The organism is Aeromonas sp. CU5 (genome assembly GCF_002586745.1).
GTDB lineage: Bacteria > Pseudomonadota > Gammaproteobacteria > Enterobacterales > Aeromonadaceae > Aeromonas > Aeromonas sobria.
The window spans coordinates 2759517-2871180 of the sequence record NZ_CP023817.1 but is presented as its reverse complement, the minus strand read 5'-3'; the positions used below and the strand labels follow the sequence as shown (position 1 = coordinate 2871180).

Here is a 111664-nt window from a genome sequence, read left to right as displayed (position 1 = left end):
GCTCCTGCCGGGCAACACGGCGTTGGCGCAGGGTAAGCTGTGGAAAGAGAGACAACAGGTGTTGAAAGGCTGGGGTATCCATGATGGTAGACCTCAAGGTAATGACCTACTTCAAGCTTAGCCTTTCAACACATAATTGGGACAGAGCCTAAAAAAACGCCCCGCAGTTGCGGGGCGATTTATTGGCTATCACGCTCGGGATTGACCCAAGGGATGTAGCTGGCTTCTGTGGGCCTTATTTCTGCGGATCTTACTTTTGTGGACGTAAGGCCGGGAACAGAATGACGTCACGGATGGTATGGCTGTTGGTGAACAGCATCACCAGACGGTCGATACCGATACCCTGACCGGCAGTCGGCGGCAGGCCGTGTTCCAGCGCGGTGACGAAGTCGGCGTCGTAGAACATGGCTTCGTCGTCGCCTGCTTCTTTCTGATCAACCTGATCCTGGAAGCGCTTGGCCTGGTCTTCTGCATCGTTCAGCTCGGAGAAGCCGTTGGCCAGCTCGCGGCCACCGATGAAGAATTCGAAGCGGTCGGTCACGTCCGGGTTCACGTCGTTGCGGCGAGCCAGCGGAGAAACGGCTGCCGGGTACTCGGTGATGAAGGTCGGTTGCAGCAGCATGTGCTCCACGGTCTCTTCGAAGATCGCGGTGATCACGTGGCCCAACTCCCAGCCCTTCATCAGCTCGATGTGCAGGCGCTTGGCAACGGCCTTGGCGCTCTCCAGGGTAGCCAGATCCTCCAGAGTTACATCCGCGTTGAACTTCAGGATGGACTCGACCATGGTGAGGCGCTGGAACGGTTGACCGAAATCGATGGTCAGACCCTCTTCGCCCTCTTTGGCGTAACGGATCTGGGTGTCGCCCAGAATGTCCTGCGCCAGGGTGCGCAGCAGATCTTCGGTCAGGTCCATCAGATCGATGTAGTCGGCGTACGCCATGTAGAACTCGATCATGGTGAACTCGGGGTTGTGACGCACCGAGATACCTTCGTTACGGAAGTTACGGTTGATCTCGTACACGCGCTCGAAACCACCGACCACCAGACGCTTCAGGTAAAGCTCCGGGGCGATACGCAGGTACATGTCGATGTCCAGCGCATTGTGGTGAGTGACGAACGGACGGGCGGAGGCACCACCCGGGATGACTTGCATCATCGGGGTTTCCACTTCCATGAACTGCTTGTCGTTGAAGAACTTGCGGATCCCGGCAACCACTTTGGTGCGGATCACGAAGGTCTTGCGGGACTCTTCGTTGGCAATCAGATCCAGATAACGCTGGCGGCAGCGCGCTTCCTGGTCGGTCAGGCCTTTGTGCTTCTCGGGCAGCGGGCGCAGCGCTTTGGTCAGCAGGCGGATATCGGAAACGTGAACGGAGAGCTCACCGGTCTGGGTCTTGAACAGGGTACCTTCGACACCGACGATGTCACCCAGATCCCACTTCTTGAACTGCTCGTTGTAGAAACCTTCCGGCAGGTCGTCACGGGTGACGTAGACCTGGATCTTGCCGGCCATGTCCTGCAGGGTGGCGAAAGAAGCCTTGCCCATGATCCGGCGGGTCATGATGCGACCGGCAATCTTCACCCGTTTACCCAGGCTCGTCAGCTCCTCGGCGTTTTTATCGTCAAACTCGGCATGGAGTTCGCCAGAGAGGCTGTCACGACGAAAATCGTTGGGGAAAGGATTACCCTGGGCGCGCAGGGCGGCCAGTTTGGAACGACGCTCGGTCATCTCGTTGTTGAATTCGAGTGCTTGGTCGACTACCGGAGTAGTGGTTTGTTCAGACATGGTGATTCCTGCTTGTTTACAGACCTGATTTCAGGCTGGCTTCGATAAACTTGTCCAAGTCACCGTCGAGTACCGCTTGGGTATTACGGGTTTCGACGCCGGTGCGCAAATCCTTGATACGGGAGTCATCCAGCACATAGGAACGGATCTGGCTGCCCCAACCGATATCAGACTTGGTCTCTTCCAGGGCTTGTTTCTCGGCATTCTGCTTCTGAATTTCCAGCTCGTAGAGCTTGGCTTTCAGCTGCTTCATACACTGGTCTTTGTTTTTGTGCTGGGAACGGTCGTTCTGGCACTGCACGACGGTATTGGTCGGCACGTGGGTAATACGCACGGCGGACTCGGTACGGTTAACGTGCTGACCACCGGCACCGGAGGCGCGATAAACGTCAATGCGCAGGTCTGCCGGGTTGATCTCGATATCGATATCATCATCGATCTCGGGATAGACGAACACGGAGCAGAACGAGGTGTGACGACGGCCGCCAGAATCGAACGGAGACTTGCGAACCAGACGGTGAACGCCGGTTTCAGTACGCAGCCAGCCGAACGCATATTCGCCGGTGAATTTGATGGTGGCGGACTTGATGCCGGCCACGTCGCCGTCTGACAGTTCAATCAGCTCAGGCTTGTAACCGTGGGCATCGCCCCAGCGCAGGAACATGCGCAGTACCATGTTGGCCCAATCCTGAGCTTCGGTACCACCGGATCCGGACTGGATATCGATATAGCAATCAGAGCCGTCGTGCTGACCGGAGAACATGCGGCGGAACTCGAGATCTACCAGCTTGGTTTCCAGCTGTTCGGCTTCGGCGATGGCTTCGTTGAAGGTATCTTCATCTTCCCCTTCGACGGCCAGGCTCACCAGCATCTCGACGTCATCCACGCCCTGGGTCAGTGTGTCGATGGTGCTGACCACGTTTTCCAGGGTAACGCGCTCTTTGCCCAGTGCCTGTGCACGTTCGGGCTCATTCCAGACGTCCGGCTGTTCCAGCTCGGCGTTGACCTCTTCTAGACGCTCTTTCTTGGCATCATAGTCAAAGGTACCCCCTAAGAAGCTCAGTCCGTTCAGACAGCTCCTTAAGTTTATTTAATACGGGATTAACTTCGAACATCGTGAAAACTCTCAGGGTCGATGTGACTTAAAAACAGGATATTCTAGCCAATTGTGGAAGGAATAAACAGGGTTGCCTGAGCTTGTGCGGTTTGTGCCGTTAATTTCTGGTGCATTTTTCTGCAGCTCGACAGAAAATATCGCCCGCCGACCCATTTTCAGGTTCAGTTGTTACCTGCCGGGTCGCTAATGACTACGTAGTGTTGTGCACCTTTAGGGATAAACCCGCTCCTCATCTATATAAGAAGAAATTATGATGAACAATCTCTCACTCAAGCAGAAGATACTGTTGTCAGTGGTGATCGCCCTGTCGTTGGTGATCTCGTTACTCTCTTGGCAGAGCTATAGCAGCCAGAAGGCACTGCTGCTGCAAGGCAGCCAGGAGCAAGTCCAGCGCTTGGGTAGCCAGCAGGCCGCCAGTGTCAGTGACTGGCTCTCTGCCCGTCGTGACGCCATTCAGGCGCTCGGCAACAAGACCAGTGGCGAGCCCCTCAATGCCCTGCAACAGGCCCAGGTTTCTGGCCGTTTCCAGCTCACCTACTTCGGTGAGGGCAGTGGCAAAATGAATGACTCCGACACCTCTATCAACCGTGACGGTTATGATCCCCGCTCCCGTGGCTGGTATCAGGAGGCGATGGGCAAGGGCGGCCTGATCGTCACCAAACCCTATCTCGATGTGGCCTACAACATCATGGTGGTGACTCTTGCCCAGCCCGCTCAGGGCGGCGTGGTCGGTGGTGACCTCTCCATTGCGTCTCTGGTAGATGACGTGACCAAGATGAAGCTGCCTGCTGATGGTTTTGCCATCATGATGCACAAGGATGGCACCGTCATTGCCTATAAAGATGCGGCCAAGGCGATGAAACCGGCGACCGAGATCGACAACGATCTGACCAATGCGCTGATCGAGCAGAGTAAGTCGAGCCAGGATCTGGTACCGGCTTACTTCGACAGCGAAGGCCGCGACAAGCTGCTGTGGGCGGTCGATATTCCCGACACTGACTGGGAGCTGTTGCTGGTGTTGGACAAGGCTGTGCTCGAAGCGCCGCTCTCTTCCCTGCTGATGACCCAGCTGGGGATGGCGTTGCTGGCACTGGTGGGTAGCATTCTTGCCATCTCCTGGCTGGTCAGTCTGCTGCTTGGCCCGCTGAGCAAGGTTTCCCTGGCTCTCGCTCGCATCGCCGACGGTAACGGCGATCTGACCCAGCGCATCAAGACGGAAGCCAACGATGAAGTGGGCCAGCTGGCCAACAGTTTCAACCGTTTCGTCGGCAGTCAGCACCAGCTGATCGGCAATATCCGCAAGCTGGCCAACGAGCTGAACGCCGATGCCGAGCGCAGTCTGGTGACCAACCAGGCCGCGGTGGACGAGCTGCAACGTCAGCAGCAAGAGGTGACCATGGTCGCGACCGCGGTCACCGAGATGGCGAGCGCCACCATGGAGATCGCCGGCAACGCCGAGAACACCGCCGCTGCCGCCCAGCAATCAGCCCAGAGCAGTGAGCAGGGCAAGATGCTGGTCAACAAGACCCGTCAGTCCATCAATGGTCTGGCCGAAGAGGTGGGACAGGCGACCGAAGTGATCGGTGAGCTGAGCCGCCACGCCCAGGCCATCACCAGCATCCTCTCTACCATTCAGGGGATTGCCGAGCAGACCAACCTGCTGGCGTTGAACGCGGCCATCGAAGCGGCTCGTGCCGGTGAGCAGGGTCGTGGTTTTGCGGTGGTGGCCGACGAGGTTCGAGTGCTGTCACGTCGTACCCAGGACTCCACCCAGCAGATCCAGTCCACCATCGAGACCCTGCAACAGACCACCGCTCGTGCGGTGAGCCTGATGCAGACCAGTCAGGGCTTGGCGGACAACAGCGTGCAGGATGCGGATCAGGCGGTGCGCGCGCTGGAAGAGATCACCAGCGCCATCTCCCTCATCTCCGACATGGCGGGCCAGATCGCCACAGCAGCCGAGGAGCAGACCCAGGTGACCGGCGAGATCACCCAGAACACCACCGCTATCAAGGATGTGAGTGACGAGATCACTGCCGCCGCCATGCGCGATCTGGATCAGGCCCACAGCCTTAAAGGCCGTGCCACCGACCTGAACCAGCAGGTGTCGACCTTTATCCTGTAAGATGCACGTTTCGGCCTGTTCCGGCCGATATAAACAAGCCCCGCCCTCTTTCGAGTGCGGGGCTTTTTGTTGCCTTGGAGATAGATAATTATGGCCAACATATGGTTGATATTATTTGTTTTTCGGTCAGCTAAAAGCCATCACATTCAAGGTTTCTTCTGTGCTGTTTGGAGCTGAATGTCAACAATAGGTCAAATTGCAGCTTCAGTTTTGCTGTGAGTGGTCGCTGTTTATGCAAAGAACAACGTGGTGCTATGCACTTTGAATCATTCCTGATTTGGTCTGAAGAAAAACAGAATGAAAAATTTATCTCTCAAACAGAAGCTGCAGCTCTCTGTGGTTAGCGCACTTTTGTCGGTTATTTTCTTGCTTTCATGGCAGAGCTACAGCAGACAAAAAGAGCTGCTGCTGCAAGGTAGTCTTGAGCAAGTACAACAATTGGGTACGCTGCATGCTGAGCACATTAGCCAATGGTTGGGCATGCATCGCGATGTGATCCATACCCTTGCCAGCAAGGTTAGTCACAAGTCTTTTGAGGTGTTGCACGTGTCGCAACACGCGGGGGGATTTCAGCTGACCTTTTTTGGTGAGGAAAATGGGAAGATGAATTATTCAGACTCATCTGTGGTCAATGAAAATTACGACCCCCGGACTCGTGAATGGTACCAGAAGGCAATGAACACAAGGGGGAGGGTCACAACCAACCCCTACATGGACTTGGCTTATAACATCATGGTGATTACCTTGGCCGAGCCTACTCAAGGTGGGGTCGTCGGAGGCGACTTGTCCATCGACTCTCTGGTGGATGGCGTCACCAGAATGAAGTTGCCAGCAAATGGGTTTGCCATCATGAAGCACAAAGATGGCACGGTGATCGCCTACAAAGATGTAGCCAAGGCGATGAAACCAATCCACGAGATCGACAACGATCTGACCAATGACCTGATTGAACAGAGTAAAACCCAAAATAGCTTAATTCCCGTTTACTTCGACAATGAAGGGCGCGACAAGCTTTTCTGGGCGGTTGACATTCCGGATACCGACTGGGAACTGGTTCTGGTGCTGGATAAGTCTACTTTGGAGGCGCCACTCTCCTCCTTGTTAATGACCCAGTTTGTGCTGGCTATCGTGGTGCTGGTGATCAGTGTTTTGGCGATTTCCTGGCTGGTTGGTTCTCTGCTGGGACCACTTGTCAGAGTGTCTCAGGCGTTGATGGTTGCAGCGGATAAGGGGGATCTCACCCAGCGCGTAAAGATTGAGGCCCGGGATGAAGTCGGGTTATTGGGGAATAGTTTCAACCACTTTTTTAGTGGCCTCCATCCGTTGATTAACAGCATTCGTGGATTGGCCAGCGAATTAAGCATTGAGGCTGAGCGCAGCTTGGTGACCAATCAGGCCACTGTGGAAAAGTTGATGCATCAGCAGCAGGAGGTGACCATGGTCGCGACGGCAGTCACCGAGATGGCGAGCGCCACCATGGAGATCGCCGGCAACGCCGAGAACACGGCCGCTGCCGCCCAGCAATCAGCCCAGAGCAGTGAACAGGGCAAGATGCTGGTCAACAAGACCCGTCAGTCCATCAATGGTCTGGCTGAAGAGGTGGGACAGGCGACCGAAGTGATCGGTGAGCTGAGCCGCCACGCGCAGGCCATCACCAGCATCCTCTCCACCATTCAGGGGATTGCCGAGCAGACCAACCTGCTGGCGTTGAACGCCGCCATCGAAGCGGCCCGTGCCGGTGAGCAGGGTCGTGGTTTTGCGGTGGTCGCCGACGAGGTACGGGTGCTGTCGCGCCGTACCCAGGACTCCACCCAGCAGATCCAGTCCACCATCGAGACCCTGCAACAGACCACCGCCCGTGCGGTGAGCCTGATGCAGACCAGTCAGGGCTTGGCGGACAACAGCGTGCAGGATGCGGATCAGGCGGTGCGCGCGCTGGAAGAGATCACCAGCGCCATCTCCCTCATCTCCGACATGGCGGGCCAGATCGCCACGGCAGCCGAGGAGCAGACCCAGGTGACCGGCGAGATCACCCAGAACACCACCGCTATCAAGGATGTGAGTGACGAGATCACTGCCGCCGCCATGCGCGATCTGGATCAGGCCCACAGCCTTAAAGGCCGTGCCACCGATCTGAACCAGCAGGTGTCGACCTTTATCCTGTAAGGCACAAGTCGCCATCCTTTCCTGGCTGACATAAACAAGCCCCGCCCTCTTTCTAGTGCGGGGCTTTTTGTTGGTCGAGGGAATGCTGGGCATCGGGTGCAGTCTGGTTTGCGCGCCGGTCATCTTGGTGTCGAATAGGTGACTCGGCCCTGACAACCTCGGCTGGCGAGAAGAGCGTCGAAGCAAAGAGCCCACCGAAAGGTGGGCTCTGAACATATATGTCTGACCGGAAGGGGATTACAGGAATGGCATCGCCATAAACAGCTTGATCACCATGGCGTTGATGATGTCGATGAAGAAGGCGCCCACCATGGGCACTACCAGGAACGCCAGATGGGAGGGGCCAAAGCGCTGGGTGATGGCCTGCATATTGGCAATGGCGGTTGGCGTTGCGCCAAGACCAAAGCCGCAGTGGCCTGCCGCCAGCACGGCGGCATCGTAGTTGCTGCCCATCACCCGGAAGGTGACAAAGATAGCGTAGAGCGCCATCGCCACCGTCTGGGCGGCTAGCAAGATAAAGATGGGCAGGGCCAGACTGGCCAGATCCCACAGTTTCAGGCTCATTAGCGCCATGGCGAGGAACAGCGACAGGCTGACGTTGCCAAGCAGAGAGACCTCGCGGTCACTCACCTCATGCCAGTTCAGCAGGGTCAGGACGTTGCGCAGCAGCACGCCGACAAACAGCACACAGACGAAGATCGGCAGCTCCAGCATCCCGCCCTTGAGGGAGGCGGAGAGCAGTTCGCCGCCCTTGAGGCTGATGGCGATCAGCGCTAGGGTCTCGATCAGGCTGAAGGTGGTGAGGGGACGCTCCATATCGGGCATCTCGAAGCCCTTGGGGGCTTCATCCTTGTTGTGCTCTTCACCGGGTACTTGCACCTTTTTCACCAGGTGGCGGGCTACCGGGCCACCGATCAACCCGCCCAACACCAGACCGAAGGTGGCACAGGCGATGGCCAGTTCGGCGGCAGATTGCACCCCGTACTTCTCGGAGAAGGTGGCGCTCCAGGCCGCGCCGGTACCGTGACCGCCAGAGAGGGTGATTGACCCCGCCAGCAGTCCCATGTGGGGATCTAGGCCGAGCAGGGTCGCCAGACCCACACCCAGACTGTTCTGTACGATCAGCAGACCGGTGACCACCAGCAGGAAGGTCGCGACCGCTTTGCCGCCACGTTTCAGGCTGGCGAGATCGGCGGAGAGACCGATAGAGGCGAAAAATGCCAGCATCAGCGGGGTTTGCAGGCTGGTATCAAATTGCAGCTCCATCTGCAGGGTGGATCGCAGCAACAGCAGCACCAGCGCGACCACCAGGCCGCCGGCAACCGGTTTGGGGATGTTGAAGGTACGCAGCAGCCCGACCCGGGTGACCAGTACCCGGCCAAGCAGCAATACCAGAGTGGCAGCGACCAGCGTTGCGTAGGAATCAAGTTGTAACATTAAGTACTCCCATGTTGATTGGCTGTGCCTTTCGTTGATGAAGACTCACAGATTCAGCCGGGATAAATAGTGTGGCTCAAGCGCCAACAAAGAGGGGGAGAGTTCTCCCTGCCCCATGAAGATAGGGCCTGTGCGGGCCTGAAATACTCAGGCATCCAGATGAGATTTTAGTAAAATCCGGCGGATTGTAGCAAAAAGCATCGTTTAATTCCATCTTTGTCGTATTAATGCGCGTTTTAGTGGTTTATTGTGACATTTAACACTATGGGGGTAGAGGGCAGAAAAGCCGAAAAGGGTGCATGGAACGGCTGTCATTTGGGGCGTCAGTCTCTATAATCCGCCAGTTTCCGTGGCACGCAGAGGGTATGACGGGAGGTGGCATGGTTGTTCACCCCGACATGGCTCATGTGCCAGCGGTGTTCACTTCATCAAGAGGAGAGGGTGTGAAGAAGTCTATCTACATTGCCTACACAGGCGGCACCATTGGGATGCAGCGCTCCGATCACGGCTACGTGCCGATGGCGGGCTTTATGGAAGACTGTCTGGCGCGGATGCCCGAGTTTCACCGCCCCGAGATGCCGGATTACCATATCCACGAATATGCGCCCCTCATCGACTCCTCCGACATGACCCCGGCGGACTGGCAGCGCATCGCCGAAGACATCAAGCGCAACTACGACAAGTACGACGGCTTTGTGATCCTGCACGGCACTGACACCATGTCGTTCACCGCCTCGGCGCTCTCCTTCATGCTGGAAGATCTGCACAAGCCGGTCATCATCACCGGCTCCCAGATCCCGCTGGCCGAGCTGCGCTCCGACGGGCAGCAGAACCTGCTCAACGCCCTCTACATCGCGGCCAACTACCCGATCCACGAGGTGACGCTGTTCTTCAACAACCAGCTCTATCGCGGCAACCGCAGCAAGAAGGTGCACGCCGATGGCTTCCACGCCTTCGATTCCCCCAACTATCCGCCGCTGCTCAATGCCGGGATCGCCATCTCGCTGGAAGCGGGTGAGCTGGGCGTGCCGTCCGAGCGTCCGCTGGTGCTGCACGACATCACCCCCCAGCCCATCGGCGTGGTGACCCTCTATCCGGGCATCTCCAGCGAGGTGATCGCCAATATCCTGCAGCAGCCGGTGAAGGCGCTGATCCTGCTGTCGTTCGGGGTAGGCAATGCGCCGCAAAACCCGGCCATGCTGGCGCTGCTCTCCGAGGCCTCGGCTCGCGGCGTCATCATCGTTAACCTGAGCCAATGCTTGCACGGCAAGGTCAACATGGGGGGCTACGCCACCGGCAATGCCCTCTCCCGTGCCGGGGTGATCTCGGGTTTTGATATGACCGCCGAGGCGGCGCTGACCAAGCTGCACTTCCTACTGAGTCAGGAGTTGCCCTCCCACCGCATTCGCGAGCTGATGCAGCAATCGCTGCGCGGGGAGCTGACCCCCTGACTTGTTTCTCCCTCACCCTCACCCTCACCCTCTCCCGGCGGGAGAGGGGATAGATCGAGGTGCTGTTGGCAGCGAGGCTTGCCATGGAGATCGCCGACAGGTGACCCGCTTACTGTCCGCAGGCTGCGAGCCTGCTCCCTTCTCCCTTGGTGGGAGAAGGGCTGGGGATGAGGGGGATGAGTCACCCTGCATAGATAGGAAAAAAGAGGGGAGCCATCATGGCTCCCCTCTTTGCTATTTATCGCACTATGTTATCGAACGATGTATCGAACTATCGCTGTTCGATAGGCCGCCGCGAGGCGGGATGACGAGTTGCCTCAGTGATTGAGATTGACCCGTACTATCTCCTCTTCAACCGACTGAGGTTCATCACGAAACAGCCGCTTGAGCTCGCTCTTGCTCTTCATCACGATCTCGCCGTCGCGACCGATATTCATGTGTTCTGGCTGGTCGAGGTGTATCGCCTGCCAGGCCATCACCGCTTGCAGAGAAGTTGCCTTCTGCTCGTCGGTGAGAGGCTTGCCATCGGGCCATTTGCCCAGCTCGACCGCGGTCTTGAGCCGCTCGTACACCTCTTGTGGCATCTGCCTGATCGCTTGTTGAAACTCACTCTGTTGCAATGACATCCGGCCTCTCCTTTATCATTGTTCCTTGAACCCGGGGTCTGGCTGGCTGAGCATCAGCCATCTGTGCCATCAGCGGTCCTCAAACTCGTGGTCATACCCTATCTGTCTTGGTGCTGAATCTTGTGGTGATGCAGGCGAACCGAGTGTGCCCGAAACGGGTATCTCGTCAGTCGAAACAAACCGGCTCTGGGTTGTAGACGGCATGGTGGCGGCCTGCCCCCGGGGTTCTTGCCATGTCGGCAAGTGGTGATGGCGGGCTACCCGGAGACCGTTTATGTAAACTTGTCGCCGTAAACACAAATTCGTCGAATGCAGATCAGTGTCGGGGTGTATATTTCGTTATATTATTCTGTAATCGCGACGTGATATAGCGCGCTAATTGTAATGAATCTGTAATCAGCTTGCTAGCTTTCGACGGTCTCACAAGACACTGACTCTACCTACAAGATGTGACCCATGGCCCATTTCTCTCTGCGACAGACGCTCATCATGATCTCAGTCGGTCTTGCCGTGACGGGCTGCAATGACGACCGCATCCACAATATTTGTGGTAACAATCCCGAGCTTTGTCAGGATCTGGTGGACGATGGTTGGTGCCGCTATGAGCGTACCGATGTTATTCGTAGCCGCTTCTACCTGAAAGAGGAGGGAACGGATCGGCGCAAGTATGAGTTGATGCGTGGCCTTGAGCGCTATCTCAAGTGTGCTGAACGCTCCACCAATATCGAGTACAAGGCGGCGAAGGAGCAAAAGAGCCCCCGGGTGGAGGGGATGCTGGCCGCAGGTGATCAGCTGGCCCAGCTCGATGCGACGACTCGCAATTCGCAAGATCCCTATCTGCTGCTCTGGCACTGGACCAATAACACCAACGAGCTGGCTCGCCAGCAGTTTATGGCGCTGGAAGGCAGCAAGGCGCTGGATGAACCCGAGCTGCAACTGGCGCTTGGTGGTATCTATGCCAAGAGCAACCCCGAAAAGGCCATTGTCACCCTGCAGCGCGGCCTCTCCCTCTATCAGGAGGGGGACAAGGTCAACAGCCGTTTGCTCACCTCCCTCAGTACCCTCTATATGGGGCAAAAGCAGTATGGGCTGGCCTATCTGTGGGGCAAGGTGAGCGAGTCGTTTCAGGATGCGCCCGAGGTGTCAGCCAAGCGCTTTGCTATTTATCACTCACTGAGCAAAACGGAGCAGGATGGCTACGACGTGCGGGCTGCCGAGATCGTCGAGCAGCTCAAGCGTGGCAGCTATCGACCCTGAGGCAATGATGACCACTCTCTCTTCGGCCAGTTGCTGGCCTGACCCTTTCTCTCTCTCTTTTATGCATGGTGAGGTGCTCACTGAGGGTCGCACCCTGGAGCGCCTGACTGTGCGTGCCGTGGTGCGGCGTGATGACGAGTTGCTGCTGGTCCACTCCCGGGTTAATGGCGATCTGATGTTCCCGGGCGGCGGTATCGAGGAGGGCGAAAGCCATGCCGCAGCGCTGGCCCGTGAGCTGCTGGAAGAGTGTGGCGCCGAACTGCTGGAAGTGGGGGCCCTGCTCGGCGAGACCCGCGAGTATCGCGCTGCTCGCGAGCCGGGCTTCGATGCTTATTGTATCCGCTCGCTCTACTACTTGTGCCGGATTGGCGAGCAGCTGGTAGCCCCGCAGCCACAGCCCTACGAGATCCGCCTCGGCTTTGTGCCCGGCTGGTTTGTGCTCGACGAAGCGTTGCAGACCAACAAGACCCAGCTGGCGGGCCCCTGTCCCCAATGGACGGCCCGTGAGACCCGGGTGCTAGCCCAGCTGCAACGCTGGCATCAGCAGGGGATCTTCGGCAACGGCAGCTGAGTGCATCAAGCAGCAACAGTCAGAGATACCAACAAAAAGAGCGCCACTAGGCGCTCTTTTTGTTGCTGGCATTCGTCGTTGAGGTTATTTGACCTCTTCCCCTTTCGCCTGCAGGTCGGCGTGATAGGAGGAGCGCACGAAGGGGCCGCAGGCAGCGTGGCTAAAGCCCAGCGCCATGGCGACATCTTTCAGCTCGTCAAACTCTGCAGGCGGCACGTAGCGCTTGACCGGCAGGTGGTGGCGGCTCGGCTGCAGATACTGGCCCAGGGTCAGCATGTTGACGCCGTGCTCGCGCAGATCGGTAAGCACCTGAACGATCTCTTCGTTGGTCTCGCCCAGACCCATCATGACACCGGATTTGGTGGGGACATGGGGGTGCATCTCTTTGATGCGACGCAGCAGTTCCAGCGACCACTTGTAGTCGGCACCGGGACGGGCAACCCGATACATGCGCGGGGCGGTTTCCAGATTGTGGTTGAACACGTCCGGCGGTGTTTCACGGAACACCTCCAGCGCCTGCTCCATCCGGCCACGGAAGTCCGGGGTGAGGATTTCGATGCGGGTCTGCGGGCTGTGCTCGCGGATCTGCTTGATGCAGTCGGCAAAGTGCTGGGCACCGCCATCGCGCAGGTCGTCGCGGTCTACCGAGGTGATCACCACATATTTCAGCCCCATCTCCTTGATGGTGAGCGCCAGCTTCTGCGGCTCGTCCGGATCAAGGGCCAGCGGGCGACCGTGGGCCACGTCGCAGAAGGGGCAACGACGGGTGCATATGGCGCCCATGATCATGAAGGTGGCCGTGCCATGGTTGAAGCACTCCGCCAGATTGGGGCAGGAGGCCTCTTCACATACCGAGTGCAGCTTGTTTTTGCGCAGGGTGCTCTTGATGTGCTCGATCTTCTGGCTGGAGGGGGGCAGCTTGATCCGCATCCAGTCCGGCTTGCGCAGAATTTCTTCGCTTGGATCCGGCATGAATTTCACCGGGATCAGGGCCATCTTGTCGCCATCGCGCAGCTTGACGCCCGGCTCCATACGAACGGGTTTGCTCATGATTCACTCTCGGTGTTTGTTATTGTTTGATTGATAGCTGTCGGGTCACTTGCATATCCCCATCGCTGTGCGGCATAGCCGGGCAGCAGCGGGTTTGCTTATGATGCCTCTTCGGTATTGGTTATTGCGTCATAGCCAATCAGCTTGGCCAGTTCGGCTACCAGAATGGCTTGCGCCTCGGCCACGCTTTGCGGGCCGCCCAGGGCGCTGGTCTGGGTCATGGCCATGCCCGCATAGCCGCACGGGTTGATGTGCAGGAAGGGGGTCATGTCCATGTTGATGTTGAGAGCCAGCCCGTGGAACGAGCAGCCCTTGCGGATCCGCAGTCCCAGCGAGGCCAGTTTGGCCTCCATGCCGAGATCATTTTTCACATAGACCCCGGGGGCATCGGCCTTGGCATAGGCCTGGATATCGCTCTTGGCAAGGGTGCTGATAATGGCGGTTTCCAGTGCGGTCACCAGCTCGCGGACCGAGAATTTACAGCGACGCACATCCACCAGGACGTAGAGCACCAGCTGGCCCGGGCCATGATAGGTAATTTGACCGCCGCGATCGCTTTGCACCACCGGAATGTTGCCCGGATTGAGCAGGTGTTCGGCCTTGCCAGCCTGGCCCTGGGTGTAAACGGGATCGTGCTCGACCACCCAGAACTCGTCCGAGGTATCGCTGGTACGGTGGTCGGTGAAGACTTTCATGGCGTCCCATACCGGTTGGTAGGGGCGGCGGCCCAGATGTCTGACGATCAGTTGGGACTGGACGGGGATCCGGGATGGCATGGCTTCCTCAGCACAAAAACAGTCGCCCCGCAGAACGGGGCGAGAGAGAAGTTACAGTACGTATTTGACCAGCTCTATATCGCCGAGCGCTTTGTACATGGCTTCGATATGTTCTTTGTTCTGGGCCGTCACCGTCACGCGTACCGAGTGGTAAGTACCTTTGGCACTGGGCTGAACGGTCGGGCTGTAGGTGCCGGGAGCGTGCTGTTGCAGCACTTCTACCACTCTATGGGGCAGCGCAGGGTCGGCAATGCCGAGCACCTTGAACGGGAATTTGCAGGGAAACTCCAGCAGTTCATCAAATTTGGTATTCATTTACTCACCTTTTTCGTCATCAACGGGATGACTTCATCTTGGATAGCTAGTGGCCTATGACTCGCAAAAGCCGCCATTTCAAGTCTATATGGGCACTGCCCGGACCGGGATCAAGGCCAGCATCAGTCAGACCAGAAATGGAAGTGCTGCTTTTTACCACAAATCAGGGGAGGGCGGAACCGGCAGTTTGCAGGGTTATTCACAGTGCAGATATGACCAAGGCAGCAGCGGCGCCTGTTGGCGCCGCTGCTAGGTGACAATATTGCGCCGTGATTACTTGAACCAGCTGGTGACCAGCAGTACCAGGTAATCCCACAGACGGCTCACCAGACCACCTTCCTGCACCTCTTCCAGGGCAACCAGCGGAACCTGTTTGATCTCTTTGTCGCCCTGCTTGAGGAATACAGTACCGACGCGCTGCCCCTTGGCCAGCGGCGCTTTCAGCTCGCTATCGAGCTGGAAGTCCGCTTTCAGGTTGTTGCCCTGACCACGGGTAACCAGTACGGAAACATCCTGATCAACGCCCAGTTTCACCTCAGACTTGTCGCCCATCCAGATCTTCTGGGTGACCAGCTCGGTACCGGCTTTGTACGGGGTCAGGCTCTGGAAGAAGCGGAAACCGTAGGTGAGCAGTTTCTTGCTCTCGGCCGCACGGGACCCTTCACTGCTGGCTCCGAATACCACGGCGATCAGGCGCATGCCTTCGTTATTGGTGGCAGAAGAGACCAGGTTGTAGCCGACCTGGCTGACGTGGCCAGTCTTGATGCCATCCACTTGCAGGGATTGATCCCACAGCAGGCGGTTGCGGTTGTGCTGGGTGATGCCGTTGAACACGAAGGATTTCTGGGAGTAGACCTTGTACTCCTCCGGCAGGTCGCGGATCAGCGCCTGACCCAGACGGGCCATATCGTGAGCGGTACTGTAGTGACCTTCCGCATCCAGACCGTGCGGGTTCATGAAGTGGCTGTCGTTCATGCCGAGCTTGGCGGCCCAGCTGTTCATCAGGCTGGCGAAGGAGTCGGTGCTGCCCGCCAGGAATTCGGCCATGGCGACGCAGGCGTCGTTGCCGGACTGGATGATGATGCCTTTGTTCAGATCATCGACGGAGACCTGCTTGCCCACCTCGATAAACATCTTGGAGGAGTCGGAGTAGTTCTTGGACCAGGCGTTCTGGCTGATGGTCACCATGTCGGTGCGCTTGATGTTCCCCTTCAGCAGCTCCTGGCCGATGATGTAGGAGGTCATCATCTTGGTCAGACTGGCGGGCGGCAGACGCTCTTCGGCGTTCTGCTCGGCCAGCACCTGACCCGAGTAGTAGTCGATCAGAATATGGGCCTTGGCGGAGATTTCCGGCGCGGCGGGAACCACCATGGGCATGGCATTCGGAGTCGGTGTCGGCACCGGCGTATTGGCCTGGGCGGTAACGCTGACCAGCGAGGCCAGAAGAACTGAACGGGCAAATTTGGACATCTTGAAATTCCTGCGAGCCAGATGGGGATAAAATGCGGGCCTAACTATACCAGATGCGCCCGCAGGTTATAGCCCGACATGGCGATCAGAACTGGTTTTTTATCCATCACTCCCTGTCATCACGCCATAAAACGACGTGATGACAGTGAGTAAGCGGTTAGTCACACCCGCAGCAAAAGGGTGGTGATCAGGGCACGATAAAGGCCTGTTCCAGTCCGCCCTGACGTACTTTTTCCAGCATGTTTGCCTGCTGGTCGGCGGCCACTGGGCCAATTAGCACCCGGAAAATGGCGCCATGGGCATCGATCCGGTAGGGCACACCGTAACGCTGGGTCATCACCTTGCCCATCGCCTCGGCCCGTTCCTGTGAGCCGCTGGCCAGCACCTGGATCATCTTGCCATCGCCGCTGTTGGCGGGCGCTGCGGCCTTGGCTGACGCTGGTTTGAGAGGTGCCGCTTTGGCGGGCTTGGCGGCTGGCGCCTTGACGGGGGGGGGGGCGGCGGCGGGGGTTGCCATCGCCAGCGCAGTCGGTTCACCCAGGAAGCCATCTTGCGACAGGGTGTTGGAGGCCGCAGCGGCCGGGGTGGTCGGGGTCATCTCGATGGGCTTCATTGGCTCCATGATCACCATCTGATCCGGGGTGTCGTTGATCAGCTCCAGCCGTACCCGCGCTTCACCGCTATCGACCATCTCCAGCTGCTTGGCGGCTGCGTAGGAGAGGTCGATCAGGCGAGGGCTGTTGAACGGGCCGCGATCGTTGACCCGCACGATCGTCTCCAGCCCGTTGTCCAGATTGGTGACCCGCACATAGCTCGGGATGGGCAGGTTGCGGTGGGCGGCGCTGAACAGCGTGCTGTCCAGCACATCGCCGTTGGCGGTCTTCTGGCCATCCAGATCCGGCGACAGCCAGCTGGCGGTGCCCTCTTCGCTGTAGTGCTTGATATCGCGCCACACCTCGTTTTTCTGCTTGCCGATCCAGTAGTCCCGGTTGCCGCTGGCACTCAGGGGCTCGGGGCGCGGAATGGCGCCGGTGGCTTGCGGGATCTCGATGACGGGCGGCTTGCTGACCGGTGCTTGCGGTTCGACGGGGGCGGTCTGTTCCGGCTGGCTGCTACAGGCGGCCAGCAACAAGCTCAGGCTGAGCGGGAGGAGTTTGTGACGAAGATGCATACGCTTCCTGAATGGCTTGGCTAAGTTGATACACCGCCATCGCATAGAGTGGGCTGCGATTGTAGCGGGTGATCACATAAAAGTTATGCCGTGCGACCCAGTATTCCGGTCCATCGGCTTGGGCAAACGCCAGTAACTTGACCGGCGTCTGTGGGGCCAGCGGCGTGGCGAGCTCAATCCCTGCCGCCGCCAGTTCTGACCACTGTTGTGTTAGCTCGGGCTCAGGCCTGAGCAAGGGTTCGACTGCCATCAGCCCGATCTGGGCCGGTTCCACCACGGATTCCCCCCAGCGCCACTGGTGGCTGGCAAAATAGTTGGCCACGCTGCCGATGGCATCGACCGGGTTGGCAAACAGATCCCGCTTGCCATTGCCATCGAAATCAACAGCGTAGTGGCGGTAGCTGGAGGGCATGAACTGCCCCATCCCCATGGCTCCGGCATAGGAGCCCTTGAGGCGATCCAGCGCCCATCCTTCCTCTTTAGCCAGCAACACCAGCTGGGCAAACTCTTTGGCAAAGAAGTCGCTGCGCTCGGGGTAGTGAAACCCCAGGGTGTAGAGGCTATCGAGCACCGGATGACGGCCCATCTGGCGACCATAGAAGGTCTCTACCCCGATGATGGCCACTATGATTGATGCCGGTACCCGATAGGTCTGCTCCGCACGAGCCAGCGTCGCCGCATGTTGCTGCCAGAACTGCAGCCCATCCTGGATGCGATCCGGGGTGACGAACAGCGGCCGGTAGCGATGCCAGGGTTTGGCTTCCCACGGCTTGCTGATGGTGTCGAGCACCTCCTGGCGCAGCTGGGCGCGGGCGACTGCGGCTTGCAACTCCGCCAGTGGCACCTGTTGCTGCTCGGCGAGCAGCGCCAGCCGATCCGGCGCCACGGCGGCAGTTGCCACCGTTGTGGCGAGAGAGAGCAGCAATCCGACCCGTCTCATCAGGCCAGCAGCCTTCTGTGGGTCTGAATGGACATCAGGATGCCGAAACCGGCCATCAGGGTCACCATGGAGGTGCCACCATAGCTCACCAGCGGCAGGGGTACCCCCACCACCGGCAAGATGCCACTCACCATCCCCATGTTGACGAACACATAGACGAAGAAGGTGAGGGTGATGGCGCCCCCCAGCAGCCGCTCGAAGCTGCTCTGGGCCTGCATCGAGATATAGAGGCAGCGGCTGATGACGTAGAGATAAAGCACCAGCAACAGGGCGACCCCCACCAGACCAAACTCCTCGCTAAATACCGCGAAGATAAAGTCGGTATGGCGCTCGGGCAGGAACTCCAGCTGGGACTGGGTCCCTTGCAGCCACCCCTTGCCGAACACTCCACCGGAGCCGATGGCGATTTTGGATTGAATGATGTGATAGCCACGGCCGAGCGGGTCTTTCTCCGGGTCGATCAGCATCATCACCCGCTGGCGCTGGTAATCGTGCATCAGGAAGAACCAGAGTACCGGCATAAAGGCCACGATCAGCATGACCGCCAGCCCGATCAGCCACCAGCTGAGCCCCGCCAGGAAGATGACGAAGAAGCCGGAGGCCGCCACCAGAATGGACGTACCGAGATCGGGCTGGGCGGCGATCAGCAGGGTGGGCAGCAGCACCATCACCAGGGCGATCACCACATGGCTGAACTTGGGGGGCAGCGAGTGGCGGCTGAGCCAGGCGGCCACCATGATCGGCATGGAGAGCTTCATTACCTCGGAGGGCTGGAACTTCATAAAGCCCAGATCAAGCCAGCGCTGGGCCCCCTTGCCGATATGGCCGAACACATCCACCGCAATCAGCATCAGCACTACCACGGCGAACAGCGGCACCGACCAGCGGGCATACAGGGACGGTGGCAACTGGGCCATGCCAATCATCAGGGCAAAGGCGAGGCCGCCCCGTACCAGCTGGCGCACGATGGAGTCGAGATCCTGACCGGAGGCGGAGTAAAGCACCACCATGGAGAGCGTCATCACGGCCAGCAGACCGAGAAACAGCGGCAGATCGATATGCATCTTGTACCAGATGCTTTGCTGCCGAGCGGAATTACTCATGGGAAATAACCTTGTGCTGAATTGACGGCACCCCTTGGTGGCGCAAAATCGGGTCAGCCTGCTGCGGCCGATGGACATCTGATGGATGTCCGCAGCCTTGCTGGCGGGCGGCGTTACTCACTGGGGCTGACCTCGCTCGGCTGGGACGGCGTGGTCGGTGCCGGTGGCAGTTGCGGATCCGGGGGGAGCAAGTAGGCATCCAGCATGGCGCGCGCCACCGGCGCTGCATTTTTACTGCCGCCGCCTGCGTTCTCGAGTACCAGTGCTATTACCGCTTTAGGTGCATCAAAGGGAGCAAAGGCGACGAACAGGGCGTTGTCTCGGTGCTCTACCTTCATGTTCTTGGCGTTGTAGACCTGATTCTCTTTCATGTTGACCACCTGCGCAGTGCCCGACTTGCCCCCGGAGGCATAGGGGGTGTTGGCAAAGGCGTGGCGGCCACTCCCTTCCTTGCCCTGGTTCACCCGCCACATCCCCTCTTTGGCAACCTGCCAATAGCTGTCGCTTTTGGTTTTGAGGGCGATATTCGGGTTGATAGGGGCATTCACTACCTCCGCCAGCGAGGCAGTGCTCTTGAGCAGGTGGGGGGTCACATCATGGCCGTTCTGGGTCAGGATGCTGATCGCCTTGGCCAGCTGGATCGGCGTTGCGCTCCAGTAACCCTGACCGATACCGATGGAGATGGTGTCGCCCTGATACCAGGGCTGGCGCCAGCGGGCCATTTTCCAGTCGCGGGACGGCATCACTCCTTTGGTCTCTTCATAGAGGTCGACCCCACTGTACTGACCAAAACCGAACTTGGTCATGTAGCTGTGGATCTTGTCGATGCCGACCCGATAGGCGAGATCGTAGAAGTAGGTATCCGCCGAGACCTCGATGGCGCGATAGACATCGAGCCAGCCATGGCCCCATCTGCGCCAGTCACGGAACTTCTTGGTGGTGCCCGGAATGGAGAAGCTCGGGCCACCGAAGTAACGATAGTTGGGGGTGATGGCCCCCTCGTTGAGCCCCATGATGGACATCATGGGTTTGACGGTGGAAGCGGGTGCATAGATGCCCTGCGTGGTGCGGTTCACCAAGGGACGTGCCGGATCGTTGAGCAGTCCCGAGTAGTTGGCACTGGAGATACCGGTGACAAACAGGTTGGGGTCGTAGCTCGGGCTCGATTCCATGGCGATGATGGCGCCGGTTTGCGGGTTCATCATCACGATGGCACCACGCTGGCCCGCCAGTATTTGCTGGGCTTTCAGCTGCATCCGGATGTCGATATTGAGGTAGATATCCTTGCCGGGAGTGGGCGGCTGGAACTTGAGGGTGCGGACGACCCGGCCGCGGTTGTTCACCTCGACCTCCTGATAGCCTGCAACTCCGTGTAGTTGCTCCTCGTAAAATTTCTCGACACCCTGTTTGCCGATATCCTTGGTGGCCGCGTAGTTGGCGAGTTTTTCTTCCTTGTCGAGGCGCTCCACATCGCGGGTGTTGATCTTGGCCACATAGCCCAGCGCGTGGGTGAGGGTGTCACCAAAGGGATAGTAGCGCTTGAGGTTGGCCTCGATGCTGGCGCCCGGATAGTTGTGTTGGTTGACCGAGAAGAGGGCCACCTGATACTCGGTCAGTTTCTCGAACAAGGGCACTGGCTTGAAGCGGCGCTGACGCTTCACTTCGGCCAGAAATTTCTCTTTGGTCCCCTCCGGCAGCCCCAGCAGGGTGATCAGCTGGTCGGCAGTGAGCTCGAGATCTTTGGTCTCTTCCGGCACGATTTCCAGACTGTAGACCGGACGGTTTTCTGCCAACAGCACGCCGTTGGCGTCATAGATGAGCCCGCGCGGGGGCGCCACCGGTACCACCCGGATACGGTTGGAGTTGGAGCGGGTCTGGTAGGTGTCAAAAGATTCAACCTGCAGATAATAGAGATTACCCAGCAGCACCAGCATCAGCACGACGATGCCGATGTAGGCTACCAGGGTGCGCCGGAAGAACAGATTGCCCTCGGCACTGTGATCGCGCATCTCGATGCGATTCTTCAACATGCCGTTACCTTCTGGTTGACGAGGTCATGAGCAGTGAGACTCTGGCGATTCATGCTCACTCTCTGTGATACGGATGATTGGTGGTGATACTCCATGCCCGATAGAGGCTCTCGGCCACCAGCACCCGCACCAGCGGATGGGGCAGGGTGAGTGGCGACAGCGACCAGCTCTGCTCGGCGGCAGCCTTGCAGTCGGGGGATAAGCCCTCCGGCCCGCCGACCAGCAGGGCCACATCGCGGCCATCCAGCTTCCAGGCTTCCAGCTGGGCAGCCAGCTGCTCGGTGGTCCAGGGTTTACCCGGAATATCCAGCGTGACGATGCGCGAGCGCCCCGCGGCTGCCAGCATGGCTTCCCCTTCCTTCTGCAGGATGCGGGGAATGTCGGCATTTTTGCCCCGTTTGCCGGCGCCGATCTCGACGAGTTCAAATGGCATGTCTTTCGGGAAGCGGCGGCGATACTCTTGGAAGCCATGCTCTACCCAGGCAGGCATCTTGGTGCCCACCGCAATCAACTGGATCTTCATCGTCGTTACACTTGTGCTCTTTATTGCATGTTCACGTGAGCGGCACCGCTCCACAATTTTTCCAGCTGGTAGAAGTCACGAGGTTCATCCTGCATCACATGCACGATCACCGACCCCATATCTACCAATGCCCATTCACCGCTCACTTGGCCCTCTACGCTCAGCAGATCCAGACCCGCGTGGCGGGCCTCGCTGGCCAGATGGTGGGCAATGGCGCTGACGTGACGACTGGAGTTACCGGAACAGACGATCATGGCATCAGTAATGGTGGATGTGCCGCGTACATCGAGGGTGATGATGTCGCGGCCTTTCATGTCATCGATCTTGTCGATGATAAAGGCATGCAGTTCTTGGCCTTGCAATGAGTCTCTCCTCTATTCCGGCGCGCTATTACAGCGTCAGGGCGGCGGATTATATCATGGTCACTCCCGTTTCCCATCGGCTGGGGCGGGATTACGGCAGGGGCTAGCGGCGATTGGCGCGGTAGAGCCCCTGTTGATCAATATAGTGCGCCACCGACTCGGGCAAGAGGTAGCGGGTGTCTTGCCCCGCCTCCAGCAGGGCGCGCAGCCGGGTGGCAGACAGTTCGACGGGCTGGTTGTCCGCTAGCCAGATATGGCCAGCCAGACGCTGGTGTAGCGCGCTGGCATCGCTGGTGTGATGGCACGCCAGTAGCTGCGCCACCTCTGACGGATAATCGGGCTGCCAGCCTGGCCGCACACTCACCACCAGATGGCCATAGTCGAGCAGCTCTTGCCAGCGGTGCCAGCTTGGCAGGCTCAGCAGGGAATCCATCCCCATCAGAAAGCAGAGCGGGGTATCGGGCAGTTCATGACGCAGCTCGATCAGGGTATCTATGGTGTAAGAGGGTTTATCCCGCTTTAGCTCCCGCTCATCCACCACAAAGTGCCGGTTCTCCGCTGCCGCCAGCCTGACCATGGCAAGCCGCTGCTCGCTGGAGCAAAACGGGTTGGCGCGGTGAGGCGGGATATGGTTCGGGATCAGCCGGATTTCGGCCAGTTCAAGGGTGTCGCGGGCTTCGATGGCCGGGCGCAGATGGCCAATGTGGATAGGGTCGAAGGTGCCGCCCAGAATACCGACAGGAGCCTTCAGCAGGCTGACAGGAGCCTTCAGCACGGGCTGCTCTCCATCCCCAGTGGCAGCGGGGTGCTATCACGAAAACCGAGGGCAATGGTCTGCAGCATCAGCCAGGCCTGTTCGGTATTGAAGCTGCGCTGGGCATCGTCCAGCTGGGCCATCAGTTGCCACAGTTGTTGCAACTTGGCAAACGGAAGTCGGGTCAGCGCCTGCTGGATCAGCTGCTGGCGGCTCTGCCAGATACGCAGACGGCTGAAATGCTCCCCCAGCGGCTGGCCACTGCGCATCGCCAGTGACAGCTCGGTCAGCTGCTCCAGCTCGCGGCAAAGGGTCCAGGCCAGCATCCCCGGCTCTGTGCCTTCGGCCCGCAGGGCGGCCAGAATGCGCTGGGCCCGGTTCACCTTGCCTTCCAGCAGGGAATCGACCAGCTGGAATGGGGTGAAGTGGGCGTGGCGGATGATGGTCTCTTGCAGATAGGTGACGCTGATGGGCTGGGGCGGCGAGAGCAGGGTCAGCTTCTCGATCTCCTGACTGGCGGCCAGCAGGTTGCCCTCATAGGCGTGGCACATGAAGTTGATGGCATCCGGCAGCGCCTTGAGGCCGAAACGCTGGAAGCGCGCGCTCATCCAGCGCGGGAAAAACTTGGGCTCCGGATGGTTGACCGGCACATAGGTGCCGATCTGGTAGAGCTTGTCGAACCAGGCGGCTTTCATCTGGGTTTGATTAAGACGACCGCCACTGAGTACCAATAGCAGATCAGGGTGGAGCTGCTTGCCGATTTCGCTGATGCGGGCGGCCAGATCCTTGTCCACCTTGGCGGGCAGTTCCAGCTCGATGATCTGGCGGGCAGAGAAGAGGCTCATGGCCTGACAGGCATCGTAGACCTGATTCCAGTCCAGCCCCTGTTCCACCACGAAGGTATGGCGTTCATCGAAACCCTGTTTGCGGGCGATCTGACGGATGGCGTCGATAGCCTCCAGTCGCAACAGGGGCTCGTCACCAAAAACGAGATAGCAGGGCCTGAGCCCTGCTTTGAGGTGGTCACCAAATTGTTCAGGATAAATTCGCATTAGAAGCTTGCCTGACTGAAATGAAGGCGCACAAAAGTAGCTGCCTGCGTTGGCTGCTTGAACTGCGACTCGTCACCAAATTGCTCTGGGTTGATCTGCATCAGAAGCTGACCTGACTCAACTGCCGGATCACCTGATTGGCCGCCTGCTCCTGCATCTCGCGGTTGAGCTGCTCCTGCTCACGAGAAGAGGCGAGCGCTGCATCCGGCTTGTTGAGGAAGCTGCGGTTGAAGTTGATGGGGAAGACCTGGGTCGGCTTGCCCGGCACCGAGACGGTGAACTGGGTACTGAAGCCCAGCACATATTCAGTGTCGACGCCCTGAGCGTTGACCGAAGCGACCTGACTGGTACCACCAATGCCGCCCAGAGTGAGCACAGGAATGCCCTCCTTGTCGGCCAGGGTCACGCCAGAGGCCTTGAGGCGGGTGGTAACCAATCGGTAGAAGTCGCTCTTGTTGTCGCCCACGACCTTCATGGTCATCAGCTCGCTCGGAATGCCGTTGCCGCGCATCTGAAAGCCGCAGCCTTGCAGCAGCAGGGCTGCCAGCATGACGGCCATCAAGCGGGTGAAGATGGTGCCCATAGAAAATCCTCTTTGCATGAAGGGAAGAGCGGCGGGCGCAGGGCCCGCCGTTATCATCCGTTTGCTGTCACAGATTGGCAATGATTCAGTTGGTGACTTCTCAGTTAGCAACGATGTTGAGCAGCTTGCCAGGTACATAGATCACCTTGCGCACGGTCAGACCGTCGGTGAACTTCTGCACCGAGGCATCGGCCATCGCCAGCTTCTCGACGTCTGCCTGGCTGATCTCGGCCGGCACGGTCAGCTTGCCGCGCATCTTGCCGTTGATCTGCACGACGACCAGCTTCTCGGTCTCGACCATGGCCGCTTCATCAGCCACTGGCCAGACGGCGTGATCCACGTCATCACCCTTGCCCAGCATTTTCCACAGCTCGAAGCCGATGTGCGGGGTGATGGGGGTGAGCATCACGACGATGGCCTCCAGCGCTTCCTGCATCAGGGCGCGATCCTGAGGCTCGGTATCGAGCTTGGTCAGGCTGTTCATCAGCTCCATGATGGCGGCGATAGCGGTGTTGAAGGTCTGACGACGACCCACGTCATCGCTCACCTTGGCGATGGTTTTGTGCAGCTCGCGGCGCAGGGTTTTCTGTTCGCCGGAGAGGGCTGCCAGATCCAGCGCGGGAACGGCACCCGCAGAGACGTGCTCGAAGGTCAGGCGCCACAGGCGACGCAGGAAGCGCTGGGCACCCTCTACGCCAGAGTCTGACCACTCCAGGGTCATTTCGGCTGGCGAGGCGAACATCATGAACAGACGGACGGTGTCGGCGCCGTAACGCTCGACCATCAGCTGTGGGTCGATGCCGTTGTTCTTGGACTTGGACATCTTGGTCATGCCGGAGTGGATCACTTCACGGCCTTCGTTGTCGATGGATTTGGTGATGCGACCCTTCTCGTCACGCTCTACCTTGACGTCGGTCGGGCTGACCCAGACGTTGCCGCCTTTTTCGTCTTTGTAGTAGAAGGCGTCGGCCAGCACCATGCCCTGGCAGAGCAGGCGCTTGAACGGCTCGTCGCTGTTCACCAGCCCTGCGTCACGCAGCAGCTTGTGGAAGAAGCGGGCGTAGAGCAGGTGCATACAGGCGTGCTCGATACCGCCGATGTACTGATCCACCGGCAGCCAGTGGTTGGCAGCAGCCGGGTCCAGCATGCCCTTGTCGTAGTCCGGGGAGCAGTAGCGCGCGTAGTACCAGGAGGACTCCATGAAGGTGTCGAAGGTATCGGTCTCGCGGAACGCTTCCTGACCGTTGTAAGTGGTCTTGGCCCATTTGGCATCGGCTTTGATCGGGCTCTGGATACCATCCATCACCACATCTTCCGGCAACAGTACCGGCAGTTGATCTTCCGGCGTCGGCACTACGGTGCCGTCAGCCAGAGTCAGCATCGGGATGGGGGCACCCCAGTAACGCTGACGGGAGACGCCCCAGTCACGCAGACGGAAGTTGACGGTACGCTTGCCGTGGCCGAGGGCTTCCAGCTTGTTGGCGATGGCGTCAAAAGCACCCTGGAAGTCGAGACCGTCAAACTCGCCGGAGTTGAACAGTACGCCCTTCTCGGTGTAAGCGGCTTCGCTCACGTCCACCTCGCCATCGGCAGGCTTGATCACCGCCTTGATGTCGAGGCCATATTTGGTAGCGAATTCGAAGTCACGCTGGTCGTGACCCGGAACCGCCATCACGGCGCCGGTGCCGTAGTTCATCAGCACGAAGTTAGCGACCCAAACCGGTACCTTGCGGCCATCCAGCGGGTGAATGGCATAGAGGCCGGTGGCCATGCCCTTCTTCTCCATGGTGGCCAGTTCCGCTTCGGCTACCTTGGTGTTCTTGCACTCTTCGATAAAGGCGGCCAGCTCAGGATTGCTGGCAGCAGCCTGCAGCGCCAGCGGGTGACCGGCGGCGATACCGACATAGGTGACGCCCATGAAGGTGTCCGGACGGGTGGTGTAGACTTCCAGCTGCTCAGCCTGACCCTCAATGGCGAAGCTGATGTTGACCCCTTCGGAGCGGCCAATCCAGTTGCGCTGCATGGTCTTGACCATCTCTGGCCAGCCTTCCAGATTGTCGATGTCGTTCAACAGCTCTTCGGCGTAGTCGGTGATCTTGATGAACCACTGGGGGATCTCTTTTTGCTCCACCGGGGTGTCACAGCGCCAGCAGCAGTTGTCGATAACCTGCTCGTTGGCCAGCACTGTCATGTCGTTCGGGCACCAGTTGACGGAGGAGGTCTTCTTGTAGACCAGACCCTTCTCGTAGAGCTTGGTGAAGAACCACTGCTCCCAGCGGTAGTAATCCGGCTTGCAGGTGGCCAGCTCGCGATCCCAGTCATAACCCAGCCCCAGCATCTTCAGCTGGTTCTTCATGTATTCGATGTTTTCGTAGGTCCAGGGTGCCGGCGCCGTGCTGTTTTTGACCGCGGCGTTCTCCGCTGGCAGGCCGAATGCATCCCAACCTATGGGCTGCAGCACGTTCTTGCCATTAAGCCGTTGATAACGGGAGATCACATCACCTATGGTGTAGTTACGAACGTGCCCCATGTGTAGTCGACCAGACGGATAGGGGAACATGGACAGGCAGTAGAACTTCTCCTTGTCTACTTTCTCCACGGCCTTGAAGGTTTTCTTGGCATCCCAGTGCTTTTGCACTGCTGGTTCGATTGATTGGGGAACGTATTGCTCTTGCATTGGTGACATCCGGATCTGTGAAATGAATAGATAAATCAGCTGGGAAATCGCAATAGAATACCCATATCCTGCGGCGGCAACAACCGCCAGCGTCCCTCGGGCCTTAAGCCGGGCCAGATCAGGGTTTAGTAGAGGAGTAACAGCCATGGACAAACGTCAAAAAGGGTACGAAGCCTTCATTGCCGAGCTGCAAAAACAGTGGCAAGAGACTGAACAGTTCCAGGGGGAGCGCCTCAACCGGATGATTGCCAAGGTGCAGGCCTATCTGGAGGCCGCTAGCGACCTGACTCAGGACGAGCTGGCCCTGATCGCTGAGTACGTGAAGCGGGATCTGGGCAACTATGACGAGGGGCGCCATGACGATAGCGAGCAGATTGAAGAGTCTGCTTTCATGCTGGCCCTCAAAGACACCGCCTGGTCCTGGCTGGCAGATGTGACCGACCGCGCCCAGGTGGAGTGGCGGGAGCTGGCTGACGAGCTGGAGCACAAGGGAGTCTATGAGGCGGGTGACTGGGTGGGGCTCGGGGTCATGGTGTGTGACCAGTGTGGCTGGCGCCATACCGTGCTGCATCCCCAACAGCTCGATACCTGCCCCGAGTGTGGTTGCGCCGAGTATCACCGCGAGCCGCTTTCGCCTTGAGTGGCCGTATCATCAGGTTCATCTACCGACCGGTAGGGACGATTAGCGCAGTGTAATCGTCCATTACGCCAGAGATATCGACACTCTGCTTGCCAATAAGAGAGAGAGGCGCCGTCAGGCGCCTCTCTCTCTTGATCTATTGATCTATTGATCTATTGATGGGCGGGATTACTTGCCCGCGACGGAGAGACCGCCAAAACGGATAAGCGGGGCGTAGAAGCCTTTGCCGTCGTTGTGGTACAAGGTGTCACCGAGCGCTTCCAGCTCGCCCAGCAGGCGGTAGAAGTTGCCCGCCACCGTGATGCCACGCACCGGCTGGAGCCGTACGCCATCGCGACAGAGGAAGCCCGACGCGCCAAAGGAGAAGTCGCCGCTCACCGCATCGGCACCGGAGTGCAGACCGTCCAGCTTGACCAGCTCCAGATAATCGCCGCTCTGCACTTCCGCTTCGCTATGGGGGCCCGCGCCAAACACCAGATGGCGAGCGGTGACATCGAGGGCGCTGCGGGCACCGCGGGCGGCCGAGCCGTTGCTGGCGACGCCAAAGTGGCGGGCGGTGGCGCTGTTGTGGAGCAGGGTTTTCAGCTCCCCCTCGCCAATCAGCAGCAGATCCGAGGTGGCAGCGCCTTCGCCATCAAATGCCTTGATGCTCATGCCGCCCGACATGTAGACCCGGCTCTCCAGGGTGAGCCAGCGGGAGGCGACACTCTGCCCCACCTTGTCGCGCCAGGGGTTGATCCCCTGTTGTGCCCACTTGCCCGACAGCGCCCCCTGGAAGCAGCCAAACAGACTGGCGAAGCAGTTGGTGCTGAAGATGACGCTGTAGCGGCCACCCGGCACAGCCTCACCCGGCAGCAGGTCGCTGGCGACGGCATAGATCTGGTCGATGAGTTGCTGGCTATCCAGTTCGTCAAAGCGACGGCCATACTGCCCCTGCGAGTGCATCGACTGGCGGCCATCCCGTTCGACCAGCGCCGAGGTGTAGCAGCCAACGCTGAACTCGCCGTGCTGGCAGAGGGTGCCCTGACTGTTGGCGAGCCAGAGGCGGCTCTCTCCTTCGAAGAAGCTGTTGTAGGGAGCGCCGCTCACATCGGGCATGGCCAGCATGTCAGACTCCAGGCGCAGGGCCAGGGCGATCTTCTCCTCAACCGGCGTGGTATCGGGCTGGTTGATCTCGGCGCAATCTGTGGTGATCCGGCTATTGGTCACCGAGATGCGCTGATCTGCGTCCACCTTGGCAAAGCGGCTGGCATCGAGCGCATCTTGCAGCATGGCATCCAGCGCCAGCTCATCGAGGGATTCCGAGTAGGCGATGCCGACCCGACCCTCTTTTATCAGGCGAATGCCGAGTTGCTGGCTGCTGGTCACCTTGTATTCACCGAGTTCGCCCTTGTCTGCCTTGAGGGAGAAGGCTTTCTCCTGATTGGCGATGATGTCTGCTTCGGCACCGAGATCAGCCACTTTATCCAGCAGGCGGGTGAGCAGTAGGTTCATGTCGAGTTGGCTCATCAGGCGTTCCCTCCCACCAGAATGTTGTCCACTTTGAGTGCGGGTTGGCCCACCGAAGTGGGGACCGAGCCCGAGACCGAGCCGCACATGCCGGCGGCCAGCGCCAGATTGCTGCCCACCATGGAGATCTCTTTCAGCACCTGCGGGCCGGTACCGATCAGGGTGGCCGACTTGAGCGGTCTGGTTATTTTGCCGTGCTCGATGAGGTAGGCCTCCTGCACGTTGAAGTTGAACTCGCCGGTACCCGGTTGTACCGAACCGCCCCCCATCTTCTTGGCGTAGATGCCGTGTTCGACGGTGGCCAGCATATCGTCGAGGCTGTGGTTGCCCGGCTCGATATAGGTGTTGCGCATGCGCGAGGTGGGGGCGTACTTGTAGGATTCACGCCGACCCGAGCCGGTGCGGGTGTAGCCAGTCTTGAGGGCGCCCATTCTGTCCACCAGAAAGCCGGTGAGCACCCCATCCTTGATGAGCTGGGTATGCTGGGTCGCCATCCCCTCGTCATCGACGTTGATGGAGCCCCAGACGTTGCCTTGCAGCCCTTCATCCACAGCGCTGACCGCCGGATTGGCGATAAGCTGGCCCATTTTGTCGTGGAATACCGAGGCCTTCTTGGCCACAGAGGTGGTCTCCAGCAGGTGGCCGCACGCCTCGTGGAAGATGACGCCGCCAAAGCCGTTCTCCATGATCACCGGCAGAGTGCCGCTCGGGCAGGGGGCTGCACCCAGTTTCACCAGTGCCTGACGGGTGGCGGTGAGGGCCAGCTCGCGGGGATCGATGCGCTCGGCATGCTCCCAGCCCATCAGGGCGCCCGGCGCCTCGTAGCCGACGCTCTGCTCGCTCCCTTCCATTGCGATGGTCTGGGCCATGATGCGGTTGTAGTGGCGGCGATCGCTCACCTGCACTCCTTCGCTGTTGAAGATCTCCACCTCCTGCTCCCACCCCAGCACGTTGCCGGAGAACTGGCTCACCTTGTCGCTCTCGGCGCGCGCCACCGCATCCATGGCGTGCAGGTAGGCAATCTTCTGCTCCAGCAGTTTGTCGGCCGACAGCGGCAGTGCCACCGGGTTGCGGTCGGTCAAGCGGGTGAAATCGAAGGCGGTGGCGGTCACCACGGGGTCACGGCGGTCTTTGGCCGCCAGCAGGGTGACAATGCGCAGCAGCTCGTCGCGGCTGGCCAGATTGGTGTAGCCGTAGAGCACCTTGTAGCCGTAGCAGAGGCGTACGCCGATGCCGAAATCGAGGCCGCCGCTGATGTTCTCTATCTGGCTGGAGAGCAGGCTGAGCTGGCTGCGGCGCTTGCGCTCCACAAACAGCTCAGCGAAATCGGCACCCAGTGCCAGTGCGTGATCGAGCACGTCACGGGCGATAGCGGGTGCCAACAGGGAGAATGGAGTCATAGAATATCCTTTTCTGGTCTGTCTGTTTGCTTCCGACACCCGGCTCGGATTGTTATGGGATGTCGAGTCCATTGTTGCAGACCAGCACAAAAAAGTCGCTATAGGGTCACGCGATGATACCGATTGAGAAAATCGGTGCGATTACTGCGCCCGGGTGGCCATAGCACAGGGCAAGTGGCCACCCGGGCAGGAGGAAGAAGGCGTCAGAGCAGGGCGTGGATTTCGCTCAGGATCTGCTCGACCCACTGCTCGATGCGCGGATCTGTCTGGTCATATTGATTGGCATCGTCCAGCGCCAGCCCGACAAAGTGGTGGCCATCGTCGATCAGCGCCTTGGAGGCGTCGAACTCATACCCTTCGTTGGGCCAGTAGCCCACCAGCTTGACCCCTTTGGGCACCAGCTGATCGTGCAGCAGGCCGAGGGCATCCTGGAACCATTCGCCATAACCGAGCTGATCACCGAGGCCAAACAGGGCGACGATGCGTCCCTCCAGATGGAGATCAACGATATCTTCCCAACGGGACTCCCAGTCCTCCTGCAGCTCGCCGAAATCCCAGGTGGAGATGCCGAGGATCAGGATCTCGTAATCCTCCATCCGGCGTAGGGAGACATCCTTGATATTGTGAATATCCACCAGCTCGGGGCCGATGAGGGCGCGGATCTTCTCGGCAGCCATCTCGGTGTAACAGGTGGTGGAACCGTAAAACAGACCAATCTTCATCGCTCTTCTCTCTGTTGGCGCTTTCTCGCTTGCTTTTGGCGCCTTCTCGCTTGCTCGTGTGGGCTGCGCCATGTTGGCAACACGATGGGTAACGTAAGGGGAGGGCGCCAGTCTAGCAGATTGCCATTCGACCTTCACCGCCCGGCAAGGGGCTTGCCACAAGGGCCTTATCTTTCCAATGAAAGTGCCTTGTCTTTGCAAGGAGTTGGCGCGTTACAATGGGCCATCGTTCTCCTGATTACAGCGCACCATGAGCAAGCCCGACCCCCATCCCCTGATTGAACCCTTCCTCGACGCCCTCTGGTTGGAGCGGGGATTGTCTGACAACACGGTCAGCTCCTATCGCAGCGATCTGGAAAAATTTTCGTTCTGGCTCGACGAGCAGGGCAGCTCTCTGCTGCTGGCAGGGATGGACGAGCTCCAGCACTACCTCGCATGGCGGGTGGATCACTTGTTTGCGGCGAGCAGCACCGCCCGCTTTCTCTCGGCCCTGCGCCGCTTCTATCAGTATCTCAACCGCGAAAAGCTGCGCAGCGATGACCCGACCGTGTTGCTGGAGGGGCCCAAGTTGCCGAAAAAATTGCCCTCCGATCTCAGCGAAGCCGAGGTGAACGCGCTGCTGACTGCGCCGCTGGTGGACGACCCGCTGGAGCTGCGGGACAAGGCGATGCTTGAACTGCTCTACGCCACCGGGCTGCGGGTCTCCGAGCTGGTAGGGCTCACCGCCGAGCATGTCAGCCTGCGTCAGGGGCTGGTGCGGGTGGTGGGTAAGGGCAACAAGGAGCGGCTGGTGCCGATGGGGGAGGAGGCTATGCACTGGCTGGAGCGTTACTACCGGGAGGCCCGCACTCTGCTGCTGGGGGGCACCAGCTCGGATGTGGTGTTCCCTTCCAAGCAGGCCCGTATGATGACCCGCCAGACCTTTTGGCACCGTATCAAGATCTATGCCCTGCGGGCGGGTATCCATGGTGAGTTGTCACCTCATACCCTGCGTCACGCCTTTGCCACTCATCTGCTCAACCACGGCGCCGACTTGCGGGTGGTGCAGATGCTGCTGGGTCACGCAGATCTCTCCACCACCCAGATCTACACCCATGTGGCTAACGAGCGGCTCAAGGCGCTGCACGGTGAACACCATCCCAGAGCCTGAGCCGGTGCGCGAGTCTGTCAAAATAAAAAACCGCCAGCAGGCGGTTTTTTGGCATTACACGACAGGAGATTGCGCTTATTTCCCCTGTTGGGATTTGAGCAGATCGCGGATCTCGCTCAGCAACTCTTGATCCTTGGTAGGACCGGCGGGGGCGGCGGCCTCTTCTTGCTTCTTCTTGAGGGTATTGATCCCCTTCAGCCCCATGAAGATGGCGAAGGAGATGATCAGAAAGTCGATGATGGTCTGAATGAATTTGCCGTAGGCGATGACCACTGCGGGTGTGCTTCCTTCTGCGGCCTTGAGGGTGACCGCCAGGTCGCTGAAGTCCACGCCACCCAGGATCAGACCGATAGGCGGCATGATCACGTCACCGACAAAAGAGGAGACAATTTTGCCGAAGGCGGCACCAATGATGATACCAACCGCCATGTCGATCACGTTGCCGCGGGCGGCAAAGGCTTTGAACTCTTGAATCAAACTCATAATATCCTCCGAAATTAAACAAAATAGCGCATGGATCGCCCCTGAACAGGGGACGCTGCTTTATCAGGAAAACGGAGGCGAGGCCGCGTTATTCCTGTCGTCGTGACCAGCTTGCTGGGGTTGGCTTTGATTGGCAATCTGCGGGCCATTATTTTTTGGTACAGTCCGGTATTAATTTTTTGGTGATTAGCGGATTGAATAATAAACTATGCTGCTGTACTTTGCTGGGTCAATTCATTCATACCATGTGAGTAATCCAGTGAAGTATTTACTACTGGGAATGATGCTACTGTTCACATTTTGTGCCAGAGCCGGGATGGACCCCCACGCCTTGAAAGAGGTCATCTCAACCCGGTTGGGGATAGCGGTCTATCTGGTCGAGCAGACACCGATTAGCGGGCTATACATGCTCGGCACTTCCCAGGGGGTGCTCTACAGCGATGCCAAAGGGGACTACGTTGTTCAGGGCATCATGCTGGATATGGCCCATGACATGAAAAATCTGACCGTTTCAGGCCTGCGAGAGCAGCGTCGACTGGGTTTGTCTCAGGTGAGCTATGCGCCCATTGTGCTTGAGGCTCCTGATGAGCGTCATCGAGTCGCGCTGTTTCTCGGTGAACATGAGGCGAGAAGACGGCAGTTTGCTCCGACGTTACAACATTTGCAGGCATTAGGGATCAGTGTCGAGCTGTACCCTGTGATTGAGCATGCGGCACAGGCTGCCGACTGGTGCAGCGACCCCCTGCTGAAAAATTCCCCCTTCAAAGCTTATTTGCCTCAACAGGAATGTAGTGAGACCCTTATTCAAAATATTGGCCTGAGCAAATGGTTGGGGGTCAAGGTATTGCCTGCCTGGGTCTCTTCTGACGGGAATCTGGTTCGCGGTTACCAAAGCCCTGAGCAATTGCTAAAAATACTGGATCACTATGCCGAAGCCCCTGCAAGTTCGCCGTCGTCCGAAAGTTGATGATTCCCATCTGCCTGCCACCCTGCATCCTCTGCTGCGCCAAATCTTCGCCAGCCGTGGCGTAGACGATCCCGCCCTGCTGGAACGCAGCGCCAGCCAGCTGTTGCCGCCCCAGCGCCTCTATGGCATGGAGCAGGCGGTGCCGCTGCTGGCGGATGCCCTGACCGCCCAGAAACGGATCCTCATCGTCGGTGACTTCGACTGCGATGGTGCCACCAGCTCGGCCCTGTGCGTGCTGGCCCTGCGCGCCATGGGGGGGCGTCATATCGATTTTCTGGTGCCTAACCGTTTCGAGTTCGGCTACGGCCTTACCCCTGAAATTGTCGAGTTGGCGGTGGCCCGCGGCGCCGAGTTCCTGATCACGGTAGATAACGGCATCTCCAGCATCGCCGGGGTGGCGGCGGCCAAGGCGGCTGGCATGCAGGTACTGGTTACCGATCACCATTTGCCGGGTCAGGAGCTGCCTGACGCCGATGCCATCGTCAATCCCAACCAGCACGGCTGTGATTTCCCCTCCAAGTCGCTGGCCGGGGTCGGGGTAGCCTTCTACCTGATGGCGGCCCTCAACACTCACCTGCGCCAGCTCAGCTGGTACGAGCTGCAAGGGCTGCGTGCTCCCAATGTGGCGGATTATCTCGATCTGGTGGCCCTCGGCACGGTGGCCGACGTGGTGGCGCTCGATGGCAACAACCGTATTCTGGTCCATCAGGGGTTGCAGCGGATCCGGGCCGGCCGTTGCCGCCCCGGCATTCAGGCGCTGGTGGATGTGTCGGGCCGCGATGGTCGCCGCCTCACCGCCGCCGACCTCGGTTTCGCGCTGGGGCCGCGCCTCAACGCGGTGGGCCGCCTCGATGACATGTCCCTCGGGGTCGCCTGTTTGCTGAGTGACGACCTCAATCTGGCGCGCCAGCTTGCGGCCGAGATGGACAGCCTCAATCAGGAGCGCAAGGAGATCGAGCAGGGGATGCAGCAGGAGGCCCTCGCCACCCTGGAGCAGATCCGTTTTCGCGATGGTGAAGTGCCCTCCGGCATAGTGCTGCATCGTAACGAATGGCATCAGGGGGTGGTAGGGCTGGTGGCCTCCAAGGTGAAGGAGAAGTACTACCGCCCGGTCATTGCCTTTGCCGAGAGTAGTGAGACTGAGCTCAAGGGCTCCGGTCGCTCCATCCCCGGCGTGCACCTGCGCGATGCGCTGGAACTGCTCGATACCCGCCATCCCGGCCTGATGGGCAAGTTTGGTGGTCACGCCATGGCGGCGGGGTTGACGCTGGCTAAGGCCAATATCGAGGCCTTCGGCCGCGCCTTCGAGGGGGTCATCAGCGAACTGGTAACCCCCGAGCTGCTGACCGGGGTGCTGCTCACCGACGGCGAGCTGCTGCCGGACGAGCTCAACCTCGAGCTGGCGGAGCTGATCCGCGCCTCTGGCCCCTGGGGTCAGGCGTTCCCCGAACCGCTGTTTGACGGCGAATTTGTGCTGGTGCAGCAGCGGCTGGTGGGGGAGAAGCACCTCAAGCTGATGCTGACTACCGATTCTGGCTATGCGGTGGATGCAATTGCTTTCGGCGTCGATCTCAAGCGCTGGCCCGATGCCTCGGTGAAACAGGTGCGGCTGGTCTACCGGCTCGATGTCAACGAGTGGCGTGGTAACCGCAGCGTGCAGCTGCTGGTGGAGCATCTGGATGCGGCCGGTCTCTAGCCCTACAGCCACGCTATTCTGCTGAAAATGACGGCCACCCTCGGGTGGCCGTTTTACTGTGGCCCGGGGCGTGAGTTTGCCGCTTTGTGATGGTGTTTTTTAATTGCTGGCTTTCTGATTAAGAGAGTTTTAAGTATCGTTTTGTGTCGATTTATATGGTTTAAAATTCAAGAAAAAGAGGCGTTGTGGTACATTTATCCCTGCGTAATTTTGCTATTTGAACGGGACTGACTCTTTGCCACCCTCTGGCCGCCTATCGAGCTGGGCGATGGCCCTCGCTATCGCCAGCCTGCTGTGGTTTGCCGCTTTCGCTGCGGTAGGGATCACTGCAACGCCTCATCAGGCGTCGGTTGGGCAGAGGGTCTCGATGCAACTGCATGAGCAATCCGATCAGGGATTGGCCAACAGCGTCAGCCTCCCTCCTGCCTCCCAGTGGCGACTCGGCTTCGAGCAGGGGCGGCGGCTGGAAGGGGCCACTCACTCCGAGCGTTATCAGATGGTGCTGGCCTGGTTCCAGCACGACATCCTTGGCCTGCTCTGCGGTCTACTGTTCTTTGTGCCGTTGATCTATGTCATACAGGCCTGCGGCCACTTTGGTTATCTGCACCGACGGCAACTGCTCGGCCATCATCTGCAATTTCGCTTCTGCCACGGCGACTAGTTCACCCTCTTGGCGGGCGCACATCCAGGTTTTCACACTGCTGTTGAACGCTCCTGATTGACTGACGGGGCAGGCTGACACCTGCTGCCTGCGGTCTATCATCCGGTGCTGCGTCCACCCTTCCTGTTGCTTTGTCCATGCTGCTGGCTTTTGGCCAGAGGCAGACTTTCTCTTTGCGCAAACACCTGGTGAGCACACCTATGGACTACTACCTCAACCTGTTTATTCACTCGATTTTTGTCGAGAACCTCGCCCTGGCCTTTTTTCTGGGGATGTGTACCTTTCTGGCCGTCTCGAAAAACATCAACACCGCCTTCGGCCTCGGTATGACGATATTGGTGGTGATGGTGATCGCCATTCCTCTTAACAATTTGATCTTCCGTCATATCTTGCGGGCAGGCAGTACCTTTTTCGGCGAATACGATCTGGGGTTTCTCGATTACATCATCTATATCGGGGTGCTGGCGGCGCTGGTGCAGGTGATGGAGATGGTGCTCGACAAGTACTTTCCAAGCCTCTATCAGGCGCTCGGCATCTATCTGCCGCTGTTGACGGTGCACTGCGCCATCTTTGGCGGGGTGATGTTTATGGCGCAGCGGGATTACGATTTCGTCGAGTCGCTGGTCTACAGCGCGGGCTCCGGGCTCGGCTGGCTGCTGGCCATTGTCGCCATGGCCGGTTTGCGCCAGAAGCTGAAGTACGCTGATGTACCCGAGGGGCTGCGGGGCATCGGTATCACCTTTATCGTGGCGGGGCTGATGTCCCTCGGCTTTATGTCCTTCTCCGGCATATCCCTGTGAGGGGATGACAGAAAAAAACGAGGTGCCTGCGGGCGCCTCGTTGTTTATCGGGGATTGCGGGTTGGCGCTACAGCTCGCGGGCCCAGGGGTGGGCCTTGGGACGCAGCGCCAGCGCCAGACCCAGCAGCAGCACGGTCAGGCCGTAGAGGGGCCAGCTGCCAAAGCGCAGGTAGGGGGTCTCGCCGTGGGCGGGACGCACCTCGCTGCGCAGCACACCCGCTTCAAACTGCGGGATCTGGCCGATGATGCTGCCGTCGATCTCGGTAACGATAGTGATGCCGGTGTTGGTGTCGCGCAGCAGCGGACGAGCCAGCTCCAGCGCGCGCATCCGGGCGATCTCCATATGCTGCCAGGGGCCGATGCTGGTGCCGAACCAGGCGTCGTTGGAGACGGTCAGCAGGAAGTCGGTATCGGCATTGACGTTGCGGCGCAGCTCTTCCGGGAAGATGATCTCGTAGCAGATGGCGGCGGCGAACTTGAGCCCCTTGGCGATCAGGTTGGGCTGCACTTCGTCACCCCGGCTGAAAGAGGACATCGGCAGGTTGAAGAAGGGGGCGATGGGGCGCAGCAGATCTTCAAACGGCACGAACTCGCCGATGGGCAGCAGGTGGTACTTGTTGTAGCGGTTGGGGTGGCTGTAGAAGTAGGACTCCTTGCCATCCGCATCCTGCACCCCCATGCCGAGCACGGTATTGTAGAAGCGCTGTTGCTGCTCGTCGTAGTGGATGATCCCCGCCAGCAGGCCGGTATCGTTCACCTTCATCGCCTTGTCCAGATTCTCCAGATAGGGGCCCATCGCCTTCTCGATGGCCGGGATCGCCGACTCCGGCCAGACGATGATGTCGGCATCCTGATTCTCGCGGCTCAAATCCTGATAGGTGCGCACCGTGGGGGCCAGCGCCTCCGGATCCCACTTAAGGGACTGGGCGATATTGCCTTGCACTAGCGCCACCTTGACCGGCTCGCCACGGGTGACCCAGTTGAGCTGCATCAGGCCGTGGGCACCGGCAACCAGCAGGGCAGGTACCGCCAGCCACAGTGGCGAGCGGGATTTCCACACCAGCCAGATGGCGGAGGCACAGAACAACAGTGCCAGCGTGATGCCCTGTACCCCGAGGATGGGGGCGAAGCCCTTGAGGGGGCCATCGATCTGGCTATAGCCAAACCAGAGCCAGGGGAAGCCGGTCATCACCCAGCCGCGCAGCCAGTCAGCCACCAACCACAGGGCCGGGAAGGCGAGTAGCCAGCGGCTCCAGTGCCGGCCGCCAAAGAAGCGGGCGAAGGCCCAGCAAGCGAGCGTCGGGTAGAGTGCCAGATAGGCAGAGAGCCCGGCCAGCAGCACGAAGGCGACCGGCAGCGGAATGCCGCCAAATTCGGTCATGCTGACGTGGATCCACCACAGCCCCGGCAAAAAGAGTCCCATGGCGTAGCCAAAACCGCGCCAGGCGGCCTGTTTCGGCGTGGCTTTGTCCAGCATGGCGTAGAGGCCGAGCAGGGAGGGGATCACCAGCGGCCAGTAGCCGAAGGGGGAGAAGGCCAGCACGGCGATGGCGCCACAGGCCAGCGCGCTGAGGCTCAACAGGATTCTTGATGTAACGGGCGATGATTTCACGGGCGATTGTGCTCGTCTTGGTGTGCAACTGGGGTCGAATGGCCGCTATCTTAACCTGTAAGAGGATTAACGGCGAGCCTCGATGCCGGTTGCAGATAGCACAACGCCCCGAGGCCGGGGCGTTGTTTCACACATCGAGCGGATTTGCTTACTGCGGCTCGGATTGCGCCGCCGCGTGGTGCTCGGGGATCTTCACCTGCAGCTGCTGCAGACGGCGTCGGTCGGCATGCATCACCTTGAACAGGTAGCCGTCCAGCTCGATCTCCTCGCCCTTCTTGGGCAGGTGGCTGAAGGCGTGCATCACCAGACCGCCGACGGTATCCACCTCTTCGTCGCTGAATTTGGTGCCGAAGAAGTCGTTGAAATCCTCGATCTCGGTCAGCGCGCTGATGGAGAAGACTCGCTTGCTGAGGCGGCGAATTTCGTCCGGCTCATCCTCGATGTCGTCAAACTCATCGTCAATCTCGCCAACGATAAGTTCCAGTATGTCTTCAATGGTCACCAGACCGGAGACGCCACCAAATTCGTCGACCACGATGGCCATGTGGTAGCGCTCTTCACGGAACTCCTTGAGCAGACGGTCAACCCGTTTGCTTTCGGGGACGATCACCGTGGGGCGCAAGATTTTTTCGAGCTGTAGCGGCTCGCTGGCGTGATGGCCGCCAAACCCGAAAGGGAGCAGATCCTTGGCGAGCAGAATGCCCTCCACATGATCCTTGTCTTCGTTGATCACCGGGAAGCGGGAGTGACCGGACTCGATGATCACCGGCAGGATCTCGTCCACCGGTTGGGATTTCTCGATGGTCACCATCTGGGAGCGGGGGATCATGATGTCGCGCACGCGCAGCTCGGCGATCTCCAGCACCCCCTCGATCATGTCTTTGGTGTCTTGATCGATGAGGTCTCGCTCTTCGGCATCGGCTATCACGTCTACCAAATCATTGCGGTCTTTTGGCTCGCCCTGGAAGAGTTGGCTGAGTTTGTCGAGCCAGGTTTTCTTCGGCGAGCCGGTACTAGGGTGATCGTCGGTCATTTTTTCTCTTGGTTACTCGCTTCAACACATGTGGGATTGTTTGAATGATATGAGGATAGTCATCTGCTGTTTCAAGGCGATGACTGTCCCCCCTTAACGCTGCGTTTTACTCTTCGTCGTTCAGATAAGGATCGGCAAAACCGAGCTCCTGCATGATGTCGCGTTCCAGCTGCTCCATCTCTTCGGCTTCCTCATCTTCGATATGGTCATAACCTAGCAGATGCAGACTGCCGTGCACAACCATGTGGGCCCAGTGGGCCATGAGGGGCTTGTTCTGCTCGTTTGCTTCCTGTTCCACCACCTGACGGCAGATCACCAGATCGCCGAGCAGCGGCAGCTCCAGACCGGGCGGTGCCTCGAACGGGAAGGAGAGCACGTTGGTGGGCTTGTCCTTGCCGCGATAGGTGAGGTTGAGTTCGTTGCTCTCAGCCTCATCGACGATGCGCACCGTCACTTCGGCCTCTTGCTGGAAGCCGAGGATGGTGCCGTCGAGCCAGCCTTGCAGCTGGGTTTCGGTGGGCAGGCCGTCGGTGCTGGCGCTGGCCAGCTGCAGATCCAGGATCACACTCATTGGGCACTCTCTTTATGGGATTTTTTGGCCGCCAGCGCGTCTGCCTGCTGGGCATCGAACGCCTCGTAGGCTTGTACTATGCGAGCCACTACCGGATGGCGTACCACGTCCTTTGATTCAAAGAAGTTGAACGACAACCCTTCGACACCCTGCAGCACGTCCAGCGCATGGCGCAGGCCGGATGTCTGGTGGCGGGGCAGGTCAGTCTGGGTGATGTCGCCGGTGACCACTGCCTTGGCGTTGAAGCCGATGCGGGTCAGAAACATCTTCATCTGCTCGGTGGTGGTGTTCTGGGCCTCATCGAGAATGATGAAGGCATCGTTCAAGGTGCGGCCCCGCATGTAGGCAAGCGGCGCCACTTCGATGATGTTGCGTTCCATCAACTTCTCGACTCGCTCAAAACCCAGCATCTCGAACAGGGCGTCGTAGAGCGGGCGCAGATAGGGATCCACCTTCTGGGAGAGATCGCCGGGCAGGAAACCGAGCTTCTCGCCCGCTTCCACCGCCGGGCGAGTCAGCAAGATACGACGGACCTCCTGACGTTCCAGCGCATCTACCGCTGCCGCGACCGCCAGATAGGTTTTGCCTGTTCCTGCCGGGCCTATGCCAAAGCTGACATCGTGACGGACGATATTGGCGATGTACTGCGCCTGATTGGGGCTGCGCGGCTTGATGAGACCGCGCTTGGTCTTGACCGTCACCTCTTTGCCATAGGGGGTGCTTGGTGCCGGTTCGTCATCCTGCTCCAGTACCCGTGACTCCGAAATGGCCAGATGGACCATGTCGGGGGTGATGTCGGTCACCTTGCCACCCTTGAGGGGCTGGGTTTCCACATAGAGGTGCTTGAGGATGACGGCGGCAGCATCCAGTTGGGCCTGTTTACCTGCCAGCTGGAAGTGGCTGTCACGGTAGCTGATCTCGACGCCGAGGCGGCGCTCCAGCTGCTTGATATTGTCATCAAAGGGGCCGCACAGGCTGGCAAGGCGCTGATTGTCGGCGGGCTCCAGATGCAGATTCAGGGTCGCGGTATGTCGGCTCACAATATCCTCGTTTCAAGGCACTCCCCATTCGCCGAGCGAATGGGGAGGAGGGGATTAATGGGGAGTGAAGGCGGCCACGCCCAGCTCGTCCGGCACGTTGTCCGGGCGGCGGGCCAGGATTTCGCTCGGGGCGGTGGCGATGCGCAGGTTCATCTCGCTCTCGCCGCGGATGAATTTGCCGCGCAGGGAGTTGGGGCGAACCTCGGTGATCTCCACGTCGGCAAAGCCGCCGATCAGGGTGTGCTGACCTTCGAAGTTGACCACCCGGTTGTTCTCGGTGCGGCCACACAGCTGCATCGGGTCGAGCTTGGAAGGCCCTTCCACCAGGATACGTTGGGTCGAGCCCAGCATGGCACGGCCAATCTGCATCGACTGATTGTTGATGACGTGCTGCAGACGGGCCAGACGGGCTTTCTTCACTTCCATGTCGACATCGTCGGGCATGTCGGCGGCCGGGGTGCCCGGGCGCGGGCTGAAGACAAAGCTGTAGCTCATGTCAAAGTTGATCTCTTCGATCAGCTTCATGGTGGCTTCAAAGTCTTCATCCGTCTCGTTCGGGAAGCCGACAATGAAGTCGGAGCTGATGGTGATATCGGGACGGACGGCGCGCAGGCGACGGATCTTGGACTTGTATTCGAGGATGGTGTGCGGACGCTTCATCATGGTCAGGATGCGGTCAGAGCCGCTCTGCACCGGCAAGTGCAGGAAGCTGACCACTTCCGGGGTGTCCTTGTAGACCTCGATGATGTCGTCGGTGAACTCGATCGGGTGGCTGGTGGTGTAGCGAATACGATCGATACCGTCGATGGCGGCCACCAGACGCAGCAGCTCAGCGAAGGTGCAGATGCCGTCATCAAAGGTCGGGCCACGCCAGGCGTTGACGTTCTGACCGAGCAGGTTCACTTCGCGCACACCCTGCTGGGCGAGCTGGGCGATTTCGTAGAGCACGTCGTCGAGGGGTCGGCTCACCTCTTCACCGCGGGTGTAGGGCACCACGCAGTAAGTACAGTATTTGGAGCAGCCTTCCATGATGGAGACAAAGGCGGTGGCCCCTTCGGCGCGCGGTTCCGGCAGATTGTCGAATTTTTCAATCTCGGGGAAGGCGATATCAACCTGGGCGCCACGGCCCTCTTGCACTTGCTTGATCATGGCGGGCAGGCGATGCAGGGTCTGCGGGCCGAACACGATATCCACATAGGGAGCGCGTTGACGAATCGCGTCGCCCTCTTGAGAGGCAACGCAGCCACCTACTCCGATCACCAGACCGGGCTTTTTGGCCTTGAGCTTTTTCCAGCGACCCAGCTGGTGGAACACCTTCTCCTGCGCTTTTTCGCGGATGGAGCAGGTATTCAGCAGCAGGACATCTGCCTCTTCGGGCTCTTCGGTAAGGGTGTAGCCATTGCTGGCATCCAGCAGGTCGGCCATCTTGGACGAGTCGTACTCGTTCATCTGGCAACCCCAGGTTTTAATGTGAAGTTTCTTGCTCATTGCTTCTCTTGACTTGTGTTGAAATCGGCATGGTCAAAGGACCGCGCATTTTACTCCGCAATCTGGATACTGCCTAGCTAATATCCAGCTGGCAATGGTGCTCACCCGATACCTGTTGCCCGTGAGCTCAATAAGCTTTCTCCTTGATTTGACGCAGCAATTCCCCGTTTGCCTCACTGTTTATCAGGCGCCCTTGCGCTATCATGTTGCCATCCGGTTCACGTCCGGGCGTTGTCGCCGGACGCACCCTTTCAGGAATAAATGTATGGAACAGTGTGATATCGCCATCGTCGGCGCCGGCATGGTGGGCGCCGCCACCGCCTGTCTGCTGGCAGCACAGGGCCTCTCGGTGCGGGTCATCGAAACTAGCCTGCCGGAGCATTACGCACCAGCGCAGCCGCTGGATCTGCGGGTCTCCGCCATCAGTCAGGCCTCGGTGGCGCTGCTGGAGCAGGCCGGTGCCTGGCAACATCTGCAACAGATGCGGCTCTGCCCCTACCGCCGACTGGAGACCTGGGAGCTGGATGGCTTTGCCACCCGCTTCAGCGCCGCCGATCTCGGCCTGCCCCAGCTCGGCTACATCATCGAGAACCGGCTGGTGCAGCTCGCCCTGCTCAAACGGATGGAAGATTTCCCCAATATCCAGACCCACACCCCAGCGGCGGTGACCAGCCTGCGCCAGAGCGCAGACGAGGCGGTACTGACCCTGGATGACGGCACCGAGCTGGCTGCTCGCTGGGTGCTGGCCTGCGACGGCGCCGAATCCCACACCCGCAAACTGGCGGGGATCGGCGTATCGCGCTTCGAGTACCGCCAGCACTGCATGCTGATCAATATCGACACCGACTTCGGGCAGGAAGATATCACCTGGCAGCAGTTCACCCCGAGCGGCCCGCGTGCCTTCCTGCCGCTGCCAGGCCAGCATGGTTCGCTGGTGTGGTATGACAGCCCGGCCCGCATCCGGGCGCTGGCCGCCATGAGCAACGAAGGGTTGGCCGCCGAAGTGCGCCGCCACTTTCCGAGTCGCCTCGGCGGTTTCACCGTCACTGGCAAGGGGAGCTTCCCGCTGGTGCGCCGCCACGCCAACGACTACCACGCCGGTCGGGTGGTGCTGCTCGGCGATGCCGCCCACACCATCAACCCGCTGGCGGGGCAGGGGGTCAACCTTGGCTTCAAGGATGTGGCCTGCTGGGCTGATCTGCTGCAAGGGGCTGGCGCCGACTGGCATCAGCTGGCACTGGCCACCCGTTATGAGCGCCGTCGTCGCCCCGACAACCTGCTGATGCAGTCAGGAATGGATCTCTTCTACGGGGTGTTCAGCAACGAGATAGGCCCCCTCAAGCTGGCCCGCAATCTGGCCCTCAATCTGGCGGACAAGGCGGGCCCGCTCAAGGAGATGGCGTTGCGCTACGCACTGGGGTTGGTTTAGTAGAGAGGCGGGGCATGAGGCCATGACGTAGCGATTGCCAACTTGATGCCCTTCGTATTTTTTATCTTGCCCCCTCGTTTTACCCTCTGCCAGCGGTTGCGCGGGTGCTTTGTTAGGGCGATTTGGTGCTCGGATGGATAGTTACAAGGATGGACAGATGCGTTATCAAGGTCGAATCGCGAGCTGGAACGAGGCGCGCGGCTTCGGGTTTATTACGCCGGAGCAAGATGGCGCCGAACCGGCAACCGCAGGAGAGCGTGGTACAGGGTTGTTTGTGCATGTCACGGCGTTGCAATCAGATGGTCGCTTGCCCGAGAAAGGGGAGCGAGTCACTTATCTGATCGGCAGTGATCAGGATGGCAAACCGAGGGCGCTGCAGGTGTTTTTCCCCGAGCGCCCGCTCACTTTGGCTGATGTCGGGCCATCGGCCGCGCGAGCTCTCACATCATCAGCTGCGCCATCATTTCGGGCGGCAAGTCAGCCGCCACAGCCCACCGCGACCAGACCGCGAATTAACTCCTACCGGCGCCGCAAGAGCAGCTGGCGCGGCAAGCTCATTCCCCTGCTGGTGCTCGCCGGTCTCTTTTCCATCTATTCCCGCTTCTCGGCCGAGTCGCAGGACCCCTGGCCGACCTCCTCTGTTAGCGGCAGTGACAGCGGCCTCAGTGAGGTCTCATTGCCACCGGCCCAACGCTACCAGTGCGATGGCCGACAGCATTGCTCCCAGATGACCTCCTGCGAAGAGGCAACCTGGTTTTTGCAAAACTGCCCGAACACCAAGATGGATGGGGAGGGGGATGGTATTCCCTGTGAAAACCAGTGGTGTGGTCATTAGCGCCCACTTATTGGATTGATAAATAACAGGTATTTCATTTGATTTTCGGCATGGAATTGTGGGCTGGAATCTTGCCGGATCGTCTTGCATCACAAACTGTGGTCTCAGTTGGCTAAGTGGCATTTGGGTGCTTCACTCAATCTGCTGATTCAATTGTTAATAGGTGGCAGTTCGCCACTTTTGCCACAGGATGGCCACCATGGTGGATGAGATACAGGGGTTGCCGACTCGCTTCGCCGAGCGATCCCATTATCTGGCCGCGCTGCTGGATTCGCTGGAGGATCAGATCTCGGTGATCGATCGGGATGGGGTGATCCATTACACCAACCTGGCCTGGGACAGATTTGCGGAACAAAACGGCATGCCCAAGGGCTATAACTGGCTTGGCGTTAACTACATGGGGGTGTGTGACGGGTCAGATGAACCTCTGGCCCGGAGTGCGGTGGAGGGGATCCGGCGGGTGCTTAGCCGCGATCAGGAGACCTTCTATCTGGAGTATCCATGCCACAGCCCTGACGCCCAGCGCTGGTTCATGATGCGGGTGGCGAAGGTGATCGGCGTTGAAGCCGAGTTTTATGCCATCGCGCACATCAATATCACTGAACGCAAGTTACTGGAGCAGGAGGTTGAAAAACTCTCCTTGCATGATCCTCTGACCGGGCTGGCCAACCGGCGACTGTTCAACAGCTTTTTGCACAGTGAGTGGCGCCGCAGCATGCGTGAACAGACCCCGCTCTCCCTCATCATGGTTGATCTGGATAACTTCAAGGCGTGCAATGACCATCTGGGCCATCAGATGGGGGATGGTTCTTTGCAACTGGTTGGCCATCTGTTGCAATCTTTTTGCAAGCGTCCGGCCGATTTGCCTTGCCGCTTTGGGGGCGACGAGTTTGCCCTGATCCTTGGCAATACCGACAGTGCTGCAGCCTTGCAACTTGGTGAGGAGATCCGTCAGGCCATCAACGATCTCGACATCGTGGTGGCAGATAATATTCAAGTCAGCGCCAGTATTGGCATTGCCACGTATACGGCAGAGCATCCGCTGGATTGTGAAAATGCGCTGCTGGCAGCCGCTGATGTGGCGCTCTATAGCGCCAAGGGGGCAGGGAAAAATCGCAGCCACTGTGTCAGTTGTTGAGAGCCTCCTGTTATTCATGCTGCGCCCCCGTTATGGGGGCGCACTGTTTTAAGGGAGAACACGGTTTTAAATAAGATCTACGAGTCTCAACGTTCGGGCAGTGCCGCAATCGGGGTGGGCTGGCTCGCAATGGCCAACTGGATGAAGTGATCCCGGATGGGATCGGCAAAACCTGGGTTCCATACCATGCTGATCTCCCACTCTGAGCAGGGGCCCGAGAGGGGATAGAGGGTGACATCGGGGCCGGCGATAAAGCTGACACTGCGGGGCAGGATGGCGTTGCCGATGCCAGCCGCCACCAGCGCTACCAGGGTCTGGATATCCTCGGCTTCCTGGATCATGCCGGTCAGCCGGTTGGCGCCGAGAAAACCGGCGATCTGCTGGCTGAGACCGGGACAGCGGTGGCCGACCATCTGTAGCAGCGGTTGGCTGGCCAAGGCTTGCTGGAGATCGAATCCGGCCGGATCGGGCGTGGTCATTCGGGTCGGCACCGCCAGAACCAGCTGATCGGTCAGTAGCCGGTGTTCCTGCAGCTGAGGGGTGTCAGGTCGGCGCATAAAGCCCAGTTGCAACTGGCCGGAGAGTAGCTGCTCCTGCTGGATGGCGGAGGGCATGTCCTGCAGATGGACCATGACGTTGGCAACCTGTTGCTTGAAGCGGGCTACCAGCGAGGGAGCCAGTGCAAAGCTCGACAGGCCGAAACCAATCTTGAGCCGCCCTGCCACGCCGCTGGCGAGTGCCAGCGCATGGCGCTCAAATCCCTTGCCATGTTCGACCAGCGCACTCGCCTGGGTGAGTAGCTGGGCGCCGATGGCCGTCAGCTCGGCGCCGTGGCGACCGCGATTGAACAGGGTGCTGCCGAGCGCCTGCTCCAGCCCCTGGATCTGCTTGGTCAGGGCCGGTTGGGTGATGAACAGGCGGGTGGCGGCTTCCCGGTAGTTGGCGGTGTCGGCCAGCGTCACAAACGCCTGCAGTTGCCTCAGGTCGAATTTCATTCCAATTGGTTATCCAAAGTGGCGATTTATTGATTATAAATTATCTAATCGCCTTGTTCTAATGGTCCGGTAAAGGGAGTCGCGGCTCCCTCAGACCTGAAACAAGGAGCCATATCATGTCGACTCAACGTTATCTTTTTTTGATCAAGGGCACGCTGGTGCTGGCCCAGCCATTGGCAGCACCTGAGACGGGGGAGCTGCTTGCCAGCCTGTTGCAACAGGGGTTTGTGGTCGGCCCCTTGCCGGTGTGGGCTGGCAGTGCCGAACAAGCGCTGGCCTGTTACGAGCGTGCCGCCCAGCAGCAGGCCTTTGCCGATGCCCTCTCTGGTGCTGCGTCCGAGCGGGCCGGGGTGATTGCATGAGTGCCAATCTGAGAACAGAAATGAGCGCCGACATGAGTAACATCACCTTGTCGGTATCCGCCCTGTTGCTCGATATGGATGGCACCCTGGTCTGCTCGACCGGCGATGTGGAGCAGGTGTGGCGGCTCTGGTGCCAGCATCACCAGCTTGCCCCCGAGCCGGTGCTGGCGATGTGCCACGGCATGCGCTCGCGGGAGGTGATTAGGGCGCTCGCTCCGCAACTGGATGTGGAGCGGGAGGCCGCGCGGCTCGACGAGCTGGAGATGGAACATACCGGCGGCGATGCCATCGCCGGAGCTGGCGAGCTGCTGCGCCGCTTGCCGCCAGAGCGTTGGGCCATCGTGACCTCCGCCAGTGAGCGGGTTGCCCGCCACCGCCTGAGTTGTGCCGATTTGCCGCTGCCAGCAGTGCTGGTGGGGGCTGAAGCGGTGAGCAATGGCAAACCCGATCCCGAACCCTATCTGCTTGGCGCCGAACGGCTTGGCGTTTCGCCTGCTCGCTGTCTGGTGTTCGAGGATGCGCCGGCCGGTATCGAGAGCGCCCTGCGCGCAGGTTGCACCGTGGTGCAGGTAGGGGGTGAGGAGCCACTCAATCCGGCAGTGGTGGCGGTGATCCGCGACTGGCGCGAGGTGAAGGTGGAGTTGGGGGAAGACGAGTCCCTGCTGGTGACGCTGCCCGCCTGAGCGTCGCAGATCGCGCGCGGCGGCGGCATATTGCGGCATGAGCCATCGCCATCAGCACTGCCTGCCGCAATAAAAACGCCCCCGATTGACGGGGGCGTTTTGCTATCTCAACCGTTATTTGAACACGCGGAAACGGCTGGCGTCGTCGATAAAGGTCTTGTCACCGGCGGCTTGCTTGATGCTGCCAAAGGGCATCTGGGCGCGCAGCAGCCAGCTGGCGGGCAGATTCCACTCCTTGCGTACCGCCTCATCGATCAGCGGATTGTAGTGCTGCAGGGAGGCGCCGATCTTCTCCTGAGCCAGGGTTGTCCAGACTGCAAACTGGGCGATGCCGGTGGCATGTTCTGACCAGACGGGGAAGTTGTCGGCATACAGCGCAAATTTTTGCTGCAGATCCTTGATGATGTCGGTGTCCTCGAAGAACAGCACTGTGCCAAAGCCTGCGCGGAAGCTGCCATCCACCTTGGCCTCGCTCTGGGCATAGGCTTCCGGCGGCACAATCTTTTTCAGCTCGGCTTTGACGATGTCCCACAGCTTGTGGTGCTGGGCGCCAAACAGAATGACGGCGCGAGAGCTCTGGGAGTTGAAGGAGGAGGGGCTGTGCCTGATGGCATCCTGGATCAGGGCCGTCAGCTGTTCCGGCGTATGGGACACCTGGTCGCCCAGGGCATAGATGGTACGACGTGCTTTGATCTGCTCGATAAACGGACTGCTCATAACATCTCCTTTGTTTGCCTGATAGTCACATCTGGTGGGTGGAGCAAAGCCATCCGGCTCCAATCGCTCAAGGTATAGACTATACCACCCTCTCAAGATCAGAGTGTTAACCGGGAGTGATGATGCTTTTTCCTGATAGTTGATACTGGACCCGAGATTTTTGATTCATAGCTAATATGAATGTTGCCATTTGAACCGTTCAGATCTGACGGCAATCAATAATTCATAGTGGATATCGCCCTAAAATCAGTCCTTATCAATCTGGTCTATGGATGTGATGTGAGTCGGCTTCCCCTTAATAGACGCTATTACGTACTCGCTCTTCTCTCCTTTGTGCTGGGGATCCTGGTGCTGCTTGCAACGCTGATCCTGGCGGCAGCCAGCTATGTGCGTGATATCGACAAGACGGTGGCGGGTTTTGGTCATATGGCCTCCTCGGTTGAAGCCGCATTGATCCATGAAATGGTGCAGGTCAATGAGCGGCAGCTCGCTGTGCTGGAAGCTTCTTTGGATAAACAGGCGATTGCCCGTGGTGAGCCGGCCAACAACCCAAGTTGGGCCATTGCTCATCAGATCAAGCGCAACAGTCATTACATCTATTTTTACAATCCACGGTTTGACCTGATCAGCTGTTATCCCGAGTGGGTGCGGCCTTCCGGTTATCGAGCCTCGGTGCGCCCCTGGTACAAGGTGCTGTCTCTGCCAGGGGATAAGACGGTCTGGCTTGGCCCTTATCCCGAATACAGCACCGGAGAGCTGATCCTTACCTTGGTCAAACGAGTGCGAGATGACAAGGGTCACCTGCTGGGGTTGCTGATGGTGGACATGTCATTCAAGACATTGCAGCAGGCGCTGCAAAGAACAGTAGGGAACAACCCTGCTGCGCTCTATCTCACCCTGCGCGGCAGTAATGAGCTGATCGTGGGTAGCCATCTTGAACTGCTGGATACAGAGGCGGAGAAAGTGGTGGACGGGCACAACGGGTTTGGCCTCGATGTGCTTTGGCATGGCACTCATATCAAGCGTGAGCTGGAAGAGATTGGTTGGGATCTCAACATCTATTTACCTCCATCAGTCTTTCGTGACGGCCTCAAAGAGTCCCTTTTGATGGTGGTGCTGCCCCTGTTATCACTTTTTTTGATCTGGTTTCTCAGCATAGGTTTTCTGGTGCGGATATTTCGTCAGGAACAGGCATTGGTATCCGGTTCACTGAGCTGGATTGTCCAGGATCCGGCAGCGACCGAGCCGGTTGCAGAAGCAAATACCTGGTTTGTGCACAGCAGCCTCAGTGAAATAGAGCAGGTGCGGGCCACCTTTCTCAAGGATCAGGATTTGCTGCTGCGTGATCCGCTGACCGGCAGCATGAACCGGCGCGCTTTCGAACAACATAAACGGGCGCTTGAGCAGACCGAACTGCATTTTTGGCTGCTGCTGTTCGATGTGGATTGCTTCAAAGGGATCAATGACACCCTGGGTCATGCCTTTGGTGATCAGGTGTTGGTTCGGGTTGCCCACATTCTGGCCGAAGAGTTTGGCGAACATGCGGTCTACCGGATTGGCGGCGATGAATTTGCCGCATTGGTGCAACTTGAGCGCAGTGAGCTGGAAGCCGCTCTGGTTCATCTGCTCTATCGGGTACGCAGTCAGGAGTGGCGCGAGTTCAAGGGGCGGGTCACCCTGAGTGCGGGGGGCGCCAGCCATCAGCAGGATGGCACCGCGCTATTTGAACGGGCCGATGTGCTGCTTTATCAAAGCAAGCACAGCGGGCGGGATTGTTGGCATCTCTCGGCAGGGGCGAGGTGAGCCGCAAGGATCAATCCTGACAATAAGTTGTCTGATGACAACAGCCTCTAAATATCCCACACACAGGCAATCTCGTTGATCGCCTGTGTGCGGGGCAGGTGCTAGCTGAACAGCAGGTAGGAGAGGGTCAGGCAGCAGATGATGCCCGAGATGATGGGCACCGAGGTGCGCTTGATGATCTCGATGGGGTTGCTGCCGGTGATCGAGGCGATGACGATGATCACCGCGGCTACCGGCGACATGGAGCGGATCAGGTTGGCGGTGAGCTGCATCGGCAGGGCCACTGACACACTGTTGACCCCGACCTTCTCGGTGATCTCGGGAATGATGTTGATAAAGGAGTAGAAGACCGCTAGCCCGCTACCGCTGATAAAGCCGATCAGCGCCGCCGTACCGGAGAAGAAGAACATCAGGATGGAGCCGACCCCGTCGATGTGCTTCACGCTGTCCACCAGGGTATCTATGATACCGATGGCTTTGAGCCCCTCCACCAGCATGCTGGCCGCCACGATAAGCGACACCACCTGAGCCAGACCCGTCCCCATGCCGGTAAAGAAGATGGCGAACTCCTTACTGGTCTCCTTGATCTTGCCTTTGCGCAGCAGCTCCACCCCTATGGTGAGCAGCAGGCAGACGAAGGTGATCTCCACCAGCCCCAGCGAGATGTGGGTGAAGCAGATGCCGAACAGCAGCACCAGCACCAGTGGCAGCACCGGGAAGAGGCCGTAGTAGGCGGGCGGCAAGCCGGTGGGCAGGGCGAGGGATTCATCCTTCTCTTCCAGTCCGCCGCGCGCCTGCTGGCGCTTGTCCATCGCCTTCTGCCAGAAGTAGTGCACCACTGCCATCAGTGCCAGCGTCGGCAGCGAGATGGGCGCGTGGTAGGAGACGATGTACTCCACCAGCGGGATCCCCAGCTTCTGGGCAGCCAGCACGTTATCGGCCCCCAGCGGACTTGGCATTATGGTGGCTGTGGTGGCAATGACGGCCCCGGCGGTGAGGGAGGACATATTCGACGCCTTGAGCACCGGATAGAGGGTGGCCATCAGCAGCACCGCCAGACTGGCGGCGCTCGGCACCACCAGCGAGAGCAGGTTGCCCAAGAGGAAGATCACCGGCACCAGCAGATAGGGGGAGCGGATGCGGCTCAAGGGGCGGGTCAGCAGCATGACGGTCACGTCGTTGGCGCCGATGTGGCTCATGTAGCTGGAGAAGCCGAACAGCACCATGATGGTGAGGCCGACATTGCCCATCTGACTGATGAAGATCTGCTTGATCTGGACGAAGGGATCGAGCCAGCTAAGGCCGCTGCTCTGTGCCTCAGGCAGCAGCGGGTGGCCCAGTCCTACGGCGGCGAACATCAGCAGCAAACCTGCACCAAACAGCACTATCTTGGCATCGTAGTTTTTGGCGATGAGATAGCCGCAGATGACTAGGATCAGGGTGCTGACAATTATTTCCAGCATGGTTCCAACACTCTCTTCTTGATATGAATTGGCCAGCAAGCTGGCTGTTCGGGATCAGATGGCGCGGGCAAGGGTCTCCATGCACCAGGCTCTGAATCCGGGCACGTCGATATCGAGGCACACCTCGGCGTTGGGCGGCCGCTTGAGCCGGTTGTTGATATCCACCGAGGTGGTGCCCAGGGTGTGTTCGCCCCGGGTTTCGATGGCCACATGGCAGGCTTGGGTGGTGAACAGATCTGGGCGCACCAGATAGGCGATGGCGCAGAGATCGTGCATCTTGAGCCCGGTCTGCATGCTGCCGCCGCGATAGTGGCCGAACAGGGCGTGGAGCATGGCGCCGGTGCGGTTGAGGGCTGGCAGCATCGCAATCATCTCGCCAGTCAGGGTGGCCCGACTGGTGACATCGAGCCCACACATCACAATGGGCAGGCCGCTGCTGAAGACGATGTGGGCCGCCTCCGGATCCACGTAGATGTTGAACTCGGCATTGGGGGTGTGGTTGCCCCGGCCAGCCGAGCCGCCCATCAGCACGATCCGCTCGATCTTCTCCCGGCACTCGGGGTGCAGGGTGAGCAGCAGGGCTATATTGGTCAGCGGCCCGATGGGCACCAGCGTCATGGGCTGTTCGCTGGCGAGCAGGGTGGCCTTCATGGCTTCGACGGCATGCATCGGCAGCAACTGTTGTTGCGGCTCGGCAAACTCGTAACCATCTAGGCCGGAGTGACCGTGGATGTGGCTGGCATTATCGAGGGGGCGTACAAGGGGCTGGCTGGCCCCCTGCGCCACCGGCACCTTTTTGTCGAAAAAGTGCAGCAGGCGCAGGGCGTTGCGGGTGGTCTTGCTGACATCGACGTTGCCAGCGACCGTGGTGATGAGCGCCAGCGCGACCCCGGGGTGAAAGAGGGCGGCGGCGATGGCAACGGCATCGTCTATGCCGGGGTCGGTATCCAGAATAATGGCGACAGGGTTCACTCTGTTCTCCTCGATGTTAATCGGCTTGGCGGGCATCGGCATGGGGCCAGCTGCAAATGAAGGGGTCGACGATCTCGCGGGTCAGGCCGTCGGTGAGGCCGAGATCGGTCAGATGGGGCCCCGCATTGCAGGCGAGACAGGTTCCCTCTATGGCCTTGAAGACCCGGTAGGGGGGCTCCCACTCCACCACCCGGCCGCTTACTTCCCGCAGGGCGTGGAAACTGGCCGCCAGCTCGCTGGCTGGCAGGTCGGAGAGCATGCCCGCGATGGGCATGGCGACGTGGGCCAGCACCTCACCCTGCTGGACGACCGCCATGCCACCTCCGCTGGCGATCAGGGTGTTGGCGGCCAGCATCATCTCTTGCGGGTCGCGCCCCAGCACCACCAGATTGTGGGAGTCGTGGGAGTAGCTGGTGGCGATGGCACCTTGCAGCTCGCCCCATCCCTCCAGCAGCGCCAGCCGGGTGCCCGCCTGATGGCGGCCGTGACGGTGTTGCACCGAGATCAGGCTAAACCCCTCCGGCACAATCACCTGACCCTCTTTGACCTCCACTTCGGTTTCGCTCCATTGGGTGAAGCGGGCCCCCTTGATGGTCTTGAAGCGGGCACGCCCCGCAGTCAGTCCGGGCACTCGAATGACAAAGTCTTCCAGAGTGCGCAGGGGGATCTGCATGGTATCGCGCGGCGCCTGGCAGCCAGCGACAGGCTTGGCGGGGGTGAGAATGGCGCCATGGCGGGCGACCCGCTGGCCGCCGCTGTAGACCCAGAGCGGGTTAAGATCGGTGAGGTTGTCAAACACCACCAGATCGGCGCAGCGACCCGCGGCAACCAGCCCCAGATCGTTGCGTTGCAGGCGGATGGCGGCATTGAGGGTGGCCATTCGCAGTACATCGGGCACTGCCAGCCCCAGCTCTGCCAGCAGTTTGACCAGCGCGATCATGCCTCCCTTCTCCAGCAGCATGTCGGGCGGCACATCGTCGGTACAGAGAGTGATCTGGGAGGAGAGGTGGGGTAGCTGTTTCAGCGCCGTGACGATCTCCGGCAGCAGGTAGGGGTGGGAGCCGCGCAGTTGCAAGGTGAGCCCGGCCCGCAGCTTCTCGAGTGCATCGGCTGCCGAGGTGAGCTCGTGATCCGAGCTAACCCCGGCAGCCAGATAGGCTTGCAGCCGGTTGCCGCTTAGGCCCCGGGCGTGCCCTTCAATCAGGGCATTGCGTTGCAAACCGGCGTGCAGGATGCCGGTCATCCGCTCGCTGCCGCCCAGCACCCCCTGCATATCCATTACCTCGGCGATCCCCGCCACCTCCGGCCACTCCAGCATGGTCGCCATCTCGGGGCCATGAAACTCGGCGCCCGACATCTCGAGACCCGGCGTTGAGGGAACGCTGGAGGGGGCGGCGCAGATCACTCGCAGCGGCAGGTTGCGGCTGGCGTCGATGGCGTAGCGCACCCCCGCCAGCCCGAGCACATTGGCCAGCTCGTGGGGATCCCAAAAGATGGTGGTGGTGCCCTGCGCGACCACCACATCGGCGTAGCGCTCCGGTGTGAGGTGGGAGCTCTCCACATGGACATGGCTGTCGATAAGCCCCGGTGAAAGATAGGCACCGGCGAGATCGTGGATCTCGCTCGCCTGCTGGCAGGTGCCGACCGGATGAACGCTGGCGATCAGCGGGCCGACCAGCCCCACATCGGCGGGGCGGATCTCGCCGGTCACCATGTCGATCACCTTGGCGTTGGTCAGCAGCAGATCGAAGGGGGCTTCGCCGAGGGCAGCCTGTACGGCGCGGCGGCGCAAGTTGAGGGATGCATCTTGTTCACACATGAAGGAGATGGCCTGAGAAGGGGAATAATGGGCACACTTTAGGGAGGGGATTGGCCCGTGCATAGCGCAAAGAATTTATAACTGGATAAGAAAGGGTTATGCTGCTGCAAACGTTTTCTCCGGTTGTCTCTTCCATGTCTGAACCCTGGCGCCGTTTGCCTGTGCTCTCTCTCAAGCAGATCCAGTATTTTGTCACCCTGGCCCAGCTGCGCCACTTCACCGAAACGGCCAACCAGATGGCCATCAGTCAACCCGCCCTGAGCAGTGCCTTGCGCCAGATTGAATCTGTGCTCGGCGGCAAACTGTTTCACCGCACCGCGCAGGCGGTCACCCTCACCGAGCAAGGGGAGGCGATCCTGCCCCACGCCAAGGGGCTGCTCAATGTGGCCCACGCCGCTTTTGCCGATATGCAGCAGGTGATGGCCGAAGGGGGCGATGGCACCCTGCGTATCGGCCTGATCCCGTCGGCCTGCGCCCTGATGTTCCCGCTGGCGGCCGCTCGGCTGCAGCAACAGTTTCCCGGTTTGCGGGTCGAGTTTCAGGATCACACCAATGATGGCCTGCTGCAGGCGCTGGCCGAGGGGTCGCTGGATGCGGGGATTGGCGTGCTGGATGGCGAGTTGCCCGACTCGCTGGAGGTCACGCCGCTGCTGGACGATGCGCTGGTGGCGGTGGTCAACCGGCAGGACACGCTGGCAACGGAGGATGTCATCAGTTGGCAGCAACTGACCCGCCGCGATATCGCTCTGTTTGCCAGAGGCAACGTCAGCCGACAGGTCAACGGGCTAGCCCAGAGCCAGTTGCCCGGGCTCAAGCCCAGATACACCACCGACTATGTCGAGACCCTGCACGGTCTGGTGCGTTCGGGGCTGGCCATCGCCATCCTGCCCAGACTCTATACCGCCCATCTCTGTGATCCCCAGCTCAAGGTGGTGGATCTGCATCAGCCGGTGCTGAGTCGTACGCTGGCGCTGATGTGGGCCAAAGGACTCTCCCGATCGACCCGCATCGACGCGGGGCGTGCTCTGTTGCGCAGCACCATCATCGAGCAGCTGGGCAGCCAGCACGGCTGAGATTGTGCTACCCAACCCCGCGCTGGTGACAGGAGCTGTCCGATCGCCAGCAGTCGGGGCGGGGCTGCGACAGCCTCCCGGCCCTGCCGAGGGCCGCGTCATTCCTGTGAAATGAAAATTTTCTTTTGGTTATTCAAGTGATTGAATTCAATCTTTCGGGTCATTCCTGAAACTGGGTTTCAAGCGAAGAGCTACTCGCCGCCAGGCCCCCACTGGCTTGCCACTTGCCGGTTTGTATAGTGCAGGTTAATAGTGCAGGGAAATTAATCAGGTTTGACAGGAGTATCCATGGAGATGAATAGAGGTGGCATTCGCGCGCTGGCTTTGCTGGGGGCGTTATTGCTGGGCAGCACGGCAGCCCACGCCTCCGAGACCCTCAACACCATTCTCGGTGGCGGGGCTGGCGGGGTGGCGGGCACCATGATCGGCAAGGAGCTGGGGGGCGACACCGGTGCGCTGGTGGGGGCTGCCTTGGGCGGTGCTGCCGGTGGCGCGGCGACGGCCAACAAGGGCAACAAGAATGAAGCGGCCCTTGGCGGCGCGGTGGGGGCGCTGGGCGGTGCCGCCATCGGCAAGAGTGTCGGCGGCGATACCGGTCAACTGATCGGCGCCGGGGTCGGCGGGGCGGGTGGTTCGGCCATCGGCGCCAAAACCGGCGACGGTCACAAGAGTCAGGATCGTTATTACGATGACGACGATGATCATCACCATCATAAGCACCACAAAAAGCACAAGAAGCATAAAAAGCACGGGGGGTACCATGATGACTGACGCCGCCTGGTTGCGTGCAACAAATAGCTCCCCACCTTGGTGGGGATGTTTGTCACATTGCGGAGTGCTGTTTCCTCCACGTCTTATCTGCATTTCAACTCGCGCCCTTGACCTGAATGGTGGGCCATCCCCGATTTACCCCATCTGGCCGACAACCTATTGGCATATGCAAACCTGTTGGGCCCATGTCTGCTGCTTGTGGCATCTGGGTATCTAGGCAGCTGGGCTTGTGGATTGTCAGGGGAGGGGCTGCAGGCCGTTAGCTATGGGGGGGGAGCAAGAGGCAGGCCTGAATGCGCAGCTTTTATGGCATACTCCCCAGCCAGCCATGCCCGAGGAGATAATTGATGGCCAAGTATGACAAAGTTTCCCCCGAGACCCAGCAGGAAGCGGTGAAGATTGCCCGTGCCAACCAGAAGCCGGGGCAGACCAAAGAGCAGACTCAACTTATCGCGCAAGGGATCCAGAAAGGCATCGATGAGTACAAGAAGCAGATGAAGGCGCGGGCCCGTGAGGCGAGTCGCCAAAAGAAGCTGCAGAGCAAAGCCAAACAGTCACAGGGCACACCACTGCCAGAGGATCAGGACGACCAGATCGAATTGGTAGAAGTGACTCGTCAGCATCCACTTCCGTGGGTCTTGCTAGGGCTGAGCTGGTTGGTTTTTGCCGCAGCCTGGTTCTGGCGCAGCTAAAGCCGCCGGTAGCAAACCTTTGCCCGGGATCCTCTTCACAGCCCGGGCCCGGGCAGCTGGTCATCACCCGCGAAGAGTGCTTAAATCCTGCGCCTGTTGTGCCTGCCCCCGATTTTCAGACGACTTGTTTTCAGGAAAAATGTTATGAACCCCGCACCGCTCTATTTGCTGGCCCCTTTTGTGTTGTTTCTGGTGACCATGCTGTTCTATCGCATCTCGCCGCTGCGCGCGGTCGCTGCCAGTGGAGTTCGCTGGTTTATCCTGCCCGCCTTCACCCTGTTTATTTTGTTGATCATCATCAATGGTGCGGCCGATCCCGCCTTGCGCAATCCGGCGTTCCATTGGCTGATGCCGGGGCTTGGCTTTGCACTGAGCCTGTTTCCTGCGCTGCCCAAGGCGCTGGTGCCCCGTCTCGCCATCAAGGAGGGGGTCTTTGCAGCGCTCGGTCTGATGTTGATGAGCCTGGCCATGGTCTACTGACCGGCTGACCACTGCTGTTGACATGACCCAAAGGGGGCTCTGTGACGAGCCCCCCTTGTACAAACAATGGCCTGCAGGCATCTTGGTGAAAGGATCGCCAGCCAGGAGGCCAGATGGACAATCCGCCCGATTTCATGGCGCAGTGGGATTATCAGGATCCCGCCGCCACCGCCCTGCGTTTTCACGCTCTGCTTACTGAGGCGCGTACCGCCGCCGACCTGCAACTCGAGCTGGAGTTGCTGACCCAGATCGCCCGCACCCATTCGCTGCAACGCCAGTTTGAACAAGCTCACCAGCTGCTCGACGAGATAGCACCCCGGCTCGGCGACGCCACACCAAGGGCCAGGATCAGAGCCCTGCTGGAGCGGGGTCGCACCTTTAACTCGGCAGGTGACAAAGCCCGCGCCAGAACCCTGTTTGAACAGGCATGGCAGCTGGGCCTCAAGGAGAAGGAGCTCTATCTCGCCATCGACGCCGCACACATGGTGGCCATCTCGGCTCCGCTTGAAGAGCAGAGCCGCTGGCATCAACTGGCGATGGAGCTGGCGGAGCGCAGCAGCGATGAGAAGGTGCGCGGCTGGCTGGCCACGCTTTATAACAATCAGGGCTGGACCCTGTTCGAACTGGGCCGCTTTGATGAAGCCAACATTCTGCAACAGAAGTGTCTGGCCTGGCATCTGCAACACAACAATCTGGCCAAGGCCTTTATCGCCCGTTGGAGTCTGGCCCGGCTGACCCGAGCAAAAGGTCTGCATGAGGCTGCGCTGGCTGAATTGGTGCAGCTCAAAGTCGACATGACAGAGGCTGGCGAGCCTGAGGATGGTTATTTGTTTGAGGAGATGGGTGAAAACGCGCTGGCACTGGACGATCCGGCAGCGGCAGAATATTTTGCCCGCGCCTGGTTCCTGCTATCACGGGATGGCTGGCTCAAGGCCAATGAGGCGGAGCGACTGGCTCGCCTCAAGCACCTCGCCAAGCTCTGAGTACCCCGAAAATAGAGAGAGCGGCTCGCGCCGCCCCTCACTTGCTGCAATGTCATGATCCTCTTGGTCGATTCCGCTCCGGCACCAGGGATAGTGCCGCTCACTCAGGTCAGGCTGGCCTCTTCCCAACCCTGCTTCTTGCGATAGATGGTGGAGGGGCTGATCTCCAGCAGCGCCGCCGCCTTGGGAATATTGCCGTCACAGCTGGCGATGGCCTGTTCTATCACCTCTTTTTCCACTATCCAGAGCGGACGGATCGGCCCGCTTGCCGCCCCATTGACAACCGCGGTCGATGCGACTGCCGCGGCAATCGCCGCTGGCAGTTGGGGACGAACCCCATTGAGCGGTGGTGGCAAAATATCCGGGCTGACCAGCTCCTTGTCGTTTAGCACCACGATATTGCGCACCACGTTTTGCAACTCGCGGACGTTGCCGGGCCAGGGGTAGTCGATCAGCACCCTGGCCGTGCTGGGGTCGAAATCCTTGAAGCGCTTGTTCTCCTCTTTGGCATAACTCTGCAACAGGGTGCGTGCCAGCAGCAGGATATCCTCGCCTCGCTCCCGCAGGGCTGGCAGGCTGAGGGGAATAACATGCAACCGGTAGTAAAGATCTTCACGGAAACGGCCAGCCTTGACCTCCACCAGCGGGTCACGATTGGTGGCGCAGATAAAACGCACGTCGACGGTTTCAAGTTTGCCGCTGCCGACCCGCTGCAGGGTGCCGGTCTGGATAAAGCGCAACAGCTTGCTCTGCAGGTCCAGATCCATCTCGCAGATCTCGTCCAGAAACAGGGTGCCGCCATCGGCCAGACTGGCTGCTCCTTTGCGATCCCCCTGAGCACCGGTAAAGGAGCCTTTCACATGGCCGAAGATTTCGCTCTCCATCAAATCGTGGGGAATGGCGGCGCAGTTGAGGGCGATAAAAGGTTGATCTCTGCGGGGGCTGCACTGATGAATCGCATCGGCGCACACCTCTTTGCCGGTACCGCTCTCACCGGTAATAAAAACGGTCGCTTTGCTGGGCGCCGCGCTCTCGACGATGCGATAGACCGCCTGCATTGGCATAGATGCGCCGATAAAGCCGAAAAATGAGCTGCGCTCGAAGTTCTCCTTATAGTGGGCGACCAGCGAACTTAACTGTTGATGCTTCAGGGCATTGCGAACGGTGGCACAGAGCCGCTTGCTATCGAATGGCTTGGTTAGAAAATCAAAGGCACCCAGGCGCATCGCCTCCACCGCCACATCGACCGAGCCGTGGGCGGTGATCACCACTACGGCGCAAGGCAGCTGTTGTTCGGTGATCATCTGCAGAATATCCATACCGGACATATCCGGTAGCTCCAGATCGAGCAGCACCACGGGCGGTGGGCTGCTCTGCAACTGTGCAAGCGCCTGCTGGCCGCAGTCGGCCAGTAACACCTCATACCCCTCCAGCCGCAGGTACTGTTCATAAACTACCGCCAGACTTCGGGTATCTTCCACCAGTAGAACACGCGGTTTGTTTTCAGCCACTGGAGTCATCCTTGTATTTGATTTTGCGATCTATTTTGTCTGCACCAGCGTTTATACCCAACGCAGGGAAACCCTGTTATCTCGCGATTATAAGGCATATACAAGTAAAAACGGCTCCCTAAGGAGCCGTTTTTACTACAGGTATTTCATTACTTCTTGGCGTCGTCAGCGGCCGGCTTTTCAATCGCCAGCAGCTCTACGTCAAACACCAGCACGGCGTTTGCCGGGATGGAGCCTGCACCGTGCTCGCCATAGGCCAGCTTGGACGGCAGGAAGAACTTGAATTTGGAGCCAACAGGCATCAGCTGCACGCCTTCAGTCCAACCCGGGATAACCTGGTTGAGCGGGAAGGTGGCTGGCTCGCCGCGATCGACGGAGCTGTCGAACTTGGTGCCATCGGTCAGGGTGCCGGTGTAGTGAACCTTGACGATATCGGTAGATTTCGGCTTGGCACCATCACCCATCTTCTCGACCAGATATTGCAGGCCGGATTCGGTGCTCTTCACGCCCTCTTTCTTGGCGTTGGCAGCCAGATACTCGTCACCTTTTTTCAGGTTATCAACAGAATCTTTCTCAGCTTTGGCCTTGGTCAGTTCGTTGATTTTGGCATCGTAATCTTGCAGTACTTTCTGGATCTCTTCATCAGTCATCTTGGCTTCTTTACCCAGACCGTCGGTCACCCCTTTCAGGATCACGGCGTTCTCCAGCTTGATGCCCAGTTCCTGCTGACGCTCCAGGGTGTTAGCGATATAACGACCCATGGAGAGGCCAATTGCGTAGCCGGATTGCTCTTCAAAGCTCTTGGCTTCAGCTTTGGTGCCCTCTGCAGGCTTGCTGGCCTCTGCCTTTACTTCGGCGGTATTGGCCGCAGCAGGCTTCTCGTCTTTTTGGCAAGCAGTCAGACCGACGGCAACCGCAGCAGCCAACAGGGACACCTTCAGAAATTTGTTCATCAGTTTCTCCAAACTCCAAATACCGCTCTCGGTTTCATCGTGAAATGAGAGGTTTATCGTGATAAGCGCCTTATACTAACGCCGTGATCGCAGGTAACAAAAGCATGAGACCGCAAAAATGATAAAAAGTGCTATTTATCTGGTGAGCCTCTGTTTAATGCTCACTGGTTGCGAGCAGAGCTCCCAACCCAGCCAGCAATTGACCCTCGCCAGCACCGGTCTGCTGACCGCTGATCTGGCCAGTGACGGCAAGTTGGCCATCGTTTCCAGCATCAGTCAGGGCATTATTGTCTGGGATCTCGAGCAGAACCGCCAGCGCTGGCGCTGGAAGCAGTCTGACTCGCCGGATGATCTGGTTTTCATTACCCGTTTCTCCGAAGACAATAGCCATGCCGTTACCGCAACAACTGACACCTTTGCCACCTGGCGGTTACAGGATGGACGATCCCAAGGTTACTACTCTCTTCCTGAATCCAAGCTGAGGGATATTGCGCTATCTGCTAACGGGCGCTACGTGCTGATCGGGCGGGAAGATGGTAAAGCGGAATGGCTCGATACCCAAAGTGGCCGTCGCCTGCAATTTTTGGGGCATACCGAGCAGATCAATACGGTGGATCTGTCGGCCAATGGTCGCTACGCCCTGACGGGCGGTAATGACTACAGCGCCTATTTATGGGATACCCGCAGCGGTCAGGTTATCTGGCGCTTTAACCATGGTGGCCGGGTGGTCATGGCCAGGTTGGAGCCGAACGGTCGCTATGCCTTCACCGCCGACAGCAGCCGGGCCAGCATCTGGGATCTGAAAACCGGCAAGGAGGTGAGCCAGCTGCAATATGATCACCGTTTCGAGGTCTACACCAGCGCCCGCTTTGTCAACGATGGCAAGTGGCTGATCACCGGCGCCCCTTCCCGCCAGCTCTCCCTGTGGCAAGTGAGCGATGGCGCCCTGCTGCAGCGCTGGCGCGTCTCGCCGCAACCCAAGGTGAAACCGCCCAGTGCAGTGGTCTATGGCGTCGCTTTGCGCGACAATAGTCACTTGATCAGTGCCAGTTCCAGTGGGCTGGCCGAAATCTGGACAATCAAGTAAGGACCCGAAGGCCCATGAGTCAGCAACTTAACGATCGCATCGAAACCCTGGAAACCCGTCTCGCTTATGCGGAGTACACCGTAGAGCAACTTAATGGGGAGGTGACGACCCAGGGCCGTGAGCTCGACCGGCTCAAATACCAGATCCAGCTGCTGATCGACAAACTGCAAAGTGTACAGCCCAGCCAGATCGCCAGCATGGCCGAAGAGACGCCGCCACCGCACTACTGATCAGGCAATTTCCGCTGTCAGGCAACCTTGTCAATCCCGGTCGCCAGCCAATAAAAAACCCGCGATAATCGCGGGTTTTTTTATCATCAGCGTAGCTGTGATCAGTGTTGATGGCCCTTGCCACCACAACCGCCACCACCGCAGCAACCGCCATGGCCTTTTTCAGCGCCGTGATCGTGGCCGTGGTCATGACCGTGACCAGCACCGCCACAGCAGCCGCCATGCTGGTGATCATCGTGATCGTGATCATGACCATGGTCGTGACCGCAACCTTCATCGCCATGGACATGGCCATGTGCCAGCTCTTCAGCAGTGGCAGCGCGCACGTCCTGGATCTCGACCTTGAAACGCAGCGTCACGCCCGCCAGCGGATGGTTGCCATCTACCTTGACGAACTCTTCCGAGACTTCAACCACGGTGACCGGACGGTGACCGTCATCGGTTTCAGCCACGAAAGTATCCCCTTCGGAGACTTCCATGCCATCAAACAGCTCACCCGGCACTTCTTGTACCAGAGTCTCGTCATACTCGCCGTAAGCCTGGGCGGGGGCCAGGGTCACTTCGAAGGCTTCACCTACCGCGCGACCTTCCAGCTCGGCTTCCAGGCCAGAGACCAGGTAACGGGTGCCGTGCAGATAGACCAGCGGCTCTTTGCCAACTGTGCTGTCGATGACTTCACCGTGCTCGTCGGTGACTGTGTATTCCAGCGTAACCACGCTCAGAGGAGCTACTTTCATGTCAGGATCCTGCGGATAGAAAAAAACGGGCTCAGAATACCTTAAAAAATGAGCCGCGCATATGCCATGGCTGGCGCAATAATGTCGAAAAAAACGGCATAAACTGCAGCGGTGAGTCTCATTCCGGTAGTCGTAGTGGCTATTACGGGCGGAATACCCCGATCACCTCTTCCGCCTCGCGGGTCAGGCTGTCGACTTCGGCAGGGGTTTGCACCTGGGTATCGCCACAGGCGACGCAGGTCACCTTCTCGACTCCATGCTCCAGATACAGCATCATGTTGTCCAACTTGCCGCACGCCGGGCAGACTGCACCGGCAATGAAGCGTTTTTTACGTCTGGTTTCCATTTTTGTTACCTCCAGGCAGCATCATATCAGGGTTTTTACATGCATCATGCCATCGAATACCACCATTTTTCTTGCCACGGCTTGCAGGCGGGCAACCGCAAACGGACCCCGGTCGGGCAACTGTTGCGGATAACCCGGGGCGCCGCGCTGCTGAGACTGGGCCAGCATGAGCTATTGTTGCCCGCAGGTCGTTGCTTCTGGCTCTGCGCCGATGCCCTCGCCGCGTTCAGCCCGCTCAGTGGTTGCCACTATGATCAACTGAGCGTCTCGCTGCGGGTTGAGCAACCGCACCAGGCCGGGTGGTTGCAGACCACCCCGCTGCTCGATGCGCTACTCGATTCGCTGGCCCAGTGGCAGCGGCCACAAGAGTGGCAGGGGATATATGGTCAGCGGCTTCAGGTGATCCTGGATGAGCTGCAACAGTGCACCATTAGCCAGCAAGGGGAGCCGAGTTTGCAGGCATGCTGGCAAGCGCTGGCCAATGGCAGGCCAGAGGGCCTGCAACAGTGGGCACAACAGGCCGAACTGCCAGTAGAAGGGCTTGCTCTGCAACAGCAGTGGCAACTGCTGCAGGCACTCAGACTGCTCAAGGGCGGTAGCAAGCCAGCCGTGGTTGCCAGCAAGCTGGGTTATGCTGATGAGGGAGCGCTGCAAGCCGCCTGCCAGCAATGGGGCGTTAGCGGGAGTGGCGAGTGATCGCCGGCTTGCTCGGCTATCGCGCTAATTTAATTAGCTGAACTAGTTCAGTTTTTTGCCAAGTGGTCGTTAACAAGGAAGGGTCACCGCCTGTGATCCTATATGCTAGCGGCCCGAAGTGAGTGCCAACGTTTTGACCAACAGGACATCTGCCATGACGAGCAAAGCCAATCAATCCCAGGGCATGTTGCTGTTTCATCTCTCGACCAAACAATCCTTTGCCATCGGTACCCTCAAGGTGAAGGAGATAGTGCCTTATACCAGGCTGACTGCGCTTCCTCATTCGCACCCCACTGTGCTGGGGGCCGCCAACATGCGTGGTGCTACGATTCCGGTGATTGATATGGCGATGGCGGTGGGTTATCGCCCAGTCAGTCAGGAGGAGCTGGCGCACTGCTTCATCATCATTACCGACTGCCGCCGGACGCTGGTGGGTTTTCTGGTGCGGGGTATCGATAAGATCACCGAGTGTAACTGGCGTGACATCGAGTCGCCCCCAGCCGCACTCGGCCACAATGTCTTCGTGACCGGGGTAACCCGAGTCAATGATCAGCTGATCCAGCTGCTGGATGTGGAGCTGATCCTCTCCCGGGTCTACCCGGACGATCCCAGCCACCTCTATCCGGTGTTGACCGATGTGCAGCGGGAGCGGATCAAGCCGATGCGGATCCTGCTGGTCGATGACTCTTCCGTCGCCCGCCGTCAACTGATGGCCGCCCTCGACTACATCAATATTCCCTATGAGGTCCGCTCGAACGGTAAGGATGCGTTGAGCCTGATGCAGGAGCGAGCCAGCCAGAAGAGTCCGATAGACATTCTGGTCAGCGATATTGAAATGCCAGGGCTCGATGGTTATGAATTGGCGTTTGAGGTGCAAAGTGATAGCAAGCTGGCGGGTGCCTATATCATCTTGCACACCTCGCTCTCCAGCGAGATCAGCGTCGAGCGGGCCCACCAGGTGGGGGCCCATGAGGCGCTGACCAAATTTGAAGCCAACGAGCTGGTTCAGGCTATGTTGCGTGGTGCCGAGCATCACGATCGTCTGCTGCAATAATGCGGCGGCTATCTGGCGGGAGACGCGATCCTCTTGCCCATTTTAACCAAAACAGACTGAAATCATGCTGACCGAGAGCCACTTCCACGCCCCCTGGTGGGCCCGCAATCCTCATCTGCAGACCATATTGCCCAAATGGCTGCGCCGCATGCCAGCCCGCTTTGTGGCCGAGCGGTTTGAGCTGCGGGAGGGGGATTTTGTCGATCTTGCCTGGAGCGGCGAAGTAAGCGCGGATGCGCAGCCGCTGGTGGTGGTGTTTCACGGGCTTGAGGGGAGCATTCACTCCCACTATGCCAAGGGACTATTTGCCCACCTGCAGCAAGAGGGGAGGGAGGCGGTACTGATGCACTTTCGCGGTTGCAGCGGCGAACCCAATCGTCATTTGCAGGCCTATCACTCTGGCGCTATCGGTGATGCGCAAGAGCTGATCGCCGAGCTGAGCCTGCGCTTCCCGGGCAAACCACTGATCGCCATCGGCTTTTCACTTGGCGGCAATATGTTGGTCAATCTGTTGGCGCGGGCCTGCCCTGAAGCACTGAAGGCGGCAGTGGTGGTCTCGGCCCCGCTGCAACTGGCCAGCTGTGCCGAACGGGTTAATCAGGGCTTCTCCAAGGTCTATCAGAACTATCTGCTGCGCACCATGCGCCGTAATCTGCTAAATAAAATCAGCCGCCAGCAAAAAGCAGGCGAACGTTGGCAGCCAAGGCAAGTGGAGCAGATTGCCACCCTGCGGGAGTTCGACGAACAGGTCACAGCGCCGCTACATGGCTTTCGCAACGCCAGCCACTACTATCAAAGTTGTTCAGGCCTGCCCCTGCTGCGCCAGATCCCCATCCCAACTCTCATCATTCACGCCGCAGATGATCCCTTCATGTCACATGCTGTCATCCCCCAGCCGGAACAGTTGTCTCCCATGGTGCGCTATGAGCTGAGCCAGCGTGGCGGCCATGTCGGCTTTTTGCACGGCGCCCCCTGGCGCCCCCGTTTCTGGCTGGATGAACGGATCAGCCGTTGGCTGGCTGAGTGTCTGACTGAGCCATGCGATAGCAGTTGCGCCCTTCGGCCTTAGCCTGATAAAGAGCCCCATCGGCCCGGGCGATGACCCGGTCGAGCGATTCGCCATTTGTCCACAAGGCGATCCCCTGGCTCACGGTGACATAGGGTGCCACACAAGAGTAGGCATGGGGCAGGGAATGGCGTGCCAGCGCCGCAGCAACACGCTGGGCCACTGTCTCGGCAATGTTCAGGGTAGCCTTCGGCAATAACAGCACAAACTCCTCACCGCCGTAACGGGCGACCAGATCGTCCTGACTTCGTACCACCTCACGCAGACATTCAGCGACACTTACCAACACTTCGTCGCCACGCTGATGACCATAGCCATCGTTCAGCTTTTTGAAAAAATCCACATCGAGCAGGATCACCGCAAAGGATTGATCCTGCAGCATGGCCTGCTTGATCGTACGTTCTCCGACCAGGTTGAAGTGGCGACGATTGGCCAATCTGGTGAGCGGGTCTTGCTTGGCTTGACCATCCAGCTGGCGGGCTAGCTCCAGATTCTCGTACTCCCGGGCAACTGCCAGCACGAACCAGTCGTACAACATTCGTCGCCCCGTCTCCAGCAACAGCACCAATCCGACTACCAGCAAGACATGCATGGCAAGAAACGGAACCTTTACGGTCAGGGGTTCGATAAGCAGATAGAACAAAGGGGGAGCCATAAAGCAGTAACAGAGGCTTTTTTCGCAATAAAAGGCGATCAGGGAGGTCATCAACAGCAGACTGAGGGACATAAAGGCCAGGCTAAAGCCTCCTCTCACCTCGGTCACTGCGGTGGCATAGCCCACCATTGCCCAACCTGTCCCCCACAACAGCGCATAGACCCGCAGGCTATTTAGCCACTCTCGCCCTGGTCTGTGCTGCAGCAACCAGCGCAGCAACGGATAAGTCAGATTGGCGGCCGCCATGATCCATAACTGCCACTCATAGCGCCAGGGCAGTTTGTTGTCGATCACCAATTCGGCGTTCTGGTAGACATAAAAGCGGGCAAGCAAGAAGATGCTGCCTAGCAGATTGGCCACCCAGAACCAGCGGATCCCCTGGCTCAATGCCTGACGGCGAATGCTCCATAGATGGTCGTCGAAATCGGCCGCTTGCGAGCGAAAATGAGCAGAGAACATCTCAGGTCCCACCAAAAAACATATAAACCCCTTGCGCTCGATGGCCACAGATAGAAAATAGCGCCATTCTGGCTAATAGAACTTCCATCATGATTATTCCCTGGCAAGAACTCGACGGCGATACCTTGACCAACCTGATCGAGCAATTTGTGCTGCAAGAAGGCACCGAATATGGTGAACAGGACGTATCACTCGAGGTCAAAGTAGACGCGGTGCGATCGCAATTACAGCAAGGCAAGGCGGTTATCGTCTATAGCGAGTTGCACGAATCGGTCAATATCGTAGTGAAAGATCGTTTTATCGAGCAATCTTGACCAACTTGCGCCCCTGATCTTATAACGACACTCCCAAGGAAGAGAGAATTCTATGTCGGCTAAGCATCCTATCATTGCAGTCACCGGCTCCTCCGGTGCCGGCACCTCCACCTCCACCAACGCTTTTCGCTCGATGTTTCATCAGTTGGGTTATACCGCGGCGGTGGTAGAAGGTGACAGTTTTCACCGGTATACCCGCCCGGAAATGGATGTGGCGATTCGCAAGGCGCGCGAGCAGGGGCGTCATATCAGCTATTTTGGCCCCGAGGCCAATGACTTCGGTTTGCTGGAGAATTTTTTCCAGGGCTATGGGCTGGATGGCAATGGCCAGTATCGCCGCTATTTGCACAGCTTTGACGAGGCGGTGCCTTTTAATCAGATGCCCGGCACCTTCACCCCCTGGCAGAATCTGCCCAGCAATACCGATCTGCTGTTTTATGAAGGGCTGCACGGTGGCGTAGTCACCGAGGATCACAATGTGGCGCGCCACGTGGATTTTCTCATCGGCGTGGTGCCCATCGTCAACCTGGAGTGGATCCAGAAGCTTATTCGCGATACCTCGGAGCGGGGCCACTCCCGGGAGGCGGTGACCGACTCCATCGTTCGCTCCATGGATGACTACATCAACTTCATTACCCCGCAGTTCTCGCGCACCCATATCAACTTCCAGCGAGTGCCGACGGTGGACACCTCCAACCCCTTCAGTGCCAAGGTGATCCCGAGTCTGGACGAGAGTATGCTGGTGATCCGGTTTCGCGGTATCAAGCAGGTGGATTTCCCCTACCTGTTGTCGATGATCGATGGCTCTTTCATCTCACGAATGAACACCATTGTGGTGCCGGGTGGCAAGATGGGATTTGCGATGGAGTTGATCCTGCGCCCGCTCATCCAGCAACTGCTCGAAACCGGAAAAATAACCTGATTCAAAGGAGTTCATGATGCGGTTTGCTTATCTTTCTGTGGCGCTGCTTGCCCTGCTGGGCGGGTGCAGCAGTGGGCCATCGGCCCCCACGCTGGAATCGGGCACCATGGTGGTTCGTCCGATCAGTGACTGGACGTTTGGCGCCACACCGCGCTACGCCCTGGCTGAGCAGTATCAGTTCGCCGGCGAACACGCTGAAGGCTGGCTGGAGCCGATGCAGCAAGCAGTCAGTCAACAACTTGATGGCAAGGGATGGCGCAGTGTGCCCCTTGAGGAGGCCGACCTCTGGGTGGCTATCGGGGTCGCGGGGGGCAAAGATATCAGCGATGGCGAGATTTTCTCACGTCTGGGCATGACGCCGGGGATTGGAGCATCTGCCAGTGGACGCAAGGGCACGCTGGCGATCGTGTTGCTTGACCCTCGCAGCAAAAAAGCGGTTTGGAGCAGTGCGATTTCCCTTGCCAGCGAGGCAGCCATCGCCGAGGGGCAGCGCCAGCAGCTGAGTCAGCAGCTTGCCGCTGAATTACTGGGGGCCTTGCCTACCCGATAAGCCATATACATGGCACTCATCCGGATCAAGGTAAAAAAGCGGCTTGCCATCTGGCAAGCCGCTTTTTTTGACGGGACGCTTGTGGTCAAAACAAGGGCGCCGCCGCAAGGGAGAGTGCATTCATCTATTTACGGGTACAGGTCAACAGGGTGACCTCTTTTTGGGTCAGCGTGGTCTGTTTTTCCTGATTCCAGAAGGTGGTCACGCTGTCAGAATATTTCTCGCCAGACTCCGACTCGACTCGAGCAAGCTTGTGGTAAACCCCGTTGTAGGGGAACTGCACCATGTCAGCCTGGGCATCATAGGTCACGGCTAACAGCTCTTCACCACACTGATACTGGTTGTATTGATACTGGGTCGGCTGTGGGCTGGTACATGCCGCCAGACCCAGTAGAGGAAGTAGGGCTATCAATTTTTTCATTGCACTTTCCTTATGTAATGGCCTAACGCCATGGCTTTTCCACGTAACAATTATCAGTTATCAGGCTTCAAGAATTTGATAACTATGGGTAATTTGTACCGCTTTTTCCAGCATCAGGGAAACGGAACAGTATTTTTCCATCGATAGCGTCACAGCTCTGGCAACCTGCTTCTCTGCCAGCCCGGTGCCGGTTACCACAAAATGCAGGTTAATTTTTTCAAAAACGCGCGGGGTGCTCTCTACCCGTTCACCGTTCAGTTCTACGTGGCATGCGGTCACTGATTGACGTGCTTTCTCGAGAATGGAAACCACATCAATAGAGCTGCAGCCACCCACCGCCAGCAGGATCATCTCCATCGGGCTCACCCCTTCTCCCGGATTAGCACCATCCAGGGTCACGGTGTGACCGGATTCGCTCTCACCGATAAATTTCATCCCTTCCACCCAGCTGACTTTGGCTTTCATCTTGTTCATCCTGTTGCTTGTTATGGCGTGTTCATTATGTCCCTAGCATACCCCAGCTATCGAACCGGTGGCATCTCTGCGCCTGATGCTCAGAAAGCGACGAGTTGGGAGGGAAATAGATCAAAATCAACATCTGTTACCGCCATCTTCCCTAGAATGACCCACGCAGCGCAGCAGGCATTACTCAAAGGGCTCTTTCAAAAGCCCGCAAAGCCTTGTCAGCACAGACAAAGGCTCTTATCCTACTGCGACTAATACAAGGAATGGCAAGATTGGCAGCTTGCCCGGACGCACAAGTCCATAAAAAGACACTACAGAGGAATTCTCATGGTCATTGGCAAACCGCAAAGCGATCCCACCCTGGAATGGTTCTTGTCGCACTGCCACATTCATAAGTATCCCGCCAAGAGCACCCTGATCCATGCGGGTGAAAAAGCGGAGACCCTCTATTACATCGTCAAGGGTACGGTGGCCGTCTTGATCAAGGACGATGAGGGCAAAGAGATGATCCTCTCCTATTTGAACCAAGGCGACTTCCTGGGCGAAATGGGGATGTTCGAAGAAAATGACAATCCTGAGCGTTCTGCTTGGGTGCGTGCTAAGGGCTCCTGTGAAGTCGCAGAGATCTCCTACAAGAAGTTCCGCCAGTTGATCCAGGTCAACCCGGATATTCTGCTGCGTCTCTCCGGTCAAATGGCCAAACGCTTGCAACATACCAGCCAGAAAGTGGGTAACCTCGCTTTCCTGGATGTGACCGGCCGGATCGCCCAGACCTTGCTCAACCTGGCTACCCAGCCAGATGCCATGACCCATCCGGATGGCATGCAGATCAAGATCACCCGTCAGGAGATCGGCCAGATTGTCGGCTGTTCTCGTGAGACTGTGGGCCGCATCCTCAAGATGCTGGAAGAGCAGGAGCTCATCTCTGCCCATGGCAAAACCATAGTGGTTTTTGGCACCCGCTGATTGTTGAACCAATGACCGGATAATGGTCTTGGGATCAAAAAGGCTGCTACGGCAGCCTTTTTGGATCCTCTCCCCTATAATCCCGAACGCCCTTCCCTGTACCATGGCGTCAGCCAAGAGAGTTTGTATGCATCTTCAATGCCCCCGTTGCCGCAGTCCGCTCCATCTTCATGAGGCCTCTCAAGGCCGCTATTGCGACAACAAACACCACTTTGATCCGGCTCCGGAAGGTTATCTGGATCTGATCCCCGGTAATAAAAATCCTAAAGACAGCGACAGCCGTGCGCTGATGCGCGCCAAACACCACTTTTTGGAGCAGGGACACCAGCTGCCACTGGTCGAGGCAATGGTGGGTCTGCTCTCCAACCTGCCCGAGCAAGAGCTGATCCATCTGGGCTGTGGCGAGGGTTACTATTGCCGTGCGCTGGCTGCACGCCTGCCCGGTTGGCAGTTTAGTGGCATCGATATTGCCAAGAACACCATCTTTGCTGCCAAAAAGGCCCAGCCAGAGAACCAGTTTGTCATTGCCGATCCTGCCCGTGCCCCGTTACAACCGGGTAAAGCACAGGTGTTGCTGGTCAATGACCTCAAGGTCAAGAGCGAACTGCTGGCGGACTGGTTGGCCCCAGGCGGTTACCTGCTCTATTTGCAGCCGGGTCCGCGTCATCAGTGGCAACTGCGGGTCAGCCTCAACCCGGTGAGCATGGAGCATCCCCTGAGTTGGCCCACTTTGCCGGGGCTGACTGCAATGGGGCAACAGCGCTGCCAATTCGCTCTGCAGATGGATCAAGCCCTGCGCAGCTTTATTCTGGAAACCAGCCGTCTTGGCTGGCGAGCCACTGGCGAACAACGCCATGCCTTTATCCAGCAAGGGCCGGATGAACTGGAACAGGATCTGCTGCTGACCTTGTGGCAAAAGCCGCTCTGATAGCATGAAAAACGGCCCTGTTTTGTTGAAAACAGGGCCGTTTTTGTGCCTAAGAGAATATGTTATCGATGGATGCTGACGATGGCTTGCGCCATGTTTGGCGACACATTCCCCCGACGAACCGGCATCCCTTATATGAATGTGCAGGGTGTTACCCGCCCTGCACATTCATCTATCTATCCGGCCAATGGGTGTGCCCTTGACTCCTTGCGCATCGCCCGCCACATCACCAGTACCAGCAACGAGCTGCAAGTCGGTAGCGCCAACCAGACGCCGGGTACCCCCCACAGGGTCGAGAACCCCCACAAGAAGCCACCGATCAGCACCAGCTTGCCGCCGGTGAGCAGTGAAGCGATGCGCGCACGGTTGATGGCCTGGAAATAGGTGGCCCCCACCAGCAGTAACCCTTCCATCGGCAACCCCCAGAAATAGAGCCAGATCCCGAGGCTAGCCACCGGCAGCAAGGTTGCGTTGTCACCGGCAAACAGATAAACCGCCCCTTCCGGCCATAGATAGAGCGGTATCATGGCGCACAGGGCGATCCCCAACGTCACCCCGAGGGCCAGATTGCGCACCCGCAACACCCGCTGCCAGTGACCCGCCCCGGCGTTAAAGCTGGCGATGGGCTGGATGCCCATGGCGATCCCCTCGAACACCAGATAAAAGAACGCCTCGGTGTAGCTGATCACCCCGTAGGCGGCCACATGCAGCGAAGTACCCACAGCTAGCAGCGCCTTGTTATGCAGCGCCAGTACCACCGAGAGGTAGAGGTACATCAGAAAGCTCGATACCCCGAGTCGCACCGTTTCGGCCATCAGCGTGAAATCAGGGCGCAGGGTGTCCCAGCTGATCCGCAGCTGGCTGTGCGGCGTGAAGAAGTGCCACAGACAGGCGAGGCCGGTGACGGCCTGGGAGATCATGGTGGCCGTTGCCACCCCGGCCAGCCCGAACGGGAACACCACCATCAGCAGATAATCGAGCCCCACATTAAGTAATCCTCCTACCACCATGATGATGGTGACAAACCCGGGTCGGCCATCGTTGCGCAGCAGTGAGCTGAATGCCATCGACAGCACCGCAAACACCCCGAGCCAGGCGTAGGCCTGCAGATAAGCAAGACCTGCCGTGAAGATCTCCCCTTCCGCCCCCATCCAGGCCAGCATGGGCTCGCCATAGCGGACCCCGATAAAGCTGAGCAACGCCGAGGCCAGCAGTACCATCACCAGCGCATTGCCGACGATATGGCGGGCTTTGGCCGGGTTGCCCTGCCCCAGATAAAAGGAGACCAGCGACGAGGCTCCCATGCCGATCAGGGCCCCCACCGCATAGAGCACGGCGCAGATGGGATAGGCCAGCATAAGACCGGCCATGCCATCCTGACCGAGCAAGTGGCCAACGAAGATGCCATCGATGGTGACATAGATGCCGGTGATCAGCATGGCAGCCACGGTCGGGGTTACGTAACGCCAGAAAAGGCGAGATAGTGGGGCAGTGCCCAGATCAACAGCTGACATGTTCGGCTCAGTGGAGGGAAAGCGGCGAGGATAATAGCGAAACAGCGCAATAACTGCCTGTTATTTATGTTATGAATCATTAATGTAGACGGCTTTACCCGTCTCCCTGAGCTGTTTTAGGCTAGGGCCACCTCTTCTGAATGGAAACGAGCCTCATGTTGCAACGCCAGCTCACCCTCCTGTTGCTCTCTTTGGTGTTAATGTCGCCAGCGGCACAAGCCGAAACCCTGTTGCAGTGCGTGCCCAAGAGCAATACCCCGGAAAATCAGAAGCTGTACGAGAGCTATCAACAGATTGACATTCACCTGAGCCGCGGCTGACCCGCGAGGTAAAAGGAGCGGAATATGCAGATTATTGCCCACCGTGGCGCCAGCGGTCTGGCACCGGAGAACACCCTCAAGGCGATGGCCAAAGCGCTGGAGTTGGGAGCGCCAGCTATCGAGATCGACGTGCAGGCGGCCGATGGCGAGTTGTGGGTATTCCACGATCGGCGGTTGGAACGCTGCAGCAACGGCAAGGGGGTACTGACCGAACAAGCTCGCGCTTATCTGGAGCAGCTCGATGCCGGTGAGGGGGAGGTGATCCCGACCCTGTGGCAGGTGATGGAGATCATCGCCGGACGCTGTGAACTTCACATTGAGCTCAAGGGCGCTCATACCGCCGACGCGGTGGCAGCCCTGACCCTGCGGGCAGAAACAGAGCTCGGTTTTGCTGCCTGTCAGTGGGTGGTCTCCTCCTTCCACCACCCTGAGCTGGCCCGATTTGCTGCTTTGCGGCCCGATATCCGGCTCGGCGCCCTGACCGCCAATCTGCCGTTTACACTGGCGCAGTTTGCCGAAGATCTGGGGGCCTGGTCACTCAATTGCGATGTGGATTTTGTCGACCGGATGCTGGTTGAAGATGCCCATAGGCGCGGGTTAAAGGTGCTGGTTTATACCGTTGATTATCCTGAGGATTATGAAATGCTCGCCAGCATGGGGGTCGATGGAATCTTTACCAATCGACCTGATCGTTTGCTGGTGCCATGAGGGCGCGATACACATATGGATAAGCACTGATTTAGGCACTAACTTTAAATAGCAGTTCGGGATACAAAAAGTTCAACAACGGCCGATAGCTACTGGCTCATAACAATAACTTGCATACACACACTCTGACTGACGCTCACAAGGATGTAACCATGAACTTATCCATAAAAAACAAGCTGGTCCTTGCGATAGGGATCATCATTCTGGTGATCACCGGCCTGCAAGTCTGGTACAACACCACGCAACTGCGCAGTGAAACCCAGCGTCTGGTCTGGAACATCATCGACGAAAGCTCCATGGCCAACGTCAAGGGGATCTCCCGCTGGGTCGACTCCCGGATCAGCATAGTCAGCACCACCAAGGAATCATTCGCCAAAGAAGATGAGCCCATCAGCCATCTGGCCCAGTCGATGAGCGCAGGTGGCTTCGACCTGGTCTATGCCGGTACCGCTGATGGCAAGATGATCCAGAGCAAACCCACCAACCTGCCCGCCGGTTATGACCCCCGTCAACGCCCCTGGTACCAAGATGCCATGGCGGCAGGCAAACTGGTCATCACGGCGCCCTATGCCGATATCTCCAGTGGCCAGTTGATCGTGACCATTGCCGAGCCGTTTCAGCGTGGCAACACCCAGGGGGTCATCGCCGGCGACGTCTCTATCAGCGCCCTTATCTCGGATATTCTGGCGGTCAGCTCCGAAGGGACTTATGCCATTCTGGTAGACAGCAATGGCACCATTATCGCGCACCCTGATGCCTCCCTGAGCTTGAAACCTGCCACTGCTCTGGCACCCGAGTTGACCGCCTCTTACATCAACCAGATTGCCCATGACGGCATGATCAACGAGCTGGTGATCAGCGGCAAGAAAGAGGTCTTTGACTTCAACGCGATCCCCAATACCAGCTGGTATTACGGCATGATGGTGGATGAAGAGACCGCCTACCAGTCGGTACGCAGCATGGTCACCTCCTCCCTCATTCAGGGGCTCATCACCATACTGATCGTGGCTGGCTTCTCCTATGTCGCCATCAACGGCTCGCTGGCCCCCCTGAAAACCCTGGGCGAGGCGATTGCCGATCTCTCCCGTGGCAACGGCGATCTGACCCGCCGCATCAAGATCGAGCGTGAAGATGAGGTGGGCGCCGTTGCCAAACACGTCAACACCTTCATCGACCGGATCCATGTAATGGTGCAGGATATCTCCAACTCCTCCGGTCAACTCAACCAGCAGGCCAAGTCCTCCCACAGCATGGCGGAGAAGGCCAATCAGGGGCTGGCACGCCAGCAAAACGAGATCTCCCAGATCGCCACTGCGGTACACGAAATGTCAGCCACTGCGGTCGAGGTAGCCAGTAACGCTGAGCAGACAGCAGATGCGGCTCGTTCGTCTTCTAGTAGTTGTGAGCACGGCAAGCAGGTGATCGCTCGCAATCAGCGCTCCATCACTGATCTGGCGACCCAGGTAGAGCAGGCCTCCAACATCATTCAGGAGCTGGAGAAGAACGCTCAGGAGATCAACACCATCCTTTCTACCATTCAGGGCATTGCCGAGCAGACTAACCTGTTGGCATTGAACGCGGCGATTGAAGCCGCCCGGGCGGGCGAACAGGGTCGAGGTTTTGCGGTGGTCGCCGATGAGGTGCGGGTATTGTCACAGCGTACCCACAGCTCCACCGTCGAGATCCGCAGCATGATCGAGACTCTGCAGCGCAACACCCAGGGGGCAGTCAGCACCATGCACGAAGGGCAACAGCTGGCACAAAATAGCGTGGATGATGCCAACAATGCCACCCATGCGCTGGAGCAGATCACCACCTCGATCAACCAGATCTCCGACATGGCGACCCAGATTTCCAGCGCCGCTGAAGAGCAACGGGCTGTCACCGACGAGGTAAGCCGCAACATTCAAGCGGTGAAAGATGTGTCCGACGAACTGGCGGTAGATGCAGACAGCTCCCGGAATCTTTCTGAACAACTTAAAAATATTTCGGGGGAGTTGAGCAATCAGGTCGGCATGTTCCGTATTTAACACTGATAGCCAGTGGCCTGTTGGCCCGGCTCTTATACAAAAATCCCCGCCTTGTCTGGCGGGGATTTTTTTGATCTGCAGATCATGTTTTAGCGCGGGTTCGTTCAGGGGCTAAGCCCCCACCTTCATCTGGATGCCACGCTTTGCACTGATACGCTGAGCAGGGTCAGCAGATGCAAACCCGTTGACCAGGGGGGCTCGCTGCTAGATGCGGATTGCAGCGCTGTGGTTCAGACCAGCCGGTGCTGGCGGCGACCGGCAGCGAAAGCGTTGATGTTATCGATCAGTTGATCGGCCAAGCGCTGCATCGACTCCTCGCTGGCCCAGGCCACATGAGGGGTCAGAATGAAGTGGGGGTATTGCAGGGCCTTCATCAGCGGGTGATCGGGGGGCGGAGGTTCGACACTCGCCACATCGAAGCCTGCGCCACCGAGCTGGCCATTGGCCAACGCTTGCAGCAGCGCCTCCTCATCCACCAGTCCACCACGGCCGACGTTGATCAGCAAAGCGCCCGGTTTCATCAGATCCAGCTCCCGCTCGCCAATCAGGTTGCGGGTGTAGGGGGTGAGCGGGCAGTGCAGACTGATCACATCCGAGCTTTGCAGCAGTTCATCGAGAGGCAGGCGATCCTCATCGTGGCTGGCGCCAACCTGACTCTGGGCGTAGCGCACCGTCATCCCCATCCCTTTGGCTCGCTCGCCAAGCGCTTGGCCAAGGGTGCCCTTGCCGATGATGCCGAGCTGCTTGCCGTGCAGATCCATGATGTTGTGGTCGAAGAAGCAAAACTGGCCGCTCTGTTGCCAGCGCCCTTCCAGCAGCGACTGGCGCCAGCAGAAGAGGTTGCGCGACAGGGCCAGCATCAGCGCCATGGCATGCTCCGGCACTGAGGGGCCCGAGTAGTTACGGATGTTGCACACCCCGACGTTGGCGGCGCGGCATGCCGACAGATCCACGTTGTCACTGCCGGTGGCAGCCAGTGCGATAAGCTTGAGATCCGGCAGTTGAGCCAGCTCTGCGGCACCGATCCGCACCTTGTTGATGATGGCGATGCTGGCATCTTTCAGCCGCTCCACCACCTGTTCCGGGGCGGTACGCGGATAGCTCTGCCAGTGGTGGGGGAAGTCGGGGTGATGCAGGGTGATGCCTGCATCCAGGGTATCGCTGTCGAGAAATACGATTTGCTGCATGGACCTGCCTGCCATTTTTCCGGGTCGAGGGGCCATGATGCCAAAGAGGATGCGGTCAGGGCGAGCCCGCATCTCCTTTATGTCGGGGCTTTATCCGGCGGATGTGAGCTTGCGCGCGCTTTGGCGTCTGATGGTTGCTGCGGTGGGGGTCAGCTTAGAGCCAGCCCAGATGATTGAGCCACCCCTGAATGCGGGTGGGGGTCTCCCCCAGTTCCATTAGCGCGTAGGGGCGATAGTTGAGTTTGTGGCTGCGCCGGCTCTCGCTTCTACGGGCCTCTGCGGCTAAGAGTGGCCAGCGGCCGCCATCCTCCTGATAGAGATCGAGGGTGGGGATGGCAGCCTGAGCCACCTGTTTGGCCAGCATCTGATTACTCTGCTGATTGGGGAAGAAGCCGTCGAGCAGTACCAGCGCATCGGGGGCGGGCAACTGTTCGCTGGCGATGAGATTGGCGGTCCAGGCGGCGCCGGTGCCTTGCGCCAGGATCAGCTTGAAGCCTCCCTCTTGCAGCTTGGCATCGGCCAGCTTGCTGATCCGCTCGGCAAACTGCTTGCGAAAATCGTCGCTGTTTTTCGCTTTTTTCTCGGCGGCGGGGTCGAATTCGATCTGCTGGGGGGAGGGGAGCAGCAGCAGGGTATCAAAGCCCAGCTGGCCAAGGGCGCGGGTCAGTTGCCACAGCTGGCCGCTGCGCTGCCAGTCTGGCAGCAAAATGGCCAGCCCCAGATAGTTTTCACTGTCGTGTTTGGCAAACAGCACAGTCTGCTTGTCGATCTGGGTGGCATCGGGCAGCCCTTTCCAGTCGCTGGCTTGCCAGTGATCGAGAGGGAGTGGTTCGGCGACGGGGGGCGTGACTTCGCTCGCTTGCGTCACGTTGCCAGCCAGCATGGTCAATAACAGCAGTGATAAGGATAATCTGGCCATAGTATGCACCCCCGGTTAACAGGGTTAGCGGCGGCGGCAGGATTTTCTGAAGGCGGGCAGTGTGATGGCAAAGCGGAAGCAATAAAAAAGCGAGCCGTTGGCTCGCTTTTTTTGCACTCAAGACAAAGCAATCAATTAGTTGACGCGACGCTTGAATTCGCCGGTGCGGCTGTCGATTTCGATCTTGTCACCGATCTCTACGAAGGCGGCAACAGCCAGCTCGTAGGTAGTGCCCTTCAGACGGGCAGGCTTGGTCACTTTACCGGAAGTGTCGCCACGAGCGGACGGCTCGGTGTACTCAACTTCGCGAACGATAGTGGTCGGCAGTTCCACGGAGATGGCTTTCTCGTTGTAGAAAGTTACTTCGCAGATGTCTTCCATACCGTCTACCAGGTAGTTCAGCGCGTCACCCAGGTTGTCTTTCTCGATGTCGTACTGGTTGTACTCGGTGTCCATAAAGACATACAGGGGATCGGAGTAGTAAGAGTAGGTGCACTCTTTACGCTCCAGCTGAACCACGTCCAGCTTGTCGTCGGCCTTGAAGACGGTCTCGGTGGCGCTGCCGTTCAGCAGGCCTTTGAGCTTCATTTTGACCACGGCGGAGTTACGGCCGGATTTGTTGAATTCAGCCTTCTGAACCACCATCGGCTCGGTACCGATCATGACTACGTTACCAGCGCGGATTTCCTGTGCGGTTTTCATGTAAAAAATTCCTGTTCGTGAAACGGACGGATAAAAACTGCCAGATTATATACGGCTTTCTAAAAATTTCACCAACCGCGTGACGAGATCCCCATCCCTGAGCAACTTCTGTGACCAGCTTCGCCCATGTTGCTGCCAAATGGCGCTATATCGGGGCCATTGGGCCCAAAGTTCGCCTGTCTCCTCCCCCTGATTGAGGGCATGGCTGAAATTTCGTAGCCATTGGGCTGCGTCTGCGGGCAGTTCGGCCAGATAGTGATCGAGAAAACCGTCCAGTTTGATCATGTGGGCCTGCTCTTCTTGCGGGTAGATGTGCCACAGGAAAGGACGGGCAGCCCACTGGGCCCGCACGAAGGAGTCCTCCCCGCGCACCAGATTGAGATCGCAGCTCCACAGCAGCCGATCGTAACCGGCCTGATCGGTCATCGGCAGCAGCTTGATGGTGAGATTGCCCGAGTGGAGCAGATCCCCCGCCTTGGCGGTGGTGATGGCCTCTTCAAGGCCTGCGCCGCGCAGCACATCCTGCAGCGAGCGGCCCAGCGGCAGCAGCAGGATGACGGGGATAGCGCTCTGGCACCAGCTGTTGACCAGACTCACCAGCGCATCGCTTTCGTAGGTAAAGAGGCTGACCCGCAGCTCGTTCTCTTGTTGCGCTGGCAAACCGAGACTGGCCCAGTAGGCGGCAAGGCCTGCCTTATCCTGTTGCCACCGCTCTCGTTCGGCGATGAGCCCCTGCTCACACAAGAGGCCACCGGTTTTAGCCGTAAAGCCTGGAAAGAAGAAGAACTTGTTGAGGCTCTGGTTACCGATACGTTGCGGCGAGGCGAGGGCATGGCAATCCTCGACCCAGCTCTCCGCCGAGAGGTACTCCAGATTGATCCAGCAGGGGGGCTTGGGTTGGCTGGCCATCTGCTCGGCCATTCGTTCAATGAAGGGGGCGGGTAGCTCGCAGGCAAAGGCTTCGATCACCACCTTGGCCGGGGTCATGTCAGTTGGCAGGGTCTCATGCCAGTGCTGGATATAGATGCCCTCGACCCACTGGCCATCCTGCGCCGGATCGAGCCCCGGACAGATGCGGGCAAAGCTTGCCAGATCGTCCACCCAGAGCCGCACCTGTACCTCATTGCCGTGGGTGGGGATATTTCCCTCCCGCTTTAGCTGGCGAGCGAGCCGCCAGGTGACGCCGATGTCACCGAAGTTGTCTACGACGCAACAGAAAATATCCCAGTCAAAGGGGGGCAGGGGGCTGGCCATGGTTCGGGGTTCCAGATGCAAAAAACCGGTGCGCAGGGTAGCACACCGGTGGATTGGCTTCTAACCGTCAGCGCGTGACGGTGGTCTGCTGCAAGTTACTCCTTGCCGTAGACGTTGTTCTCCTGCTCGTGTACCCGGATAAAGGTGGTGCGCTTGGTGAGTTCCTTGAGCTGGCTGGCACCGACATAGGTACAGGTGGATCGCACACCGCCCAGAATGTCGCGCACGGCGTTTTCGACCGGACCACGATAGGGCAGCAGCACGGTTTTGCCTTCGGAGGCGCGATACTCGGCAACACCACCGGCGTGCTTGTCCATGGCGCTGGAGGAGCTCATGCCGTAGAACTTCATGAAGGGCTCGCCGTTCACATCAACGATCTCGCCGCCGCACTCCTCGTGGGCTGCCAGCATGCCGCCCAGCATCACGAAATCGGCACCGCCGCCGAATGCCTTGGCCACATCGCCCGGGCAGGTGCAACCACCGTCCGCGACGATCTGGCCACCGAGGCCGTGGGCCGCATCGGCACATTCGATAATGGCGGAGAGTTGCGGGTAGCCAACGCCGGTTTTGACGCGAGTGGTGCAGACCGAGCCCGGGCCGATGCCGACCTTGACGATGTCGGCGCCAGAGAGGATCAGCTCTTCCACCATCTCGCCAGTGACTACGTTGCCCGCCAGAATGACGTGGTTGGGGCAGGCTTCACGGATTTTGCGCACGAACTCGACAAAGTGCTCGGAGTAGCCGTTGGCCACATCGACGCAGATGAAGCGCAGCGCCTCGGACATGGCGAGGATCTGGCGGGTCTTGGCGAAGTCATCCGGCGAGGTGCCGGTCGATACCATCACATGGCCCAGCAGGGCCGGATCGGTGTCGTTGACGAAGGTTTGCCACTGCTCAAGACTGTAGTGCTTGTGTACTGCGGTCATCATCTCGAAGCCAGCCAGGGTTCTGGCCATGGCGAAGCTGCCGACGGTATCCATGTTGGCGGCGATAACGGGAACGCCTTGCCATTGAGTCTGGGTGTGCTTGAAGGTGAACTGACGGGTCAGGCTGACTTGGGAACGGCTCTTGAGAGTAGAGCGCTTGGGGCGGAACAGGACATCCTTGAAACCGAGCTTCAAGTCTTCTTCGATACGCATTACGAATTCCTTATTGAGCCTTGTTGAAAGTCACTTTTGCAGTGGTCAATTTTCGGCAGGCGCAAAAAAACCGGCGGTTTTCAGGGCCTCCGGTTTACAACAGTGTAGGCAAAAATCCCGCCAGAACAAGACTGATAATTCACTCATTGTTGTGGTAGCCTTTGGCGTCACAACCTGAGGTTAACCACCAGCTTCATCTAGCACCACTCGGTGCCTTGCTCCCCCTCGATATTCCCGCCCGCTTGGGCTGCCGTTCGGCCACTCTTTGTCGTCTCTCTTCTGACCTGCCCGGCATTATCCAAGTAACTGAAATAAATCGGATTGACCACTGATGCGACTGTGGTAGATCTGGTCGCTGGATTGATAAGGCAGGGCAGTAAAATGGGCAAGATGATGGTGGGGATAACCCTGATGCTGGCACTGTGTGGCAGTGCGCTGGCAGAGACCCCGACCAGCTATGGCTGGATCGAGAAGGGACTTATTTTGCCTACCGGGGTGGCGGTGAAGATGAAACTCGACACCGGTGCACTCACCTCTTCCCTCGATGCACGCGCCATCACCAGATTCAAACGGAATGGGAAACCCTGGGTGCGCTTCATGCTGGTGGTGACCGATGCCGACAGCGGCAAGCTGATCAAGCAGCAGTTCGAACGGCGGGTCGAGCGCAGCGTGACGGTGCGCGGGGCAGGCGGTATGGAGCAGCGGCCAACGGTGACCATGTCCATCTGTCTGGGGGACAAGGTGTATGAGGAGTGGTTCACCCTGCGGGATCGCAGCAAGATGATCTATCCGGTGTTGCTGGGTCGCCGCCTGCTGGCGGAGCTGGGCCCTGTGGACTCCAGCCGAACCTTTACCGTGCAGCCAGCCTGTCATTGAAAGCAAACAGCCCGCATCGCGGGCTGTTTGCTTATCGCTTATCTTGCCGGCGGAAGCGGGAGTAACACACTCACCTCCAGCCCCCCTTCCGGCCGGTTGTGGACATCGAGATCGGCGCCGTGCAGCTGGGCAATGCGCGACACGATAGCCATGCCGAGACCCACGCCATCCCCCTGCTGGGGATTGACCCGAAAGAAGCGTTCATACAGCCGGGGCAAGGCGCTGGTGGGAATACCGGGGCCATTGTCGCTAACATCCACCCTGATCCGGTTGCCCTCCCGATCTACCCGCACCCTGATCTCCCCCTCCGGCTGGGTGTAGCGCAGCGCGTTGTCGATCAGGTTGCTGAACAGCAGGTCGAGCAGGGTGGCCTGACCCATCACCAGCAGCGGCAATTCACACTCCAGCGACAGCTGCTGATCTTTTCGCAATGCGATGGGCGCCAGCGTTGCGAGGGTGCCTTGCAGTAGATGGCCCACCTCCAGTTCGGTCAATACCAGCCCCTGCTGGTTGTCGATGCGGGCCTGGGTCAGCAGCTGGCGGATCAACCGATCGCTGCGATCGAGGGCCTGCAGCATCTTGTGCAGGGACTGTTGGCGGCTGGCGTCATCAATGGCCGCCAAGGCATTTTCACTGTGAATGCGCAGCACTGCCAGCGGGGTACGCAGCTCGTGGGCCGCCTCGTTGGTGAACTGTTTCTCTCGCTCTATGGTCTCGGCAAGGGCATGCATCAGGCGGTTGATCTCGTTGGTGAGCGGGGTCAGTTCATGGGCGCTGCTCTTGAGATTGAGCGGGCTCAGGTTAGCCGGATGGCGCTCGCTGATCGCTTGTGCCAGCTGGCGCAAGGGAGCCAGCCCGCGGGTGATGAGCCACCAGAGCAGGGCCAGCAGGAAGGGCAGGGTGATCAGCAGCGGCAGCATGGTGAGGGTGGCCATCTTGCTGGCCAGTTCGCTGCGTTCGTCGTCCCGCTCCGCGACGACTAGCCAGGTCTGCTCCTGCTGGTTGTAGAGGGTGAAGGTGCGCCACTGGTGGCGATCTTTTTCAACTGTGTCGAAGCCGCGTGCCAGGGTGACCAGCGGCTGATCCGGAGCGCTGGGGGAGCGCAGCAGTAGCCCGCCCTGCTCATTGAGCAGTTGGAAGTAGAGATTGCGCTCGAACTCATGGCCATAAAGGGTGGTATCCCGATCCTCGCCGCTCAGGTTGAGGCTGGTATCTTTTTGCCAGTTGTCGGGGTTCTGTTGTTCCCACTCCTGATAGACGGTGCCGTTGGCGGGCAGTTGTCCCTGCTGGGCCATATAGCGGCCCAGCAGCTGGTTGGTGATGCGGGCTGACTGGGCGAGACGGGCATCGAACAGCTCTTCCATCTCATGGCTCGCCTCCATATAGCCGATCACTGCGCTGATGGTGAGGCTGAGCCCCACCAGCGTCAGGATACCGGTGAGCAAAAAACGTCGTATGGAGCGGGGGCGTTTCATCTGGTGGGGCTCCGGGTTGCCTGATCAAGCTGGGGGATGATATAGCCGACCCCGCGAATATTGCGGATGAGGTCGCTGTAGAACTTCTTGCGCAGATGGTGGATATGCACCTCTACCGCATTGCTCTCGGCCCCCTCGTCCCAGCCATAGAGGCTCTGTTGCAGCTGATCCTTGCTCAGCACCCGGCCGCTCTGGCTGATCAGCTCCTGCAGCAGTTTGTATTCGTGGGGAGTGAGCTTGACCACCTCCCCCTGATAGGTGACCTGCTGGGATTCGGGATAGATGAGGATATCGCCATACTCCAGCACCGCCTGAGCCTGCCCCTTGCTGCGGCGAACCAGGGCACGCAGGCGGGCGTTGAGCTCCTGCAGGGCGAAGGGCTTGACCATGTAGTCGTCGGAGCCGGCATCGAGGCCGACCACCCTATCGTCCAGCGCATCGCGTGCGGTGAGGATCAGCACCGGTAGCTGGTGTCCTTCACGGCGCAACTTGCGCAGCAGGCTGAGGCCGTCGATATCGGGCAGGTTGAGATCGAGGATCAGGGCGGCGAATTCGTCGCTCTTGAGGGCTGTCAGGGCGGGCAACCCCTGTTGCAGCCAGTCCACCGTATAGCCGCTATGGCGCAGTGCATCCTGCATACCATCCCCCAGCATCACATCATCTTCTACCAGCAGGATCCGCATTCTTTTCTCCCTTGTTGTTGGGTGTCGCGATCTGGTTCAGCGCCAAGGCTTGCCGTGGCATAAACAACGCTGCCCACCAGTATGCAAGCTGGTGGGCAGAGTTTAAATAGATCTTTGATCCATCAGGGGTTTATAGCTTGGCTAGCTTTTCGCGGATCTCCATTTTGCGCCCTTCGTCAGCTACTTCGCGGCCCGGACGGGCCGGGGCTGCGAACGCCTTGTCGAGATAGGTTTTGGCCTCGGCCTTGCGACCCTGATCCAGCAGGAAGTCGCCATAGAAGAAGTTGGGGTCGATGCCATCCGGATTGATGGCCAGCGCCTGTTTGAGCAACTGCTCCGCCTTCTCGTCATCGCCAAAACCGACCGGCCAGCCGGGCACCTGATAGTAGAGCGAGCCCAGACTGGTGTAGGCAGAACCGTCCAGCGCCTTAGGATCCTGCTTGAGCGCCAGCTCCAGCTTGGCTTTGGCCTCTTTCACCAGACCCAGTGCCCCCAGCCCCCCTTTGGCCCCCGCCCAGGTGCTCTTGACAATGGCTGACCAGATCAGCAGATCGGCGCGAAAAGGCTCCTTGGCGCTGGCCGCTTCGGCCTGGGTGCTCAGGGTTTCGAGGCAGCTCTCTTTCGCCTTGCCGGTCTGTTGATACTGGCAGACGGCCCACTGTTGCTGGATGGGCGCGAGGGCATCATCCGCGGCCATGACCGAGGTGGATCCCAGCAGGATGGCGATGGCACAAGAGGTAACTGATTGACGGACAAAGTTCATATTAATGTTCCTTCTTGGTCGGGATCGGGCGGGACAAGTCTGGTTGTGGCGCACTGTTGGCGCTGGTATCAGTCGTCCTTGGCTGAAGATGACGGGCATAACGTTTGATAATTGGCAGCTGTCTGGCCAGCGCTTTGTCGACGATGCCGGGCAGCAGGGCATTGAGCCGCACGAACAGTTTTTCCGGCCAGCCGAGCCAGCTGCGGCGAGTTTCGTTGCACAGGGCGATGACCGCCTCTTCCGCTACTTCCTGCGGGCTGTCGGTCTGGGTGCCAAGCGCCGCATTCATCTCATATGCCGCTTCGGAGTTGAGCTTGGTGCGGGTGGCGCGGGGAGCAAAGTGCAGCACCTTGATGCCGCTGCCCTCCAGCTCCCGTCCCAGCGCTTCGCTAAAGCCGCGCATGGCAAATTTGCTGGCGCAGTAGACGCTGTAACCGGGGTAGCCGATGCTGCCCAGGCTCGAACCCATGTTCATGATGATCCCCGGTTTGCGCATGGTTGGCAGCAGGGCGCGGGTCAGCTGGATCGGCGCCTCGATATTGAGCAGCAACTGGCGCTCTACCTGCTCCGCACTCTGATCTTCTAGCCAGGCAAACTGGTTGCAACCGGCGTTGTTGATCAGGATGTCGATCCCGTTCTCCAGCGCCGGGTGTTGCAACAGCTTGGCCCGCTCCTGGGCAGAGCCGAGGTCGGCGAGCACCACCTGATGGCGCTCGGGATGAGGCAGTGACTTGCACAGTCGCTCCAGCGCCGGACCGCGACGGCCGTGCAGCAGCAGGTGGGCCCCCTGGGCCGCCAGCTCCTGCGCCAGCTCCTCACCTATGCCACCGCTGGCGCCGGTGAGCAGCACGAGTTTCCCTTCAAGCTTCATGTTGTGGGTTCCCTTTTTGCTGTCTGCTGCCGATTTACACAGTGGCGGTGAGGTTGTAGAGCATCTCGCCATAGAGGCGGTAGACCACCTTGGTCGAGTGGATGATGGCCGCCTGATCCGCCGGGCTCTCGACCCGATCCATCAGGGATTCGAAGAACTTGAGGTGCTCCTGATCCAGAGTACCGTGGGAGCTCAGGTAGCTCATCGCTTGTGGAGGCAGTCCGAGGCCGCTCTTCAGCTGGTCGGCGACGGTGAGGGCGATGGCCACGCTGGTGCCTTCCAGTACCTGCACCATGCCGAAGAAGCCCATGGGGTTGCCGCGCTGGATCTGGTCATAGAGGAAGGCGACCATCAGCTCGATGGGCAGCCCCGGCTGGCCGTGGCGCACCGCCTCGGCATCGCCGCCACAGGCGCGGATATCATTGAGGATCCACTCCTGATGGCCATACTCCTCGTCGATGTACTCGGCAAGGGCACCGCGTACCCACTCGTACTCCTGACCCAGCTTGCCGCCGGTTGCCATCAGCAACGGAACGGTCTGGCGCACGTGGTAGTAAGCCTGCGCCAGAAAGGCGAGATAGGTGTCACGGCTGATGTCGCCACGGCGACAGGCTTCGATGATGGGGGCGTTGAACAGATGCTCGCGCTCACTGGCAGTGGCTTGTTGCAGAGTCTGGTAGAAGCTCATGAGGATTCTCCTGTAAGGCATTGGCTAATTTGCTGGGAAAAGTGTTGGTAAATCTCGTTGCGGCGAGGGCGCCCGTTGGCGGTCAGCAGCCCGGGATGTTGATCCAGTGCGACCGGCAACCAGTGGTGCAGCCGGGCATAATCGGGCAGCCGCTGGTTCAGACCTGCGATCTGGCGTGGCAGGTCCGCCTCTTTGCCCGGCAGGGGCTGGATCAGCGCCACGTTGGCGGGTTGACCATCGCCAAAGACCACGATGCGGGCGATGGCGGGGCAGAGCTGGGCCTCGGCCTCCACCCACTCCGGTGAGAAGTTGCGGCCAAAGGCGGTGATCTGGACATTCTTCTTGCGCCCGGTGATATGGAGGTAGCCCTCATCATCCAGATGACCCAGATCGCCAGTGGCGATCTGCATGGCAGAAGGTTCGCCAGTGGCAATTTGTTCGGGAGTCGGTTCGTTGCTGCCGAGATACCCCAGCATGGCACTGCCGCGCACCATAATTTCGCCGTCGGTGGCGATGGTGACCTGACAGTGGGGCAGGGGGCGGCCCACGCTGCCTGGCTTGTCAGCATCCGGACTGTTGAGTGCCACCACGGAGCCGCACTCCGAGAGGCCATACCCCTCATACACCGGCAGGCCGAGCTGGCGGGCATGAGCGATAAGGTCAGGTGCCACCTTGCCGCCACCGACGGCAATAAAGCGCAGGCTCTTGAGCTGCTGGGCCAGCGTCGGTGTGCTGCTGCAGAGCGCCAGCAGCAGGCGCAGCAGTTCGGGCACCAGCACCAGACTGTGGGTTGGCCAGCGCAGCAGGGCCTCCCCAAGCATGGCTGCATTGAGCGAACTGGAGCCGGTGAAGCCGAGCTCCCCGAGGGATGGAATGCGGCTGCAGGCGCCGGTCAGCAGCGGCACATAGAGGCCGGTGATGTTCTCAAGCAGGGTGGCCAGCGGCAGCAGGGTCATGTGTTTGGCCACCTTGGCCACAGCGACCCGCTCGGCCAGTGCATTGCTCACCGCCATCATCTGGGTCAGTGACAGGCAGACGCCCTTGGGCTGGCCCGTGGTGCCGGAGGTGTAGGTGATCTTGGCGGTGCCCTTGGGCAGCGCCGGTCGATTGGCCGGGGTATGGCGCCACAGCGGCAGTTCTCCGCTGACCAGCAAGAGCGGCTCGGCGGCGTGCCATCCCTGATGGGCAGGGCCAACCAGCGCATCGGCGCCGCTGCTCTCCAGCAACCACTCTTGCTGGGCCAGGCTGAAGAAGTGGGGCACCGGGATCACTACGATACCGGCGCGGGTGCAGGCGAGATCCAGCAGCGCCCAGGGCAGGCCGTTGTCCAGTTGCAGCGCCAGACGGCTGATGTCGAGCTGTTGCAACTGGCTGGCCAGACGCTGGATCTGTTGCCACAGGGTCTGATAATCCAGGCGCTGCTGGCTGCTCAGCAGCGCAGGGGATTGCGGATCCTCGCGGGCATGTTTGGCGATGGCGTCGAACAGGCTCATTGGGCGCACCTTTTTTGATGGGTCTGGTTGTCACTGCTCTTGCTGGTCTCGTCAAACAGGGTCGGCATGGGGGCCAGCAGATTGAGCAGCAGACTGCTCTGGGCCAGCACCTCGCGTCCCTGATTGATGTCACCCACCATCACCTTGGGTTGGCAACGGTAGTACTCACCCCAGGCGTCGGCATCGGTACCCACCTGATGGGCCTCTGCGAGAGCCAGCTCCACCGGATTGAGTTGCAGACGGGCAAAGCTGTTGCGCAGCTTGGCGGTGCCGGTAAAGACCACGTAGTCGAGGGCGTTTTCACACAGCAGACGACACAGCGCCGCAAACATCAGGCGGGCATTGCCCGGTTCGCTGCAGGCCAGATTGCCCACTTCGATAATGCGGTTGCGTGCCGGATAGACCCCGAGGCGGGTGTTGATGGCGGCCTCGATGGGTTGCTCCAGATACTGTTCCAGATAGAGAGGCCCCTCACTGGCATGATTGAGACCACAGGCGCCGACCAGTGTCCCGTCCGCCCGATAGAGCCCCAGCAGACAGGGGAGAAAATGGGGGATGCGGGCGTTGAACTCGAGGGTATAGGCGGCCTGGATATAGGTTTGCAGCGCCATGACCTGCTGCGGGGACTTAGCTAGCAGCAATCTGTAGGGGGCTTGGATCTCGATGGTCATGGGTGACTCCTTCTCTTGCGATGGGTTTAGAGTAAAAGGGCAAACTTAAGAAACCCTTAAGGAGCCAAAAAGATTCGGCAAACCATACCGGCTGAACAGTGTTGAAAAACAGTTGCCAGCGGCAGGCATGGCAGGCAATCTGCGCCGCTGTTATCCAACAGGAAGCACCCAAGAGGAACCGCCATGTCATCCAGTGTCTGCTGCCCCCTGTGTGCCAGCCTCCGTGCTTACCCCCTGCCGGTGGCAGGCAAGCGCTATCATCGCTGCCTCGCGTGCGAGCTGGTCTGGCTGGACGAGGCGGATCATCTGGATGAGGCGGCCGAGAAAGCAGTCTATGACGGTCACGACAACCGGGTGGATGATCCCCGTTATCGCACCTTTCTGATGCGGGCCTTTGGCGAGGTGTTGAGCCGGGTGCCACCCCCTGCCAGTGGCCTCGATTTTGGCTGTGGCCCGGGCCCTGCGCTGGTGGCGATGGGTCGTGAGGCGGGTTACCTGATGGCGGGGTATGACAAGTTCTACGCCAACGCTCCCGAGTTGCTGACGCGCCAGTACGATTTCATTACCAGTACCGAGGTGATCGAGCATATCGCCGAGCCGCGCACGGTGCTGGCGCAGTTGTGGGATTGCCTCAAGCCCGGTGGCCTGCTGGTGTTGCAAACCCAGCGGGTGCTCAGTGACGAGCGGTTTAAAAACTGGCGCTATCGCCACGACCCGACCCACATCGTCTTCTTTGCCGAGGCATCGTTTCAGGTGTTGGCAGCCAGCTGGCAGGCCGAGCTCAGCTTCCCCCACGCCGATGTGGCGGTATTGAAAAAATGCACGCCCTGAGGCGTGCCTTCGTCTGTTACTCGTCGGATTCTTGCTCGGCGCTACTCCTTGTAGCCCTTGTCCTGCCACTGGTAGTACATCAGGGCAGATTTGACGCCGATTGACTTGAACGGCTCTGGCGGTAGCCACATCGGCAGCGTCTGCTCCGCGTGGTTGAACCAGGGATGCTCCTTGCCTTGATAGAGGCTGGCTACGATGTCGCCAAACAGGAAGGAGAGGTTAATGCCGTGGCCGTTGTAGCCGAGGGCGTAGTAGATGTTCTTGTGATCCCCCATTACCCCCACCGCTTCGGTGCTGTCGCCGGTCATGCCGAGCACCCCGTCCCACACCTGCTCAAATTTGATCCCCTTGAGGGCCGGATAGAGGGTCACCATCTCGGTCATCATCATCTCGCTGACCCGGTTGAGGTCGCCCTTGTAGTTGAGGCCGTCGTTGAAGACGTACTCGGCATTGCCACCGCCGATGACGAGGCGGTTATCCGGGGTCAACACCAGATGAAACAGGATGTTGCGGGTGTCATAGTAGGGCACCCGGCTCTGCCACTGGATTGCAGCCAGCTGCTTTTTGCTGAGCGGCTCGGTGACGGCGCTCTGGGCGTGCACCGGAAAGACTCGCCCGCTGAAGTAGCCAAGTTTTGAGGTATAGCCGTTGGTCGCCAGCACTATGCTGTCGGCGGCCACCTTGTACTTGTCGGCCACATTGAGCTCGATCTGCTTGCCCTCCTTGATCCCCATTACCGGGCTCTGCTCATAGATGGTGACGCCCGCCTGTTCCACCGCCTTGCGCAGGGCATTGACCAGTTTCATGGCGTGAACCTGACCGCCATTGGGGTCATAGACCGCCCCCACGTAGCGATCGGTGCCGAGTTTTGCCTCTGTGGTATCGGCGTTCCAGTACTGAAGCGGGATACCGAGACGATTGGCGGTTTTCACATAGTCGCGGTACTCGGGGATATCCTCCTCATCGAGGATCGCCTCCACATAGCCATCGAGCTTGAGATCGGCCTCGACGCCGGTTGAGGCAACCAGCGCCTGCAGCTTGCGCATGCTGGCGACGGTGAGATCGTAGTGGCGCTTGCTCGCTTCCCCCTCTTCGTCGAGATCCATCACCTCGGAGCCTGGCAACACCATGCCGCCGTTGCGGCCTGAGGCGCCACTGCCCACCAGCTTGGCCTCGAAGATGGCAATCTTGAGCGACGGATTGGCCTTGGCCAGATGCCAGGCGCTGGAGAGGCCGCTGTAGCCGCCGCCGATGATGGCGATATCTACCTTCATGTCTTGTGCCAGTGGGGCGCTCTCCTCTACCGGTTTCTCCTTGAACCAGTAGCTGGTGTTGGGCTCAAAGTCGCTCATCTTGGGGCCGCAGGCGGCGAGGAAAAAACAGCTGATGCACATGGTCAACGCTCGTTGGCAAAGGGTGGTCGGATTCATCTTCTACTCCGGTTACAGATAAACCATGTCAAATCATTTCATCGGGTTGGGCGGTATTGACCCGGCGGCCTATGTCTCGCAGCCGGGCCAGCTGATCGGCAAGACCGGGCCCTTCATCCAGGCTGGTGACAAAGTTCCAGAGGTAGGTCATCACAGCATAGACATGGCCTGCCGAGACCTGGGGCTGGGCTATCAGCATGGTGATGGCCAGCAGGAACAGCAGGGAGGCGCTGATGCCGACCGCCAGAAAGGCGAGCGCCTCCCGATCCGAAATCCGGATGCGGAGCCAGGCCAGCGCGCGGTAGTGGCGGGAGAGACTGGCTGATTGGGCATGGGTGACCAGCTTGACCTCGTGTTCCAGCCGATCGTTGAGCCGCTCGTGCAGCAGCTGGTTTTTGCGCGAAAAGCCGGGCAGCAGCAGGCCGAACAGCAGCAATACCCCCATGCAGGCGATGCCGACCCAGAACTCGATCACCATCAGCATCACGGCCGCCCCGACGATGGAGATCAGGCTGGTGGCCAGGATCGGGATATGTTTCTCGAAGAAGTCGACAAACTCCCGCGCCAGGGTGACCCGCGCCACTATGGTGGATTGCCGCTCCTGCTGCTGGCGCTGGGTCAGGATCACCGGCACCGCCAGCGCCGCATAGATATGGGTAAAGGTGCGGGTATCGACCGCCCGGCGCAGGGCGCCGATCAGCCAGAACAGCAGCACGATCAGGGCGTAGCTCGAAGCCTGCAGCCACTGCCCCTTGACGATGGCGTCGATGGCAAAGCCGGCGAACAGGGGATAGACCACCAGCAGGATGTTTTCGAGGGCCACCAGCGAGAAGGTGCCCGCCAGCTTGAGGGGATTGGCCCGCGCAATCGCCCCCAGCGAACGACCGGCCGAGTGTGGCAACGGCGTGGCCTGCTCGTCGCAACTGGCTGCCGAAGTGGTTGGTGTTGTCATGGGTTATCTCCTAAGATGTCGGAAACGCTCAGTTTGAGCGAGTGCTCAAAGTTTGTTTGAGCGACTGCTCAAAGTCAAGCAGGTCGATGGATATCGCAGGAGGTCAGATGGCACGCCCATCAGCAGAACAGCGTAAAGAGATGATCATCGAGGCCGTACTGGCCCTGTTTCGAGAGAAGGGGATGGCGGCATCGTCAACCCGTGATATTGCCGAACGTACCGGTCTGGCGCGCAGCCACGTCTACCACTATTTCAAGGATTGGAAGGAGCTCTGCCTCTGCGCCGTGGAGCGTTTCACCAGTCAGGAGATAGCCGAGCAGCGGGAGTGGCTATTGCCGCTGCCTGCCCGCGAAGCGTTGCCGCTGTTCGTGCGGGACAACCTGCCGACCAGTCAGGATGCCTCCTGGGCCATCTATCTGGATGCCTGGAACGAGTCACTGCGCGACCCTGTGTTTGCCGAGATCTACCGCAAAATCATTCTGGCGTGGCGCGAGGTGCTGGAGCAGATCCTGCAAAAGGGGATCGACAGTGGCGAGTTTGTAGCGGGCGATGCCCGGCGACTGGCGCGTCAGATCACCTCGCTCATCAACGGCTATGCCGATGATCTGATTCTGGAGCCGACCCCCGAGACGGTAGAGGCCACTTATCAAGAGATCATGCTGGTGGTCAATCAGCTGGTCTTGCCCCCGGCCCACCCATAGCGGCGCAGGCACACAAGGGGGGAGGCGCGCTAGCGTGGTGCCTCCCCCGGTTTTGTTGGCCACCAGCCGGGCGCGCGATGGCCAGATACCAGGGAGCGGTTGTTGATGTCGATTACCCATTTGTCACTGCAAGATGCCCGTCATCTGCAACTGGCGGCGCAAGGGCTGCTTGTCCCCCGTCGCAACAAGGCGACCCCGGCCGATCTGCTGGCCACCATTCGCCGCATGGCGCTGCTGCAGATCGATACCATCTCGGTGGTGGCTCGCAGCCCCTATCTGGTGCTCTTTAGCCGGCTTGGTCACTATGAACCGCGCTGGCTGGAGCAGTTGCTGGCCGACGGCGAGATCTTCGAATATTGGGCCCACGAGGCCTGCTTTGTGCCCCGCGAGGATTACCGGCTGTTGCGCCACCGGATGCTTGACCCTGCTGCCATGGGCTGGAAGTTTTCGGCCAACTGGCTCGCTAGCCATCAGCAGGAGATCGGCCAGCTCATCGAGCGCATTCGTCAGCATGGCCCGGTGCGGGCGGCCGACTTTGAACGTACAACCGGCAAGGGGAACGGCTGGTGGGACTGGAAGCCGGAGAAGCGCCATCTGGAGGTATTGTTTACCACCGGTCAGCTGATGGTGCGGGAGCGGCGCAACTTTCAGCGAGTCTATGACCTGGCCGAGCGGGTGCTCCCTGAGTGGAGCGACCAGCGGGATCTGCCAAGCGTTGAGCAGGCGCAGCGGGATATGGTGCGCGCCAGCTGCCGGGCGTTGGGGCTGGTCAAAACCGGCTGGGTGGCAGACTACTATCGGCTGCGGCGCGGCAAATACGACGCTCTGCTCCATCAACTGGCTGATGAGGGTGAACTGTTGCCGGTACGGGTGGAGGGGTGGCAGCACGGCGCTTTTGTGCACGCCTCGCTGGCCGATGAGCTGGTGCAGGCAGAGGAGGGCCGTCTCAAGGCAACCCATACCACCGCCTTGTCGCCGTTCGACCCGCTGGTGTGGGATCGCAAACGGGCCAAGGATCTGTTCAACTTCGACTATCGCATCGAGTGCTATACCCCGGCCCCCAAGCGTCAGTACGGCTACTTCGTGTTGCCCTTGCTCCATCGCGGCAAGCTGGTGGGCAGAATGGATGCCAAGGCTCATCGCCAGCAGGGGATCTTCGAGATCAAGAGCCTCTATCTGGAAGCCGGTGTGAGAGTGACACGCCAGCTTGCACAGGATCTGGCGAAAACCCTGCAAAAGTTGGCTGACTGGCACCAGACCCCGCAGCTTCGTTATGGTGCCATTCCAGCCAATTTGCTGGCGTTGTGGCATGAAAGCGCCCCTGCAAAGTGAGGTCTATCCCTTCTGGGCTAAGCTGCTAGGGGGATAAACAGTTCGGGAGCAGGAGATGAAGCGAGCGGGAACATGGTGTGCTGGATTGGCGATAGCCATCTTGTCCCCCGCGTTATGGGGGCAGGAGCAGCCGGTACAGATCTGTCTGGGGGATGGCAACGAGTGGGCCCCTTTTACCTACTGGGAGCGCAAGGACGGGGTGCCCGATACCAGCCGGTTGACCGGCTCGGCCACCACGCTGGTGCTCGATGCCCTGCAACAGAGCGGGCTCTCGCACCAGATCCGCTATCTGCCCTGGGCGAGGGTACAGCAGGAGCTGGCGGATTATCGCCAGAATGGTCTGTGCGAGCTGACCTGGGATGCCAGCTACAAGCCGGAGCGTGCCGAGTTTGCCTTCTACAGCGTTCCCCTCTATTACACCCACCTCGGTTTCTTCTATCTCAAGCGCCGCTACCCTGAGCCACCGGATCTGCAGACGGTCAATCGCTCCCGAGTGTGCGGGGTAATCGGCTACAACTACACCCCCTATGGGTTGGCGCAGGAGCCACGCCGGGTCAAGCAGTTGCAGCAGGCACTGGACATGATGGGGCGGGATCGCTGTGACTTTCTGCCGAGTGAAATAGAGCCGCTGATGAGCGGCATCAGCCTTGGCATCTACCACAGCGAGAGCGGGTTGCTGCATCTCGCCCATCCCGGTCGCAAGGGATTCTATCTGCTGGTGAGCAAGGGCTCACCGCGCGCCCATGAACTGGTGAACACCCTCAATCAGGCGCTGGTAGAATTTCAGGAAGGGGGGCATGCCGACGAGGTGATGCGCCGCTTCTTGTCACCGATGGAGTAACCGCGAAGCGCTGCAATCAGTCTGTGGGAGCAGATGAACAGAGGGCCAGCCGGTGCAAACCGGCTGGCCCTCTTTTTTACGTGAGAGCCTGTCAGGCCGCCAGACGGGTCAGCACCTTCACCAGCAGCTCGATGCGCGGGGCAATGCTGGCCAGATCCAGATACTCCTCGTCACTGTGGAAACCGGCACCAATAGGGCCCAGACCATCCAGGGTAGGGATGCCGAGGGCGGCGGTCAGGTTGGCATCGGAGCCGCCCCCCACCTCCTGCCAGCTGATCGGCAGATCCAGTTCAGCACCACACTCCTCCACCAGCTGCATCAGTGCCTGAGTGCCCTCTGACGGCACCATGGCCGGTTTGTGGGCCTCGCGAGTCAGCTGGATAGTGACCCCTTCCAGATGGGGATGCTCGACCAGGGTGAGCAGGTGATCGTTGATCTGCTGGTACTCCTGATTGTCCCAGAAACGTACATCCACCACGGCGCTGGCATGGGCTGGCACTATGTTGGCGCCGTTGCCCCCCTCGACAACACCGATGTTGAGGGTGGTGCCGCTCTCGAAGTTGGTCAGGGTGTTGATAGCCAGGATCCAGTGACCCAGTTCGGTGATGGCGCTGCGTCCTTTCTGCGGCTCGTTGCCGGCGTGGGCAGCCTTGCCGGTGAAGTCGATGCGATAACGGGCCATCCCCTTGCGCGCCTTGACCAACGAGCCATCGGCGCGGGCCGCTTCGGCCACCAGCACCTGCTTCGCCTGTTTGGCCACTGATGCCAGCCAGTCGCTGGAGTGCAGGGAGCCGATCTCCTCGTCCGGGTTCATGCAGACGCAGATGCTCAAGCTGTCGCGCACCTCACGGGGCAGGGCACGCAGGGCGTAGACGATGTTGAGCAGGCCGGATTTCATGTCGGAGACGCCGGGGCCATAGGCGCGCTCGCCATCGACGCTCATCGGGCGGGCAGCGGCGGTGCCGAGCGGGAAGACGGTATCCATATGGCCGATCAGCATCACATCGATCTGCGCTGCATCAGGCTGGTTGCGGATCTCCAGCCCCACTCCGGCGACGCCGCAGTCGACCCGTTTGATCTGCCAGCCGTCCATGGCTTCATATTTGGCGGCCATCAGGTCGGCCACTGCCGCAATGCCAGGCTGGTGCAGGGAGCCGCAATCCAGATTGATCAGCGGGGTCAGTTCGGCCAGGTATTGATCCAGAGAAAAAGTCATTGATTGCTCCACTATCAGGTCTGGGTTAGATAAGGATGTTCATCACCAGCATGGCGCCGAAGGCGTTGAGTACCGAGATGGCGACCATGATGGGGATGTAGCGCCCTTCGGTGCCGATACAGCCGAGAATGCGGCCCATGTACTGCACCTGGGAGCCCATCAGGTAGATGGCCGGTGCCAGAATCGCGATGTGGGTGCCGTTGAGGATCCCCTGATCGAACAGGGTAATGACCACGCCGACCGCGCCGCCCATCGACATCCAGGCGCCGATCAGCACGGCTGCTGCCTCACCGGGCAAGCCGAAGATGGCCATGATAGGTGCAAAAATGGCCCCCATGGCATCCAGGGCGCCGGTGATCTGCAGAGCCTTGATGATGACGAAAGCCATCAGCACGTTGGGGACGGTGGAGGTGGTGGCGATGACCCAGCCCTTTTTGGCCCCTTCGACGAAGATGTCGGTGACGATGGGTTTTTTGACGTTGGCCTGGCTCATTTGGCTTGCTCCTGAGTGTTGAGGGTCTGCGGGGTGTTACTGCTATCGACGTGCTTGCCTTCGGTCATGTTGAGATAGACCCGGAACAGGTTGGCACCGACAAACTTGAAGGCGAACATCACAATGACCGCCAGACCGATGGAGGAGCTGACAGCTGGGCTGCCATCCGCCAAAGTCAGGGTGAACAGCACGGCGCCGGAGGAGAAGAAGTTGACTATGGTGGCGCCCGCGGAGAACTGGAACATGGTGAACACGTCGGTTTCACGCTTGGTGATGAGCCCTTCATCCTTGAGCTGGCGGGTCATGGCGGCACCGGCATCGGTACTCTGCAGGGAGGCGATCAGCGCCAAACCTGTGTTGCCGGGGATCCCCATCAGCGGACGCAGCAGCGGGGTCAGCAACTTGCGGGCCGCTTCCAGCGCGCCGTAGTGCTCCAGTACGTTGATCATGCCAAGGGCGAACATCACGGTAGGGATCAGGGTCAGGGCGAACAGGAAGCCATCACGGGCACCGTTGCCCCCCTTGCCGCGCATGTCGGTCATGGCGGTCTTGATGCCGTCACCGTTCTCGCTGACGCTCTGCACCATGGTGCCGAACGAACCGTTCAGCGTGGTGAAATCGAAAACCCCGTACCACTCGCCAGATTGCAGCAGCCCCGAGAAGAAGACCACGGCAAAGGCCAGTGCCAAGTAACTGCCTATGCTCACCGAGCGTGTTTTATCCGTCATCATTAAGCTCCATATGAATAATTATTTAATCTGAGTAATTATGATTGATATGGATATCAATAAATTGACGATGGTCAAAAGGGTTTGCTGCAGATGATGAGTGTATTGGTGTTATGTGACGGAGATCGTGATGTGGCTGGGCGATAATATTGTTTTTATCGAATTTGTTGAGTGAATAAAAAGCAGGGCTGGATCGCGGGGCAATAAAAAAGGCTATGTCCCAATTACGTGTTGCATGGGGTGCCCCAGCGCCTCATGCAGACACGCTTTGATATTCACTCCCTTCCCGTAACGCTCCAGCATCCTGCGCCAACCCAGATAATTCCTCAGGTAGTGAGTCGCCACGCCATGAAAGCGCACCATCCATTCTTTCAATCGATGGTGATATCCGTTTACATGTTGAATGTGGAATGCTCCTACTACCCGCTCACCCTGACGATTGCGCACCACCTTATGGGTCACGCCCTGCTCTTTGCTGAAACTGGCATATACGCCCGCACCATCGCTACACAGCACTGCATCCGGCGAGACCAGGGGCTTCAAGACCGCGATAACTGTTTCGGCATTCATCTTTTCCAACTGAAAATCTGCATGGTGACCAGCACGGTCCTGCACCACCATCACAGGGATGTAATCGGGCCCGGTTCCCCGGGTTCGCCCTTTACCTCCTCGACACCGAGCCAGACGAGGTAATCCCCGCTGCCCCTTGAACGACTCGAGGAAGAAGGTCTCGTCGACCTCAACGATGCCCTCTTCCCGTGTGGCTTGATGGGCGGCCATCGCACGCAAGAAGCGGTGGCGCCAGAGGAAAGCGGTGTTCTTGCTGACCCCGCAACGCAGAGCTGCCCGGCGGACAGTGAGTCCTTCAATGAGGGCTTGCGCGTAGTCTTCCCAGCACTGCGTTTTACGTAATCTGGCCAAGGGGGTCTTGGTCAGCACGGTACTGGTGCGTAGACACAGTTTGCAACGATAGCGACGTAGTCCGCGACTCCATCCCCATGGTGCCAGCTGATTGGCATCGGCCTGACAATGTGGGCAACCGCTGCATGCAGGTAGCTGGGTATTGAGTGAGGTAATGGTGTGGGGCGCCATGAGCTCCTGCCGGGCAACACGGCGTTGGCGCAGGGTAAGCTGTGGAAAGAGAGACAACAGGTGTTGAAAGGCTGGGGTATCCATGATGGTAGACCTCAAGGTAATGACCTACTTCAAGCTTAGCCTTTCAACACATAATTGGGACAGAGCCATAAAAAACCGGGCACGAGGCCCGGTTTGGTCAATCAGTTAGATGCTCGGTGATTACTGGAATACCAGCACCATCAGCAGACCAACGGTAATGGCAGATACCAGGAAGGCAAAGCCATAGAACACATAGTGGTGCAGCTTGGTGGTGTGGATCCCCAGATCGTGCAGACCGTGGTAGATACGGTGCATGCCGTGCCAGATTGGCAGGGCGATGATCACCAGCAGGATGCAAGCACCCCACCAGGAGCTGGCGAACGCGTGCACGCGATCAAAGCTCATGGTTTCTACGTCCATGATACCCATGGGTACCAGCAGACCGGTGATGAGGACAATGACCGGCAGCAGCATGGCAACGACCATGCCACCCGCACCAAACAGACCCCAGTAAATTGGTTCGTCAGAACGTCTCATTGTTTTCTCCTCAGGCCACGATGATCAGGACAAGCAGGGAAACCACCGCCAGCGCCACATATTGGACGAGTACGATCGGCTTCTCTGGCACCAGGTCTTCACCACGGAAGATACGCATGGCTTTCGGCGCCAGGGCGAACCAGGTCTTGGCATGGAACAGGCACGCCGCCAGGGCGATGACATGGAACAGGATGGCGATCGGGCTTTGCAGGGATTCCAGCCAGCCGTTGAACGCTTCCTGACCCTGAACCAGACGCATCAGGCCCCACATCAGCACGACGGCATAGATGGAGACGAAGATACTGGTGCCTTCACGGATCATGTAACTGGTGTAAAAGGAGCTCTTTAGCCACCAGTCTTTCTTCATTTCGCGGACGTAAGGCTTACGTTTGCTATTGGTGTTGTTCATGGTCTCATTCCTGATCTCAATCTGGCTTGAACATGGCGATCATGTAGTCCTTGGCGCTTTCGACCTTGCCAAGCTGGATGGCTGCGGCCGGATCCACACCTTTCGGGCAGACTACCGAGCAGTAGCCAACGAAGGTACAACCCCAGACGCCTTCGTCCTGGCTGATGATCTTCATCCGCTCTTTGGACGCGCCATCGCGGTTGTCGGCGTTGTAGCGATAGGCCAGAGCCAGTGCTGCCGGACCGGTGAACTGCTTGTTGATGCCATATTGCGGGCAGGCTGCATAGCACAGACCACAGTTGATGCACTGGGAGAACTGGTGATACTTGGCCATTTCAGCAGGGGTCTGCTTGTATTCGCCATCACACAGGCTGCGCGGTTCGCTCGGGATTATGTAGGGCTTGATGCTCTCCAGCTTCTCGATGAAATCGGACATGTCGACCACCAGGTCACGCTCAATCGGGAAGTTGTTGAGCGGCTCGATAGTCATCTTGCCTGGCAGATAGTCGCGCAGGAAGGCCTTGCAACCCAGCTTGGGTACACCGTTGACCATCATGCCGCAAGAGCCGCAGATCGCCATCCGGCAGGACCAGCGGAAGCTCAGGGTAGAGTCCAGGTGATCCTTGATGTATTGCAGGGCATCCAGCAGAGACATCTCTCTGAGGTACGGTACCTGGAAGGTCTGCATCCAGGGTTCATTGTCCTGCTCCGGGCGGTAGCGCAGGATTTCAATTTCAATCATCTCAGCCATTCTTCTTAGCCTCGTCTTGTTTCTCACCTTCGGAACCGTACACGCGTTTGGCCGGTTGGGATTTAGTGATCTTCACATCGGAATAATCGATGGTCGGGGCGCCTTCCGGTGCGTAGAAGGAGAGAGAGTGCTTGAGGAAGTTCACGTCATCACGCTCTTCATAACCGTCCAGACGCTGGTGGGAACCACGAGACTCTTTACGGTTGATGGCGGAGTGAGCCATGGCTTCGGCCACGTCCAGCATGTAGCCCAGTTCGATGGCGTACAGCAGGTCGGTGTTGAAGACAGAGGACTTGTCGTTGATCTTGACCTTCTTGTAACGGGCTTTCAGCTCGTTAATCTTGTCGATGGTGCCCTGCATCAGCTCTTCGGTACGGTAGATACCGACACCGGCTTCCATGGACAGACCCAATTCGTTGCGGATATCCGCCGGATTTTCGGTACCGTCGATGTCCATCAGCGAGAGGTGCTGTTTGATCAGCGCTTCGGCTTTGGCGAGCAGTGCTTCGGTATTGCCGTGTTGCTGAGTCGCTGCGAATTCGGCAGCCTGTTCACCAGCCAGCTTGCCGAATACCACGATCTCGGACAGCGAGTTGGAACCCAGACGGTTGGCACCGTGCAGACCGACGGAGGCACACTCGCCTGCGGCGTAGAGGCCAGGCATACGGGTTGCGCACTTGTTGTCAGTCTCGATACCACCCATGGTGTAGTGGGCAGTCGGACGTACCGGGATCGGCTCTTTGGCCGGATCCACACCCACGTAGGCTTTGGCCAGTTCGCAGATGAAAGGCAGACGCTCTTTCAGGTACTTCTCGCCAAGATGACGCAGGTCAAGGTGAACCACGTCGCCCATCGGGCCCTGGATCACGCGGCCTTTTTGCTGCTCTTGCCAGAATGCCTGAGAGAGACGGTCGCGCGGACCCAACTCCATGTGTTTGTTTTTTGACTGGCCAATCGGCGTTTCCGGGCCCAAGCCGTAGTCTTGCAGGTAACGGTAGCCATCTTTGTTCAGCAGAACACCACCCTCACCACGGCAACCTTCGGTCATCAGGATACCGGTGCCTGGCAGGCCGGTCGGGTGATACTGGACGAACTCCATATCACGCAGCGGTACGCCGTGACGATAAGCCAGTGCCATACCATCACCGGTGACGATGCCACCGTTGGTGTTGTAGCGGTAAACACGACCTGCGCCACCGGTAGCCATAATCACGGATTTGGCCTGGATGAAACGGGTAATGCCGTTCTGGATGTCAAAGGTCAGCACGCCTTGCACACGGCCATCATCCACGATCAAATCGAGACAGAAGTGCTCATCGAAGCGCTTGATGGTCGGATATTTGATAGAGGTCTGGAACAGGGTATGCAGAATGTGGAAACCGGACTTGTCTGCTGCAAACCAGGTGCGGGGGATCTTCATTCCACCAAAAGGACGCACGTTGGCTTTGCCATCCGGCTTGCGGCTCCAGGGGCAACCCCAGTGCTCAAGTTGGACCATCTCTTTGGTCGCGTTGTTGACGAAGTAGTCGACCACGTCTTGCTCGCACAACCAGTCACCACCGGAAACGGTGTCATTGAAGTGGTTTTCGAGGGAGTCGTCATCGCGTACTACGCCTGCAGCACCGCCTTCCGCAGCCACTGTGTGGCTACGCATCGGATAGACTTTGGAAATCAGGGCGATTTCGAGTTCCGGATGGGCTTCTGCAATGGCGATAGCGGCACGCAGGCCAGTACCACCGGCACCGATGATGGCAACATCGGTCTTGATAATATCCACATCTGCCTCCTTAGGGATAGATTTGCTGGGCACAATTTTGCTCTATGAAAAAAATTCAGGCTTGATGCAAGTCAAACTGCTAGGTTTTAGTCCGTTTTTCTTACTGGTTTTTTTGTAAAACACCCAAATCCCTGGATGAAAATGTCGTTATTATCGCCATTTATGGTGTTGCTGAGCAGTTAAACACCTTGCTATGAATACTTTAACCCCAAGATTATACGTAGTTTTCTTTCAACAAAATGCGAATTGCCTCTCTTTTTAGGTATTTTCAAAAAAATTTTAAGTTTTTAATTATGTCACTCTCTTGACAATAGTTATCATTTGTATTTGTCATGAAAATAAGTAATCCAATGTCGACCATCAAGCAGGAGCTTAAGGCCACAAGTGGATAACGAGAGCCATGATGTCGCAGGAAATGAGTAGCAGACAGGATCTTGGGTCGAAGATCACAATTAGTAGAATTTGTGGGTCATCGATGAAAAATGGTCATCTGTTGTTTGTTATATTGACGCCCGACCCGCTGGACCGGGTTGTTAAATAACAAAATAATCAAGGTGATATGGAAATGAATAATAACTTTATCAAAGGCAGTGTGGCACTGGCCGTGCTTGCTGCACTGACTGGCTGTAATACCTCCACTAATGACACCGTTGCACCCTGCACCGAAAATGTCTGCAAACTGACCATACTGCACACCAACGATACTCACGGCCGCTTCTGGCACAACGCAGAAAACGAGTACGGCATGGCTGCCCAGAAGACCCTGGTCGAGCAGTTGCGTGCGGATGCCAAGGCGGCTGGCCGCGACGTACTGGTGCTCTCCGGTGGTGATGTGAATACCGGGGTACCGGAATCCGATCTGCAGGATGCCGAGCCTGACTTCATGGCGATGAACAACATTCGCTACGATGCCATGGCAGTGGGCAACCATGAATTCGACAACCCCCTCAGCGTACTGGAAAAGCAGCGCAAGTGGGCCCAGTTCCCCATGCTCTCGGCCAACATATATGATAAGGCCAGCGGCAAACACTACTTTGACCCCTACAAGGTGTTCAAGCTGGAGAGTGGTCTCAAGGTCGCCGTACTGGGCCTGACCACCGAGGATACCGCGCAGCTGGTGGATCCCAACAACGTGCAAACCCTGGAGTTCCGCGATCCGACCAGCGAAGCGGCCAAACTGGGCCAGCAGATCCGCAGCAACAAGGAAGCCAATCTGGTCTTCGCCATCACCCACATGGGCCATTACGAGAATGGTCAGCACGGCAGCAATGCGCCGGGCGATGTCGAGATGGCTCGCGCCCTCCCAGCGGGCACGCTGGATGGCATCATCGGTGGTCACTCCCAGAATCCGGTCTGTATGGAGCCGGGCACTGCGAACAAATACGCCAATTTCAAACCGGGTGATAATTGCCAGCCAGATCAGCAAAACGGCACCTGGATCATGCAGGCCCACGAGTGGGGCAAGTATGTGGGCCGTGCCCAGTTTGAGTACCAGAATGGCAAGTTGACCCTGACCAGCTATGACCTGATCCCGGTCAACCTGATCAAGCGCAACGCCAAGGGTGAGGCGATCGATGCCACTGGAGCAGTGACCAAAGATACCACCAAGATGCAGTTCGTACAGGACGAGATCACCAAGGATCCCGAGCTGTATAACACCCTGCTGGGCTATCAGGAAAAAGGTCAGCAAGAACTCAACGTTGTGATCGGTTCTACCGATGGGGTGTTGGTTGGTGATCGCAATACTGTACGCAACAAGCAAACCAATCTGGGTCGTCTGATCACTTCTGCCACCTCTGCCAAGCTGGCCGTCGATTTTGGTATCGTCAACTCCGGTGGCGTGCGTGACAGCATCCCGACCGGGGATATCACCTACCGCAGCGTGCTGCTGGTACACCCGTTTGGCAACACGGTCAACAAGGCTGTGATGAAAGGCAGAGATCTGACGACCTATCTGGGTCAGGTAGCAACCAAAACCCGCAATACCGGGGGTTATGCCCAGTTTGGCGGCATCAACATGGCAGTGGATTGCCAAGCCAAGAGCGTCAATATTACCAGCGTTGGTGGCAAGGCGTTTGACCCGGCAGCAACTTACAGCTTCGCGATCCCGAGCTTCAGTGCATCCGGTGGTGACGGCTATCCGAAGATCGATACCATCAATGCAGGACTGGTGGATGCTGCCGTGCTGAAGGAGTACATCGAGATCAAGAAGACCATCAATGTGGCCGGCTATCAGCCAGCCAACGAAGTGAGCTACCTGAACTCTACTTCTAGCGAAGGGTGTAACTGATTCGTTATCGGGGTTTGTCGTCCCTGATGCAGCCCTAAAGAGCAGCCAGTGGTTTGTCTCTGATATACAGAAATCCCCAAGCATCCACTTGGGGATTTTTTTCGCCTTGTCTATCTTGCCTGACCTGAAGCTTTTCTCGCTCTTCATCAAGGTTATGACATGGCTGTCACTGATCGGTTGAGTATGGCTGCCTGGCTATTTACATGACATTTTACACCGCGTTGCATCACAGGTTGGCGGCGATCCGGGCGCCGAGCGCCGCGTTGTTCAGCACCAGCTGGATGTTGGCGGCGAGCGAGTTTCCGCCGGTCAGCTCGCAGACGCGGGCCAGCAGGAAGGGGGTTGACGCCTTGCCCTTGATGCCCTGCTCATCTGCTTCACGCAGCGCTTGGGCAATGGCCGCATCGATATCGGCCTTAGGCATGGCGTGTGCGGTCGGGATGGGGTTGGCCACCACGGCGCCGCCCGCCAGTCCCAGCTCCCACTTGAGGCGCAGCGCTTCGGCGATGGCTGCCGGGGTATCGAGCCGGTAATCAACCTTGAAGCCGCTCTCGCGGGTGTAGAAGGCGGGCAGCTCGCCCGTTTGATAGCCGATCACCGGTACGCCCTGGGTCTCCAGATACTCCAGAGTCAGCCCGATATCGAGGATCGACTTGGCGCCAGCGCAGACCACGGCTACCGGCGTCTGGGCCAGCTCCTGCAGATCCGCCGAGATATCGAAGGTCTCCTGCGCACCGCGATGTACCCCGCCAATGCCACCGGTGGCAAAGACCCGGATCCCCGCCATGGCGGCGATGATCATGGTGGAGGCGACCGTGGTGGCCCCCATCCCCTTGCGCGCCAGCACGAACGGGATGTCGCGGCGGCTGCACTTGGTCACGTCGTGGCCAGCCCGGCCCAGCGCTTCCAGCGCACCGGCATCGAGACCCACCTTGAGGCGGCCGTCGAGGATGGCGATGGTCGCCGGAATGGCGTCGTTATCGCGCACCACCTGCTCCACCTGACGGGCCGTTTCCACGTTCTGCGGATAGGGCATGCCGTGGGAGATGATGGTGGATTCGAGGGCGACCACCGGTTTGCCAGCGGCCAGCGCGGCAGCAACTTCCGGTTGGATATCGAGGTAAGCGTTCAGCATGAGTACTCCTCCAGTATGCGGTCAACGGCGGTCTTGCTCAGACCGGAAAAAACGGTATCGGAACAATTGACGGTGAGGGCGGCGCAGCCCAGGGCAAAGCGGGTGGTCTGGGCGATGTCGAGCTGTTGCAGCCAGGCGTGGGCGAGGCCAGCCATAAAGGCATCCCCGCCGCCGGTGACGTTGAGTACCGGACTGCCCAGCACTGGCAGGTGGCCTTGCTGCTCGCCATCGCTGTAGAAGATCCCCTGTTCACCCAGACTGAGGAACAGCCGCTTGACCCCGGCGCGGTGGAACCAGGCCGCCACCATGGGCCAGGTTTCAGGTCCGGCGATGGTCATGCCGCACAGCTGCTCGGCCTCGCTGCGATTGGGTTTGAGGGTGTGGATCTTGCCAAGCCAGGGGCGGATCTTCTCCACCTTGGCTACCGAGACGGTATCGACAAAGATGGCGTGATCCCCCTGCCGCTCGAACAGCCAGTCGAGGGTGTGGATGGCCAGATTGGTGTCGAGCAACCAGAGCCGGGCGCCACCGAGAAAGCCGCCGAGCGGGGTCAGGCGGGCAGGGGTGAGTTGCTCGATGATGGCCATGTCGTTGATGGCGCAGCTCATTTCGCCGCTGCCGTCATGCAGGCTGAGATAGCAGGAGGTAGAGTGGCCATCGATCACCAAGGTCTGGCGCACATCGACGCCAGCCCGCTGGCTCACTTCCAATAGATGGTGGCCATACTGGTCGTTGCCGACCGCTGTCAGCAGCCGGGTGTCGCTGCCGAGCCGCGCCAGATTCTCGGCGATATTGCGGCCGACACCGCCTGCCGAGGTGCGCACCTTGCCCGGGTTGGAGTCGCCGAGCAGCAGGTTGTCATGGCTGGTGCCGCAAATATCCATATTGGCACCGCCGATCACCACCACGTAGGGACCCTCTCGCAATACATAGCCTCTGCCCTGCACATACCCCTGCCGGATCAGGCTGGAGATGTGGCTGGCCAGCGCGGAGCGACTGATGCCAAGGCGATCGGCCAGATCCTGCTGGGCAATCATGGGGTCCTGGCGTAGCAGGGCGAGGATCTCTTGTTCACGCGTCGTCATAGATAAGTATCCATTTACAAACGTTTGTCTATTATTTCCGATAAACGTTTGCTGGCTATCGGCTTGTACAAAATTTGTCGATTGGCGCACAAAAAATCGCCATCGGCGATGGGGTGGTGAGCGGTTGAGCCTGGCAGAGTACTTTTAACGGGTCGGTGGTCCCGTTGCTGCTTATAATGGCCGCCGCAAGATGAGGAGATATGATGGAAAAGAGTGCATTCTGCTGTGTGGGGCTGGTCAATCCCAAGTCCCCGGAAAATGTCGGCTCCGTGATGCGGGCTGCGGGCTGCTACGGGGTGGACGAGGTCTACTACACCGGCAACCGCTTCGAGCTGGCGCGCCGCTTTGCTACCGATACCAAGCAGATGGTGGAGAAGATCCCGCTGCTCGGGGTGGATGACCTGATGGCGTTTATCCCGCAGGGATGCGTGCCCGTGGTTGTCGATTTGATCGACGGCGCCACGCCGCTCCCCGAGTATGTCCACCCAGAGCGCGCCTTCTATATCTTCGGGCCTGAGGATGGCACCCTCGATCCTGCGCTCTACGGGGCGGTGAAAGATGTGGTCTATGTACCGACTCAGGGCTGCATGAATCTGGCCGCTTCGGTCAATGTGATCCTCTATGACCGCTTGGCGAAGGGTATGAGGGGGGCGTAATTTATCATTCAGGTGTCGGGCTGGCGGCGGCTTTCTGTTCCAGTTCCCTGATAAACCCTTGGTAGTAGTCATAGAGCTGATAGTGCTTATAGATGTCAGCCAGATTTCCGCTGCGGATCAACTCAACCATCCCCTTATCCCAGAGATTCATCATCCGGTTGCCTTGGGGGGTGTCGGCAAAGATGGGGTAGGTCGGGATCCAGCGCAGGAAGGCGCGATGCAGGTTGGGGGGTATGTCATCTTTCGCATAGAGCACGCCGGCAGTCAGGTAATAGCGATAGCGCTCTTTGCCGAGCAGTTGAAGGGCCATTTCATCGCTATCGATCTCATGCCACTGCATGGTGACAGCAATGTATTTGTCGAATGCCCAGCCCCGTCGCCATACCACAGATTGTCCCTGCAGGCTTTTTTCCCCTTGCCACTTTGGCTGCCATTTTTTGAGCATGAACACGGTCAGGTCATCGGCTGATGCAGGATAGCGAGGTTGTCGGACACCGGTGACTTCATCGCGATAAACCCCCATCGCCATATCCCCCCCTTTTTTGGCTATCACCGCCAGAGCCCGTTTATAAGGCACTATATGGGGGATGATCTGATAACCATGAGGTTGATAGATAGCACGAACCAGATCGAGATAAATACCTCTGCCATCCGGTTGGCAAAAGCCGGGCCAGTCATCGCAATAGACATCAATAGATGCTGCGCGGCAGTTAAAAGAGCCACAGAGACAACAGAGCAACAGGCAGGCGATGCGCAACATGGTCAAGGCAGGCCTTGTGTGAGTGGAAAACCGGATAGCCTGATTTATACCATGGCATCTATTGTGGTTATGCGGAGAAAAAATCTCTCATCTTCATTTTGCGACAGGGTCGAGGGTTATTTGCAGTCGGATCGTTATGATCGAGTAAAGATTCAATAGCACCCCAATCAGTAGAGGAGACTGCATTATGCCATCAATTAAAACTCTGCTCTGTCCTGTCGATTTTTCCCAAATGTCTCGTGCGGTACTCGACTATGCCGTGTTTATGGCGCAGAGCCATCAGGCCCAGCTCAAGCTGATCCACGTGGTTGATCAACTGCACGGTTTTGACAGCTACAAAATTCTGCATATGACGGCAGTGGAAATTACCCATGAGATGGAGCGTCAGGCTAAAACGCAGCTTAAAGAGCTGGTTGCAACCCTGCCGATCCCTGCCACCTTTGATATTCGCTTTGGTCGTGCCGCCGACGAGATCGTCATTCAGGCCAAGGATGATGAGGTGGATCTGATAGTGATGGGTAGCCACGGCCGTTCAGGTATCAGCCATCTGCTGGTCGGTAGCGTTGCCGAATCTGTGGTGCGCCATGCACCCTGCCCGGTACTGGTGGTGCGCCAATAACGCGCCCCGTTTAGTGTGACAAGCGTAACAAACAAGGCCAGCGATTGCTGGCCTTGCGTTTTCTGGCTCTGTGCCCGCTAGCCGTGGGCGTAGATGACACTGCCACCCTTGATGGTATCTATGATAGCCCGGGCCTGCTCTTTGGGCAGGGCGGGGCAACCCCAGCTGCGGCCGAGCTTGTCATATTTGCGCAGATGAGTCGGGCTGGCATAGGTGGCGCCGTGCACCACTATGGCACGTTTGCGGGCATTGCTGTTTTTGCCTGGGGTGAGGCCGTCCAGCCGCAGAGAGTAGCCATGCTTGCCCAGATAGGTTTCAGCGGTGCGATAGACGCCGAGGGAGCTTTGTCGGGAGTTGAGCTGGTTGGAAAAGCGCTCTGCGGCCAGCTCACCGGAGTTGCGGCCATGACTGACCCAGGTGTGATAGAGCAGCTTGTGGCGTTTCATATCGATGACAAACAGCCTGCGCTGGGTGGATGGTTTGCTGTAATCGATGATGGTGAGAATGGGTTTGCGTTTGTGGCGCACGGTTTGATAACTGTTGAGTGCCTGACGAAAGGTCTGTTTATCCAGCTTGCCGGCCAGACCCAGCTGACGATAGAGGCTCTGATCCCAGCTGGCATCTGCCGTGCTGCTCCAGATGAGCGATATCAACAGCAGTGGCAATAGCAGCCACCCGCTTTGCCAGCCTCTGTTCCCGCGAACTTGCATCATCCGTGAATGTCTCCTTTTGCACTCCCTGCCAACCACGCGGATACGACAGCCGATCCGCTCGATAGTTATATGCAAGGGGCTGAAAAGGCGCAATAAAAAAACCGGCCGCAGAGCGGCCGGAAGTAATTCAAACAGTAGACATTGCTTTCACAGGGTATAACTGACTTCCAATTGCTTAGAAGTTGTACTGCAGAGCCACACCAACTACGTCGTCAGTGTTCTGGCCCAGCTTGCTGGTACCGGAAACAGCGCCGTCATCCAGCAGGTTCAGCTTGTAATCAACGTAGGCGTTGAAGTTGTTGGTGAAGTTGTACCAGGCACCGATGGATACATATTCGGTCAAGGTGTCATCGAAGCTGACATTGGTGTCATTCTTCACGTCGGTGCGCAGGTAAGCCAGAGATGGCTTGAACTTGCCGATAGTGTACTGGGCAACAACTTCGTAACCATCACTCTTCTCGGCATAGCCATTCTTGACGAAGATGTGATCTTCACCGTGAGCATAGGTAGCGGCCAGGTAGAGGTCACCGACAGCATACTTGGCACCGAAGCCCATCAGCTTGGCATCGCTATCAGCACCGAAAGAGGCAAATTTAACCTGGTCAGCAGTTTTACCAGCCTGGTTGTAGGCAGCAGACAGACCCAGACCCATATCGAAGTCATAAGCGGCGGCTACAGCAAAGCCTTCTTTGGAACCCTTTTTCCAAGAGGTCAGCGAACGATCTGAATTCTGAGCAGTGTTATTACCAGTAAACTGGGCACCCAGGGTCAGGCCATTCTGGTTGAACATGTACTTGGCAACACCGTTGGTGCGGCCGGTACCGAATACTTCGGTGCCTTTACCCAGGCCGTCACCGCCCCACTCTGGCAGAACGTCGGTGTAGTCGTTCACGATGGCAAACAGACCATCCTGACGACCGTAGCTGAATGCGCCGAAACGGTCGTGCTTGATGCCAGCGTAGGCATAACGCAGCTCGTCGTTGTCAGAACCGGAGGTCGGCAGGTTGTACTCGGCAAAACCGAATGCTTTCATCTCGGGGGCAATTTTGGTCTCACCGCGCATGTTGACACGGAAATAGCTCTGATCACCTTCGGAGCCATTGTCGTCAGTACCGTAGTACATACCCTGAGCACGGCCACCGATTTCCAGCTTGGTATCGTTCTGGTTGTAGACGGTAGCAGCATGGGCGCCGCTCGCCAGCAGCAGGCTGGAGATGGCAATAGTCAGTGCAGACTTCTTCATATGCTTTATTCCTCTGATGTAAACACTTGGACCTGTACCGGTCCTTGTTGATGTGTGATCGGATTAG

General features: G+C 58.8%; 111 protein-coding genes (1 of these 111 running past the window's edge). 43 read left to right on the top strand and 68 right to left on the bottom strand.

What is annotated here, in order from left to right; all coding sequences use genetic code 11:
- The 3 genes from CK911_RS12650 to prfB all read right to left on the bottom strand — a co-directional run.
- Positions 1–82 carry the beginning of an IS1595 family transposase gene (locus CK911_RS12650; protein ID WP_098969540.1) on the bottom strand. The gene continues 881 nt to the left of window position 1, outside the view, so the window shows 82 of its 963 coding nt (coding positions 1–82); it begins with the start codon at positions 80–82; the stop codon falls past the left edge of the window.
- Between the two features lie 168 nt (positions 83–250).
- Positions 251–1729, bottom strand: a complete 1479-nt coding sequence (lysS, locus tag CK911_RS12645) for a lysine--tRNA ligase (protein WP_253860421.1) — start codon at positions 1727–1729, stop codon at positions 251–253.
- A gap of 73 nt (positions 1730–1802) precedes the next feature.
- A protein-coding gene (gene prfB, locus CK911_RS12640) for a peptide chain release factor 2 (RefSeq protein WP_098970334.1) occupies positions 1803–2901 on the bottom strand; the annotation gives its coding sequence in 2 pieces (ribosomal slippage) (positions 1803–2825 and positions 2827–2901; 1098 coding nt in all).
- A gap of 255 nt (positions 2902–3156) precedes the next feature.
- On the opposite strand from prfB, the gene CK911_RS12635 reads away from it, so the two are divergent.
- Complete coding sequence (locus CK911_RS12635) at positions 3157–5028, top strand: methyl-accepting chemotaxis protein (RefSeq protein ID WP_098972650.1); 1872 nt, start codon at positions 3157–3159, stop codon at positions 5026–5028.
- Positions 5029–5325: 297 nt separating this feature from the next.
- Positions 5326–7194 (top strand): methyl-accepting chemotaxis protein, encoded by a 1869-nt coding sequence (locus CK911_RS12630; protein WP_068978076.1) that lies wholly within the window; start codon positions 5326–5328, stop codon positions 7192–7194.
- A gap of 237 nt (positions 7195–7431) precedes the next feature.
- On the opposite strand, the gene gltS is transcribed toward CK911_RS12630, so the two are convergent.
- Complete coding sequence (gene gltS / locus CK911_RS12625) at positions 7432–8631, bottom strand: sodium/glutamate symporter (protein ID WP_098970331.1); 1200 nt, start codon at positions 8629–8631, stop codon at positions 7432–7434.
- 443 nt (positions 8632–9074) lie between these two features.
- Here gltS and ansA point away from each other — a divergent pair, with 443 nt between their 5' ends.
- Positions 9075–10082: an asparaginase gene (ansA, locus tag CK911_RS12620; protein ID WP_068978075.1), complete on the top strand. Its 1008-nt coding sequence runs from the start codon at positions 9075–9077 to the stop codon at positions 10080–10082.
- Between the two features lie 317 nt (positions 10083–10399).
- On the opposite strand, the gene CK911_RS12615 is transcribed toward ansA, so the two are convergent.
- Positions 10400–10708: a YeaC family protein gene (locus CK911_RS12615; protein WP_098970329.1), complete on the bottom strand. Its 309-nt coding sequence runs from the start codon at positions 10706–10708 to the stop codon at positions 10400–10402.
- Positions 10709–11164: 456 nt separating this feature from the next.
- Here CK911_RS12615 and CK911_RS12610 point away from each other — a divergent pair, with 456 nt between their 5' ends.
- Both CK911_RS12610 and CK911_RS12605 read left to right on the top strand, forming a co-directional pair.
- Positions 11165–11965, top strand: a complete 801-nt coding sequence (locus CK911_RS12610) for a DUF2989 domain-containing protein (protein WP_098970327.1) — start codon at positions 11165–11167, stop codon at positions 11963–11965.
- Between the two features lie 4 nt (positions 11966–11969).
- Positions 11970–12536 carry an NUDIX domain-containing protein gene (locus CK911_RS12605; RefSeq protein WP_172954101.1) on the top strand — a complete coding sequence of 189 codons (567 nt, stop codon included), beginning with the start codon at positions 11970–11972 and terminating at the stop codon, positions 12534–12536.
- Positions 12537–12620: 84 nt separating this feature from the next.
- Here the strand turns inward: CK911_RS12605 and lipA are convergent, their stop codons facing one another.
- The 14 genes from lipA to leuS form a co-directional block, all read right to left on the bottom strand.
- Positions 12621–13586 (bottom strand): lipoyl synthase, encoded by a 966-nt coding sequence (gene lipA / locus CK911_RS12600; RefSeq protein WP_042022800.1) that lies wholly within the window; start codon positions 13584–13586, stop codon positions 12621–12623.
- 98 nt (positions 13587–13684) lie between these two features.
- Positions 13685–14362: a lipoyl(octanoyl) transferase LipB gene (lipB, locus tag CK911_RS12595; RefSeq protein ID WP_098970322.1), complete on the bottom strand. Its 678-nt coding sequence runs from the start codon at positions 14360–14362 to the stop codon at positions 13685–13687.
- 51 nt (positions 14363–14413) lie between these two features.
- Entirely contained in the window at positions 14414–14677 is a 264-nt protein-coding gene (ybeD, locus tag CK911_RS12590; protein ID WP_042022802.1) for a DUF493 family protein YbeD, read from the bottom strand.
- 273 nt (positions 14678–14950) lie between these two features.
- Positions 14951–16147 (bottom strand): D-alanyl-D-alanine carboxypeptidase family protein, encoded by a 1197-nt coding sequence (locus CK911_RS12585; RefSeq protein WP_042022803.1) that lies wholly within the window; start codon positions 16145–16147, stop codon positions 14951–14953.
- 187 nt (positions 16148–16334) lie between these two features.
- Entirely contained in the window at positions 16335–17318 is a 984-nt protein-coding gene (locus CK911_RS12580; RefSeq protein ID WP_098970320.1) for a septal ring lytic transglycosylase RlpA family protein, read from the bottom strand.
- A complete protein-coding gene (gene mltB, locus CK911_RS12575; RefSeq protein ID WP_098970318.1) occupies positions 17260–18258 on the bottom strand; it encodes a lytic murein transglycosylase B in 999 nt (332 codons plus the stop codon). Before mltB ends, CK911_RS12580 begins: the two co-directional genes overlap by 59 nt.
- Positions 18258–19361 carry a rod shape-determining protein RodA gene (rodA, locus tag CK911_RS12570; protein WP_042022806.1) on the bottom strand — a complete coding sequence of 368 codons (1104 nt, stop codon included), beginning with the start codon at positions 19359–19361 and terminating at the stop codon, positions 18258–18260. The genes mltB and rodA overlap by 1 nt, the downstream gene beginning before the upstream one ends.
- A gap of 113 nt (positions 19362–19474) precedes the next feature.
- On the bottom strand, positions 19475–21391 hold the full coding sequence (gene mrdA, locus CK911_RS12565; RefSeq protein ID WP_098970316.1) for a penicillin-binding protein 2: 1917 nt from the start codon (positions 21389–21391) through the stop codon (positions 19475–19477).
- A 55-nt stretch (positions 21392–21446) separates the two neighbouring features.
- The gene (gene rlmH, locus CK911_RS12560; RefSeq protein WP_042022810.1) at positions 21447–21914 is read right to left on the bottom strand and encodes a 23S rRNA (pseudouridine(1915)-N(3))-methyltransferase RlmH; all 468 of its coding nucleotides are present in this window, start codon (positions 21912–21914) and stop codon (positions 21447–21449) included.
- A 20-nt stretch (positions 21915–21934) separates the two neighbouring features.
- The gene (gene rsfS / locus CK911_RS12555; RefSeq protein WP_042022811.1) at positions 21935–22276 is read right to left on the bottom strand and encodes a ribosome silencing factor; all 342 of its coding nucleotides are present in this window, start codon (positions 22274–22276) and stop codon (positions 21935–21937) included.
- A gap of 103 nt (positions 22277–22379) precedes the next feature.
- Positions 22380–23030 (bottom strand): nicotinate-nucleotide adenylyltransferase, encoded by a 651-nt coding sequence (gene nadD / locus CK911_RS12550; RefSeq protein ID WP_098972648.1) that lies wholly within the window; start codon positions 23028–23030, stop codon positions 22380–22382.
- Positions 23031–23044: 14 nt separating this feature from the next.
- On the bottom strand, positions 23045–24082 hold the full coding sequence (gene holA / locus CK911_RS12545) for a DNA polymerase III subunit delta (RefSeq protein WP_098970314.1): 1038 nt from the start codon (positions 24080–24082) through the stop codon (positions 23045–23047).
- Positions 24083–24182: 100 nt separating this feature from the next.
- Positions 24183–24665 carry an LPS assembly lipoprotein LptE gene (gene lptE, locus CK911_RS12540; RefSeq protein WP_042022816.1) on the bottom strand — a complete coding sequence of 161 codons (483 nt, stop codon included), beginning with the start codon at positions 24663–24665 and terminating at the stop codon, positions 24183–24185.
- A 100-nt stretch (positions 24666–24765) separates the two neighbouring features.
- Positions 24766–27342, bottom strand: coding sequence for a leucine--tRNA ligase (leuS, locus tag CK911_RS12535; RefSeq protein WP_098970312.1), 2577 nt, complete (start codon positions 27340–27342; stop codon positions 24766–24768).
- Between the two features lie 145 nt (positions 27343–27487).
- Here leuS and CK911_RS12530 point away from each other — a divergent pair, with 145 nt between their 5' ends.
- On the top strand, positions 27488–27982 hold the full coding sequence (locus tag CK911_RS12530; RefSeq protein WP_042022821.1) for a zinc ribbon-containing protein: 495 nt from the start codon (positions 27488–27490) through the stop codon (positions 27980–27982).
- A 168-nt stretch (positions 27983–28150) separates the two neighbouring features.
- On the opposite strand, the gene CK911_RS12525 is transcribed toward CK911_RS12530, so the two are convergent.
- The 3 genes from CK911_RS12525 to fldB all read right to left on the bottom strand — a co-directional run bounded on the left by CK911_RS12525 (position 28151) and on the right by fldB (position 31613).
- A complete protein-coding gene (locus tag CK911_RS12525; protein ID WP_098970309.1) occupies positions 28151–29491 on the bottom strand; it encodes a TldD/PmbA family protein in 1341 nt (446 codons plus the stop codon).
- On the bottom strand, positions 29491–30891 hold the full coding sequence (locus CK911_RS12520) for a TldD/PmbA family protein (protein WP_098970307.1): 1401 nt from the start codon (positions 30889–30891) through the stop codon (positions 29491–29493). The genes CK911_RS12525 and CK911_RS12520 overlap by 1 nt, the downstream gene beginning before the upstream one ends.
- A gap of 203 nt (positions 30892–31094) precedes the next feature.
- Positions 31095–31613 (bottom strand): flavodoxin FldB, encoded by a 519-nt coding sequence (gene fldB, locus CK911_RS12515; protein ID WP_042022826.1) that lies wholly within the window; start codon positions 31611–31613, stop codon positions 31095–31097.
- A gap of 250 nt (positions 31614–31863) precedes the next feature.
- On the opposite strand from fldB, the gene xerD reads away from it, so the two are divergent.
- Entirely contained in the window at positions 31864–32763 is a 900-nt protein-coding gene (xerD, locus tag CK911_RS12510) for a site-specific tyrosine recombinase XerD (protein WP_098970305.1), read from the top strand.
- Positions 32764–32838: 75 nt separating this feature from the next.
- Here xerD and mscL read toward each other — a convergent pair whose 3' ends face one another.
- Complete coding sequence (gene mscL / locus CK911_RS12505) at positions 32839–33246, bottom strand: large-conductance mechanosensitive channel protein MscL (RefSeq protein ID WP_042022829.1); 408 nt, start codon at positions 33244–33246, stop codon at positions 32839–32841.
- A gap of 316 nt (positions 33247–33562) precedes the next feature.
- On the opposite strand from mscL, the gene CK911_RS12500 reads away from it, so the two are divergent.
- The 4 genes from CK911_RS12500 (at position 33563) to nqrE (ending at position 37370) form a co-directional block, all read left to right on the top strand.
- Positions 33563–34213 (top strand): disulfide isomerase DsbC N-terminal domain-containing protein, encoded by a 651-nt coding sequence (locus tag CK911_RS12500; protein ID WP_098972646.1) that lies wholly within the window; start codon positions 33563–33565, stop codon positions 34211–34213.
- Positions 34173–35909 carry a single-stranded-DNA-specific exonuclease RecJ gene (gene recJ, locus CK911_RS12495; RefSeq protein WP_098970303.1) on the top strand — a complete coding sequence of 579 codons (1737 nt, stop codon included), beginning with the start codon at positions 34173–34175 and terminating at the stop codon, positions 35907–35909. The genes CK911_RS12500 and recJ overlap by 41 nt, the downstream gene beginning before the upstream one ends.
- A gap of 268 nt (positions 35910–36177) precedes the next feature.
- Positions 36178–36570 carry a hypothetical protein gene (locus CK911_RS12490; RefSeq protein WP_253860324.1) on the top strand — a complete coding sequence of 131 codons (393 nt, stop codon included), beginning with the start codon at positions 36178–36180 and terminating at the stop codon, positions 36568–36570.
- A gap of 200 nt (positions 36571–36770) precedes the next feature.
- Entirely contained in the window at positions 36771–37370 is a 600-nt protein-coding gene (gene nqrE, locus CK911_RS12485) for an NADH:ubiquinone reductase (Na(+)-transporting) subunit E (protein WP_068978107.1), read from the top strand.
- 67 nt (positions 37371–37437) lie between these two features.
- Here nqrE and lnt read toward each other — a convergent pair whose 3' ends face one another.
- The 5 genes from lnt to miaB form a co-directional block, all read right to left on the bottom strand.
- On the bottom strand, positions 37438–38982 hold the full coding sequence (lnt, locus tag CK911_RS12480; RefSeq protein WP_098970301.1) for an apolipoprotein N-acyltransferase: 1545 nt from the start codon (positions 38980–38982) through the stop codon (positions 37438–37440).
- Positions 38983–39130: 148 nt separating this feature from the next.
- Positions 39131–40015 (bottom strand): CNNM family magnesium/cobalt transport protein CorC, encoded by an 885-nt coding sequence (gene corC / locus CK911_RS12475; protein WP_042022837.1) that lies wholly within the window; start codon positions 40013–40015, stop codon positions 39131–39133.
- Positions 40016–40121: 106 nt separating this feature from the next.
- Positions 40122–40586 (bottom strand): rRNA maturation RNase YbeY, encoded by a 465-nt coding sequence (ybeY, locus tag CK911_RS12470; protein WP_042022838.1) that lies wholly within the window; start codon positions 40584–40586, stop codon positions 40122–40124.
- Positions 40583–41626 carry a PhoH family protein gene (locus tag CK911_RS12465; protein ID WP_042022840.1) on the bottom strand — a complete coding sequence of 348 codons (1044 nt, stop codon included), beginning with the start codon at positions 41624–41626 and terminating at the stop codon, positions 40583–40585. The genes ybeY and CK911_RS12465 overlap by 4 nt, the downstream gene beginning before the upstream one ends.
- 54 nt (positions 41627–41680) lie before the next feature.
- Positions 41681–43114 carry a tRNA (N6-isopentenyl adenosine(37)-C2)-methylthiotransferase MiaB gene (miaB, locus tag CK911_RS12460; RefSeq protein WP_042022841.1) on the bottom strand — a complete coding sequence of 478 codons (1434 nt, stop codon included), beginning with the start codon at positions 43112–43114 and terminating at the stop codon, positions 41681–41683.
- A gap of 265 nt (positions 43115–43379) precedes the next feature.
- Between miaB and CK911_RS12455 the strand changes: the two genes are divergently transcribed.
- The 3 genes from CK911_RS12455 to CK911_RS12445 all read left to right on the top strand — a co-directional run bounded on the left by CK911_RS12455 (position 43380) and on the right by CK911_RS12445 (position 46516).
- Complete coding sequence (locus tag CK911_RS12455) at positions 43380–44543, top strand: FAD-dependent monooxygenase (RefSeq protein WP_098970299.1); 1164 nt, start codon at positions 43380–43382, stop codon at positions 44541–44543.
- A gap of 157 nt (positions 44544–44700) precedes the next feature.
- Positions 44701–45378 carry an excalibur calcium-binding domain-containing protein gene (locus CK911_RS12450; protein WP_098970296.1) on the top strand — a complete coding sequence of 226 codons (678 nt, stop codon included), beginning with the start codon at positions 44701–44703 and terminating at the stop codon, positions 45376–45378.
- A 199-nt stretch (positions 45379–45577) separates the two neighbouring features.
- Positions 45578–46516, top strand: coding sequence for a sensor domain-containing diguanylate cyclase (locus CK911_RS12445; RefSeq protein ID WP_098970294.1), 939 nt, complete (start codon positions 45578–45580; stop codon positions 46514–46516).
- Positions 46517–46602: 86 nt separating this feature from the next.
- Here CK911_RS12445 and CK911_RS12440 read toward each other — a convergent pair whose 3' ends face one another.
- A complete protein-coding gene (locus CK911_RS12440; RefSeq protein WP_098970292.1) occupies positions 46603–47511 on the bottom strand; it encodes a LysR family transcriptional regulator in 909 nt (302 codons plus the stop codon).
- Between the two features lie 116 nt (positions 47512–47627).
- Here CK911_RS12440 and CK911_RS12435 point away from each other — a divergent pair, with 116 nt between their 5' ends.
- Positions 47628–47873, top strand: a complete 246-nt coding sequence (locus CK911_RS12435; RefSeq protein ID WP_098970290.1) for a hypothetical protein — start codon at positions 47628–47630, stop codon at positions 47871–47873.
- Between the two features lie 32 nt (positions 47874–47905).
- Entirely contained in the window at positions 47906–48556 is a 651-nt protein-coding gene (locus tag CK911_RS12430; RefSeq protein ID WP_098970288.1) for an HAD-IA family hydrolase, read from the top strand.
- 114 nt (positions 48557–48670) lie between these two features.
- On the opposite strand, the gene CK911_RS12425 is transcribed toward CK911_RS12430, so the two are convergent.
- Positions 48671–49273 carry a nitroreductase family protein gene (locus tag CK911_RS12425; protein ID WP_098970285.1) on the bottom strand — a complete coding sequence of 201 codons (603 nt, stop codon included), beginning with the start codon at positions 49271–49273 and terminating at the stop codon, positions 48671–48673.
- A 279-nt stretch (positions 49274–49552) separates the two neighbouring features.
- Between CK911_RS12425 and CK911_RS12420 the strand changes: the two genes are divergently transcribed.
- Positions 49553–51076: a sensor domain-containing diguanylate cyclase gene (locus CK911_RS12420; protein WP_098970283.1), complete on the top strand. Its 1524-nt coding sequence runs from the start codon at positions 49553–49555 to the stop codon at positions 51074–51076.
- Positions 51077–51177: 101 nt separating this feature from the next.
- On the opposite strand, the gene dcuC is transcribed toward CK911_RS12420, so the two are convergent.
- The 3 genes from dcuC to CK911_RS12405 are packed head-to-tail and all read right to left on the bottom strand — an operon-like array spanning position 51178 to position 55330.
- Complete coding sequence (dcuC, locus tag CK911_RS12415) at positions 51178–52539, bottom strand: C4-dicarboxylate transporter DcuC (RefSeq protein WP_098970281.1); 1362 nt, start codon at positions 52537–52539, stop codon at positions 51178–51180.
- 54 nt (positions 52540–52593) lie between these two features.
- Complete coding sequence (gene rihC / locus CK911_RS12410; RefSeq protein WP_253860323.1) at positions 52594–53511, bottom strand: ribonucleoside hydrolase RihC; 918 nt, start codon at positions 53509–53511, stop codon at positions 52594–52596.
- Positions 53512–53527: 16 nt separating this feature from the next.
- Positions 53528–55330 (bottom strand): adenine deaminase, encoded by a 1803-nt coding sequence (locus CK911_RS12405; protein WP_098970278.1) that lies wholly within the window; start codon positions 55328–55330, stop codon positions 53528–53530.
- Positions 55331–55464: 134 nt separating this feature from the next.
- On the opposite strand from CK911_RS12405, the gene CK911_RS12400 reads away from it, so the two are divergent.
- The 5 genes from CK911_RS12400 (at position 55465) to CK911_RS12380 (ending at position 59329) form a co-directional block, all read left to right on the top strand.
- Positions 55465–56403 (top strand): LysR family transcriptional regulator, encoded by a 939-nt coding sequence (locus CK911_RS12400; protein WP_098972639.1) that lies wholly within the window; start codon positions 55465–55467, stop codon positions 56401–56403.
- Between the two features lie 288 nt (positions 56404–56691).
- The gene (locus CK911_RS12395; protein WP_098970276.1) at positions 56692–57174 is read left to right on the top strand and encodes a hypothetical protein; all 483 of its coding nucleotides are present in this window, start codon (positions 56692–56694) and stop codon (positions 57172–57174) included.
- Positions 57175–57521: 347 nt separating this feature from the next.
- Complete coding sequence (locus tag CK911_RS12390) at positions 57522–57866, top strand: DUF2956 domain-containing protein (protein WP_098970274.1); 345 nt, start codon at positions 57522–57524, stop codon at positions 57864–57866.
- A 144-nt stretch (positions 57867–58010) separates the two neighbouring features.
- Positions 58011–58346, top strand: coding sequence for a hypothetical protein (locus CK911_RS12385; protein ID WP_098970271.1), 336 nt, complete (start codon positions 58011–58013; stop codon positions 58344–58346).
- A 113-nt stretch (positions 58347–58459) separates the two neighbouring features.
- On the top strand, positions 58460–59329 hold the full coding sequence (locus tag CK911_RS12380; protein WP_098970269.1) for a tetratricopeptide repeat protein: 870 nt from the start codon (positions 58460–58462) through the stop codon (positions 59327–59329).
- Positions 59330–59433: 104 nt separating this feature from the next.
- Here the strand turns inward: CK911_RS12380 and CK911_RS12375 are convergent, their stop codons facing one another.
- On the bottom strand, positions 59434–60840 hold the full coding sequence (locus CK911_RS12375; RefSeq protein WP_098970266.1) for a sigma-54 dependent transcriptional regulator: 1407 nt from the start codon (positions 60838–60840) through the stop codon (positions 59434–59436).
- Positions 60841–60989: 149 nt separating this feature from the next.
- Positions 60990–61793 carry an FKBP-type peptidyl-prolyl cis-trans isomerase gene (gene fkpA / locus CK911_RS12370; protein ID WP_042022868.1) on the bottom strand — a complete coding sequence of 268 codons (804 nt, stop codon included), beginning with the start codon at positions 61791–61793 and terminating at the stop codon, positions 60990–60992.
- A 118-nt stretch (positions 61794–61911) separates the two neighbouring features.
- Here fkpA and CK911_RS12365 point away from each other — a divergent pair, with 118 nt between their 5' ends.
- Together CK911_RS12365 and CK911_RS12360 are read left to right on the top strand one after the other, a co-directional pair.
- Positions 61912–62880 (top strand): WD40 repeat domain-containing protein, encoded by a 969-nt coding sequence (locus CK911_RS12365; protein ID WP_098970264.1) that lies wholly within the window; start codon positions 61912–61914, stop codon positions 62878–62880.
- 14 nt (positions 62881–62894) lie between these two features.
- Positions 62895–63110 (top strand): SlyX family protein, encoded by a 216-nt coding sequence (locus CK911_RS12360; protein WP_042022871.1) that lies wholly within the window; start codon positions 62895–62897, stop codon positions 63108–63110.
- Positions 63111–63211: 101 nt separating this feature from the next.
- Here CK911_RS12360 and slyD read toward each other — a convergent pair whose 3' ends face one another.
- Together slyD and CK911_RS12350 are read right to left on the bottom strand one after the other, a co-directional pair.
- Positions 63212–63847, bottom strand: coding sequence for a peptidylprolyl isomerase (gene slyD / locus CK911_RS12355; protein WP_068978043.1), 636 nt, complete (start codon positions 63845–63847; stop codon positions 63212–63214).
- 142 nt (positions 63848–63989) lie between these two features.
- Entirely contained in the window at positions 63990–64193 is a 204-nt protein-coding gene (locus tag CK911_RS12350; RefSeq protein ID WP_042022874.1) for a YheV family putative zinc ribbon protein, read from the bottom strand.
- 39 nt (positions 64194–64232) lie between these two features.
- Here CK911_RS12350 and CK911_RS12345 point away from each other — a divergent pair, with 39 nt between their 5' ends.
- From CK911_RS12345 to CK911_RS12335, 3 genes are all read left to right on the top strand, one after another.
- Positions 64233–64889, top strand: coding sequence for a hypothetical protein (locus CK911_RS12345; RefSeq protein WP_098970261.1), 657 nt, complete (start codon positions 64233–64235; stop codon positions 64887–64889).
- A gap of 154 nt (positions 64890–65043) precedes the next feature.
- On the top strand, positions 65044–65943 hold the full coding sequence (locus tag CK911_RS12340) for a chemotaxis protein (protein WP_068978041.1): 900 nt from the start codon (positions 65044–65046) through the stop codon (positions 65941–65943).
- 64 nt (positions 65944–66007) lie between these two features.
- Entirely contained in the window at positions 66008–67012 is a 1005-nt protein-coding gene (locus CK911_RS12335; protein WP_098970259.1) for a hydrolase, read from the top strand.
- Here CK911_RS12335 and CK911_RS12330 read toward each other — a convergent pair.
- Positions 66948–68123, bottom strand: coding sequence for a diguanylate cyclase (locus CK911_RS12330; protein ID WP_098972637.1), 1176 nt, complete (start codon positions 68121–68123; stop codon positions 66948–66950). The two genes, CK911_RS12335 and CK911_RS12330, sit on opposite strands and share 65 nt — an antisense overlap.
- 89 nt (positions 68124–68212) lie before the next feature.
- Between CK911_RS12330 and CK911_RS12325 the strand changes: the two genes are divergently transcribed.
- From CK911_RS12325 to CK911_RS12315, 3 genes are read left to right on the top strand one after another with little or no spacing between them, the layout of a single operon-like run.
- Positions 68213–68437 carry a YheU family protein gene (locus CK911_RS12325; protein WP_042022884.1) on the top strand — a complete coding sequence of 75 codons (225 nt, stop codon included), beginning with the start codon at positions 68213–68215 and terminating at the stop codon, positions 68435–68437.
- A 52-nt stretch (positions 68438–68489) separates the two neighbouring features.
- A complete protein-coding gene (locus CK911_RS12320) occupies positions 68490–69359 on the top strand; it encodes a phosphoribulokinase (protein WP_098970257.1) in 870 nt (289 codons plus the stop codon).
- 16 nt (positions 69360–69375) lie between these two features.
- Positions 69376–69909, top strand: a complete 534-nt coding sequence (locus CK911_RS12315) for a DUF4136 domain-containing protein (RefSeq protein ID WP_042022889.1) — start codon at positions 69376–69378, stop codon at positions 69907–69909.
- A 124-nt stretch (positions 69910–70033) separates the two neighbouring features.
- On the opposite strand, the gene CK911_RS12310 is transcribed toward CK911_RS12315, so the two are convergent.
- Both CK911_RS12310 and CK911_RS12305 read right to left on the bottom strand, forming a co-directional pair.
- Positions 70034–70330, bottom strand: a complete 297-nt coding sequence (locus tag CK911_RS12310) for an MliC family protein (protein WP_042022892.1) — start codon at positions 70328–70330, stop codon at positions 70034–70036.
- Positions 70331–70390: 60 nt separating this feature from the next.
- Entirely contained in the window at positions 70391–70795 is a 405-nt protein-coding gene (locus CK911_RS12305; protein WP_068978037.1) for an OsmC family protein, read from the bottom strand.
- A 327-nt stretch (positions 70796–71122) separates the two neighbouring features.
- Between CK911_RS12305 and crp the strand changes: the two genes are divergently transcribed.
- Positions 71123–71761: a cAMP-activated global transcriptional regulator CRP gene (gene crp, locus CK911_RS12300; protein WP_042022897.1), complete on the top strand. Its 639-nt coding sequence runs from the start codon at positions 71123–71125 to the stop codon at positions 71759–71761.
- A 127-nt stretch (positions 71762–71888) separates the two neighbouring features.
- Complete coding sequence (locus CK911_RS12295) at positions 71889–72689, top strand: putative RNA methyltransferase (protein WP_042022900.1); 801 nt, start codon at positions 71889–71891, stop codon at positions 72687–72689.
- A 176-nt stretch (positions 72690–72865) separates the two neighbouring features.
- Here CK911_RS12295 and CK911_RS12290 read toward each other — a convergent pair whose 3' ends face one another.
- A complete protein-coding gene (locus CK911_RS12290) occupies positions 72866–74203 on the bottom strand; it encodes an MATE family efflux transporter (protein ID WP_042022902.1) in 1338 nt (445 codons plus the stop codon).
- A gap of 155 nt (positions 74204–74358) precedes the next feature.
- On the opposite strand from CK911_RS12290, the gene CK911_RS21215 reads away from it, so the two are divergent.
- The 3 genes from CK911_RS21215 to CK911_RS12280 all read left to right on the top strand — a co-directional run bounded on the left by CK911_RS21215 (position 74359) and on the right by CK911_RS12280 (position 77261).
- Positions 74359–74523 carry a hypothetical protein gene (locus CK911_RS21215; RefSeq protein ID WP_157774558.1) on the top strand — a complete coding sequence of 55 codons (165 nt, stop codon included), beginning with the start codon at positions 74359–74361 and terminating at the stop codon, positions 74521–74523.
- Positions 74524–74547: 24 nt separating this feature from the next.
- Positions 74548–75231 carry a glycerophosphodiester phosphodiesterase gene (locus CK911_RS12285; RefSeq protein ID WP_098970255.1) on the top strand — a complete coding sequence of 228 codons (684 nt, stop codon included), beginning with the start codon at positions 74548–74550 and terminating at the stop codon, positions 75229–75231.
- A gap of 152 nt (positions 75232–75383) precedes the next feature.
- Positions 75384–77261: a methyl-accepting chemotaxis protein gene (locus CK911_RS12280; RefSeq protein WP_098970253.1), complete on the top strand. Its 1878-nt coding sequence runs from the start codon at positions 75384–75386 to the stop codon at positions 77259–77261.
- A gap of 230 nt (positions 77262–77491) precedes the next feature.
- Here CK911_RS12280 and CK911_RS12275 read toward each other — a convergent pair whose 3' ends face one another.
- The 5 genes from CK911_RS12275 to CK911_RS12255 all read right to left on the bottom strand — a co-directional run bounded on the left by CK911_RS12275 (position 77492) and on the right by CK911_RS12255 (position 82462).
- Complete coding sequence (locus CK911_RS12275; RefSeq protein ID WP_098970251.1) at positions 77492–78448, bottom strand: D-2-hydroxyacid dehydrogenase; 957 nt, start codon at positions 78446–78448, stop codon at positions 77492–77494.
- 154 nt (positions 78449–78602) lie between these two features.
- Positions 78603–79367, bottom strand: coding sequence for a DUF3530 family protein (locus CK911_RS12270; protein ID WP_098970249.1), 765 nt, complete (start codon positions 79365–79367; stop codon positions 78603–78605).
- A 135-nt stretch (positions 79368–79502) separates the two neighbouring features.
- Positions 79503–80069, bottom strand: coding sequence for an elongation factor P (efp, locus tag CK911_RS12265; protein WP_042022911.1), 567 nt, complete (start codon positions 80067–80069; stop codon positions 79503–79505).
- Between the two features lie 45 nt (positions 80070–80114).
- Positions 80115–81323, bottom strand: a complete 1209-nt coding sequence (earP, locus tag CK911_RS12260; protein WP_098970247.1) for an elongation factor P maturation arginine rhamnosyltransferase EarP — start codon at positions 81321–81323, stop codon at positions 80115–80117.
- Between the two features lie 95 nt (positions 81324–81418).
- Positions 81419–82462 (bottom strand): GMP reductase, encoded by a 1044-nt coding sequence (locus CK911_RS12255; RefSeq protein WP_042022914.1) that lies wholly within the window; start codon positions 82460–82462, stop codon positions 81419–81421.
- Between the two features lie 381 nt (positions 82463–82843).
- Here CK911_RS12255 and CK911_RS12250 point away from each other — a divergent pair, with 381 nt between their 5' ends.
- Positions 82844–83338 (top strand): RimK/LysX family protein, encoded by a 495-nt coding sequence (locus tag CK911_RS12250; RefSeq protein ID WP_098970245.1) that lies wholly within the window; start codon positions 82844–82846, stop codon positions 83336–83338.
- A gap of 38 nt (positions 83339–83376) precedes the next feature.
- Here CK911_RS12250 and CK911_RS12245 read toward each other — a convergent pair whose 3' ends face one another.
- The 7 genes from CK911_RS12245 to CK911_RS12215 form a co-directional block, all read right to left on the bottom strand.
- Positions 83377–84813 carry an ATP-binding protein gene (locus tag CK911_RS12245; protein ID WP_098970243.1) on the bottom strand — a complete coding sequence of 479 codons (1437 nt, stop codon included), beginning with the start codon at positions 84811–84813 and terminating at the stop codon, positions 83377–83379.
- Complete coding sequence (locus tag CK911_RS12240; protein ID WP_098970241.1) at positions 84810–85496, bottom strand: response regulator; 687 nt, start codon at positions 85494–85496, stop codon at positions 84810–84812. Before CK911_RS12240 ends, CK911_RS12245 begins: the two co-directional genes overlap by 4 nt.
- 130 nt (positions 85497–85626) lie before the next feature.
- Entirely contained in the window at positions 85627–86259 is a 633-nt protein-coding gene (locus CK911_RS12235; protein ID WP_098970239.1) for a tetratricopeptide repeat protein, read from the bottom strand.
- Position 86260: 1 nt separating this feature from the next.
- Positions 86261–87130 (bottom strand): SDR family oxidoreductase, encoded by an 870-nt coding sequence (locus CK911_RS12230; RefSeq protein ID WP_098970237.1) that lies wholly within the window; start codon positions 87128–87130, stop codon positions 86261–86263.
- Positions 87131–87164: 34 nt separating this feature from the next.
- Positions 87165–87818, bottom strand: a complete 654-nt coding sequence (locus CK911_RS12225; RefSeq protein ID WP_098970235.1) for a TenA family transcriptional regulator — start codon at positions 87816–87818, stop codon at positions 87165–87167.
- A complete protein-coding gene (locus CK911_RS12220; RefSeq protein ID WP_098970233.1) occupies positions 87815–89311 on the bottom strand; it encodes an AMP-dependent synthetase/ligase in 1497 nt (498 codons plus the stop codon). Before CK911_RS12220 ends, CK911_RS12225 begins: the two co-directional genes overlap by 4 nt.
- Positions 89308–89982, bottom strand: coding sequence for a thermostable hemolysin (locus CK911_RS12215; protein WP_098970231.1), 675 nt, complete (start codon positions 89980–89982; stop codon positions 89308–89310). The genes CK911_RS12220 and CK911_RS12215 overlap by 4 nt, the downstream gene beginning before the upstream one ends.
- Before the next feature lie 183 nt (positions 89983–90165).
- Here CK911_RS12215 and CK911_RS12210 point away from each other — a divergent pair, with 183 nt between their 5' ends.
- Positions 90166–90813 (top strand): class I SAM-dependent methyltransferase, encoded by a 648-nt coding sequence (locus CK911_RS12210; protein WP_098970229.1) that lies wholly within the window; start codon positions 90166–90168, stop codon positions 90811–90813.
- Between the two features lie 41 nt (positions 90814–90854).
- On the opposite strand, the gene CK911_RS12205 is transcribed toward CK911_RS12210, so the two are convergent.
- Together CK911_RS12205 and CK911_RS12200 are read right to left on the bottom strand one after the other, a co-directional pair.
- Positions 90855–92243, bottom strand: coding sequence for an FAD-binding oxidoreductase (locus tag CK911_RS12205; protein WP_098970227.1), 1389 nt, complete (start codon positions 92241–92243; stop codon positions 90855–90857).
- Between the two features lie 28 nt (positions 92244–92271).
- Entirely contained in the window at positions 92272–93195 is a 924-nt protein-coding gene (locus tag CK911_RS12200) for an ABC transporter six-transmembrane domain-containing protein (RefSeq protein WP_098970225.1), read from the bottom strand.
- 107 nt (positions 93196–93302) lie between these two features.
- Between CK911_RS12200 and CK911_RS12195 the strand changes: the two genes are divergently transcribed.
- The 3 genes from CK911_RS12195 (at position 93303) to CK911_RS12185 (ending at position 96069) form a co-directional block, all read left to right on the top strand.
- Entirely contained in the window at positions 93303–93896 is a 594-nt protein-coding gene (locus CK911_RS12195; protein WP_098970223.1) for a TetR/AcrR family transcriptional regulator, read from the top strand.
- Positions 93897–94001: 105 nt separating this feature from the next.
- Positions 94002–95228, top strand: a complete 1227-nt coding sequence (locus CK911_RS12190) for a winged helix-turn-helix domain-containing protein (RefSeq protein ID WP_098970221.1) — start codon at positions 94002–94004, stop codon at positions 95226–95228.
- Positions 95229–95283: 55 nt separating this feature from the next.
- Positions 95284–96069, top strand: a complete 786-nt coding sequence (locus CK911_RS12185; RefSeq protein WP_098970219.1) for an ABC transporter substrate-binding protein — start codon at positions 95284–95286, stop codon at positions 96067–96069.
- A gap of 91 nt (positions 96070–96160) precedes the next feature.
- On the opposite strand, the gene CK911_RS12180 is transcribed toward CK911_RS12185, so the two are convergent.
- From CK911_RS12180 to frdA, 8 genes are all read right to left on the bottom strand, one after another.
- Positions 96161–97285, bottom strand: coding sequence for a M20 family metallopeptidase (locus tag CK911_RS12180; RefSeq protein WP_098970217.1), 1125 nt, complete (start codon positions 97283–97285; stop codon positions 96161–96163).
- Positions 97286–97310: 25 nt separating this feature from the next.
- The gene (locus CK911_RS12175; RefSeq protein ID WP_042022933.1) at positions 97311–97778 is read right to left on the bottom strand and encodes a YjiG family protein; all 468 of its coding nucleotides are present in this window, start codon (positions 97776–97778) and stop codon (positions 97311–97313) included.
- Positions 97775–98509, bottom strand: coding sequence for a nucleoside recognition domain-containing protein (locus CK911_RS12170; protein WP_253860322.1), 735 nt, complete (start codon positions 98507–98509; stop codon positions 97775–97777). Before CK911_RS12170 ends, CK911_RS12175 begins: the two co-directional genes overlap by 4 nt.
- Positions 98510–98719: 210 nt before the next feature.
- On the bottom strand, positions 98720–99682 hold the full coding sequence (locus CK911_RS12165) for an IS1595 family transposase (RefSeq protein ID WP_098969540.1): 963 nt from the start codon (positions 99680–99682) through the stop codon (positions 98720–98722).
- Positions 99683–99802: 120 nt separating this feature from the next.
- Complete coding sequence (frdD, locus tag CK911_RS12160; protein WP_042020380.1) at positions 99803–100159, bottom strand: fumarate reductase subunit FrdD; 357 nt, start codon at positions 100157–100159, stop codon at positions 99803–99805.
- A 10-nt stretch (positions 100160–100169) separates the two neighbouring features.
- A complete protein-coding gene (locus tag CK911_RS12155; protein WP_042020381.1) occupies positions 100170–100568 on the bottom strand; it encodes a fumarate reductase in 399 nt (132 codons plus the stop codon).
- Positions 100569–100584: 16 nt separating this feature from the next.
- Positions 100585–101319 carry a succinate dehydrogenase/fumarate reductase iron-sulfur subunit gene (locus CK911_RS12150; protein WP_042020382.1) on the bottom strand — a complete coding sequence of 245 codons (735 nt, stop codon included), beginning with the start codon at positions 101317–101319 and terminating at the stop codon, positions 100585–100587.
- Entirely contained in the window at positions 101312–103096 is a 1785-nt protein-coding gene (frdA, locus tag CK911_RS12145) for a fumarate reductase (quinol) flavoprotein subunit (protein WP_042020383.1), read from the bottom strand. The genes CK911_RS12150 and frdA overlap by 8 nt, the downstream gene beginning before the upstream one ends.
- 565 nt (positions 103097–103661) lie before the next feature.
- Between frdA and ushA the strand changes: the two genes are divergently transcribed.
- Complete coding sequence (ushA, locus tag CK911_RS12140; RefSeq protein ID WP_098970214.1) at positions 103662–105386, top strand: bifunctional UDP-sugar hydrolase/5'-nucleotidase UshA; 1725 nt, start codon at positions 103662–103664, stop codon at positions 105384–105386.
- A 226-nt stretch (positions 105387–105612) separates the two neighbouring features.
- Here the strand turns inward: ushA and CK911_RS12135 are convergent, their stop codons facing one another.
- Positions 105613–106521, bottom strand: a complete 909-nt coding sequence (locus CK911_RS12135) for a pseudouridine-5'-phosphate glycosidase (RefSeq protein ID WP_098970212.1) — start codon at positions 106519–106521, stop codon at positions 105613–105615.
- Complete coding sequence (locus CK911_RS12130; RefSeq protein ID WP_098970210.1) at positions 106515–107606, bottom strand: PfkB family carbohydrate kinase; 1092 nt, start codon at positions 107604–107606, stop codon at positions 106515–106517. Before CK911_RS12130 ends, CK911_RS12135 begins: the two co-directional genes overlap by 7 nt.
- A gap of 203 nt (positions 107607–107809) precedes the next feature.
- Here CK911_RS12130 and CK911_RS12125 point away from each other — a divergent pair, with 203 nt between their 5' ends.
- Positions 107810–108262 (top strand): RNA methyltransferase, encoded by a 453-nt coding sequence (locus CK911_RS12125; protein WP_098970208.1) that lies wholly within the window; start codon positions 107810–107812, stop codon positions 108260–108262.
- A gap of 4 nt (positions 108263–108266) precedes the next feature.
- On the opposite strand, the gene CK911_RS12120 is transcribed toward CK911_RS12125, so the two are convergent.
- A complete protein-coding gene (locus CK911_RS12120; RefSeq protein ID WP_098972634.1) occupies positions 108267–109022 on the bottom strand; it encodes a hypothetical protein in 756 nt (251 codons plus the stop codon).
- 187 nt (positions 109023–109209) lie between these two features.
- Here CK911_RS12120 and CK911_RS12115 point away from each other — a divergent pair, with 187 nt between their 5' ends.
- A complete protein-coding gene (locus CK911_RS12115; RefSeq protein WP_068978010.1) occupies positions 109210–109641 on the top strand; it encodes a universal stress protein in 432 nt (143 codons plus the stop codon).
- Between the two features lie 77 nt (positions 109642–109718).
- Here the strand turns inward: CK911_RS12115 and CK911_RS12110 are convergent, their stop codons facing one another.
- Both CK911_RS12110 and CK911_RS12105 read right to left on the bottom strand, forming a co-directional pair.
- Positions 109719–110354 carry a murein L,D-transpeptidase catalytic domain family protein gene (locus tag CK911_RS12110; RefSeq protein WP_098970206.1) on the bottom strand — a complete coding sequence of 212 codons (636 nt, stop codon included), beginning with the start codon at positions 110352–110354 and terminating at the stop codon, positions 109719–109721.
- A gap of 175 nt (positions 110355–110529) precedes the next feature.
- A complete protein-coding gene (locus CK911_RS12105) occupies positions 110530–111597 on the bottom strand; it encodes a porin (protein WP_098970204.1) in 1068 nt (355 codons plus the stop codon).
- Positions 111598–111664 lie beyond the last annotated feature (67 nt).

What these genes read in the sequence shown, in the direction of transcription:
- CK911_RS12135 (WP_098970212.1), bottom strand. Translation starts at nt 106,521, where the DNA reads ATGCTGAACGCTTACCTCGATATCCAACCGGAAGTTGCTGCCGCGCTG.
- CK911_RS12610 (WP_098970327.1), top strand. Translation starts at nt 11,165, where the DNA reads ATGGCCCATTTCTCTCTGCGACAGACGCTCATCATGATCTCAGTCGGT.
- CK911_RS12335 (WP_098970259.1), top strand. Translation starts at nt 66,008, where the DNA reads ATGCTGACCGAGAGCCACTTCCACGCCCCCTGGTGGGCCCGCAATCCT.
- CK911_RS12445 (WP_098970294.1), top strand. Translation starts at nt 45,578, where the DNA reads ATGGTGGATGAGATACAGGGGTTGCCGACTCGCTTCGCCGAGCGATCC.
- rlmH (WP_042022810.1), bottom strand. Translation starts at nt 21,914, where the DNA reads ATGAAGATCCAGTTGATTGCGGTGGGCACCAAGATGCCTGCCTGGGTA.
- miaB (WP_042022841.1), bottom strand. Translation starts at nt 43,114, where the DNA reads ATGAGCAAGAAACTTCACATTAAAACCTGGGGTTGCCAGATGAACGAG.
- nqrE (WP_068978107.1), top strand. Translation starts at nt 36,771, where the DNA reads ATGGACTACTACCTCAACCTGTTTATTCACTCGATTTTTGTCGAGAAC.
- mscL (WP_042022829.1), bottom strand. Translation starts at nt 33,246, where the DNA reads ATGAGTTTGATTCAAGAGTTCAAAGCCTTTGCCGCCCGCGGCAACGTG.
- CK911_RS12405 (WP_098970278.1), bottom strand. Translation starts at nt 55,330, where the DNA reads ATGTGTGAACAAGATGCATCCCTCAACTTGCGCCGCCGCGCCGTACAG.
- CK911_RS12390 (WP_098970274.1), top strand. Translation starts at nt 57,522, where the DNA reads ATGGCCAAGTATGACAAAGTTTCCCCCGAGACCCAGCAGGAAGCGGTG.
- CK911_RS12525 (WP_098970309.1), bottom strand. Translation starts at nt 29,491, where the DNA reads ATGAGCCAACTCGACATGAACCTACTGCTCACCCGCCTGCTGGATAAA.
- CK911_RS12215 (WP_098970231.1), bottom strand. Translation starts at nt 89,982, where the DNA reads ATGACCATCGAGATCCAAGCCCCCTACAGATTGCTGCTAGCTAAGTCC.
- CK911_RS12385 (WP_098970271.1), top strand. Translation starts at nt 58,011, where the DNA reads ATGAACCCCGCACCGCTCTATTTGCTGGCCCCTTTTGTGTTGTTTCTG.
- CK911_RS12220 (WP_098970233.1), bottom strand. Translation starts at nt 89,311, where the DNA reads ATGAGCCTGTTCGACGCCATCGCCAAACATGCCCGCGAGGATCCGCAA.
- CK911_RS12230 (WP_098970237.1), bottom strand. Translation starts at nt 87,130, where the DNA reads ATGAAGCTTGAAGGGAAACTCGTGCTGCTCACCGGCGCCAGCGGTGGC.
- crp (WP_042022897.1), top strand. Translation starts at nt 71,123, where the DNA reads ATGGTCATTGGCAAACCGCAAAGCGATCCCACCCTGGAATGGTTCTTG.
- CK911_RS12170 (WP_253860322.1), bottom strand. Translation starts at nt 98,509, where the DNA reads ATGATGACGGATAAAACACGCTCGGTGAGCATAGGCAGTTACTTGGCA.
- CK911_RS12200 (WP_098970225.1), bottom strand. Translation starts at nt 93,195, where the DNA reads ATGACAACACCAACCACTTCGGCAGCCAGTTGCGACGAGCAGGCCACG.
- CK911_RS12290 (WP_042022902.1), bottom strand. Translation starts at nt 74,203, where the DNA reads ATGTCAGCTGTTGATCTGGGCACTGCCCCACTATCTCGCCTTTTCTGG.
- gltS (WP_098970331.1), bottom strand. Translation starts at nt 8,631, where the DNA reads ATGTTACAACTTGATTCCTACGCAACGCTGGTCGCTGCCACTCTGGTA.
- CK911_RS12500 (WP_098972646.1), top strand. Translation starts at nt 33,563, where the DNA reads ATGGACCCCCACGCCTTGAAAGAGGTCATCTCAACCCGGTTGGGGATA.
- CK911_RS12310 (WP_042022892.1), bottom strand. Translation starts at nt 70,330, where the DNA reads ATGAAAAAATTGATAGCCCTACTTCCTCTACTGGGTCTGGCGGCATGT.
- CK911_RS12350 (WP_042022874.1), bottom strand. Translation starts at nt 64,193, where the DNA reads ATGGAAACCAGACGTAAAAAACGCTTCATTGCCGGTGCAGTCTGCCCG.
- CK911_RS12635 (WP_098972650.1), top strand. Translation starts at nt 3,157, where the DNA reads ATGAACAATCTCTCACTCAAGCAGAAGATACTGTTGTCAGTGGTGATC.
- CK911_RS12285 (WP_098970255.1), top strand. Translation starts at nt 74,548, where the DNA reads ATGCAGATTATTGCCCACCGTGGCGCCAGCGGTCTGGCACCGGAGAAC.
- lptE (WP_042022816.1), bottom strand. Translation starts at nt 24,665, where the DNA reads ATGGGCACCATCTTCACCCGCTTGATGGCCGTCATGCTGGCAGCCCTG.
- mrdA (WP_098970316.1), bottom strand. Translation starts at nt 21,391, where the DNA reads ATGTTGAAGAATCGCATCGAGATGCGCGATCACAGTGCCGAGGGCAAT.
- lysS (WP_253860421.1), bottom strand. Translation starts at nt 1,729, where the DNA reads ATGACCGAGCGTCGTTCCAAACTGGCCGCCCTGCGCGCCCAGGGTAAT.
- slyD (WP_068978043.1), bottom strand. Translation starts at nt 63,847, where the DNA reads ATGAAAGTAGCTCCTCTGAGCGTGGTTACGCTGGAATACACAGTCACC.
- CK911_RS12110 (WP_098970206.1), bottom strand. Translation starts at nt 110,354, where the DNA reads ATGATGCAAGTTCGCGGGAACAGAGGCTGGCAAAGCGGGTGGCTGCTA.
- CK911_RS21215 (WP_157774558.1), top strand. Translation starts at nt 74,359, where the DNA reads ATGTTGCAACGCCAGCTCACCCTCCTGTTGCTCTCTTTGGTGTTAATG.
- CK911_RS12190 (WP_098970221.1), top strand. Translation starts at nt 94,002, where the DNA reads ATGTCGATTACCCATTTGTCACTGCAAGATGCCCGTCATCTGCAACTG.
- CK911_RS12120 (WP_098972634.1), bottom strand. Translation starts at nt 109,022, where the DNA reads ATGTTGCGCATCGCCTGCCTGTTGCTCTGTTGTCTCTGTGGCTCTTTT.
- recJ (WP_098970303.1), top strand. Translation starts at nt 34,173, where the DNA reads ATGCCGAAGCCCCTGCAAGTTCGCCGTCGTCCGAAAGTTGATGATTCC.
- frdD (WP_042020380.1), bottom strand. Translation starts at nt 100,159, where the DNA reads ATGAGACGTTCTGACGAACCAATTTACTGGGGTCTGTTTGGTGCGGGT.
- CK911_RS12210 (WP_098970229.1), top strand. Translation starts at nt 90,166, where the DNA reads ATGTCATCCAGTGTCTGCTGCCCCCTGTGTGCCAGCCTCCGTGCTTAC.
- ybeY (WP_042022838.1), bottom strand. Translation starts at nt 40,586, where the DNA reads ATGAGTGTGATCCTGGATCTGCAGCTGGCCAGCGCCAGCACCGACGGC.
- CK911_RS12530 (WP_042022821.1), top strand. Translation starts at nt 27,488, where the DNA reads ATGGACAAACGTCAAAAAGGGTACGAAGCCTTCATTGCCGAGCTGCAA.
- CK911_RS12240 (WP_098970241.1), bottom strand. Translation starts at nt 85,496, where the DNA reads ATGCGGATCCTGCTGGTAGAAGATGATGTGATGCTGGGGGATGGTATG.
- CK911_RS12305 (WP_068978037.1), bottom strand. Translation starts at nt 70,795, where the DNA reads ATGAAAGCCAAAGTCAGCTGGGTGGAAGGGATGAAATTTATCGGTGAG.
- CK911_RS12315 (WP_042022889.1), top strand. Translation starts at nt 69,376, where the DNA reads ATGCGGTTTGCTTATCTTTCTGTGGCGCTGCTTGCCCTGCTGGGCGGG.
- CK911_RS12105 (WP_098970204.1), bottom strand. Translation starts at nt 111,597, where the DNA reads ATGAAGAAGTCTGCACTGACTATTGCCATCTCCAGCCTGCTGCTGGCG.
- CK911_RS12250 (WP_098970245.1), top strand. Translation starts at nt 82,844, where the DNA reads ATGGGCAAGATGATGGTGGGGATAACCCTGATGCTGGCACTGTGTGGC.
- CK911_RS12395 (WP_098970276.1), top strand. Translation starts at nt 56,692, where the DNA reads ATGGAGATGAATAGAGGTGGCATTCGCGCGCTGGCTTTGCTGGGGGCG.
- CK911_RS12340 (WP_068978041.1), top strand. Translation starts at nt 65,044, where the DNA reads ATGACGAGCAAAGCCAATCAATCCCAGGGCATGTTGCTGTTTCATCTC.
- CK911_RS12380 (WP_098970269.1), top strand. Translation starts at nt 58,460, where the DNA reads ATGGACAATCCGCCCGATTTCATGGCGCAGTGGGATTATCAGGATCCC.
- CK911_RS12360 (WP_042022871.1), top strand. Translation starts at nt 62,895, where the DNA reads ATGAGTCAGCAACTTAACGATCGCATCGAAACCCTGGAAACCCGTCTC.
- leuS (WP_098970312.1), bottom strand. Translation starts at nt 27,342, where the DNA reads ATGCAAGAGCAATACGTTCCCCAATCAATCGAACCAGCAGTGCAAAAG.
- dcuC (WP_098970281.1), bottom strand. Translation starts at nt 52,539, where the DNA reads ATGCTGGAAATAATTGTCAGCACCCTGATCCTAGTCATCTGCGGCTAT.
- CK911_RS12585 (WP_042022803.1), bottom strand. Translation starts at nt 16,147, where the DNA reads ATGTCCAAATTTGCCCGTTCAGTTCTTCTGGCCTCGCTGGTCAGCGTT.
- fldB (WP_042022826.1), bottom strand. Translation starts at nt 31,613, where the DNA reads ATGAAGATTGGTCTGTTTTACGGTTCCACCACCTGTTACACCGAGATG.
- ushA (WP_098970214.1), top strand. Translation starts at nt 103,662, where the DNA reads ATGAATAATAACTTTATCAAAGGCAGTGTGGCACTGGCCGTGCTTGCT.
- CK911_RS12195 (WP_098970223.1), top strand. Translation starts at nt 93,303, where the DNA reads ATGGCACGCCCATCAGCAGAACAGCGTAAAGAGATGATCATCGAGGCC.
- holA (WP_098970314.1), bottom strand. Translation starts at nt 24,082, where the DNA reads ATGCGAATTTATCCTGAACAATTTGGTGACCACCTCAAAGCAGGGCTC.
- CK911_RS12615 (WP_098970329.1), bottom strand. Translation starts at nt 10,708, where the DNA reads ATGTCATTGCAACAGAGTGAGTTTCAACAAGCGATCAGGCAGATGCCA.
- CK911_RS12180 (WP_098970217.1), bottom strand. Translation starts at nt 97,285, where the DNA reads ATGACTTTTTCTCTGGATCAATACCTGGCCGAACTGACCCCGCTGATC.
- CK911_RS12225 (WP_098970235.1), bottom strand. Translation starts at nt 87,818, where the DNA reads ATGAGCTTCTACCAGACTCTGCAACAAGCCACTGCCAGTGAGCGCGAG.
- CK911_RS12520 (WP_098970307.1), bottom strand. Translation starts at nt 30,891, where the DNA reads ATGACTCCATTCTCCCTGTTGGCACCCGCTATCGCCCGTGACGTGCTC.
- CK911_RS12115 (WP_068978010.1), top strand. Translation starts at nt 109,210, where the DNA reads ATGCCATCAATTAAAACTCTGCTCTGTCCTGTCGATTTTTCCCAAATG.
- CK911_RS12440 (WP_098970292.1), bottom strand. Translation starts at nt 47,511, where the DNA reads ATGAAATTCGACCTGAGGCAACTGCAGGCGTTTGTGACGCTGGCCGAC.
- earP (WP_098970247.1), bottom strand. Translation starts at nt 81,323, where the DNA reads ATGGCCAGCCCCCTGCCCCCCTTTGACTGGGATATTTTCTGTTGCGTC.
- efp (WP_042022911.1), bottom strand. Translation starts at nt 80,069, where the DNA reads ATGAAAACCGCACAGGAAATCCGCGCTGGTAACGTAGTCATGATCGGT.
- corC (WP_042022837.1), bottom strand. Translation starts at nt 40,015, where the DNA reads ATGACCGACGATCACCCTAGTACCGGCTCGCCGAAGAAAACCTGGCTC.
- CK911_RS12455 (WP_098970299.1), top strand. Translation starts at nt 43,380, where the DNA reads ATGGAACAGTGTGATATCGCCATCGTCGGCGCCGGCATGGTGGGCGCC.
- lipA (WP_042022800.1), bottom strand. Translation starts at nt 13,586, where the DNA reads ATGAGCAAACCCGTTCGTATGGAGCCGGGCGTCAAGCTGCGCGATGGC.
- CK911_RS12130 (WP_098970210.1), bottom strand. Translation starts at nt 107,606, where the DNA reads ATGACGACGCGTGAACAAGAGATCCTCGCCCTGCTACGCCAGGACCCC.
- CK911_RS12330 (WP_098972637.1), bottom strand. Translation starts at nt 68,123, where the DNA reads ATGTTCTCTGCTCATTTTCGCTCGCAAGCGGCCGATTTCGACGACCAT.
- fkpA (WP_042022868.1), bottom strand. Translation starts at nt 61,793, where the DNA reads ATGAACAAATTTCTGAAGGTGTCCCTGTTGGCTGCTGCGGTTGCCGTC.
- CK911_RS12155 (WP_042020381.1), bottom strand. Translation starts at nt 100,568, where the DNA reads ATGAACAACACCAATAGCAAACGTAAGCCTTACGTCCGCGAAATGAAG.
- CK911_RS12245 (WP_098970243.1), bottom strand. Translation starts at nt 84,813, where the DNA reads ATGAAACGCCCCCGCTCCATACGACGTTTTTTGCTCACCGGTATCCTG.
- CK911_RS12275 (WP_098970251.1), bottom strand. Translation starts at nt 78,448, where the DNA reads ATGCAGCAAATCGTATTTCTCGACAGCGATACCCTGGATGCAGGCATC.
- CK911_RS12165 (WP_098969540.1), bottom strand. Translation starts at nt 99,682, where the DNA reads ATGGATACCCCAGCCTTTCAACACCTGTTGTCTCTCTTTCCACAGCTT.
- CK911_RS12150 (WP_042020382.1), bottom strand. Translation starts at nt 101,319, where the DNA reads ATGGCTGAGATGATTGAAATTGAAATCCTGCGCTACCGCCCGGAGCAG.
- CK911_RS12435 (WP_098970290.1), top strand. Translation starts at nt 47,628, where the DNA reads ATGTCGACTCAACGTTATCTTTTTTTGATCAAGGGCACGCTGGTGCTG.
- CK911_RS12450 (WP_098970296.1), top strand. Translation starts at nt 44,701, where the DNA reads ATGCGTTATCAAGGTCGAATCGCGAGCTGGAACGAGGCGCGCGGCTTC.
- CK911_RS12270 (WP_098970249.1), bottom strand. Translation starts at nt 79,367, where the DNA reads ATGGCCAGATTATCCTTATCACTGCTGTTATTGACCATGCTGGCTGGC.
- CK911_RS12125 (WP_098970208.1), top strand. Translation starts at nt 107,810, where the DNA reads ATGGAAAAGAGTGCATTCTGCTGTGTGGGGCTGGTCAATCCCAAGTCC.
- CK911_RS12430 (WP_098970288.1), top strand. Translation starts at nt 47,906, where the DNA reads ATGAGTAACATCACCTTGTCGGTATCCGCCCTGTTGCTCGATATGGAT.
- CK911_RS12280 (WP_098970253.1), top strand. Translation starts at nt 75,384, where the DNA reads ATGAACTTATCCATAAAAAACAAGCTGGTCCTTGCGATAGGGATCATC.
- CK911_RS12255 (WP_042022914.1), bottom strand. Translation starts at nt 82,462, where the DNA reads ATGCGTATCGAAGAAGACTTGAAGCTCGGTTTCAAGGATGTCCTGTTC.
- CK911_RS12185 (WP_098970219.1), top strand. Translation starts at nt 95,284, where the DNA reads ATGAAGCGAGCGGGAACATGGTGTGCTGGATTGGCGATAGCCATCTTG.
- CK911_RS12630 (WP_068978076.1), top strand. Translation starts at nt 5,326, where the DNA reads ATGAAAAATTTATCTCTCAAACAGAAGCTGCAGCTCTCTGTGGTTAGC.
- CK911_RS12400 (WP_098972639.1), top strand. Translation starts at nt 55,465, where the DNA reads ATGTCTGAACCCTGGCGCCGTTTGCCTGTGCTCTCTCTCAAGCAGATC.
- CK911_RS12295 (WP_042022900.1), top strand. Translation starts at nt 71,889, where the DNA reads ATGCATCTTCAATGCCCCCGTTGCCGCAGTCCGCTCCATCTTCATGAG.
- xerD (WP_098970305.1), top strand. Translation starts at nt 31,864, where the DNA reads ATGAGCAAGCCCGACCCCCATCCCCTGATTGAACCCTTCCTCGACGCC.
- CK911_RS12175 (WP_042022933.1), bottom strand. Translation starts at nt 97,778, where the DNA reads ATGAGCCAGGCCAACGTCAAAAAACCCATCGTCACCGACATCTTCGTC.
- CK911_RS12365 (WP_098970264.1), top strand. Translation starts at nt 61,912, where the DNA reads ATGATAAAAAGTGCTATTTATCTGGTGAGCCTCTGTTTAATGCTCACT.
- ybeD (WP_042022802.1), bottom strand. Translation starts at nt 14,677, where the DNA reads ATGAATACCAAATTTGATGAACTGCTGGAGTTTCCCTGCAAATTCCCG.
- CK911_RS12325 (WP_042022884.1), top strand. Translation starts at nt 68,213, where the DNA reads ATGATTATTCCCTGGCAAGAACTCGACGGCGATACCTTGACCAACCTG.
- CK911_RS12345 (WP_098970261.1), top strand. Translation starts at nt 64,233, where the DNA reads ATGCATCATGCCATCGAATACCACCATTTTTCTTGCCACGGCTTGCAG.
- CK911_RS12425 (WP_098970285.1), bottom strand. Translation starts at nt 49,273, where the DNA reads ATGAGCAGTCCGTTTATCGAGCAGATCAAAGCACGTCGTACCATCTAT.
- CK911_RS12235 (WP_098970239.1), bottom strand. Translation starts at nt 86,259, where the DNA reads ATGAACTTTGTCCGTCAATCAGTTACCTCTTGTGCCATCGCCATCCTG.
- lipB (WP_098970322.1), bottom strand. Translation starts at nt 14,362, where the DNA reads ATGCCATCCCGGATCCCCGTCCAGTCCCAACTGATCGTCAGACATCTG.
- mltB (WP_098970318.1), bottom strand. Translation starts at nt 18,258, where the DNA reads ATGAGACGGGTCGGATTGCTGCTCTCTCTCGCCACAACGGTGGCAACT.
- CK911_RS12580 (WP_098970320.1), bottom strand. Translation starts at nt 17,318, where the DNA reads ATGCATCTTCGTCACAAACTCCTCCCGCTCAGCCTGAGCTTGTTGCTG.
- CK911_RS12320 (WP_098970257.1), top strand. Translation starts at nt 68,490, where the DNA reads ATGTCGGCTAAGCATCCTATCATTGCAGTCACCGGCTCCTCCGGTGCC.
- rodA (WP_042022806.1), bottom strand. Translation starts at nt 19,361, where the DNA reads ATGAGTAATTCCGCTCGGCAGCAAAGCATCTGGTACAAGATGCATATC.
- CK911_RS12490 (WP_253860324.1), top strand. Translation starts at nt 36,178, where the DNA reads ATGGCCCTCGCTATCGCCAGCCTGCTGTGGTTTGCCGCTTTCGCTGCG.
- CK911_RS12205 (WP_098970227.1), bottom strand. Translation starts at nt 92,243, where the DNA reads ATGAATCCGACCACCCTTTGCCAACGAGCGTTGACCATGTGCATCAGC.
- CK911_RS12605 (WP_172954101.1), top strand. Translation starts at nt 11,970, where the DNA reads ATGATGACCACTCTCTCTTCGGCCAGTTGCTGGCCTGACCCTTTCTCT.